Here is a 114116-nt window from a genome sequence, read left to right as displayed (position 1 = left end):
CACAGTGACGCTTTGTTCGCGTCCGTCCGGCAAGCGGTAGCTCACGGTCTGCCCGGCGCGCGCGCCCAGCAGGACGCGGCCGATCGGCGACAGCACCGACAGCCGCCCTGCGTCGAAATCCGCCGTATCGGGATAGACCAGGGTCCAGCGGCGCGGCACGGCCTCGCCTTCCAGCGCGCACAGCAGGCTGGAGTTCATGGTCACCACATCCTTGGGAATGGCATCGGCCGGCACGATGGCCGCGCGCTCAAGAATGCTGTCGAGCATCTCGGCCAGCGGCGCCGCGCCGGCACGGCTGGCGATGCGTTCCAGGCGGGTGACATCGAGTTCGGTAAGGTAAAGGGTCGGTTGCTGCTTGGATGAAGTCGTCATGGTGATTCCTCGCTAGGTGGCGATGCGGCGACCGGGGAGCAGGAGGGATCCAACATGGATCGGCTCCCGGCGCTGCCAGGTCATGAAATAAGGGGGCCGTCAGGAACGGCGGGAAAACCGCGAACTGGGAGTGACTCGGCCCGGTTCGGCGCTTGCCTGCGTCTGTGGGAACGTCAGGTTGGGAACCGGGCAGGATCAAGCGGCAGGCTGATCCGGCGGCAGGCAATCGCCTGCCTGGCTTGCGCGTGCGGCGCCTGCGCTACATGCGCGAACGCGCCGGCCTGCCCGATACGGGCAAGCTCGACAGCGGTCGGCGACAGGCGGCAAGGCGTCATTTATTTGCGGATACTATTGGATGGAAATTCGGGAAAGCGCGCCATGCGGCCAAACCGATGAGAGCAATGACTCACTCAAAAGGTTCGGTGCCGGCTCGTACCGCCGCGCTTTTCACCAACCTGGTGCGCGGCAGGTAAACGGATCGTAGCATAGCAGGCAGATTCAGGGCTCCGGTGCCCGACCCTGGCCTTGATCTGCAGCATGCGGATGGCATTCGCAGGCGGCGCCGGCCGCGGCCTGCTGCAGGTTCTGCAGGATGCCGCATTCGCTGGCGGGATGGGGCTGGTCGCAGGTATGGCGCAGCGCCCGCAATTGCCCTTCCAGCGCCTCGAGCGCAACGCGCTGCGCATGGATCTGTTCGATCTGGCGATCCAGCAGGGCGTTGATATCATCGCAGGCAAGCGTCGGATCCCGCTCGAAGTCACGCAGCCGCCGGACATCGGACAGACTCATCCCCAGCGAGCGGCAGTGGCGTACGAAGTTGAGCTGCAGCAGATGGCTGTCGCCATAGCGGCGATAACCGTTGTCCTCGCGCTGAGGCACGTCGAGCAACCCCTCGCGCTCGTAATAGCGGATGGTTTCCACGTCGCAACTGCTGTGTCTGGCCAGTTCACCGATGCGCATGCCGACTCCAGGTCACTCCTGCCTTCAGAAAAATCCCTGTAGTGATTACAGGGTTTCCTCCAGTGTAGACCATGTCTGAGCGTCTTGCCAGCCGCGTCCCGAAGTGGGCGAAATGGCTAATCGTTCAGCCCGGAGCCGGGCCTCGGGCCTGGTCGCGCAAGGCGAGCGTACGCGGCGCGAATGCGGCGCGCACCACTTCCACCGCCAGTTCGGGCCGGGCGGCACCGCACATGAAGACGTCCACGGCGGCAAAACCGTATTCGGGCCAGGTGTGGATGCTGATATGCGACTCCTGGAGCAGCAGCACCCCGGTCACGCCGAGCCCCGGCCCGAAATGCCGGAAGCGCGCATCGACCACGGTGGCGCCAGCAGCCTGCGCCGCCTGGTAAAGCACGCGCTCGACCAGGGCGGCATCGGCCAGCAGCTCGCTGGCCACGCCTTGCAGGTCGGCCAGCAAGTGGTGACCGAGCACAGCCGGACAGGGCAACACCGGCGCGTTCATGCCGGCACGCTCATTTGTGGCCAGCGCCGGAGGACCAGCCGCTGGAACCGGAGGAGCCGCCGCTCCAGCCGCGCGCACTGCTGTAGCCCGAGGCAGAGCCCGAGCGGCCGCTATCGCCGGTATCGCCGATGTTGAAGAAGGTCGTGCCGAATAGCACGATGATGCCGTAAACGAGGTAAAGCAGGCGCACGCTGTCTTAGTCCTTTCCGACCCAGCGCCGGACCAGCCAGATCGGCGCCCACAACAGCAGGAAGCCGACGATGATCGTGATCCATCCCCGCTCGGTGACCAGGGCCACCGGGACATTGAGGATGGCGAGGAGGATGGCGTAGACCTTGGCGCTCTTGCGGCAAAAGGCCAGGTCATCGGTGCCGGCCGCGCGCGCGCCCGGCGAGATCCGCGCCGACTCGGCCAGGCCGGGGTTGGACTTGAACCACAGCGCCACCTGGGAGCGCGGCACGGTGGTGGACAGGGTCCAGACGATCTCGGTAGCGGAAGCCTCGCGGGTAAGCCGCCTCGCGGGCTTGCCGAACTCGGTCAGGCGCGTGGTGTCGCCCACCTTGACCCGCCAGTTGAAGGTGCCGGCGGCGTACAGCACCTCGCTCTCGTAGTCGTAGCCCTGCTGGAAGGTCTGGCCCTGGTAGCTCGCTGCGGTGCCGGACACCATGCGCGGCCAGGTATCGAGCACCTCGACCCGGTCCCAGCCGCTGTCCTGCTCGACCAGCCACATCAGGCCGCGCTGCTCGTTGAACAGCAGGTACTCGACCCAGGTGGAGGCTTCCTCTTTGTCGTTGTCGGTGCATTGCATCAGCCCCAGCACCGTGTAGGGCTTGCCGTCGATGTTGCCGCTTTCGCCCGGCGACAGGCTGGTCTTGCGTGCATCCAGCTCGCGCTGCTTCTGCAGCACCAGCGCAGTGGAGGTGGAGCAATCGATCTCGCTATGGCAGCTTGGGCAGACCACGAAGCTGGCCACGCCGGCGCGGTAGGCGATGGCGCCGCCGCAGCTTGGGCAGGCCAGCGGCACTGCCTTGCCGCGATAGCGGTCGGCGGTGCCGGCGATCTGGCCGGTCTCGCGCAGCAGCTGGCACTTGAGCTGGTCCAGCGCGACCGCCTGGCCGGTATAGATGGCGGGCGGATCGCCGTCGGCGTAGTCGAGGGTGAGGAAGCGGCCCTCGTCGCGGAAGTCCGCCACCTGCGCGGTCCAGCCCGCGCCGACCGCGAATGGCAACTCGCCCTGGCCGCCGGTGCAGCGCGCGCTGCGCACGTCGCTGGCGAGGTAGCGGTGCTTGTCGAAGTAAAGCGGCGTGCCGGGCGTAAGCTGGTCATAGCGGGGCAGCGCCACGCCGCCCAGCTGGACGGCCGACTGCTCGGCCGTGACGCGCCGGGTCAGCATGTACTGGCCGGAGGCATCGGCCAGCCAGCCGTCGCTGCCGTCGTCGAACAGCACGTACCATTCGTTCCACAGCCCGGAGTCGTAGCGCAGCTGAATGCGCCCGACCAGGGTGAAGCCCTGCCCGCCCCACTGGCCCGAGGTGTGGATCTGCAGCGGCGTGTAGTCCTCCAGCACGGTGGACATCTTGCCGATGTCCTTGACCGTGTCGGCGTCCTTGAGCAGCGTGCTGTGGCAATACTCGCACACCACCATCACCGCGGCCGACGAGCGGAAGGCCGCCGGCGCGCCGCAACCCGGGCAGTTGATTTCTTGCATGCGTCCGCTGCGCTCAGCCGACCAGTTTTTTCAGGATCTCGGCCTTGGCGGTGTCGAAATCGGCCTGGGAGATCAGGCTCTTGTCGAGCAGGTCCTTGAGCTTCTGCAAGCGCGCGGCGGGATCGTCGGCCGGTGCCGCCGCCGGAGCGGCGGGCGCGGCGGGCGCGGAGGGCTGTATGCCGGCGGCGGCACCCAGCCCGCCCGCCATCGCCTGGCCCATCACCGCGCCGGCCGCCAGGCTGGCGCCCAGGCCGGCCACGCCGCCTTCGTTCTGCGCGGCCAGCGGGATCGAGGTGGCGACCTGGTACTGCGTGAACTTCGCCATGTCGCCCATCATGCCCATCGAGATCCGCGTGTCGATGGCCTTCTGCAGTTCTTCCGGCAGCGACACATTGGTCACCGCGAAGTTATCCAGCGCCACGCCATAGCGCTCGAACTCCGGCGCCAGCCTGTCGCGGATGGTCTGCGACATCAGTGCCTGGTTGGCGGCCATGTCCAGGAACGGCACCGAGGCGCCGCCCAGCGTGGCGGTCATGGTGGCGATCAGCAGGTTGCGCAGCTGCTCTTCCACTTCGTCACGGGTGTATGCCGCGCGCGTGCCGCTGATCTCCGTGTAGAACCTGGCGGCATCGGCGATCTTGTACGAGTACAGGCCGAAGGCGCGCAGCCGCACCATGCCGAAATCGGCGTCGCGGATAGTAATGGGTTGGGCCGTGCCCCACTTGCGGCCGATCTGCAGCCGCGTGCTGAAGAAGTAGACGTCCGACTTGAAGGGCGACTCGAACAGCTTGTCCCAGTTCTTCAGGTAGGTCAGCACCGGCAGCGTCTGCGTGGTCAGCCTGTGCATGCCGGGCCCGAACACGTCGGCGATCTTGCCTTCGTTGACGAACACCGCCATCTGCGACTCGCGCACGGTCAGGCTGCCGCCGTACTGGATTTCCATATCCCCCATCGGATAGCGCCACGCGAGCACGCCGTCGCTGTCCTCGGTCCACTGGAGGATGTCGATAAACTGCTTCTTGATGAATGATCCAATGCTCATGGCAATCCCCAATGTTCCCGGCAATGTTCCGGCAGGTTCAGGAAGGCTCAGGAAGTCAGGACAGGCAGGCGGCATTGATCAGGCCGACCGCCACTGAAATCGCACCCATCAGCCCGCCCATGCCGATATTGTTCGATTCGATCGCGGCATCCATGTCGGGCAACGCGCGCGTCAGGCCGGCGTAGGCCAGCGCCTGTACCAGCATCGCACCCACCGACCACACCAGGAACATCTGGAAGGTGTCGTTGTGCTGGATGCTGGACGACAGCGTAAAGCAAAAACCGATCATCGCCCCCGACAGCGACAGCGCCGCCGCGAGGTTGCCCTGGCGGATCAGCGCGAACTCGCGGAACGGCGTGATCCTGGTGTAGACTCCGACGAACACTGCCAGCAGGGCAAGACCGGCCAGCAGGTGCAGCACGTAGGCGTAGATGGCTTGCATCGTTGTTATTCTCCGGCGGATGCCACGACAGTGTTCCGGTTTCGATTTTCGACAGCATAATGCCGGCTTGCTCCACCGCATCGACGCTCAAGTATATCGTTGTCCATTTCCGGCAATCGCAACAATTTACAGCCTGCCAGGCCAACCTGCATTCCGGCTCGCCTGCGCTGCCCCGGCTCCCGCCCCTGTCCACCCGACTGCCAGCCCGACCGCTGCCCCGACCGATTCCCTGATGCGCGACCGTACCCTTGTTCTTTCGGTGTTGATCGTGGCGTCCTGCGGACTCGGCTACGAGCTGATCGCCGGCGCCTTGTCCAGCTACCTGCTGGGTGACTCCATCCTCCAGTTCTCTTCCATCATCGGCTGTTACCTGTTCGCCATGGGCGTGGGCTCCTGGCTGTCGCGCTATGTGAAGGACGAGGACGTGCTGGCGCGCTTCATCGATATCGAGATCCTGATCGGCCTGCTCGGCGGCATCTCCGCCGCGCTGCTGTTCGTGGTGTTCGCGTGGCTGTCGGCGCCCTTTCGCACGGCGCTCTATGCGATGGTGTTCGTGCTCGGCGTGCTGGTGGGCATGGAGATCCCGCTGGTCATGCGCGTGCTCAACACGCGCCGCACCGCCTTCAGCGAACTGGTCAGCCGCGTGCTCACCTTCGACTACCTCGGCGCGCTGGCGGTATCGCTGGTATTCCCGCTGCTGCTGGCACCGCGACTTGGCCTGTCGCGCACGGGTTTTCTGTTCGGCATGCTCAATGCAGGCGTGGCCCTGGTCACCATCCATATCTTCCGCGACGAACTCAGGCAGATCCTGCCGCGCATGCTGYGCGCCTCCCTGGTGCTGGTGCTGCTGGCCGGCGGCTTCCTGGCTTCCGGGCGGCTCACGCACTGGGCGGAGCGCGGCATGTTCGGCGACGAGATCATCCATAGCGAAAGCACGCCTTACCAGCGCCTGGTGATCACGCGCTGGAAGGATGACATGCGGCTCTATATCAACGGCAACCTGCAGTTTTCCTCGCGCGACGAACACCGCTACCACGAGGCGCTGGTGCATCCGGTGCTGCAAGCGCTGCCCTGGGCGCGCCGCGTGCTGGTGATCGGCGGCGGCGACGGGCTGGCGGTGCGCGAGATCCTCAAGCACAGGAATATCGAGCACGTCACGCTGGTCGACCTGGATCCGGCCATGACCACGCTGTTCTCGCGCAGCGAACCGCTGGTGGCGCTGAACCAGGGCTCGCTCAAGGACGCGCGCGTGCAGGTGGTCAACGCCGACGCCGCGCAATGGCTGGAGCAGCACAACGAGATGTTCGACGCCATCATCGTCGACCTGCCCGACCCGTCCAACTTCGGGCTCGGCAAGCTGTACTCGGTGCCGATGTACAAGCTGATGTCGCACCATCTCGCGGAGAAGGGCTATGCGGTGGTGCAGTCGACCTCGCCCTACTTCGCGCCGCGCTCGTTCTGGGATATCGACGCCACGCTGCGCGAGGCGGGCCTGCATACCTGGCCTTACCACGCCTACGTGCCGTCCTTCGGCGAGTGGGGCTTCATCCTTGCGGCCAAGCGCGCCGACTACGCGCCGCCGACGCGCTACAGCGTGCCGCTCAAGTTCCTCGATGCCGACAGCACCGCGCTGATGTTCCGCTTCCCGGCCGACATGGCGCCGCGCGAGGCACGCGCGAACCGGCTCAACGAGCAGACCCTGGTGCACGATTTCGAGCAGGACTGGCGCAATGTCATTCGCTGATTTCCACAGTCCGCTTCGGGAGCCGGGATGGATCGCCGCCGCTTCCTGATTGCAGGCGCCGGCGCGGCCGGCCTGGGCGTGCTCTCCGGCTGCGACCGCCTGGGCGGCGATGCCAGCCGCTTCCTGGCCGGCGTAGGCCTGCGCGAGCCCACGCCCATCGTGCTGCGCCCCGGCATGGCCGAAGGCCACGCGCTGCGGGATGCCGCCAACTGGCCGTCGACCGTATCCCCGCAGGACGAGATCGTGACCGACGTCGCCATCCTCGGCGGCGGCGCGGCCGGGCTCAGCGCCGCGTGGCAACTGGCGCGCGGCGGCCTGAAGGATTTCCTGCTGGTGGACGGGCCGGAGTTCGGCGGCAATGCCGCCGGTGGCAGCTTCGGCAGCGACCTTGCTTTCCCGCGCGGCGCGCACTACCTGCCGCTGCCCTCGCCCGAATCGGCGCATATCCGCGAGATGCTGGCCGACACCGGCGTGATCCAGCGCGATCCCTTCGCCGCGCAGCCGGAGTTCGACGAGCGCGCGCTCGTGCATGCGCCCGACGAGCGCCTGTTCTTCGACGGCAAATGGCACGACGGTCTGCTGCCCAGCGAGGCCGTGCCGGACGAAGACGCCGCGCAGCACGCGCGCTTCCTGGCCCGCGTCGAACGACTCAAGAGCGCGCGCGGCGGCGACGGCCGCAAGGCTTTCGCCATCCCGCTGGCGCTGGCCTCGCAGGATCCGGCCTGGACCGCGCTGGACCGGCAGAGCATGCGGCAATGGATGCTGGCCGAAGGCTATACCTCGCCCACCTTGCACGCGTATGTCGACTACTGCTGCCGCGACGACTACGGCGCGGGCCACGACCTGATCTCGGCCTGGGCCGGCCTGTATTACTTTGCCAGCCGCGCGGGCCATGCGAGCGATGCAGCCGATGGTGCGGTGCTGACCTGGCCCGATGGACTGCACACGCTGGTGACGCGGCTGTCGGGGCGGATCGACGCGCACCGCGGAGCCGGCCCCGCCGCCAGGCCCTGGCGTCGCCCCGGCCTGGCCCTGCAGGTGCGGGAGCAAGGCCGGGAAGTGTCTGTGCTGTGCGCCTGGTGGCCAGACGGCGTGGGCACCCGGCCCCCTCGCCTCTACCGCATCCGCGCGCGCCGCGTGATCTGCGCCATGCCGCTGCATGTGGCCGCCCGCGTGGCGCCGCTGCGCGAGTTCGGCTTCGACCCGGCGCGCCACCTGCCACCCACCGCATCCTGGATGGTGTCGAGCTTCCGCCTGCGTGGCTTCCCGCCGGAGGCGCCGGGCGTGCCGCTGGCCTGGGACAACGTGGTGCATGGCGGACGCGGGCTGGGCTATGTGGTGAGCACGCATCAGCTGATCCGCCAGGCGATGCCTGCGGCCACGGTGTTCACCGCGTATTGCCCGCTCGACGCGGCTGCCGACCCTGGCGCCGCGCCGCGCCCGCTCGCCGACACCCGCCGCTGGCTGGCCGAGGCAAGCCCCGCCGAACTGATGGATTACGCCACCACTGATCTGCGCACGGTCTACGGGCGCGCCTTCTGGCGCCACGCCGATGCCGTGGAAATCACCGTGCGCGGGCACGCCATGGCGTCGCCGCGCACGGGCTTTCTCGCCAACACCGGCGCCGCGGCGCTGCGCGCTGCCGACGGGCGCATCCTGTTCGCCCATGCCGACCTGTCCGGTGTTTCGGTGTTCGAGGAAGCCACCTGGTGGGGAACCCGCGCAGCACATAAGATCCTCGGCTAGAACCATGGAACCATGCAATGTGACGCTTGGGGTGCTACATGCCGCAACGCCGCATCCTGTAGAATTCTCGCCACGGATTCGTGTCGAAACCCCTGTGTCGAAGCCCCGCATCGAGCGATCCCAAACCCATTCATTGTTGTGCGCGCCATCCGCTTCCTGTTGCTGCTCCTGATGCTTGCCGTCATGCCCTTCCAGAGTTGGGCAGGCGCGCGCACGTGCGCGGTCGGCAACGCGGCATGGAGCAACTGGGCCCAGCCGGATTCCTGCGGCATGGTGGTGCAGGCGGCGCACGGCGCTGCCTACACCGACGCGGACGATGGAGATCGCGCGGCAAGTCTCGCGGCCGATGCCGGCGACGTCCCCGGCCCGGTTGATGCTGGCGACGCTGGCGACGCAAACGACCCTTTGCAGCCGGGCGCCGACCTGGCCGAGTCCCTGTTGCCGGCCGCCCCGCTGCGCTTCGCCGCCGGACTCGCCAATGGCGGCGCGCCCGCGCACCGCGCGGGCGGACTGCCCGACCCCGACCTTCCTCTGCCGCAGCGCCCACCCAGCGCCTGACGGCCTCTGCGCGCGCGAGACCGGTCTTGCGCGCCGTCGTTATTCGCTCACGGATTCCCGTCGTTTGGCGCAGGCACCCAGCGTGCCTGCAATGAACGCAACGCGCGCTGCGCACATGATGCGCGCTTGTTTTCCCACTGTATCGATCACTACCTCACATCCGACATGAAACGCGTCCTCCTTTTCCTGGCGACCAACCTCGCCGTCATGCTTGTCCTCAGTTTCACCGCCAGCCTGCTGGGCGTGAATCGCTTCCTGACCAGCAACGGGCTCAACCTTGGCATGCTGCTGGTCTTCGCCGCGCTGATGGGCTTCGGTGGCTCATTTATCTCGCTGCTGATGTCCAAGACCATCGCCAAGTGGTCGACCGGCGCGCAGGTCATCACCCAGCCGGGCAACGGCACCGAGGTCTGGCTGGTGCAGACCGTGCAGAAGCTGGCCGACCGCGCCGGCCTGCCGATGCCCGAAGTCGCCATCTATGAAGGCGAGGCCAACGCCTTCGCCACCGGCGCCACCAGGAAGAGCTCGCTGGTGGCGGTTTCCACCGGCTTGCTGCAGACCATGTCGCACGATGAGGTGGAAGCCGTGCTGGCGCACGAGGTGGCCCACATCGCCAATGGCGACATGGTGACGCTCACGCTGATCCAGGGGGTGGTGAACACCTTCGTGATCTTCCTGGCACGCGTGGTGGGCTACTTCGTGGATTCGATGCTGCGCAAGAACGACGAAGAAGCGAGCGGCCCCGGCATTGGCTACATGATCACGGTGGTGGTGTGCGAGATCGTGTTCGGCATCCTGGCCAGCATCATCGTGGCCACGTTCTCGCGCCATCGCGAATACCGCGCCGACGCCGGCGCGGCCAGGCTGATGGGCAGCCCCACGCCGATGGTGGCGGCGCTGCGCCGCCTGGGTGGGCTGGAGCCGGACGGGCTGCCGCAGAACATGCAGGCGATGGGTATTGCCGGCGGCAAGTCGTGGCTGTCGCTGTTCTCGAGCCACCCGCCGATCGCGCAGCGGATTGCGGCGCTGCAGGCCAAGGGCTGACGGTAAGGCGCGTGGGAACCGGCGACGGGATCGCGCGAGCACCTGCGGCATCGGTCTTGCTGGTCTGCACGAACGTGCCGGACGTACTCGGGGTGGGTGCGCGGATTTCCGCCAACCGGCTGGCTAGTTGAAGACGTCCTGCCGGTACTGCCCTTGCGCCACCATCGCCACAAGCCAGTCGGACGCCGCGGCCTCGCTCATGCCGCCTTGTTGCGAAGCCATCTCGATCAGCGTCCGGCGCACGGCCGGCGCCATCAGCCGGCCGTCGCCGCACACATAGATGGTGGCGCCGTCCCGCAGCATCGCCCACACGGCTTCGCGATCGCGCCATAGCAGGTGCTGCACATAGCGCTGGTCCTGCGCGGCGGCGGTGGAGTAAGCGGCATGCGCCAGCACCACCCCTTCGGCTTGCCAGCGCGCGACCTCGTCGCGGTAGAGCCAGTCGTGCTCCGGATGGCGGCAGCCGTAGTAGAGATGGCTGGCAGCCACCGTCTGGCCGGCCGCCTTCTGCGCCGCGCGCTCTTCCAGGAAGCCACGGAACGGCGCAATGCCGGTGCCTGGCCCGACCAGGATCATCGGCCGTGCCGGATCGGGAGCGGGCGCGAAGGCCGGATTGGGCGTACGGATCGCCGCCGCCACTACGGCGCCCGGGGTCAGCCCCTGCAGCCAGTTGGAAGCCACGCCGCGGAACATGCCGCGGCCCGAGAGCGCCGCCGACAACACCGTGCCGACCGTGATGGTCGCGACGTCCGGCGCTACCGCGGGCGACGATGCGATGGAGTAGAAGCGCGGACGCATCGGCACCGTGCAGGCCAGCAAGCCGGGCAGCGTTAGCGCGATCGCGGGATGGCTCACCAGCACATCGACCAGCCCCAGCCGCTGCGCGGCGACCCGGGCCGCGTAGCCGTCCTCGGCATGGTCCGAACCAAGCTGCTCCAGCGCCGCGCGGGTGAACGGGCAGCGCGTGTATTGCGCCAGCGTGCGCAGCGTCTGCCGCGACACCACGTCCTGCAGTTCAATGAAATGCGTCAGCAGTGCGCGCACGGGCAGCGCCTCGTCCAGCGGCAGTCCGCGCGCGGCGCACGCATGCGCGGCGGACAAGGTCACCATGGCATCGGGATCGAGATCGAGCCGCTCGCACAGGTCGCGCACGGTGGCGGGCTGGTTCTGTGGATAAACCGCGAGATGATCGCCAGCGGCATAGCTCGCGCCTTCCGGCAGGCGCAGCCGGATGTCGCGGGTGGAGGTGCGCGGTGCTTCCTGTGCGAAGTCCCACAGCCCGGCCGGATCGCTCACCAGCTCGGTATTGGCCAGCACCGTGAAGGCCTGTGTCGTTGGCGGCAGCGTGCTGGCGCGTATGGCGGCGATATCGCGCAGGCGTACCTCGATGTGGCTCGCGCCTGCCGCATCGGGCGCCGCGCCCTGCTCCACGCRCAGCGCCTGCAGCGATTGCCACAGCGCGGCGAGCCACGAATCCGCGGCCTGGTCGAAGTCGCCGTTTCCGTCCGCTTCGCCGCGCGCGAGCAGTGGCTTGGCGCCGGCCGCGCTGAAGAAGTCGTGCACGCGCTTGGGGAACGCCTGGTAGGTGGCCCACTGCGAATTGCCGCAGCCGAGCACGGCGAAGCGCAGCGCATCGGCGCGATAGTTATCCACAGCCTTGCCGTCGAGCATCGTTTCAAACCGCCGCGCCGAATCCGGTGCGCGGCCGTTATAGGTCGCCGCGACGATCACCGCGAGCCCTTCGCCCGGCAGTGCGTCTACCGCTTCATCAAGGTCGCGCAGCGTGGCACGGAAACCCGCTGCCAGCGCACTGGCATGGATCTGCTCGGCCAGCTCGCGCGCGGTGCCCAGGCTCGATCCGCACAGCACGGCAAGGGCCTGGCCACTGCCGCGCACAGCCGGGCGCTGCGATGGCACGCTGGCGGCACTGGCCGCCGCGGCGGCGGCGATGCGCTCATGCGGGCGGCGCCTGCGCGCGCGCAGCGTGAACGCATCCGGCTTGAGCGTCAGCGTTTCCTTGATGCGGAACTGGTAGTCGTGCGGATCGCTGAAGTGGAAATTGCGCAGCATCAGGGCCAGCGCGAGCTTGGCCTCGGTCAAGGCGAACTGGCGCCCGATGCAGGCGCGCTCGCCATTGCCGAACGGCTTGTAGGCGTGCGGATGGATGTTGGCTTCGTTGTCGGGCAGGAAGCGGTCGATGTCGAAGCGCTCGGGATCGGCCCACACCTTGGGGTCGCGGTGCAGCGCGGTCAGCACCACCGAGACCCGGCGGTCCTTGCGGATCAGGTAACGTCCGCCGATCACGGTGTCCTCGAACGGCGCCACCGCGAAGGCGGGCGCGGTGGGCCACAGGCGCAGCGTTTCCTTGAGCACCCGGTCTATCACCGGCAGGCGGGCGAGGTCGGCGTACACGGGCGGCGCATCGCCCGGCAGCACCGCGTCCACTTCGGCGTAGGCCTGTGCCAGCACGCCGGGGTTGCGCAGCAGTTCGTACAGCGCGAAGGTCAGCAAGCCGCTGGTGGTCTCGTGTCCCGCGATCAGGAAGGTGATGACCTGGTTGCGGATGTTCACGTCGTCCAGCCGCTGGTCGGTATCGGGATCGCGCGCGTCCAGCATCAGGTTGAGCAGGTCGTGCGCCGGCGGCTGTCCGGCGTCCTTGCCGGCGGCGGCGCGGCGCTGCCGTACCACGTCGTCCACCAGCTCGCGCATGTAGCGCACGTCGTCGGCGAACTTGCGGTGCGCCGCATGCATGAACTTGTCCTGCAGCGCGAAGCGGGTCAGTTTCCCCATGGCTTCTTCGAGCGCGCCGACCATCGCATCGATAAAGGGATGAAGCTGCTCGCGCGAGAACGAATCGAAGTCGTAGCCGAAGCCCGACAGCGCGATGGTGTCCAGCGTGAGCCGGGTCATGTCGTCGGCCACCGCGACATCGGTGTCCGGACCCTGGCGGTCCCACTTGCCGACCAGCCGGTTGGCCACGCGCAGCATCACGTCGAAGTAGCCTTTCATCGCGCGCTGGCTGAAGGCGGGCATCAGGATGCGGTGGGCGCGCCCCCAGTTCTCTTCGTCACCGTGCGCCGTGAACAGGCCGTCCCCGGCCAGGTCGCGCAGGTAGGACAGCGGCGGCCCGACGATCTTGCGAAAGCGCTGCCCGTCCGACAGCTCGCCAGCCATGGCGGCGTCGCTGACGAACGCCACGCGCCGCCCGGCGAAATCGAGCTCGAAAATGCCGTCGAAATGGCGGCTGCGCGCCAGCAGATGCTGTGCCACCTTGCCGGGCGTGACCTGCAGCAGGTTGCCGACCAGGGGCCAGCCCGGGTCCAGCGGAATCGGTTCGAGGGCGTGCACGGGCGGCGCGGCGGACAGGGATGTGGCGGAAATGGCGGAAGCAGGACTCGGTACGCGCTGCATATTCAGGTCACCAGGGGATGGTCGGCGGGCGAAGCGCCGGGGTTGGGCCCAGGGGCGCGGACGCCGCCTTGTGTCTCTTGTTCGTTTCTCTGGGGCGTAGACAAGCGTCTACTTTTGCAGCAAAGTAGACGAATGTAGACCGAGTGTCAATTCCAAACCGAAGCTTGACCGCGCCGGGTATCCCGGGCTTAACTTCCCAGCCTTAACTTCCCGGGCTTAACTTCCCGGCCTTAACTTTTTTCCTGACACCATGGATGACGTTGCCGGCGGCAAACGCAAACTGATCGACGCGGCACTACGCCTGGCCGCGGCCAGGCGCAGCTTTGCCGGCCTGGGTCTGCGCGAACTGGCGCGCGAGGCGGGGCTCAACCCCAATACCTTTTACCGTCACTTCCGCGATATGGAAGATCTTGCGCTGACCGCGGTGGCCGAGGTCAGCAACGCGTTGCGGCCCATGCTGCGCGCGGTGCGCTGGGCCGTGGCGCGCGACAATCCCGGCGAGGTCGCCACGCGCACCTGTGACGCCTTCTTCGCCTACGCCGACGCCCACCCCGATGCCTTCTTTGTCGGCGTGTGCGGCAGCACCGGCCCCCAGCCCGCGCTGCGCGAAGCGGTGCGCCAGGCGCTGGCGGACATCGCCGGCGAGATGGCGGAAGATATTGAACGGCTCGAACTTTGCCCGGGGCTGTCGCGCCCGGTCATCGACGACCTGAGCGGCTATGTGGTGTCCTACCTGTTCCACCTGTCGACGGATTATCTGGAGGACAACGCCAAGGGCCGCGGCTTGCGCATCCAGCAGTCCAAGCAGCTGATCGGCTGGCTGCTGCGCGGCGCGGCGGAGCAGCAGCGGGCGCAGGATCACGCGCGAACCCAGGCACGACCAGCACCCGCCCCGGCGCGCAAGCGCAAGCCGGCCGAGCGCCATCCGCACTGAATACCGCAAGCACCCACGCCGAGTCCTGATCGCCAAGCGAGGAGCCCGAGGAGCCCGAGGAGCCCAATGAGCCTGCAGAACCTGTTGTTGTGCTATGGATTGAGAAAGCGCCTGAAGCGCGGCGCGCCACCTGCGCAAATCGACGTGGCCGGCAGCCGCCGCGCGGTGGCGCAGTTCGGACAGAACGCGCGCGTGCCGGCGGGCTGGCGCATCGAACGCTCCGATGTTCCGGCGCTGCCGGGCGAATGGACGCGCCGCGATGGGGCAATCGCGCATGCCGATGTCCCTACGCTGTGCTATCTGCACGGTGGCGGCTACTACTTCTGCACGCCCCGGACGCACCGTCCGCTGACGCTCGCGCTGGTGCGCATGACCGGCATGCAGGCGTTTTCGCTGGACTACCGGCTGGCGCCGGAGCACCCTTTCCCCGCCGCGCTGGACGATGCGGCCGATGCTTACGCGGCGCTGCTCGCGCTCGGCATTTCCCCCGGCAATATCGTGATCGCGGGCGACTCCGCAGGCGGCGGGCTGGCGCTGGCGACGTTGCTTGCACTGCAGGCGCGCGGCATGACGCTGCCGGCCGGCGCGCTGCTGTTCTCGCCGTGGACGGACCTGGCGGCCACCGGTGAAACCTTGCGCAGCAACGATCGGCACGACGTCATGCTCCACGGGGAATCGATCGGCCGCGTCGCGCGGCTCTACCTCGGCAACACCGCCGCCACCGAGCCGCTGGTCTCCCCGCTCTACGCCGACCCGGCCGCGCTGGCTGCGCTGCCGCCGCTCTACGTGCAGGCCAGCGACAAGGAAGTGCTGCTCGACGATTCGCGCCGCCTGGTAGCGCGCGCCAGGGCGGCCGGCGGCAAGGCCGAACTGCACATCTGGCACGGCGTGCCACATGTGTGGCAGCTCTACCACCCCTTCCTGCCGGAAGCGCGGCGCGCGCTTGCAGACGCGGCTGCGTTCGCAATGCGGGTGACGAAGCGCTGAACGGCAGCCCCGCCAATTTCCTCGGTATTTTCCCTGTGCCCGCAGTGCAACGGCAGGAAAGCTGGATGAAGGCTAGCCGTGCCTACGATGTAGGGGCCTGTTCATAGTCTGGACGCAAGTCCGGCCTGCGAGCAGCCTCAAATCATAGACAAGCGAGCCCCGAGGAGACCTTCTTGAAAACGAAACACACAGCCCTCGCGCTGGCGATCGGCGCGGCCTTTGCCGGCCACGCCAACGCGCAATCGAGCGTGACGCTCTACGGCCTCATCGACACCACCATCAGCACCATCAGCAACGCCAACGCCAATGGTGACCGCCTCACCGGCTATCATCAGCCAGCGTGGTTCAGCGGCAACCGCTGGGGCATGACCGGGGCGGAAGACATCGGCTTCGGCACCAAGGCGATTTTCAAGCTGGAGAGCGAGTTCACCAGCTACGACGGCAAGATGGACACCCCTGGCGTGCTGTTCAACCGTGACGCCTGGGTCGGCATCTACAACGATACCTTCGGCAAGCTGACTTTCGGCCGCCAGAACGCGCTGGCGCGCGACCCGATCGCCTCCGGCCTCTATGGCGATCCCTACGGCCCGGCCAAGCTGGTTGACGACGAAGGCGGCTACACCAACAACAACAACTTCAAGCAACTGGTGTTCTATGCCGGCAGCGCCACCGGCACCCGCATGGACAACGGCATCGTGTGGAAGAAGCTGTTCGACAACGGCCTGACCGCCGGCGCGGGTTACCAGTTCGGCGAGGTGCCGGGCGCGCCGTCGCGCAACACCACGGAAACCGTCACCCTCGGCTACAACGGCGGGAAGTTCCACGTCTCCAGCTTTTTCACCACGGCCAACGTCCAGGGTCTGCGTAACCGTACGTACTCGATTGGCGGCAACTATGTGTGGGGCATCGTGCGCGCCAACGCGGGCTATTTCCACTACACCGCGGATCAGGGCGCACTGGGCCAGCGCAGGGACGACGCCTACACCGTGTCGCTCAAGATCGATCCGGCGGGGCCGCTCGACTACGAGCTCGGCTACCAGATGATGAAGGCCGGCCATGCCGCCCTCAATGCCGACGGCTTCACCGTCAATGCGTACAGCAACACAAACGGCTTGACCGCGACCGACAGCGGCCGCAAGAACACGGTGTACGGCTCGATCTTCTACCACTTCTCGAAGCGCACCGAGGTCTACCTGGCCGCCGACTACATGTTCCTGCAACACGGCTATCACGCCGCGCAGTCGAATGGCTTCGCGCACCAGAGCGAATTCGCGGTGGGCATGCGCACGCGCTTCTGATCGCGCTGCATGCTCCCGCGCCTCACGGCGCGGGACCGGCTCCGAACTTTCCTTGTCCCGGCCACAAGCCGGGTTTTTTTCGCCTGGCGATTGACAGGCGCAATCCCCGCCAAACGGAAAAAGCCCGCGCGGCGGGAGCCTGCGCGGGCAAGGGAGAAGCGGGTACGACGCGGATATGAGGCGGGTGGGGCTCAGGCCATGCCCGGTTTCCATTTGAGCAGGCGATTTTCCAGCGTGGTCAGCAGGAAGTCGGCCGCCAGCGCCACCACTGCCAGCACGATCATGGCGGCGAACACGCCGCTGGCATTGAACGCGCCCTGCGCGGTGGCGATCAGCAAGCCGATGCCCTGCTTCGAACCCAGGAACTCGCCCACCACGGCACCGACCAGCGCGAAACCGAAACTGACGTGCAGGCTGGCCAGGATCCAGCTCAAAGCCGACGGCACTACCACGGCGAAGGTCAGCTGCCGTTTGGAGGCACCGAGGATCTGCGCATTGGCGATCAGGTAGCGGTCGGCTTCGCGCACGCCCTGGAAGGCATTGCCGAACACCACGAAGAACACCATCACGACCGCCAGCGCCACCTTGGAGGCCATGCCCAGGCCCAGCGCGATCACGAAGATCGAGCCCAGCACCACGCGCGGGATGGAGTTGGCAATCTGGATGTAAATGCTGAAGACATCGGCCAGCAGCTTGTTGCGCCCGAGCACGATGCCGCAGACCACGCCGGCGACCGAGCCGATCAGGAAGCCCAGCCCGGTTTCCTCCAGCGTGACCGCCACCTGCTCCAGCAGCGGGCCCTGCGAGGTACCGTTGACGAACCAGTCGTAGATCTGCTCTGCGATCAGCGAGGGCATGGAGAAGAAGAAGGGGTCGATCCAGTGCAGCCTCCCCGCCAGCTCCCAGCCGCCCAGCACCAGCACCAGCAAGGCGATGCGCAGTGTGATAATCAGTTGGCGGCGCCGGTGCATGGCGAGCCTGGCTTGCCGTTCAAAGGCGTCGAGTTCGTCGGCAAGGGCCGTGTTTGCTTCCATGTTCATTTGCATTGGCATTGGCATTGGCATTGGCTACGGTTGACGGCGCCGCATCAGTCGATGTGGACTTCCTCGCGCAGATCGGCCCAGATCTCGCGCGACAGTTCGACAAAGTGCTTGTCGTAGCGGATCTCCGATGTCACGCGCGGGCGCGGCAGGTCGATCTCGTAAACACGCTTGAGCGTGGCCGGACGCGCGGTCAGCACGAAGACCCGGTCTGCCATGGCGATGGCTTCTTCCAGGTCGTGCGTGACGAACACCACCGAGCCGGCGTTCTGCGACCAGAGTTGCAGCAACTCGTCCTGCATCAGCGTGCGGGTCTGCATGTCCAGCGCGCTGAACGGTTCATCCATCAGCAAGATCTGCGGGTTGTTGATGAAGGTCTGCGCCAGCGCCACGCGCTTGCGCATGCCGCCCGACAACTGGTGTGGGTAATGGTTGCTGAACTTGGCCAGCCCGACCTTGCGTACCCATTCTTCGGCAAGGCCATAGGCCTGGTCGCGGCCGGCGCCGCGGAACAGCGGCCCCGCCGCCACGTTGTGCAGCACCGAGCGCCACGGGAAGACGGCATCGGCCTGGAACACGAAGCCGATGCGCGGGTCGATGCCGGTCACGCGGTTGCCCATCAGCCGCACCTCGCCGGTGCTCGGCTTGAGCAGACCGGTGATCAGGCTCAGTGTGGTCGATTTGCCGCAACCGGTCGGTCCGACGATGGCGACGAACTCCCCCTTGCCCACGCGCATGGAGAAGTCGCGCAGCGCCACGGTGGCAGAGCCGTCGGGAGCGATAAAGCGGCAGGAGACACGCTCGAATTCGATGGCCGGCGCGTCTTGCGGCACGGTATTGGTCATGATGGTTCCTTGTAGTCCGCGCGCGAGCCRGCGGCGCGGACCGGTTGTTCGCCTGGCGCCTTACTTGGCGCGCTCGACGAACTCATTGGTAAACGTGCGGCCCAGTTCGATGTGCTTGCCCTTGACGGTCGGATCGAACGAGGCGAGCACCTTGAGCACCGTTTCCGGGCCGCCGGCGGGCATCCTGCCGTCGTCCGTGAACATGGCCAGCGAGGCGCCCAGGGCCTTGACGTAGAGCTCGCGGTTATTGCCGTAGTAGTCCTTCGGCATCTTCTGCGCGATCTCCTCGGCGCTGTGGGTCTTGATAAAACGCATGGTCTTGACGAAGGCGCGCGCCAGCTTCTGCACCTGGTCCTTGTGGCCCTCCACCCACGCGCGCTGCATATAGAGGCTGGAGGCCGGGTAGAGCCCGCCGAGCGCCTGAGTGGTGCCCTCGGCCGTGCGCATGTCGACCAGCACCTGTGCCTCGCCGGTCTTGAGCAATTGCGAGATGGTGGGCTCGGTGGTCATGCCGGCATCGATGCGGCTCTGGCGTATCGCGGCCATGAAACTGTTGTCGGCACCGACCGGCAGTACCGTGTACTGGCTGGGCGCCACGCCCGCCTTGAAGGCCAGGTACTGCGTCAGGAAGTTGGTCGACGAGCCCAGGCCGGTCACGCCGAGCGTCTTGCCTTTCACATCAGCCATGCTCTTGATCTGGCCGGCCGCGCGCGTGGCCACCATCTCCACCTCGCCCGGCACCTTGCCGAACACCACCACGGCCTCCACTTCCTTGCCCTTGCTTTGCAGATCGATGGTGTGATCGTAGAAGCCCACCACGCCCTGCACCGCGCCGGCCAGCAGTTCGTTTTCGGCGTCGACCCCGGCCGGCTGGGACAGGATCTCGACGTCCAGCCCCTCCTCCTTGAAGTAGCCCAGCTGCTCGGTCAGCCTGGCTGGCAGGTAGATGATCTTGGTGGCGCCGCCGACCATGATCGACAGTTTCGCGTCGGCTGCCTGCGCCGTGTTCGCGACCGCAAGTGCGGCAAAGACGACCGCGAGCGCGCCTTTCCTGTATGAATTCATCTTTGTCTCTCTTGTTTTGCTGGCGCCAGGTCTTGGTAGCCGGGCCATCATTGGGCTCTGGTAGTTGGACACCTCCGCGCTCTCCGGGGCCATGTTGCGGGGGTTGAAGCATTCTAGGCAGCCGAAACCTTCACGCAGCTTTCGCCGCTTCTCAGGGAATATCCCGATACGGCGCGTATGTCACGGCGGGGCGGGCAGTGGTAAAAGGGGACCCCGATAACAGTAAGTTCCCACCCGAGCGGTTCATGAAGGTATTGCTGATTGAAGACAATGCTTCGCTCATCCACTGGCTCGCCAGGCTGCTGAAGGAAGAGCGTTTCATGGTCGATACCGCGCTCGACGGCGAGTACGCCGACCAGATGCTGCAGACGCAGAGCTACGACGTGGTCCTGCTCGACCTGCAGATTCCGCGGCTGGCCGGCAGGAGCGTCTTGCGCCGGCTGCGCGCGCGCCGCAACAATGTGCCGGTGCTGGTAGTCACCGCCAGTGCCTCGGTGGACGAGAAGGTCGAATGCCTGGGGCTTGGCGCCGACGACTATCTGGTCAAGCCCTTCGAAGTGCGGGAACTGGTTGCGCGCATCAAGGCCCTGTCCCGGCGCCAGACCGGCGAGAAGCAGGCCGAACTGGCTTGCGGCGATCTTACCTACAACACCGATACGCGGCAGTTTTACGTCGCGGGCGAGCTGTTGTCGCTGCGGCTCAAAGAGCATACCGCCCTGGAAATCCTGATGATGCGGCTGGGCAAGACCGTGTCGAAAGCGAGCCTGATGTCGGGCGTCTACGCACTCGACGAGGAGCCCAGCGAAGACGCCATCGAAATCTATATCCACCGCATCCGCAAGAAGCTCGAGGGCTGCCAGGCCACCATCATGACGCTGCGCGGGCTCGGCTACCTGCTGCAGCAAAGGCAATGATCCACAGCCTGCGCGTACGGCTGCTGGCGTGGCTGCTGGTGCCGCTGGCGGCATTTATCGGCATCAGCAGCTACGCGTCCTATCTTGGCGCCGTGGATACCGCCAACCGCGTGCAGGACCGCGCGCTGCAGGCTTCGGCCGACGTCATCGCGGGCAACATCGCGTGGGTTGACGGGCGCCTGACCGTGCAGGTGCCACCGTCGGCGCTGTCCTTGTTCGATTCGCCCTACGCCGACCGCGTCTACTACAACGTGGTCGACGACCGCGGCCGGATCCTGGCCGGCAATCCGGTGTTCGAGCAACCGCCGATGGCGGGCGCCTCCAGTCCGGTGTTCTACAACTCGCGTTTCCAGTCGCTGCCCGTACGGATCGTGCAAACCTCGCGCACCATGTTCGATTCCGGGCAGGCACGCAAGGTCACGGTCACGGTTGGGCAGACGCTGATCGGCAACCGCGAACTCGTGCGCACCTTGCGCATGCCGGCGCTGCTGCGCGAAGTGGTGATGCTGGTGCTGGCGGTGGCGCTGGTGATGGTGGGGCTCACGGTGGAACTGCGCCCGCTGTTGCGCTTGAAGGATGAGGTCGCGGGACGCGACCCGATGGACCTCGTGCCGGTCACGGCCGCCGACCTGCCGCAGGAACTGCGGCCTATCGTCGAAGCCATCAATCAGTGCATCCGCCGCCTGAGCGAGTATGTGCGCCTGCAAAAGCGCTTTATCGCCGATGCCGCGCACCAGATCCGCACGCCGCTCGCGGTGCTTGGCGCGCAGTTGCAGTTTGCCGCTCGCGTGGACGACGAAACCAGGCTGCGCGAGACGCTCGCCTCGATGACGTGCAGCACCCAGGCCATGACCAACCTGGCCAACAAGCTGCTGCTGCTGTCGCAGGCAGAAGCCGCCGCCGGGGACAGTTCGGCCGCGGCGCAGCCGGGAGCGGACCTGGTGCCGGTGGTCACCGGCGTGCTGGAAGACATGGTGGTGCTCGCCCAGTGCAAGGGCATCGACCTGGGCGCGGAACTGGCGGCCGACAGCGTGCGGGTGGGCGTCAATGAATGGATGATGGCCGCGGTGGTGTCCAACCTGGTCGACAACGCGCTTCGCTATACGCCGGCGCATGGCCGGGTCACCGTGGCGCTGGCGTGCGAGGCGGGATGGGCGGTCCTCGCGGTGAGCGACGACGGCCCCGGCATTCCCGCCGAAGCGCGGCCCAGGGTATTCGACCGTTTCTATCGCAATGCGCTGCCGAGCCAGGAAGGCAGCGGTCTGGGGCTTGCCATCGTCAAGGAGATCGTGCTGGCCGCGCAAGGCCAGGTGGGCCTGAGCGCAGGCATCGGCGGCTGCGGCGTCACCCTGACCGTGCGCTTGCCGCTAGCCGCCTGAATGCCGCCTGAATGCCGCCGGAGACGTGACGGCAGGCCGGCCGTCGGCGCTCAGTCCACCACCTTGCCGCGCTGCGCCTTGACCTGGCTGCGCTGGCTCTTGCCTTCCAGGCGCCGCATCCTGGATCCGTAGGTGGGCCGCGTGGGGCGGCGCGTGCGCGGCGGCGTGGCCACGCTGCGCACCAGGTCGTGCAGGCGCTGCACGGCCTCCTCGCGGTTCATCTCCAGGCTGCGATGCTGTTGCGCCTTGATCACCACCACGCCGTCGCGGGTGATGCGGTGATCGTGAAGCTGCAGCAGCCGCGCCTTGTGCCCTTCTTCCAGCGACGATGCGCGAACATCGAAACGCAGGTGGACGGCGTTGGAAACCTTGTTGATGTTCTGCCCGCCGGCGCCTTGCGCGCGGATCGCGGTGATCTCGTATTCGGTGTGGGGGATGTGGATGTCGGGCAGCATGCGACGGATGATATCAAGGACCCCGCACCGTGCGTTGGCTCGGCGTGCATCGCCGATGGCGCCTCATCGTGAACCTCGCCCGGATTGGCCATGATCTTGTCGCCGGCGATGCACGCCCTGGACGAATACGGAAAATACGGAAAATACGGAAAATACGGACCGGAAAATGATAAATAACTAACAGTCATGCTTTGCACCCGTTCCCATACTGCGCTGGCGCGGCGACGGCGCTGGACGCGCATCATCGTTCTCCTGCGCCGGCGCATTCACTAACCCGGGATTGGCATGGCGAAAATTTGTGTTTACGGCGCGGGCTCCATCGGCTGCTACATCGGCGGCAGGCTGGCGGCCGCCGGCAGCGACGTCGGCTTTGTCGGGCGCGCGCGCATCGGCGCCGCGTTGCGCCAGCATGGCCTCGCGCTGACCGATTACCGCGCCGGACGGTGGCAGGTATTGCCGTCCCGGATCGATTTTTCCGACGATGCGGCTGCTGCCGCGAACGCCGGCCTGGTGCTCGTGACCGTGAAATCCGCGGGCACGCCCACGGCGGCAGCGGAACTGGCGGCCGTGCTCCGCCCGGGCGCGCTGGTGGTCAGTTTCCAGAATGGCCTGGGCAACGCCGACATACTGCGCGCAGCCTTGCCGCGCCAGACCGTGCTGGCCGGCATGGTGCCATTCAATGTGGTGGGGCGTGGTCCTGGCGCCTTCCACCAGGGCTCGGCGGGTGAGCTGGATGTCCAGGCAGCGCCGGGCCTGCAGCCTTATCTCGCCGATTTCAGCAAGGCTGGCCTGCCCCTGTCCCTGCATGCGGACATGCTGCCGGTGCAATGGGCGAAACTGCTGCTCAATCTCAACAACGCCATCAACGCGCTGTCGAATCGCCCGCTGAAGGAGGAACTCTCGCGGCGCGCGTACCGGCGCTGCCTGGCCCTGGCGCAAAACGAAGCGCTCGCGCTGCTGAAGCAAGCCGGCATACGGCCGGCCAGGCTGACGCCCTTGCCGGCGAGCTGGATCCCGCGTCTGCTGAACGCGCCGGATGCGCTGTTTGCGCGGCTGAGCGGAAAGATGCTGGCCATCGATCCGCTGGCGCGTTCCTCGATGTCGGATGACCTGGCCGCGGGGCGAGCGACGGAGATCGACTGGATCAACGGCGAGGTGCTGCGTCTTGCCGAGCGGCACCGGCAAAGCGCTCCGGTCAATGCCCGCTTGTGCGCGCTGGTACGGGTGGCCGAGCAGAGCGCGGTTCGCCCCTCCTGGTCTGGCGAGGACTTGCTGGCGGAGCTGACTACGGCCCCACCGTCTCCCCGATAGAAGCGCGTTCCTTGCGAACTCAGGCCTCTCCCTGCAGCAACTGCATGTCGAGGATTTCAATGCGGCCATAGCGCAAGCTGATGGCGCCGAGCCTGGCCAGGGCTTGCAGCTCTTTGTTGAGCGTCGGCCGGCTGATGCCCAGCATCATGGCCAGGTTCTCCTGCGAAGTGCTGACGCTGTCGCGGCCGCTGGCCGATTGCGTGATGTCACCGTGCGCCAGCAGCGCCAGCCGCCGGCCGACGCGCTCGCGCGTGCTTTGCAGCGCCGAGTCTCCCATGAGCCCATAGGCCAGCCGCAAGCGTATCGCCAGCATGGTGGCAATGGCCTGCGCAAACGTGCTGCGCTGCATCAGGGCATTGAATTTCTCGACGCTGACGGCCAGCAACGCCGAGTCGCTGAGCGCGATGGCGCTGTGCGCCCGTGGCAAGCGATCCAGCACGGACACCTCGCCAAACCAGTTGCCGGGTTCGATCAGGGTCAGGATCGCCTCGCTGCCATCGGGATGCAGGATGGATAGCTTGAGCAGGCCGCTGGCGAGCCCGAAAAACGCCGCCCCTGCCGACGACCCATTGAACATGTCGCCCTGGCGGAAGAGAGCAGCACCCTGTGCCAGCCTGATGGGAGTGGCAGCGGCCAGCAGCGCATCCGCTTCCGTCCTGGGCAAGCTGCGGAACCAGGGATTGTCGGCAAAGACTTGCATGATGGCAGCGCTTCGGTCTCGGTATTAGCCCTGGATTGATAAGGATTGAACATTCTATGCCTGGATGCGCCAGCACTATGGCGTCTATAGCGTCTATGTCTATAGCGTCTATACCTCACAGGAGCAAACCGCCATGACCCCCCACGCAACTCCCGCCATCCAGAACCAGGTCAGCGCCGAGGAGTGGCAAATGCGCGTTGACCTGGCCGCCTGCTACCGGCTGGTGGCGCATTTCGGCTGGAGCGATCTGGTCTTCACGCATATCAGCGCCCGCGTTCCCGGCCCCGGGCACCATTTCCTGATCAACCCCTATGGGCTGATGTTCGATGAAATCACCGCGTCCAGCCTGATCAAGGTCGATCAGGACTGCAACAAACTAAGCGACAGCGCGCATCCGGTCAATCCGGCTGGCTTCATCATCCACAGCTGCATTCACGCGGGGCGTCACGACGTGGGCTGCGTGCTGCACACCCACACGCGTGCCGGCGTGGCGGTGAGCGCACAGAAGGACGGGGTGCTGCCCATCAGCCAGCAATCGACCTTTGTGCTGTCCTCGCTGGCTTACCATGACTACGAAGGCGTAGCCGTTCGCGCGGACGAAAAGCCGCGCTTGCAGGCCGACCTGGGCGATGCCACCTTCCTGATGCTGCGCAACCACGGCCTGCTTACCGTGGGCAAGTCCGTGGCCGATGCGTTCCTGGCCATGTATGCGTTCGAGACCACCTGCCAGATCCAGCTGTCGGCGCAGTCGGGCGGCGCGGCGCTGCTTCGCGTGGATCCGGGTATCGTCGAGGGCGTCGGGCAGGCGATGAAGGCGCAGGGCCTGGATGGCGCATTCGTCTGGCCCGCCTTGCTGCGCAAGCTCGATCGCATCGACCCCGGCTACAAGCTGTAGCCAGGGAACAGGCCGGCGAACTGGCCCGAGTGGTCGATGTCGATGCTGGACCGGAGCCGGAAGCGTCGGCAGTCCAGGATCGCCCTATCGACCACATGGGCCACTCCCCCACCAGTAACCGATCCCTTGGCGACTGGCCTTGCTTTTGCTGTCCCTCCAGCCTACTCTTCATGTACATGATGTACAGAATCTGGAGATGGCGAAATGTTCTACAAAACGCACTCGGAAGAATTGGGCGGAAAAGAGGTCCTTGAGGTCGGAGGCCTCACTTTCGGTGTGACTCGCATAGGGATAGCCGATGCCCGTGAAGGCATTCCCAAGCTGATGAACCAGGTTGCCCAAGGCGAGGTGTTTGTCATCCAGAACGCCAAGAATCCCGCCGCGCCCGCGGCTTTGCTACTGTCGGCGGCAGAACTGGCGACGGCCATGTTGACCCCAAAGCCACGGCGCACGCTGTTCGAGCTAATCGAATCGCTTCCGCTGCGCATTCCCGGAGAGGCAATTCCGCAAGCCGATATGCCGGACGACTTTGCTCCGGATTTGACTTTGCCGACTAAAGTACACGGTGCGGCATGAGCGCAGGTTTCCTGCTGCCGGCTCAAACGCTACTGTCTCTCTGCTCTGCCGACGCCAATCCCGCTCTTGCCTGGGCGAAGACGGTGAGTACGGCCGATCTGCGCGTCGCCGTCACCTCAAGCGCCCAGGCCCTGGCGCGCGCTGAGCAGATGAGTGACGCGCAGCATCGGACCCGCCTCAGGGCGGCGCTCACTGCGCTCGTGAACAACATTGTGAACGACGCCGGGCCGCAATTGGACTTCGGCGAGTCGGCGGCGCAAGTCTGGCAGGCGCTGATTCACGACACTGGCCTGGTTAGCGTGTCGCAGGTAGAACGCCAGGTCTATGCGATCGCGATGGATCAGAACCTGGCGATCGTGGAAGCCCGGCGTCCGGACCATCAGCATCTGCAGAGCCTCGGTCTCCAGGTTGTCCCCCTATAAGCGACCATGCCCGACCAGCCAGACGCGCTTGTAGCGCCACGCACCGCGGAGTCGATCACCCGGGCGCCCTTGCGGATCCTGTCTCTCACCGGCGGCGGTTACCGTGGGCTTTTCACCGCCAACGTGCTTGCGGAACTGGAGCGCTTGATCAAGCCGGTGCCGGCAATGAACCAGTCGTTCGAGGTGTTCGCCGGCACGTCCATCGGAGGCCTGATCGCATGCGCGCTGGCCGTCGGGCGCAGCGCCACTGAAATCGCCGAGACCATCTGCCGACATGGGCCAAGCGTGTTCCCGCACAAGCGAGCGGCCTTTGCACGTCGCATGACTTTCGGCCCGATCTACGACAGCGCGGCGCTTCGGCGCGCGATTGACGACTGCCTGGGGACGGACGCCGACACCCCCATCTCCGAAGTCAAGGTGGGCCTGGCGGTATGCGCGGTCAACTGGGTCACCGGCAAACCGGAAGTGTTCCGAAGCGGTGCCCTGGGCGCCGTACTTGCCTCGCACATCGCCTTGCGCGACGTCTGCCTCGCGACTTCCGCGGCACCGACATACTTCAAGGAGCATCGGCTTAACGGTGCGCCAATGCTCGACGGCGGCCTGGTAGCGAACAACCCTGATGCCCTCGTTCTCTTCGAGGTCCTGCGCAGGTGGCCGGACAGGCTGGAAGCCATCGAAATGCTGAGCATTGGTACCGCCGGCGTAGACAGTGGCGGCATGGCGGGGGATGTGCCGCACGCAGGCGCAAAATGGGCTCGCAGATCCGTTCCGCTGATGATCTCCGCCCAGGAACGCCTTGCGTCGGACCAGGTAGCGCAACTCTTGCGCCAGCGCTATCTCCGAATCAATCACACACCAGCGCAGGGCCAGCCGTCGCTGTCCGAGCTGGACGTTGTCGATACGTCAATGACTGCAACACTTCAGGCGCTAGGCCGTGGCGTCGCTGGGGAGGCCTTTGCCAGGCACAAGGGGTGGCTGGAGCGGATCTTGAAGTCGGGGCTGCGGCCCTAAATCCAACGACTATTCGAATCCCTGCGCGTATGCGCTCGTCAGCGCTTGGCTGAGGTTGGCTTCGCGGAGCAGACGGCTCACGCGAGATAGTTAAGTGAGGGTATCGGGGCGGGAAAGCTCGAAGCGCCTGCCTAGGTCGTCGATCGGCACCCGAGACTCATCGCCTTCCCCGCCGAGTATGCGGCCGAATCCGATCCAGGCCGAAGCCATCGTGCGAGCCAGATCGTTTGCACGCATCACAAGCCAAGGAGGAGCTTCGTTGCTGAGGGACCGGTGAATGTCTTGCGAAAGCGCCTGTTCCAACCTGCGGCGCCAAACGACATCCTCCTGGCCCGCCTCGGCGTCCCCCTCAGCCTCGGACCCGCCGCGTTGCGCGTCGTCGTCTGTGCTTTACGGCCGAGCCCCCGAACGGGCGTTTTGGCCGGAAGCGGCCTCTCGCGCGGCAGCGAGCGATTGGCTATAGGTTTTCGATAGTAACCCCCGCACTAGACTTATATTTAGCTTATAATTTTTTTACATGAACACGGTCATCTGGAAACAGAAAGCGACGAAGCAGCTGCGGAAGCTCGACAGACGGTTCCAAAGCGACATCTACGATGCGGTACAAACGTTGAAGGAGATGCCCAATTGCTCGAATGTGAAAGCGCTGACGAGCCACCAATATGACTACCGCCTCCGAGTTGGCAACTACAGGGTATTTTTCGATTGGGATGGCGAAGTCAGGATTGTGGACATTGAGGAAGTGAAGAAGCGCGACGAGCGCACTTACTAACCCGACAAGATGCCAGGCCGGCTTTGGAAACCGGCCCGGTTGCCCTACACCGAAACGAGGTAACGCAATGAACGCACCGCTCAATATCCAAACCATCAACGGGCCGGACGGCAAGCCGGCCTTCGTGGTGATCCCCTACGCGGACTACGTGGCGCAGCGCACGGCCGACGAGGATTCGATTCCCGACCCCGTGGTGCGCCGCATGGTCAAGGAAGGCATGTCGCCCGTGCGCGCCTGGCGCGAGCACCTGGGCTTGACCCAAGCCGAGATCGCCGAGCGCCTTGGCATCACCCAGCCGGCCTATGCCGAGCAGGAGAAGAGCGACCGCCTGCGCAAAACGACCCGCGAGAAGATCGCCCGCGCGCTGGGCATCAGCGCGGCGCAGCTCGACGTCTAAAGATGGCGCCCCTACGGGGGGCTACGCTGCAGCCTCTTCCAGCTTGTAGGCATCGAACCGCACTACCGCGATGCCCAGCCAGTCATTGACCCCCAACAGCCAATCCTGCGGTTTCAGCTCATTGCGCGCGAACACCGCCGCCGCCTTCGCCGCATCGCCGAAGCCGCCGGTGTTGTGGGGGAGCGCCTGGCGCAGGGCGTCCACATCCTTCTGCTTCTGCGCCGCGTCGGTCATGTGCAGGATGACGGCGGTATGGCTGCCGTTCTTGTAGTAGCGCATACGGAACTGCGTGGCCGACTCGTTGAGCTACGTGCCATGTGGCGTTGAGCGCCGATAGCCGATCACCTGGCGCATTGGGTGGCGCCGCTGGCAGACGCACCTGCGCGGAAGCTAGCTGCACTTTAGCTACAGTCGGCATGCAAGGTAGTGGGGGAAGTCGTGCCGCAATCCCTTGACAGGATTGGTGCGTGGTGCCCGGCTGGGATCAAAAAAATCGGCGAAACGCCAGTCGAATAAGGCCGTCAAGGACCAGCAGTTTCCTTACAGGTACGACTTGGGGTGCAACGACAAGATTGCTTCTTTTTTGTAATGGAATTTTACGGCGACGTAATGTCGTCGCCCGTCGCCCGTCGCCCGTCGCCCGTCGCCCGTCGCCCGTCGCCCGTCGCCAGATGCTAGTAAGCCCACTTGACTCGATCCTCCAGTCGAGCTTGCTCAGCCTGCATTTTTCAGTTTTCTCGAAACCACACCTCTTCCCGCGATCGTCATCCGGTCGGCGGTATATCCCATTGACATATCCACATGTGCCACTATAGTTGGATATACGTTCAACATATCCCAAGGAGCCCATCGTGGAACAAGGTGCCATCTTCAAAAGCAACCGCAGCCAGGCGGTACGCCTGCCAAAATCCGTGGCGCTTCCTGACGATGTGAAACGGGTCGACGTGGTGGCCATTGGTCGCATTCGTATCCTGACCCCTGCCGGCGAGTCCTGGGATAGCTGGTTTGATGGCGAGGGCGTAAGCCCCGACTTCATGTCCACCCGCAATCAGCCTGCCGATCAGGAACGTGAGGGGTTTTGATGCTCAAGTACATGCTCGATACGAACATCTGCATCTTTACCATCAAAAACAAACCCCACGAAGTTCACGAGGCATTCAACCGCTACCACGGCCAACTCTGCATCAGCGCGGTGACCTTGATGGAGTTGATCTATGGGGCGGAGAAGTCCGCTTCGCCGGAGAAAAATCTAGGCGTGGTCGAGGGCTTCGCGGCTCGCCTGGACGTCCTGGATTACAACCACGAGGCGGCCGCTCATAGCGGCCAACTCAGGGCCGAGCTAGCAAAGACGGGGAAGCCAATCGGCCCCTACGATCAGATGGTTGCCGGTCACGCACGATCTCGGGGCCTGATTCTGGTGACACATGATCTTCGCGAGTTTGACCGGATAGCCGGTCTACGCGTTGAAGACTGGGTACAGCCTGGTCGGTAACCCCGATCCCACACGTGATCTTGCCCCCACGAGCCGAATCCCTTGCGAGTATGCAAACTCAAGCAAGGAGCGGCACCGCGGGGTGAGGCGCAGTTAAGGCGACTCGGACGAATACGCAGGTACAACCCATCGCAATCCGCCAGAAAGTATTCCTTCGCACGGTGCTCCGCATTCTTGATCTGCAAGTCGGTAAGCTGTCCCATGATGTTGTACCCAAAAAGGCAAAATCGAGGAACAACCATTTTGGGTACAACATGTGGGACATGCGGACATGCAAACGCCGGATTTTGCGGGAATTCTCTGGCTTTCCCCGGACGTGAAATTCCCGCAACGCCTTGTCTGGCGGAGGTTTTCAGGATTTCAGGGGATTTCTGCGGAAAACTGGATGGTGCGCCCGGCTGGGATCGAACCAGCAACCCCTGCCTTCGGAGGGCAGTACTCTATCCATTGAGCTACGGGCGCACAGGGTATGACAAGGTACTTCGCTGGCAGCGCGCGAGTGCCGCTGCCGGAAAGGCGCATAGCATACCGTGTTTGGGGACGGACGTCCATGTTCGCCTTCGCCAGGGTGGCGCGGCGACGTCTCGTCCAAGCCGCTTTTGCCTCATGCCATGGGCCTTTGAGGCTATAATCGCGAGTTATTTGTGTAAAAACGGGGCTGCGCAATGTCCACAAAAGTCCACAAAAGGTCAGTGGATTCAGGCGGCGCACCCTGCGGCTGGCTCCGTTGGGGACAGTTGACACCGGATAACGGTCCGATGCACGCAATTGGCCGGGGGGAATTGGCCACCGGGCAAGCGGCCACATAAGCAGCCGATCACGAGCGGCCACAGGTTTCCTGCAAATTGAGAGTTGAGTATGAGCGACGTCCACAACGCAAACGACGAACACGAGTCTCCCATCAAGACCCCCAAGCAGCTGATCGCTGTGGTGATTGCCGCCTTCCTGGTGCCAATCATCGTGATCATCCTGCTGGTCAATTTTGTCGGACATGGCGCCAAGGAAGGCGCGGGCTCCACCGCTACCGTGGAATCCGTCAATGACCGCATCAAGCCGGTCGCCTCGCTCGAACTGAAGGATCCGAACGCGCCGCGCGTCTACAAGACCGGCGAACAGGTCTACAAGGAAGTCTGCGCAGCCTGCCACGCCACCGGTGCCGCTGGCGCGCCCAAGTACAGCAACGCGGGCGACTGGGCTCCGCGTATCGGCCAGGGCTTCACCGGCCTGCTGAACTCCGTGCTGCATGGCAAGGGCGCCATGCAAGCCCGCGCCGGCACCACCGCCGACGACTACTCCGACTACGAACTCGGCCGTGCCGTGGTCTATATGGCCGACGCCGGTGGTGCCAAGTTCCCCGAGCCCGCCGCTCCCGCAGCCGCCGCTCCGGCTACCGCTGCTGCCTCGGATGCCGGCGCTGCTCCTGCCGCCGCCACTGCCCCGGCTGCTCCTGCGGCCCCTGCGCCCGCCGCAGCCGCGCCGGCTGCCGTTGTCGCAGCCGCTGCGCCGGCTTCGGCCGAAGTGGGCAAGAAGGTCTACGAACAAGTCTGCGCCGCCTGCCACGCAGCGGGTGTTGCCGGTGCGCCGAAGTTTGGCGACAAGGCCGCCTGGGCGCCCCGCCTGAAGGAAGGCATGGACGCCGTGCACGCCTTCGCCCTGAAGGGCAAGGGCGTGATGCCGCCGAAGGGTGGTTACGCCGGCCCGGACGCCGACGTGATGGCCGCGGTGGACTACATGGCCAACGCTTCGAAGTAACCGGTTTCCGGAAGCAGACAAGAAAGCCCGCGGCATGCCGCGGGCTTTCTTGTTTGTGCGGTGCCGGGCTTGCGTGCTCAGACCACCCGTGAGTAGCGCAGCGGCGCAGGCGTACCTGCCTCTGCGCTCCGGTCGCCCGCCGGCGCCACGTGCGCAGTGCGTCGTGCGTCCTCGCGCAGGAAGCCGTCGAAGACCATGGCCAGCCGGCGCACCAGCAAGCGGCCCAGCGGCGTCACTTCAATGCGGCCGGGTTCGCAGCGCACCAGGCCTTCCCCGGCGAGCCGTGCCAGGTCTGCCATCTCGCCTGCGAAGCAGGCTGCAAAATCGATGCGATGGCGGGCTTCCAACGCCGCAATATCGAGCACCCCGTTGCACATCAGGGCGCCGATGACCTCGCGCCGCAGGTGATCTTCATCGCGCATGGCAAAGCCGCGCATCACCGGCAGCACGCCGCCGTCGAGCGCGCGGTAGTAGTCGTCCAGCGTGCGGGCATTCTGGACATAGCGGCCCGCCACCGCGCCGATCGACGATACGCCGAAGCCAAGCTGGTCGTAGCCGGCGTGGGTGGAATAGCCCTGGAAGTTGCGTTGCAGCCGGCCCTCGCGCTGGGCCACGGCGAGTGCGTCGTCCGGCAACGCGAAATGGTCCATGCCGATGTAGACATAGCCGGCGGCGGTGAGCTGCTCGATGGTGCCGACCAGGATATCGAGCTTTTCGGCCGGCGCAGGCAGCGCGCGTTCGTCGATGCGCCGCTGCGGCTTGAACACATGCGGCAGGTGCGCATAGCTGTACACAGAGAGCCGGTCCGGGCGCATCGCCAGCACCTGCTCCACGGTGGCGGCAAAGCGCGCCGTGGTCTGGTGGGGCAGGCCGTAGATCAGGTCCATGCTKACCGAGCGGAAGCCCAGCCGGCGAGCGGCGTGGACCACTGCCTGCGTTTCCGTCTGCGATTGCACGCGGTGTATCGCTTGCTGCACCTCGGCGTCGAAATCCTGCACGCCCAGGCTGATGCGGTTGAAGCCGAGTTCGGCCAGCAGCGCCATCTGCGCGCCGCCGATCCGGCGTGGGTCGATCTCGATGGCATGCTCGCCGTCGGGCAGCAGGTCGAAATGTTGGTGCACGGTATCCATCAAGCGGCGCATTTCCGCCGGATCGAGGAAGGTCGGCGTGCCGCCGCCCCAGTGCGACTGCACCACTTCGCGCCGTGTGCCGAGTTGCTGCGCCACCAGCGCCATCTCGCGCGCGAGGTAATCCACATAGCGGGCGCTGCGGCGGTGGTCCTTGGTGATGATCTTGTTGCAGCCGCAGTAATAGCAGATGTTCTCGCAGAACGGCACGTGCACATAGAGCGACAACGGGGACTGCCGGCCGGCATCCGTGCCCGGGCTGGCGGCGCAGTCGGCCAGCGCCTGCCGATAGTCCTGCTGGCCAAAGCCGCCGTGGAAGCGGTCCGCCGTCGGGTACGAGGTGTAGCGCGGGCCGTTGATATCCATGCGGCCGGCCAGTTCGCGGAAGTCCGACAAGGCGTGCCGGTCCGGTGTGGCGGCGCGGCCCGCCTGCTTGCTCTTGCAGGCCGAGCCGCAATGGCCTGAGCAGGCGCGCGGCTGGCTGGCAATGGAAATTGGGACAGGGGCGGATGCGGTGGGGCGGTCAAGCTCAGCCATGGGGCGGCCTTCGTGGTGGATTCGATGGCTCATCGTAGTGGTCGCCGTCCGCGCACGCGTTGACCAAGGTCAAGCCGTGGCCCATGACATCGGACGCCATGGCCTGCACCGGCGCGCCGCTTGTCACGCCGGCGTCACGTGGATCGGGTAGGCTGCCCCGCGCTCGCCGGCATTCCGTCCCCCGGCTCAACATGTCGCCACGGCCTTCCATGCACATTCCTCCACTGATTGCGCAGGCGCCACGGCTGCCGCGCCGCCGCCTGCTGGCTGCGCTCGGCAGCACCCTGTTGGCGCCCTCAGCCCTGCTTGCGCAGTCGCCGCCGCGGCGCCCCCTGGTGATCGGCCACCTGGTGGATCGCGGCGGGCCGCAGGCCGACCTCGCGCGCGACTACCTGGCTGGCGCCAAAGTCATGTTCGACGCTGCCAACGCGGGCGCGCGCGAGCCGCGCGTGATGCATGTGGTGCGCGAGGTCGATACGGATCCGCGCGCGGCCACCGCGCAGGCACTGGCACTGGTCGCGGGCGAACGCGCCGAACTCCTGTTCGGTCCCAGCGACGCCTTGCTGCCCGTGCTGGCCGCCTCGCCCGAACTGGCACGGCGCGGCGTGCAGATCGTGGCGCCCCTGTCGGGGCTGTCGCTCACCGCCGATCATGTCTGGTACACGCGAGCCGATTACCGCGCCGAACTGGATGCGGCGATTCGCCAGTTGCGCAGCTACGGGATCAAGCAGATGGTGTTGGCGGTGGCGCCGGATTTTGCCGCCGGCAGCCTGGCTGGCGGCACGCCGTGGCGGCGCCAGCTCGAACAGGAGCCGGGCCTGCAGGCGCTTACGCTGGATGACGGCAAGGGAGATGGCGTGGGCACAGGCGCGGTGGTGCAGCGTATTGCCGCCGCGCGCCCGTCGGCGGTGATCGTGGCGGGCGACACACTGGCCTATGGCAGCCTCGGCCGGGCGCTGGCCGCGCGGGGTTGGTACGGCTTCCTGGTGGGCTTGTCCGCGGTCAATTCACTGGCCGCGCGCGAGATCCTGGGCACGGGCTATAACGGCGGCATCGTGCTGACGCAGATCGCGCCGGGGCCGCAGGACCTGACCCTGCGCGTGGTCAAGGAACACGTGGGCCGGATGAAGCAGTTCCTGGACGAGCCCGCCTCGTCCGCCACGCTGGCCGGCTACGTCGGCGCTGCCTGGCTGGTGCGCTCGGCATTGTCAGGGCCGCGCCCGGACACACCGGCCGACCTGCGGCGCGCCCTGCAGGCCCGCGTCGACGTAGGCGATTTCGTGCTGGATTTCACCCGGGGCACGCGCGGCTCGCAATATGTGCAGCTGGCGGCCATGGGCGGCGGCACGGCGCGCTGACCGTAGCCCCGGCCACTCAGGCCCGCGGCAGTATGATCCGTACCTGCAGGCCGCCCCCCGGCCGGTTGGCCAGGCTCAGCTCGCCGCCGTGGCGCGAGACGATATCCGCGGCGATCGACAGGCCCATGCCGACCCCGCCGGTGGCGCGGTTGCGCGAGGATTCGAGCCGGTAGAAGGGCTCCAGCACGCGCGCCATCTCGTCCTGCGGGATGCCGGGGCCGTTGTCGCAAACGTCGATGACCACCCGCTCGGGGCTGTCGGCCAGCTCGATGCGCGCGCTGCCGCCGTAGCGATGGGCGTTTTCCGCCAGGTTGACCACGGCCCGGCGCAGTTCCGCCGGATAGGCCAGTAACGGCTCGGCCCTGCCGGACAGGCTGACGTCCTGGCCAATCTCCGTGGCGTCGTCCACCACTGCCTGCAACAGCGCATGCACATCCACCCGCTGGCGCGGCGCCGCGGCGCCGTCGCGCTCGCGCAGGTAATACAGCGTGGCATCGATCAGCCCGTTCATCTCGGCCAGGTCCTGGCGCAGGCGGTAGCGCACCTGGTTGTCGCTCACCCCTTCAATGCGCAGGCTCATGCGCGTGAGCGGCGTGCGCAGGTCGTGGGACACCGCGGCCAGGAAACGCGATTGCTGCGCCAGCTGGGTGCGGATGCGCTGCTGCATATGGTTGAAGGCCGTGGCTGCGTCGCGTGCCTCGGCCGGGCCGCTGTCCTCGTCCAGAGGCGGCGCGTGCACGTCCTGGGCCAGCCGGCCGGCGCTGCTGGCCAGACGCTGGACGGGCCTGGCCAGCAGGCGCGCGCCCACCCAGGATGCGGCCACGATGGCGGCAAGCTGGAACAGCAGTCCCAGGCGCGGCGGGCCGAAGCCACGGCCGCCGCGGGTCCGGTGTGGCGCAGGCGGCGGGCTGCCTGCGTTGCTTCCGGCACCGGCCTCGGCGTCAGGCGGGGGGCCTCCCCGCTGGACTTGCTGGGCCGGCGGTGGCGGCGGCGCCTCGTTGCCGGCGAAAAAGGCGAATCCGGTGTGCCCCGGACGGGGAAAAATGCTCTCGATCACCGTGACGCCAAGCAGGTGTACGGCCAGCATGATCGCCGCCATCACCAGGAACAGGCGGATGAACATCGAGTCATGGCGGGCCAGCCAGCCCGCGCGCTCAGCTTTCGACGGCGCCGGTGAAGACATAGCCCTCGCCTCGGACGGTGCGGATCAGTGCCGGGTCGCGCGGGTCGTCGCGCAGCTTCTGGCGCAGGCGCGAGACCAGCAGGTCGATGCTGCGGTCGAAGAGGTCGAGATCCCGGCCGCGCGCCTGGTTGATCAGCAGTTCGCGGTCGAGCACGCGGTTCGGGTGTTCGATAAAGGCCAGCAGCAGGCGAAATTCGGCGTTGGACAAGGGCACCACCGTATCGTCGCCGTCCATCAGTTGCCGCAGCGTGGTATTGAGCCGCCAGTTGCCAAAGCGCAGTTCATGGCCACCCACCGGCGGGGGGCGCTTCACGCCAGCGCCGCCCCGGCTGCGCCGCAGCACGGTGTGGATCCGCGCCACCAGTTCGCGCATCTCGAAGGGCTTGGTGACGTAGTCGTCGGCGCCCACTTCCAGCCCGACCACGCGATCGGCCAGCTCGGTGCGCGCGGTGAGCATGATCACCGGCAGGTCGCCCCGCTCGCGGATTTCGCGGCATAGCGCCAGGCCGTTTTCGCCGGGCAGGGAGAGATCCAGCACCACCAGGTCGTAGTCGCGCGCGGCCAGCGCGGCGCGCATGGCGGCACCGCCCTCCGCGCCGTCGGCTTCGATGCCGAAGGTGGCGAGGTATTCGGCCAGCATGGAGCGGATCTGCGGATCGTCGTCGACAATCAGCAAGTGCAAGGGCGTGACGGGAGCAAGGTCCATCGGGCTTGGTAGCAGGCTATCAGGCTATTGCGGCACTTTGCAGCGTGGTTCGCGGCAGGTTTGCGGCGATTCGAGGGTGAAGCGGGGGTGGCCGGGGGGCGGCCGCCGCCAGGGATTCACTCTACCAGCCTCGCGCGGCGGCCTGATAGGCGGGTTGTGGCCGCTTCGTATCGGGTCTGATACAAAGACAAAGCGGCCCGGCCGGCTGATCTTGTCCCGCTTGCAGCGGCAATGCATCCACTTTGCATAGCCGGGCTTTGTATGTCCGGCACCGGCTACCCTGCGGTCTTGCCAGGCGTGCCGGGCGTGCCCAGCAGCGCCTTGAGTCCGGCCAGGCGGTCCTTCGGGCTCATGGCCGGGGTCTCGTCCTTGATCCCGGGCGCCTCCTCGAGCTTCATCTCGCCGATAAACCGCGAGGGCTGGCAGGAGTAGGTGTCGCGCGCGCGCTTGCGCTTCTTGCACCAGCTGATGTGCAGGCTGCGCTGGGCACGGGTGATGCCCACATACATCAGGCGGCGCTCTTCCTCGATCTTCTCGTCGCTCATGTCCTCGTCTTCGCGGCAGTGCGGCAGGATGCCCTCTTCCACGCCGACCAGGAACACGTGCGGATACTCCAGGCCCTTGGAGGCATGCAGCGTCGACAGGCGCACCGCGTCGGGATCTTCCTCGCGGCCTTCGAGCATGCTCATCAGGGCCACCGTCTGGGTCAGCTCCAGCAGGTTCTTGCCTTCGTCGCCAAAGCCGTCGGCGGTGTCGAAGCCGGTGGCCTCGCCTTCGCCGGTGGCCTCGGGCTTGGTGCCCTTGCGCTTGAGCCAGTCGAGGAATTCCAGCGTGTTGGTCCAGCGGGACTGCGCCTGGCGTTCGTCGAAGGTGTCATACAGGTAGGCTTCGTAGTGGATGCCTTCCATCATGTCGTCGAGCACTTCGGTGGCGGGATCGGTGGCCGCGCGCCCGGCCAGGCGCACCATCGCCTCGCAGAACACCCGCAGCGGCTCCAGCTGGCGCGGCTGCAGCTTGCCTTCGATGCCGCCCATCATGGCCGCCTCGAACAGCGACACCCTGGCCTGCCCGGCGAAGGTACCCAGCACTTCCAGCGTGGTGTTGCCCACGCCGCGCTTGGGCGTGGTGATGGCGCGGATAAAGGCGGGATCGTCGTCCGGGTTGGCGATCAGGCGCAGGTAGGCGCAGATATCCTTGATCTCGGCCTTGTCGAAGAAGCTCTGGCCGCCCGACAGCACATAGGGAATGCGCTCGCGGCGCAGGATCTGCTCGAACAGGCGCGCCTGGTGGTTGCCGCGATAGAGAATGGCGTAGTCGCGGAACTGCGCGCGCCGCTCGAACTTGTGGGCCGAAAGCCGGAACACCACGGACTCCGCTTCGTGCTCCTCATCGTTCATCGGGTTGATGGCGATGGGGTCGCCCATGCCGTGCTCGCTCCACAGCTTCTTGTCGAACAGCTTGGGATTGTTGGAGATGACCGCGTTGGCCGCCTCCAGGATGCGCACGGTGGAGCGGTAGTTCTGCTCCAGCTTGACCACTTTCAGGTCGGGGAAATCGGCCTGCAGCAGCCGCAGGTTGTCCAGCGTGGCGCCGCGCCAGCCATAGATGGCCTGGTCGTCGTCGCCCACCGCGGTAAAGGCCGGCGCCCGCAGGTGCGATCCGCCGGCCAGCTGCTTGAGCAACTGGTACTGGCAGGCGTTGGTGTCCTGGTACTCGTCCACCAGGAAGTAGCGCAGCCGGTTCTGCCAGCGCATGCGCACTTCCTCGTTGCGCTCGAACAGCTCGGCGGGCAGGCGGATCAGGTCGTCGAAATCCACCGCCTGGTAGGCGTGCAGCGTGGCCACGTAGTTGCGGTAGATCAGCGCCGCCTGGTGATCGTCGGGATTGTCGGCCCGGGCAATGGCCGTCTCGGGATCGACCATGCCGTTCTTCCACAGCGAGATGGTGCTCTGCACGCTGCGGATCAGCTTCTTGTCGGTGGTGGAAAGCTGCTCCTGCACCATGCCGAAGCAATCGTCCGAATCCATGATGGAGAAGCGCGGCTTCAGGCCCACATGCTCGGCCTCGGCGCGCAGGATCTGCACGCCCAGCGAGTGGAAGGTACTCACCGTGATCTGCTTGATGGGGATGCGCTTGCCCTCGCGCGTGGTCTTGCCCTCCATCAGCTTGGCGATCCGCTCCTGCATCTCCTTGGCGGCCTTGTTGGTGAAGGTCACCGCGGCGATGTGCTTGGGCTGGAAGCCCTTGTCCTCGATCAGGTGCGCGATCTTCTGCGTGATCACCCGGGTCTTGCCCGAGCCGGCGCCGGCCAGTACCAGGCAGGGGCCGTCGAGGTAGCGAACGGCTTCGGATTGGGCTGGATTGAGTCCGTGGGTCATGCGAGGCGGGAAATGGCGGATGCGCAACGCGGCTGGCGCGATTGCTGGGCGGAGGCTGGATGTTAACACGCGACCATGGCCCCCTCAGGCATGAAGTCGGCATCGCAGGACTGGTAACACTTCGTAAGCCCGGGAGCCGCGGACCTTCTGGCCCCTCTAATTTATATGTCCGGCATGAGCGTGCGCCGTGCCGGATGCACTTCACGATAGCTGGAGAAAATCATGAACACCCTGCATTCCTTGAGCAAGGCGGTCTTGATCGGTGTCGCGGTGGCAAGCATGGCGGGCTGCGCCGATATGTCGCCAAAGCAGCGTAACACCGCGATCGGTGCCGGCGTCGGTGCGGTAGGCGGCGCAGTGCTGACCGGTGGTGACGCGCTAGGCACCCTGGGTGGTGCCGCGGTAGGCGGTGTCATCGGTAACGTAACGACCGACAACCATCGCAGGTAGTGCGCTGCAACAAGGCGGTGGCCCCTGGCGGATGCGTTGACAAAGCCGGGGCGCTCCCGTAAATTGCCCGCATCCGACCGGGAGAGCGCGCGAAGCTTGCGCCGCCGAAGGGGTATCACCCGAAAACTCTCAGGCACCATGGACTGGTCGGATCGGCATGCAACATGCACACGATGCACGCCGTACTCTGGAGAGCGGCACCCGCCATGGACTGGTGAGCGTGCCCACCGAAGGGGCGCGCAAGGCCTGGGTTCCGGTTGAAACGGGGCCGCCTTGTAATCTCTCAGGTATCGAGGACAGAGGGGTCATCCGCCGCAGCGGATCTGGCAGCGCCATGGCGCGCCGAATCCTGCGGCGGATGGCCCTTTTTTCGTTTTCGAACCGAGATTTGCCTTCCTCCGAGGATTCCATGACGCTCCAGGCCACGCCCCTCAACGCTATCCACCGCGCCCTCGGCGCCCGCATGGTCGATTTCGGCGGTTGGGACATGCCGGTCAACTACGGCTCCCAGATCGAGGAACACAAGGCGGTGCGTGGCGATGCCGGCATGTTCGACGTCTCCCACATGTGCGTGGTGGACCTTGCAGGCGCCAATGTGCGTCCCTTCCTGCGCGGCCTGCTGGCCAACAATGTCGACAAGCTGCAAACGCCGGGCAAGGCGCTCTATTCCTGCATGCTCGACGAAAAAGGCGGCGTCATCGACGACCTGATCGTCTATTTCTTCGCCGAAGACCAGTTCCGCCTGGTAGTGAACGCCGGCACCGCCAACAGCGACATCGCGTGGATCAGCGCGCGCAACGCGGCCACCAATAGCGGCGTAAAAATCACCCCGCGCCGTGGCGATAACGCCCCCGACGGCGTGGAGCCGCTGGCCATCGTCGCCGTCCAGGGCCCCAACGCCCGCACCAAGGTCTGGAGCGCCTTTCCTTCGACACAGCCCAGCGAAGCCCTGAAGCCGTTCAACGCCGTGGTCGTGCAGGACCCCGCGCTTGGCGAAGTCATGGTGGCACGCACCGGCTATACCGGCGAAGACGGTTTCGAACTGGTGGTGCCCGCCGCGAACGTGGCCGGCCTGTGGGAAAAGCTGGTTGCCACCGGCGTGGTGCCGGCCGGCCTGGGCGCGCGCGACACGCTGCGCCTGGAAGCCGGCATGAACCTGTACGGCCAGGACATGGATATCCACACCTCGCCGCTCAACGCCGGCCTGTCCTGGACCGTGGACCTGCAAAGCGAGCGCGACTTCACCGGCAAGACGGCACTGGCCGCCGCCGGACAGACCCAGCAGTTCGTCGGCCTGATCCTGCGTGACAAGGGCGGGGTGCTGCGCGCCCACCAGAAGGTGATCACCCCCGCCGGCGACGGCGAGATCACCAGCGGCACCTTCAGCCCCTCGCTGTCCCAATCCATCGCTTTTGCCCGCCTGCCGCGCGACGTGGCCATCGGCGCCGAGGTGCAGGTCGAGATCCGCGACCGCAAACTCGCCGCGACTGTGGTTAAACTGCCGTTTGTGCGCAACGGCAAGGCACTCGTGAGCTGAACGCTCGCACTGGTCACAGCGCGCCTGCCGGCGGTTACCCCATCCCCGCCCGGCTGGCGCAGAGTAAAAAATTGAATCTGGAGAATCCCATGAATTTCCCCGCTGACCTGAAATACACCGAGTCCCATGAGTGGGTGCGCGTCGAAGCCGACGGCACGCTGACCATCGGCATCACCGACCACGCGCAGGACGCGCTGGGCGACATCGTCTTCCTGGAGCTGCCGGAAGTGGGCAAGTCGGTCGGCGCCGGCGACGCGCTCGCCGTGGTGGAATCGGTCAAGGCCGCTTCCGACATCTACGCCCCGGTGGCTGGCGAGGTGATCGCCGTCAACGATGCCGCCGCCGCCGCGCCGGAAAGCGTCAATGCCGACGCCTTCGACGCCTGGCTGTTCAAGCTCAAGCCGGCCAACAGCGACGACGTGAACGGCCTGATGTCGGCCGACGCCTACAAGGCCAACGTCGGCGCCTGACGCCAGATCGTCATTCCCGCGCCAAGGGAATGACGGATAAAGCTTGCCGCGACGCGGCCGGGCCGACCACCCGCCGCACCGCTCCACGAGATTCCTGCCATGAACGCCCCTTTGCCCATGAACGCCGCCCAAGTTGCCCGGCCCACGCTGGCCGAACTGGAGGCGCGCGACGCCTTCGCCTCCCGCCATATCGGCCCCGATGCCGCCGAACAGCAGCACATGCTCAAGGTGCTCGGCTATGACAACCGCGCCGCGCTGATCGACGCCGTCATCCCCGCCGCCATCCGCCRCCGCGACGGCATGCCGCTGGGCGAGTTCACCGCGCCGCTGACCGAGGAAGCCGCGCTGGCCAGGCTGCGCGGCCTGGCGAACAAGAACAAGGTACTCAAGAGCTTTATCGGCCAGGGCTACTACAACACCCTGACCCCGGGCGTCATCCTGCGCAATATCTTCGAGAACCCGGCCTGGTACACCGCCTACACGCCCTACCAGCCCGAGATCTCGCAAGGCCGGCTGGAAGCCATGCTGAACTTCCAGCAGATGGTGACCGACCTGACCGCCCTGGATATCGCCAATGCCTCGATGCTGGATGAAGGCACGGCCGCAGCCGAGGCCATGACGCTGCTGCAACGTGTCAACAAGCACGCCTCCAGCACTTTCTATGTGGCGGACGATGTGCTGCCGCAAACGCTGGAAGTGGTACGCACCCGCGCCCTGCCGCTGGGCATCGAGGTCAAGGTCGGCCCCGCATCGGAAGCCGCCGGCGCGCATGCCTTCGGCGTGCTGCTGCAATACCCCGGCGTCAACGGCGACGTCGCCGACTACCGCGGCATCGCCGACGCCGTGCACGCCGCCGGCGGCCTGGTGGTGGCTGCCGCCGACCTGCTGGCGCTGACCCTGATCGCCGCGCCCGGCGAATGGGGCGCCGACGTGGCGGTGGGCAACTCGCAGCGCTTTGGCGTGCCGCTCGGTTTCGGCGGCCCGCACGCCGGCTATATGGCGGTCAAGGATGCGTTCAAGCGCTCCATGCCCGGCCGCCTGGTGGGCGTGACCATCGATGCGCAAGGCAACAAGGCGTACCGCCTGGCCCTGCAGACGCGCGAGCAGCATATCCGCCGCGAGAAGGCCACCTCGAACATCTGTACCGCACAGGTCCTGCTGGCGGTGATGGCGTCGATGTACGCCGTGTACCACGGCCCGCAAGGCCTCAAGCGCATCGCGCAACGCGTGCACCGCCTGACGGCCACGCTGGCCGGCGGCCTGGCGCAACTTGGCTACACGCGTACCAACGCCACCTTCTTCGACACGCTGACGCTGGAAACCGGCTTCAACACCGAAGCGCTGCACGCCTCGGCCACCGCGCGCGGCATCAACCTGCGCCACGCCGGCGCCACCCGCGTCGGCATCTCGCTGGATGAGACTGCCTCGCGCGAAGACGTGATTGCCCTGCTGGAGATCTTCGCCCACGGCAAGCCGGTGCCCGGTTTCGATGTACTGGAAGCCGCCGCGCAGGATGCCTACCCCGCGGGTCTCGCGCGCCAGAGCGCCTACCTGACCCACCCGGTCTTCAATACGCACCACGCCGAGCACGAAATGCTGCGCTACCTGCGCATGCTGGCCGACAAGGACCTGGCGCTGGACCGCACCATGATCCCGCTGGGCTCGTGCACCATGAAGCTCAACGCCACCAGCGAGATGATCCCGGTGACGTGGCCCGAATTCAGCAAGGTGCACCCGTTCGCGCCGCTGGACCAGACGGTGGGCTACCGCGAGATGATCGACCAGCTCGAAGCCATGCTGTGCGCCGCCACCGGCTACGCCGCTGTCAGCCTGCAGCCCAACGCCGGCTCGCAGGGCGAGTACGCCGGCCTGCTGATCATCCACGCCTACCACGCCAGCCGTGGCGAGAGCCATCGCGACATCTGCCTGATCCCGTCCTCCGCCCACGGCACCAACCCGGCGTCGGCGCAGATGGCCGGCATGAAGGTGGTGGTGGTGGCCTGTGACGAAGACGGCAACGTCGACCTGGAAGACCTGGCGAAGAAGGCCGGGCAACACAGCAAGAACCTCGCCGCGATCATGATCACCTACCCGTCCACGCATGGGGTGTTCGAGCAGGGCGTGCAGCAGATCTGCGACATCGTGCACAAGCACGGCGGCCAGGTCTACGTGGACGGCGCCAATATGAACGCCATGGTCGGCACCGCCGCCCCGGGCCAGTTCGGCGGTGACGTGTCCCACCTGAACCTGCACAAGACCTTCTGCATCCCCCACGGCGGCGGCGGCCCGGGCGTTGGCCCGGTGGCGGTCGGCGCGCACCTGGCCGACTTCCTGCCCAACCAGGACAGCGTGGGCTATCGCCGCGACGACTCGGGCATCGGCGGCGTGTCCGCCGCGCCGTTCGGCTCGGCCAGCATCCTGCCGATCTCGTGGATGTATGTCGCCATGATGGGCTCGGCCGGCCTGACCGCCGCCACCGAGAACGCCATCCTGGCCGCCAACTATGTGGCGCGCCGGCTGTCGCCGCACTTCCCGGTGCTCTACACCGGCCAGCACGGCCTGGTGGCGCACGAGTGCATCCTGGACCTGCGCCCGCTGCAGAAGACCACCGGCATCTCCAACGAGGACGTGGCCAAGCGCCTGATGGACTACGGCTTCCACGCCCCCACCATGAGCTTCCCGGTGCCGGGCACGCTGATGATCGAGCCGACCGAGAGCGAGGCCCTGCATGAGCTGGACCGCTTTATCGACGCCATGATCGCTATCCGTGCCGAGATCGGCCGCGTGGAAGACGGCAGCTTCGACCGCGAGGACAACCCGCTGAAGAACGCGCCGCATACCGCCGCGGTGATCACCGCCGACGCGTGGGAGCACAGGTACACGCGCCAGGAAGCCGCCTACCCGGTCGCCGCGCTGCGCACCCAGAAGTACTGGCCGCCGGTCGGCCGCGCCGACAACGTGTATGGCGATCGCAACCTGTTCTGCGCGTGCGTGCCGATGAGCGAGTACGCTGAAGAGTAAGCGGATGGAAGCCGGGGCTGCGGTCGTCACGGCAACCCCGGCGCTTCGCCGGCGCGCTATGCTCGATGTGGTTGCGCGGCCACCCGGCCGTGCCGGCAAACGGAGCACGCATGTGGAATCTCAGCGCCCCATGGTGGGAATTTGTCCTGCGCGGACTGATCGTCTACGGCAGCCTGCTGATGCTGCTGCGGCTTTCCGGCAAGCGCCAGATCGGGCAGCTGACTTCGCTCGACCTGGTGCTGCTGCTGGTGCTGTCCAACGCCGTGCAGAACGCCATGAACGCGGGGGACAACTCCGTCACCGCCGGACTGATCCTGGCGCTGACGCTGATCGCGGCCAACCTGGGACTGGCGTGGCTGAGTTGGCGCAGCCGGCGCATCGAGAACGTCGTCGAAGGGCGGCCTGAGGTACTGATCCATGATGGCGTGGTGTTCGCCGACGTGATGAAGCGCGCTCTCGTTACCCGCGACGACCTGCACAAGGCGCTGCGGCATGCCGGGTGCCAGCGCGTCGGCGATGTGCACTTCGCGATTCTCGAGAATGACGGCACGATCAGCGTGCTGGTAAAGAAAGACGCGCCCCCTGCCCCACCCAACGCGGCAGGCTCGCTATGGCGCGCCCCCATTAACAACGATATGGACGCGCCGGTCTGAATCCGGCGCCAGCCAGCCCCCAGGAGTCTCCCGTGGCAGTCAGCGTCTTCGATCTGTTCAAGGTGGGCATCGGTCCCTCCAGTTCGCACACCGTGGGACCGATGCGCGCGGCGCTGATGTTTGCCCAGGGGCTGGCCCGCGACGGCCTGCTGCCACAGGTGGCAAGCGTGCGCGTCGAACTGTACGGCTCGCTCGGCGCCACCGGGCGCGGCCACGGCACCGACAAGGGCGTGATCCTCGGCCTGCAGGGCGAGGCACCGGACACCATCGACCCCGATGCCATCGAGCATCGCCTGGCCGCGCTGCGCGCCAGCCGCACGCTGTCGCTGCTGGGCACGCATCCGGTGCCCTTCGTGGAAAAGGAACACATCGTCTTCTACCGCCGCGAAGCCATGGCGGAGCATCCCAACGGCATGAAATTCCATGCCTTCAATGCTGGCGGCGAGCCCATCCGCGAGGGGCGCTACCTGTCGGTGGGCGGCGGCTTCGTCATCACCGCCGGCGCGGCCAACACGCACATCCTGGAAGCCGACCAGCAACTGCCGCACCCCTTCCGCAGCGGACGCGCCATGCTGGAAATGGCCACTGCCAGCAAGAAGAGCATCGCGCGGCTGATGATGGAAAACGAATGCGTGTGGCGCAGCGAGGCCGAGGTCAATGCGGGGCTGCTGCAGATCTGGTCCGTGATGCAGGCCTGCGTGGTGCGCGGCTGCCGCACCGATGGCGAGCTGCCCGGACCGTTCAAGGTCAAGCGCCGCGCCCCCGAGCTGTTCCGCAACCTCACCGAGCATGCCGAGCGCGCGCTGGCCGATCCGCTCTCGGTGATCGACTGGGTCAACCTGTACGCGATCGCCGTCAATGAGGAAAACGCTGCCGGCGGCCGCGTGGTTACCGCGCCCACCAATGGCGCCGCCGGCATCATCCCGGCCGTGCTGCATTACTACGACCGCTTCGTGCCCGGCGCCAATTCGCAGGGCGTGATCGACTTCCTGCTCACCGCCGGCGCCATCGGCATGCTGTACAAGCTCAATGCCTCGATCTCCGGTGCCGAAGTGGGCTGCCAGGGCGAAGTCGGCGTGGCCTGCTCGATGGCGGCGGGCGCGCTCGCCGCGGTGATGGGCGGCACGCCCGAGCAGGTCGAGAATGCGGCCGAGATCGGCATGGAGCACAACCTCGGCCTGACCTGCGACCCGGTCGGCGGACTGGTGCAGATTCCCTGCATCGAGCGCAATGCCATGGCTTCGGTCAAAGCCGTCAACGCCGCGCGCATGGCCTTGCGTGGCGACGGCATGCATTACGTGTCGCTGGATTCGGTCATCAAGACCATGCGCGAGACGGGCGCCGACATGAAGACCAAATACAAGGAAACGGCGCGCGGCGGCCTGGCGGTGAATATCGTGGAGTGCTGACACCGTACTCGCAGCGCACTTTCTGCTACGCTTGCCTGGCATCCACTCACACACCCGGAGTCCAGCATGGTCAAGATCAGCTTTCTCTACCCGCACAGCAAGGGCGGCAGGTTCGACATGGACTACTACCTGCAGCGGCACACGCCGCGGGCCATCGCATTGTTCGGCGCGCATCCCGGCTACCGCGGCGTGGCGGTGGAGCGCGGGCTGGGCGGCGGCGCGCCGGGCTCGGATCCGGCCTACACTGTGATGTGCCATTTCCTGTTCGAATCGGTGCAGGACTTCGTGGCTGCCGCCAAGGCCGCCGGCAGCGAATTGCAGCTCGATATCCCCAACTACACCGATGCAGTGCCCGTGGTGCAGATCAGCGAAGTGCTAACCGTCGCTTGATCCGGCTGCCGCATGAAGTCTTGCGGCAAGGCTTTCATGTCCGTTTCCCCTTCGGCAGCACGCATGCAAACCTTCTACCAGCTCTTCGACGAGGCCTCGTCCACCTTCACCTACCTGCTGATCGACGCCGCCACGCGCGAGGCTTTGCTGATTGATCCGGTGGACCATCTGCTCGACCGCGACCTGGCAGTGCTGCAAGCCAGCGGCGCCAGGCTGGCGTGGGTGGTCGAGACGCACGCGCATGCAGACCACATCACCTCCGCGGGCCATGTTGCACTGCAAACCGGCGCGCATACGGCCGCGCCCTCGGGCTGCGATATCCGGCCCGCGCAGAAGCAGCTGATCGACGGCGACACGCTGCAGTTCGGCACCCAGACGATACGCGCCATCCACACGCCCGGCCACACCGCCGGCAGCATGAGCTACCTGTGGGAAGAGCCGACGCCCGCCGGCATCGTGCGCCGCATCTTCAGCGGCGACGCGCTGCTGATCGACGGCTGCGGCCGCACCGATTTCCAGTCCGGCGATGCCGGCACGCTCTACGACAGCCTCACTCGGAAGCTCTTTGCGCTGCCCGACGAGACCGTGGTCTATCCCGCCCACGATTACAAGGGGCGCACTGAATCCACCATCGGCCATGAGCGCGCGCACAACAGCCGCGTGGCCGGCCGCACGCGTACCGAGTTCATCGAGATGATGGGCCAGCTCCATCTGCCCAAGCCCAGGATGATCGACGTGGCCGTGCCGGCCAACCAGCGGCTGGGCTTGCGCGATGGGGAGCCGGTGCCGCACGGGGCTTAGCGGGCACTGTCCGAAACTTGGACGCTTGGAAACTTGGACATTTCAACAACATTTCAATCCGGAGAACAAGAGATGGCCCAGTACACCGCGGAAACCCTGTGGCTGCGCGGCGCGCAGGATTTCCTTGGTAACCGCTACAGCCGCAAGCACGTGTTGCGCTTCGACGGCGGCATCGAGGTGCCGGGTTCCTCGTCGCCGCACGTGGTGCCCCTGCCCATGTCGGAGGCCGCCGCGATCGACCCGGAAGAGGCATTCGTGTCCTCGCTGTCCAGCTGCCACATGCTGTGGTTCCTTTCCATCGCCGCCAAGCATGGGTTCTGCGTCGACCGGTACTACGATGCGGCGGTCGGATCCATGGCGAAGAATGGGGAAGGCAGGATGGCCATCACGGTGGTCACGCTCCGGCCCGAGGTCACCTTCTCCGGTGATCGGCAACCGTCCCGCGAGGAAATCGGGCACCTGCATCACACGGCGCATGAAGCGTGCTTTATCGCTAACTCAGTCAAGTCGGAAGTGCGCTGCGAGCCGGTATACGTGCGCGCGCAAACCTGAAGGCGCGGTGCCCGCCGGCGCCGGCTTCCCGCCGGGGCTGGCGGGGTGGATGGGAGCTAGTCCCAGATGCAGCGCACCGCGGCGGCGGCGATCACCGGCACCGTGAGGACAAGCGGAATCGCAAAATACGGCACCTCGAGATTCACGACACGCTCATAGATGAGCCAGCCGACGCCAATGGCCAGCGTGACCAGGCCGACAATCGCCGCCACCGTGTTCATGGCCCGGTCCGAAGGACATCTGCGCGTCCGTTCTGCTTTGGTGGGAAGCGCTTTCATCGTAGCTCCGAAGGAAGTCGTCACAAGCGTCACAAGCACCCGTTCATTCCATTCTAGTCCCGCTCCGCCCGTTTGCACGCTTTGCCAGCGTGCAATGCCGCACTCAGCTCGCCCAGCTATCGCAGGTCTGCCGCACGGTTTCGCGCAGGCTGCGCGTGCTGGCGTCGATCTGCCGCACGCGCTCGGCGTCGCCGTTGCGGCTTAGTGCCAGCGCGCGGATATTGGCCAGTGCGTCGAGCGATCCCAGCGCCTCGGCATGGGGGACCAGTGCGTCGCAGATCGAGATGATGTGATTGGCGATCGGCACGCGCGTCAGTTCGTTGGGATGCACGTACTCGCCCTCCAGACCGAAGCGGCAGGCCTGGAAGCGGTTGAAGGTGTAGACCAGGTAGTCGTCTTCCTGCGGCATGAACGGGCGCGACAGCAGCAGGTAGCGCGCCAGCGCCTGGATGTAGGCGGCGATATCGCAGGCCCGCCCCACCGTGAGCGGCGTGTCCATCACACGGACCTCGATGGTGCCGAACTCGGGCTTGGGGCGGATATCCCAGTAGAAGTCCTTCATGCTCTCGATCACGCCCGTCTTGCGCATCTTCTCGAAGTAGGCGGTGAAGGCGTCCCAGGTGAGCAGGTACGGCGCACGCCCGCTCATGGGGAAGGCGGCCACCGAATTCAGCCGCGCCGACGCAAAGCCGGTGTCCACGCCCTGCACATAAGGCGAAGAAGCGGCCAGTGCGATGAAATGCGGCACGTAGCGGCCGATAGCGTGCAGCAGGAACAGCGACTCGTCGGCGCTCGGGCAGCCGATATGCACGTGCTGGCCAAATACCGTGAACTGCTTGGCCAGGTAGCCATAGAGCTCGGAGATGTACTGGTAGCGCGGCGAATCCGAGATGGTGCGGTCGGCCCACTGCTGGAAGGGATGCGTGCCGCCGCCGCAGATGCCGAGGTTGAGAGAACGCGAGGCGTCCACCATCAGGTCGCGCATGGTGCCGAGCTCGTCCAGTGCCTGTGCATAACTCGTGCAGATGCCGGTGCTGATCTCGATCATCGAGGGACTGATCTCGGGCTTGATGTCGCCGGCGTGCTGCGCGCCTTTCAGCGCACGCAACAGATCCGGCGCGAACGGCGCCAGGTCGTAGTCGTGACGATTGACGAGCTGCAACTCCAGCTCCACGCCGAAAGTCAGCGCTTCGGACTGCTTGAACGGTTCGAGTGACATCAGCGCCCTCCTCCATTGCTTCTGACCTCGCCCGCATAGCGAAGTGCCCAGGCTGCCAGCGTGGGCCCCATCAACTGCTCGATCGCCAGCGTGCACAGGACGATGGCTGCCAGCGGTTCGCCGGTGGTCGGATACAGCAGCGCGATATCGCTCATCAGCAAGTACGCCAGGCCCGACATGGGCGCCAGTGCGAGCCCGAGCGCCACGCATTGCTTCATGCTCAGGCCGGAGAAGGAACCGAGCGAGGCGACGCCCACCAGCTTGGCGAAGTGCCGCAACAGTACCAGCACGCAGGCAGCGCCACCCCCGATGGCCCAGTCGTGCGCGGTCAGCGGCAGGCCGAGCGAAACCACCATCACGATGATCAACAGGCTGCCCGCGCTGCCGAAATGTGCCGGCCAGACGCGCGGCTGGCTGTCCTGGTGCTTGAACACAACGCCTGCGAGTATCAGCGTGAGCGGCATCGAAAGCTTGAGCACGCGCGCCAGCGCCAGCGTGAACAGCACCAGCCCCACCAGCACCAGGAAACTGTAGTGGTCGTCCGAGGCCATGCGCGCGTAGATGCCGTGCCCGAGCTTGCCGACGCCCCAGGCCAGCAGGCAGGAGCCCACCAGCAGATATAGCGGATGCAGCAGCGCGGCGCCGAGGTTCCCGTATTCGGAATGCAGCCAGCCGGTGGCGAGCTGCACGATGGTGGCGGCGTAGATGCTGTTCAGGGTCGCCATGGCCAGCAGGCGCTCGGTCACTTGCCCGTCCGCGCGCAGTTCGTTCTTGAGCTGCAGCACGATGGTGGGTGAGGTGCTGACGGCGATGCCCCCGGCCAGGATGGCCACCGCCGGTGCCACGCCGATCCATTGCAGCACGGCGGCCACCAGGCCCCAGGTCAGCAGGCTTTCAAAGGCGCTGGTGAAAAGCAGCCAGCGGTTGGCCCGCAGCCACGTGAGCGAGAGCCGGTGCCCGAGTTCGAACAGCGCCAGCGCCAGCGCCATGTCGATCAGGATGCGGGTCTGCGCGATCATGTCCTCGTCCACGATGCTGTGGCCGAGCATGCCGGCCAGCAGGCCCGTGGCGGCATAGCCGACGATACGGGGCAGCCGCAGGTACATGCGGCATACCTCGCCCGCCAGGCCCGCGCCCACCAGCGCCAGCCCGACCCAGAAAAGCCCGCCCGGAACCAGGGGCAGGCTTGGAAACAATTGGCTCAGTCCATTCATGGGCAACATGGTAACGGAGTCACATGACATTCCTTGTCAGAGTTTGTCCGACAGGGCGCGGAATTTGCTGGCAACGTGATGGTTTCTGGCGTAAAAAAACGCCATCTTACAGGGATGGCGTTTTTTATCGCATCAAGATCGGAGCGCCTCCGTACAGACGCTACACGCCCCAGAACTTCCATGCCGGCCGGGTCGCACGCAAGCCGGCTTCCACGCGGGCGTACAGCGCGCGCGACTTGCCCTGTCCGGCGCCGCCCGCGCGCGCCTGGTCGAAATAGCCCAGCGCGGTCTCGCGCTGGTCCAGCCCGAGCGCGGCCTCGACGGCGCCGAGGTAGGCCTCGCTGTCCCAGCCGTCGCGTGCGGCAAAGGCCGCCTGGAAATCCGTCAGGGCGTCGGCGTACTGCTTCTCGCCGTTGCGGATCAGGGCACGCTGCAGGCGTGGGAAGGCCTGGTCCCGGGGATCGCCAGCGGTCAGCGCGATGGCTTGCTCGAATTGCGGCAACGCACGTTCGGGGGCGCCCAGGTCGCGCCAGATCACGCCGAACTCGTTGCACAGCCATGCGTCCTCGATCAGCAGCGTCCGGCGTTGCAAGGCCTCGATCTCGGCCAGCGCATCGGTGCGGTCATGCTGGTCCATGCCACCCACCGCGTTGCGCAGCAGCCCGGCGAAGTGCGCCCGGGCGTGGGCCAGCGCGTGCGCGGCCTGGCTGCGCTCCTCGACCGGCAAGGCATCGGCGCGGGCATCCATATGCGCCAGCGCATCGCGGGCGGCGGACGTCACTTCCGCACCGCCGATCGCTTTCCAGGTGCTCATCAGTCGGCTGAAGACCCAACCCACATTGGCGGGATCGCTCTCCAGCGGGTAGCGGTTGAGCACGTCGCCCGCCACATCCACGGCTTTCTGGTGCTGGCCGGCGGCTTCGAGGCATGCGAGCAGGTCGATCCAGTGCTCGATGAATTCGCTGACCGCGATGCCCTTTTCGTGCAGCGCGATGCGCTCCGCACGGTCGCCGGCGCCTTCCAGCCGGGTAGCCAGGTTGTGGCACAGCATGGAGTAAAGATGCGGATCGGCATCGTCGTAGCCGCCCTCGCCGCTGGCGAAGTACGACTCGAAACGCGCCAGGCCCAGGCGATAGGCCTTGATCAGGTGCGGCGTCAGCGCGGCCTCGGCGGCCGGCACGGCGTCCATGAACTCGGCCAGCGCCACGCCGGCGTTGTAGTAGCCGGTCGCGTCGGTGGCGTTCTCCACGAAGGCGAAGCGCAGCCACGGCTCGGCCTCGCCGGACTGGTGGCGCCATTCCAGTTCCCGCACCTGGGCCTTCGGGTCCGGTGCATGGCGCTGGCAAATGGCGAAATCGTCCCATGCACCGTCCAGATCGCCGGCCCGATAGCGCAGCGGCGCGCGGATGCGGCGGGCTTGCGGGTGGTCCGGCTGGCTGGCCAGCACGATGGCGGCCTGCTCGGCGGCCACGGCATCGCCCGCGTCTTCGTCGAGCTCGAGCAGGTCGGGATTGTCCAGGCCGATCCGCGCCAGGCACAGGCGCAGCATGGGCTCGGCCTGCTCGCCGGCGGCGTTCACGTGGGCCAGAGCATGGCGCAGGATGTCTTCGGCGCCAAGGTCGGGGGCGCGGTACAGCAGGTCATACCAATACGTGCCGGCACCGGCGAAATCGCCCAGCCGGTAACGCACCAGCCCCGCGTGCAAGCGCGCGCTCCACTCGCCCGAGGACAAGCCGTTGCGCAGCGCCGCCTCTTCCAGCCAGGGCAGCGCCTCCTGGACGCGTTCCATCCCCATCAGCAACATGCCGTAGCGATGCGCGATCACGCCGCGCGAGGACCAGCGGTGCGCCGGATGCAGCGGCAGCCCGGGCAGCTTCGCCAGCGCGGCGTCGAGCACGGCAAAGGCCTGCTGCGCGTCGCCGCGGTCAAAGTGCAGGCGGGCCCGCAGGCAATCGAAATCCACCACTTGCGGCTGCGCCTGCGAAAGCTGGTCGAGGATGGCCAGCGCTTCATCGTAGCGCTCAGCGTTGGCTAGCTCGATGGCGTGGTCGTAGCTGACTTCCTGCACGGACACGGACTGCTCCTTCTGGGTGGATGTGCGAGTGCGGAATTATGGGGCATTGAGAGGTTTCATGCCCCAAATTCAAAAAGCTGCGATTGACGGGGCACGGGCAGCTTGCCTACCTTGGACGCAGGACACCGATATCCCGCCGCAAGTAATCGCATGCCAACATGCTCATGAAGATACGACTCGCTGTCGGTACTTTGGCCGCCATTTCGTGCCTCCTGCTAGGGATAGGCTCCTTGACTTCTGAAAGTTCGTCCGAAAAGGAGAGTTCCCTTACATCGGCGTCCCTCCGGCGGGTTGTGCCGGCTTCCTCCCCCCAGCAAGGCAGGATCGAGACGACGGCCCCAAATCATGCTTCGCTATTTGAAGGCACCGATCTTGAAGGCCTTCGGCACCACTCGGACAAGATCACTTCGGATCGCACCCTCACGCCAGAGCATAAATTCGATCTGCTTTGGGCAGACTTCCAAGATGCGGGGCGCCGCCCGATTGTCGCCAAGTTTTTGCTTGACACGATGAGGTTGCTAACACTCCGGGCCACCGCGGAAAGAGTGTCGAAAATAGAAGACACCTTATACGGGAGCGTTCACGAGCAGCAGGTCAAACGCGCCCTGGTCAACCTGTTGGCGTCGCAATATGAAACTGATGAAGCGTTGACCCTCACGGAGCAATCTCGCCTCGGTGTCAACCCTTTGGTTGCTGCCACTCTCGCAAAAGCCGCTCGCTCGCCGGACACCGAAATCTCGCATCAGGCCGTCATGCAATATACGCGAATCGGTTTTTTCCCCGATACGCTCCCAATCCTGAATGCGGCTTTGTCCAATGGCGCAATAAGTCGCTCCGAATACGCCAGGGAACTGGGTTTCCTCCTGCCCTTGATCCAGGAACCCGAGGCACAGCGACTCGCGCTACAAGCTATTACGCATTCAGGCGTACCTGGTGGGCTCACTGCGGAGGATCTGGCGACCGTGGTGCTTTTGCCTTATGCGCTGTCATCGCTGCACCTGGACACGCTGAGCCAAATCCAGAAACATCTCGCGGAGAACCAGCCAGTTTTCCCGGATGCCCTTGCCACAATTGATTTCCTCGACCTGGTCCGCTACAGCGATTGGTTATCTGCCATCGCAGCAATCGAAGCAAGACTTTCAGGCGGCAGCACAGTGGATCGCATCGCTACCTTTGTCATGCAAGAGGGGGCCGATCCGCGTGGACTTCTCGCGGTTGTCGCGTCTCCCGCAGCGGAAGCTGTAACGCGGATATTGGCGCAGCGCGGGCAAACAGCAGCCGCGCAACAAAAGCTCGCCCTGCTTTCATTGGAAGTGCCCAACGATGTCGCCATGGCGCGCATGATCAAAGAGGCGCAAGACATCATCGGGCGCCGGCCGCCTTAGAGCACCTTAAAGCGGCGCGATCGCATGCCCTGCGACGCGCAGCCATCGGCATGCTGGACATCGCCCGGCACAACATAAGAAAACGCCGTCCCCAACGGGACGGCGCCAGATAATAGCCGCTGATCGCTCCCTGTTCGGGAGCCATGGCTTACTTGCCGCCAACCGTCTCCAGCACGGTCCACTTGCCGCCAACCACCTTGTAGACGGTAATACCGCCGTCCTTCAGGTCGCCGCGCGCGTCGTAGGCCAGCGTCTTGGTGGTCACGCCTTGCATATTGGTGGCCGCCAGCATCGGCAGGTAGCGCGCCGGATCGGCCGAGCCGGCCTTGACCATGGCGGTCATCATGGCCGTGGCGCCGTCATAGGCGTACGGCGAGTAGGTCTGCACCTTGCTGCCGAAGCGCTTTTCGTACTTTTTCTCGTAGGCGCTGCCACCGGGCATCTGGTCCAGCGGCAGACCGGCCAGCGACACCACCGTGCCTTCGGCCGCGGGGCCGGCCAGCTTCAGGAAATTGTCGGTCTTCGACATTTCGCCCGATACCACCGGCGACTTCATGCCGAGTTCCTTGACCTGCTTGGCCATCGGTGCCGATTGCGTTTCCGCGCCGCCGAAGAAGATCACGTCCGGGTTGCTGCGCTTGATATTGGTCAGCACAGCCTTGAAGTCCACCGCCTTGTCGTTGGTGAACTCGCGGCGCACGATCTTGCCGCCGGCAGCCTTGGCCGCCTTCTCGAACTCGTCGGCGAGGCCCTGGCCGTAGGCGGTACGGTCGTCGACGATGGCAATGTTCTTGGCGCCCAGCTTCTTCACCACGAAGGCACCGATCACCGAACCCTGCTGGGTGTCGGAGGTCATCATGCGGAAGGTGGTCTTGAAGCCCTGGTGGGTGTACTCAGGCGCGGTGGCCATGGCGATCTGGGGGATGCCGGCGCGGTTGTAGACCATCGAGGCCGGGATGCTGGTGCCGGAGTTGAAGTGGCCAAGCATGCCCTGGATACCGTTGTCCACCAGCTTTTGCGCAACCACCGAGCCGGTCTTGGGGTCAGCCGCGTCGTCTTCGGAGAGCAGTACGAACTTGACGTCCTTGCCGCCGATCTTGGGCTTGGTGGCGTTCATGTCCTCGATGGCGAGGACGATGCCGTTTTGCATGTCCTTGCCGTATTGCGCCTGGCCGCCGGTCATCGGCGCGGCAAAACCCAGTTTGATTTCCTGCGCCTGGGCGAAGGCGGCCGAGGTGGTGCACAGGCTGGCGACGGACAGGGCGACGGTCAGGGCCGTCTTCTGGAAAGTCGAGTTCATCAGTTCTCCTTGGTGGCTTTTGAATAGCCTTGCTGCGCTTTTGGACGCGTCCGGGTGTGGCGCGAAACGCTCCCCCGATTTTGAAATACGCGAGAATCGCGGGATCACCGCTGCCTCGCGTCGCTTCGATCAACGGCCGGCCGGTCAGCCGATCGTCATCAAACTGGCATTGCCGCCCGCCGCCGCCGTGTTGACGGACAGCGAACGCTCGATCAACAAACGCTCGATGGCTACATTCGGTTCACCGTGGGCCAGGCCTTGCACCGAAATGATCGGGCCCGCACGCGTGGCCAGCTGTTCGCACACGGCGCGCAACTGGTCGGAATCGCCGTGATGCAACACCGCGTCGAATTTCGCGTCGCCGGCGGCCCAGTCGGGCACCAGCCGGACGCGCGATTGTACTGCCTTGGGTAGCCGCGCAAACAGCGCCCGAGTCATGTTGCTTTCGGGCCACACAGCCTGGCTGCCGGCGGCCAGCACCGCTGCCAGCTGGGTGGCCAGGTCGGCCTCCTGCTGGGCCAGGCACAGCACGGCCGCGCGCGGCAGCAGCGTGTAGGTGTTGCGCTCGCCGGTCGGACCGGGCAGCGTCACCGACATGCCGGCGGCCGAGGCAGCGGCAAAGCGGTCGCACACCACCGCCAGCTCGGGCAGGGCCGCGCTCTCGCGCAGCGCCCATTCCTTGAGCGTACCCAGTGCATCGGCCAGCGCGCGGCGCACCGGCCCGCTCTCGCCGGCACCGCCGAGCGTATCGGAGGCGCGCACCACGCGGACCACCGCGTCCTGCGGGCAAACCGACAACAGGCGGTGCAGGTAGAGCGGGCCGCCGGCCTTGGGGCCGGTGCCGGACAGGCCTTCGCCGCCAAAGGGTTGCACGCCCACTACCGCGCCGACGATATTGCGGTTGACGTAGAGATTGCCCACTTCAGCGCGCTCCACGATGTGCTCGATGGTCTCGTCGATGCGGGTATGGATGCCCATGGTCAGGCCGTAGCCGGTGCCGTTGATCTGCGCAAGCAGCGTGTCGAGGCCAGCGCGCGGGTAGCGCACCACGTGCAGCACAGGGCCGAAGACTTCGCGCTGCAGCTCCTCGATGCTGTCGAGTTCGATCAGCGTCGGCGACACAAAGGTGCCATGGCGGCAGGATGCACTGGCCGCGGCGTTCGGATCGGCCTGGTGCACGCGGCGGCCCTTGGCGCGCATGGCGTCGATATGGCGCTCGATGTTGTTGCGCGCTTCCTCGTCGATCACCGGGCCGACATCGGTCGACAGGCGGTCCGGATTGCCCATGGCGAGTTCATTCATGGCGCCCTTGAGCATCTCCAGCACGCGGTCGGCCACGTCCTCCTGCAGGCACAGCACGCGCAGCGCGGAGCAGCGCTGGCCGGCCGAATCGAAGGCGGAAGTCGCCACGTCGCCAACCACCTGCTCGGCCAGCGCGGAAGAGTCGACGATCATGGCGTTCTGGCCGCCGGTCTCGGCGATCAGCGGAACCGGGCGGCCGGCGGCGTCCAGCCGGCCGGCGACGCTGCGTTGCAGCAAGCGCGCCACTTCGGTGGAGCCGGTGAACATCACGCCCTTGACCCGGGCGTCGCCCACCAGCGCGGCACCCACGGTCTCGCCGCGGCCCGGCAGCAGCTGCACCGCGCCGGCCGGCACGCCGGCCTCGCGCAGCAAGCGCACGGCCTGCGCGGCGATCAGCGGGGTCTGCTCGGCGGGCTTGGCCAGCACCGTGTTGCCGGCGGCCAGCGCGGCCGCGACCTGGCCGGTAAAGATGGCCAGCGGGAAATTCCACGGACTGATGCAGACCACCGGGCCCAGCGGGCGATGGGTATCGCTGGAGAAGGTCTCGCGCACCTGGGCGGCGTAGTAGCGCAGGAAGTCCACCGCCTCGCGCACTTCGGCGATGGCATTGGAGAAGGTCTTGCCGGCTTCGCGCACGATGATGCCCATCAGGGACTGCATCTGCCCTTCCATCAGTTCGGCGGCGCGTTCCAGCGCGGCGGCACGGACATCGGCCGGGGTCGCCTGCCAGATCGGCGCGGCATTGACGGCGGCCTGCAGCGCGGCTTCCACCTCGGCCATGCTGGCTTCGGTGACATGGCCGACCACGTCGCGCAGGTCCGACGGATTGCGCACGGGAGCGGGCTGGTTGGCGTCCGTGCCCACCGCAGCCTCCGTATCCAGCAACGGCACGGCGCTGACCGCCTCGCTGGCGCCCGCCAGCAGCGCCGACGACAGCGAAGCCAGGCGATGCTCGTTGGAAAGATCGATGCCGGCGGAGTTGGCGCGCGACTCGCCATACAGGTTGCGCGGCTGCGCAATGCGCGGGTGCGGCAGGCCAAGGGCGCCTTCCTCGGCATGCATGCGCTCGACCACGGAGACCGGATCGGCCACCAATTCGTCCAGCGAGATGCTGTCGTCGGCGATGCGGTTGACGAAGGAGGTGTTCGCGCCGTTTTCCAGCAGACGGCGCACCAGGTAGGCCAGCAGCGTCTCGTGCGTACCCACCGGCGCGTAGATGCGGCACGGGCGGTTGAACTTGCCCTCGGCCAGCGGACCGACCACCTGGTCGTACAGCGGTTCGCCCATGCCGTGCAGGCACTGGAACTCGTACTGGCCGGGGTAGTAGTTATGGCCGGCGATCTGGTAGATGGCCGCCAGCGTGTGGGCGTTATGGGTGGCGAACTGCGGATAGATGACATCCGGCACCAACAGCAGCTTGCGCGCGCAGGCCACGTAGGACACGTCGGTATAGACCTTGCGCGTGTAGACCGGGTAACCTTCCAGCCCGTCCACCTGGGCGCGCTTGATCTCGCTGTCCCAGTAAGCTCCCTTGACCAGGCGGATCATCAGGCGGTGGCGGCTGCGGCGGGCCAGGTCGATCAGGTAGTCGATCACGAAGGGGCAGCGCTTCTGGTAGCCCTGCACCACGAAGCCAATGCCGTTCCAGCCGGCCAGCTCGGGCTCGAAGCACAGGCGCTCCAGCAGGTCCAGCGAGATTTCCAGGCGGTCGGCTTCCTCGGCATCGATATTGATGCCGATGTCATATCGGCGCGCCAGCAGGGTCAGCGACTTCAGGCGGCCGTACAGTTCGCTCACCACCCGCTCATGCTGCGCGCGGCTGTAGCGCGGATGCAGCGCCGAGAGCTTGATCGAGATGCCCGGGCCTTCGTAGATCCCGCGTCCGCGAGAGGCCTGGCCGATGGCGTTGATGGCCTGCTCGTAGGAGGCCAGGTAGCGCTGCGCGTCGGCCTCGGTCATGGCCGCCTCGCCCAGCATGTCGTAGGAGTAGCGGAAGCCCTCGGCCTCGTACTTGCGTGCGTTGGCTAGCGCCTCGGAGATGGTCTCGCCGGTGACGAACTGCTCGCCCATCAGGCGCATCGCCATGTCCACGCCCTTGCGGATCAGCGGCTCGCCGCCCTTGCCGATGATGCGGGTGAGCGCATTGGACAGGCCGGCCTCGGTATGGGTGGCCACCAGCTTGCCGGTGAACAGCAAGCCCCAGGTGGCGGCGTTGACAAAGACGGAGGGACTCTGGCCCAGGTGCGACTGCCAGTTGGCGCCGCTGATCTTGTCGCGGATCAGCGCGTCGCGGGTGGCCTTGTCGGGAATGCGCAGCAGGGCTTCGGCCAGGCACATCAGCGCCACGCCTTCCTGCGAGGACAGGGAGAATTCCTGGATCAGGCCCTGCACCAGCCCTTCCCGGCCCGTGCCGACCTTGCGTTCGCGCAACCGCGTGGCCAGGGCCCGGGCCATGGCCAGGGCGGCTTCGGCCTGTTGCTGCGGCAGGCGGGCCTGCTCCAGCAGCACCGGCACGCACTCGGTTTCCGGGCGGCGGTAGCCGGCGGTGATGGCCGCGCGCAGCACCGACTGCGGCTGCACGCTCTGGGCAAACTCCAGGAAGGGTTGTACCGCGCCTTCGCCGGTCCCCGCGTCAAAGCCGTCGGCACCGTCCGCCGCACCTTCGCCCCCCGTACCCGCAGCACCGGTCTCATGCGGGATGTGGCCACGCTCGACTTGTTCCAGGTAAGCGAAGATCGCTTGCTTGATCAGCCAGTGCGGCGTGCGGTCGATCGACTGGGCAACGCGCTTGAGGCGCTCGCGGGACGCGTCATCGAGTTTGACGCCGAGGGTGGTGGTGGCCATGCGCTTGATTCTCCGTAAGACGCGAGCGCCGGTTCCCGATACCGCGAGGAACCCGGCAGATGGGCGCGATCATACTCTGGGGCAAACCGTAGGTGCAACTTAGTACAACCACTCATATCGATCAAAAATATGGGTTGCACCGTACCTGGTGCTGCGCTGGCCTCGGCGCATCCGAATCGCAATCAAATTCGCAAGGGATCGATCTCCAGCTGCCAGCGCACGCCTTTGGCATCGGCCACGGCATCGCTGAAAGTCTGTACCCACTCGCTGATAAAACGTTGCAGTGCAAGACGTGACGTACTTTCTACCAGCATCTGCGCGCGCTCCCGGTTGAACACGCGCACCATTGACATCGGCACCGGGTCATGGAGTTGCACCTCCGCTGCCATACGGCACGCATCGGCCCGGTTGCGCGCGCTCTGCAGGAAGGCCAGCGCGCGTTCCAGCTGGGCGTGGTCGGCCGTGACAAGCACCTGGTAGGCAAACGGGGGCAACCCGGCCTGCCGGCGCTCGCGCAACTGCGTTGCCGCGAATCCATCATAGTCATGGCGTACCAATGCCTGCAATGCCGATGCATCCGGATAACGCGTCTGGATCAGGACTTCACCAGCCAGCCCTGCCCGTCCGGCACGGCCGGCCACCTGCATCAGGGAGGCAAACAGGTGCTCGGCGGCGCGGAAGTCATGGCTGAACATGGCGGCGTCGGGATGAACGATGCCGACCAGCGTCACCCGCTGGAAGTCGTGCCCCTTGGCCACCATCTGCGTGCCGACCAGGATGTCGACCTCGCCCGCGTGCACTTCGTCGAACATGGCCTGGGCGCTGCCCTTGCGGCGCGTGGAATCGGCGTCGATGCGGGCAATGCGCGCTTGCGGGAAGCGCGCGGCCAGGGCCTCCTCGATGCGCTGAGTGCCTCGACCGAGCGGCGCAACATCCACATTTCCACAGTCCGGGCAGTGATGGGGCACCGGCGACTCCAGGCCGCAGTGGTGACAGCGCAGGCGGCGCTCCGGCCGGTGCAGCACCAGGTAGGCCGAGCAGCGCGGGCAGCCGGAGAGCCAGCCGCAGCTGTCGCAGGCCAGCACCGGGGCGTAGCCGCGCCGGTTGAGGAAGAGCAGGCTCTGCTCGCCGCGCTGCAGCCGGGCGTCGATGGCGTTGAGCAAGGGCACCGACAGGCCTTCGTAGAGCGCGCGCTGGCGCTGGCGCTCCTGGTTGATATCGATCAGGCGCACCGTGGGCAGCGTGGCATCGGTCTGGGCGCGCTCGCGCAGCACCAGCTTGCGGTAGGTGCCCTGCTCGGCCCGCCACCAGGATTCCATCGACGGCGTGGCCGAGCCCAGTACCACCGCGGTGCCGAGCTGCTTGGCACGCCATACCGCGAGATCGCGCGCGGAGTAGCGCAGGCCCTCCTGCTGCTTGTAGGAGGTGTCGTGCTCCTCGTCGACCACGATCAGCGCCAGGTGCGGCATCGAGGCCATGACCGCCAGGCGCGTCCCCAGCACGATGCGGGCCTCGCCGCGGTGCGCGGCCAGCCATTGCAGGGTGCGCTCCTGGTCGGCCAGGCCGCTGTGCAGCACCGCCAGCGGCAGATGCGGGAAGCGCGCGGCGATGCGGCCCTGCAATTGCGGCGTCAGGTTGATTTCGGGTACCAGCATCAACACCTGCGCCTGTGTGTCGCGCACCAGCACTTCGGCCATGGCGTGCAGGTAGACCTCGGTCTTGCCGCTACCGGTCACGCCATGGAGCAGGAAGGGCGAGAATCCCGCGGCCTGCGCGATCGCCTCCACGGCCACGCGCTGCTCATCGTGCAGCGGCGGTGCGGCGGACGGCGCGGCTGCCGCGGGCGTGCCGAGCAAGGGCTGGTCGGCACGCTCGGAGCTTACCCAGCCGGCCTCGCCCCACTCGGCCAGGCGCGGGGGGGCAGCGCTGCAGAGGACGCGCGCCTCGGCGGCGGACAGGGCCTGCCCGTGCGCGGCGGCGGCCACCAGCGCCTGCGCCAGCGCCAGCACGGTGCGGGCGCGCGGCGGTACCGCGGCCAGCAAGGCCGCGTCCTGCCCCGGAACCACGCGGTAATGCTCGCTGCGGGCGCGCAGCGACAGCCGTGCCCAGCCTTCGGCCTCGCGCAGCGCGGGCGGCAGCGCGGGCAGCATGACCTCGCCCAGGCAGCGGTGGTAGTAGCGGGCTGCAAACTCCGCCAGCGCGATCCAGTGCGCCCCGAGCGGCGGCAGCCAGTCAAGGTGCTGGGCAACGGGGCGCAGGCGCTCGGCAGGTACGTCGGAGTGCGCACAACGCGATACCGCCACGCCCACCAGCATGCGGCGGCCGAACGGCACCGCCACCAGTTCGCCGGGCTGCACTTCCGGGCCGGCAAGATAGTCGAAGACGTCGTCGGCCGGCGTATCGAGCGCCACCTGGACCACGGTCGCGGGTTCGCCATCCGCGCCGGACGAACTTGCCGGCGCAGCTGCGGTGTCCTCAGGGATCGCCGCCGACGTCACACCGAGGCTCCCGGCCCGGGGAACGAGCGCAGCGGCAGGTACGGGCCAGAATGGGGCAGGCAGGCCCGAAGCGTGTGCAGACCGGCGCCGAACGGCTTTTCGGCCCAATTCAGTGTGCGGCGCAACATCAACTTAAAGTAACGCTTCAAATATGCCCCTAAGTCGATGATAGATCGCTGGTTTTCCCGGCGCCGGACACGGCCTGTGGATAACTTTGTTGAAAACTCGCCCGGAGTTCCCGCCAAGGCGCGTAAAACAAGGCTTTCATGGGCATGGCAGACCGAGCCGGACCAGATGCAATCCCTTGCAAATCAAGGACTTGGAGACCCCCCTCAGATGAGTTAAGGACTAACCCGCTCTTGCACTGCGGAAAACCCATTGATGTGCATAAGTCAAGCCTTGACAAGCGCGAACCGGCACCGAAAGGGCGAAATATTGCAAAATAGTTTACTTGACAGCGCTTCTTGCAGGCCTCACCCGGCACCCGCCCGCGCCAGCGCGGTGCGCGAGGCCGGCTCGCTGCGCCGCACAGGCTGTATCCTCGGGCCGGAAGGATGACGTGCACCACCTGTCACCTCGCGGCGGCACGCAGCTGCCGGCTGTAGCGATGTACCTCGTCCACCAGCACCGTCACATTCTCGGGCGGCGTGAACTGGGAAATGCCGTGACCGAGGTTGAAGACGTGACCATCGCTACCGCCGCCGGCGGCATAGCTATCGAGTACACCACGCACCTGCTCGCGAATGGCGGCCTCCGGCGCAAACAGCACATTGGGGTCGATATTGCCCTGCAGCGCAACCTTGCCGCCGGTGCGGCGGCGCGCCTGCGCCAGGTTGACCGTCCAGTCCAGTCCCAGCGCATCGGCGCCAATGTCGGTGAGTTCTTCCAGCCACAGTCCGCCGCCCTTGGTGAACACGATGGCCGGCACCTGCTGGCCGTCATGCTCGCGCTTCAGGCCGGCCAGCACCTGGCGCATATAGGCCAGCGAGAACGCCTGGTACATGCCGTCGGCCAGCGTGCCGCCCCAGGTATCGAACAGCATCACCGCCTGCGCGCCCGCCTCGATCTGCGCGTTCAGATAGGCCGAGACAGCCTTGGCATTGATCTCCAGGATGCGGTGCATCAGGTCCGGGCGGCTGTACATCATGGCCTTGACCGTGCGGAAATCGGAGGAGCCGGCGCCTTCGACCATGTAGCAGGCCAGCGTCCAGGGGCTGCCCGAGAAACCGATCAGCGGCACACGCTGGCGGCCGTCCTGCACCAGGGCGCGGCGGATCTCGCTGACCGCGTCGAACACATAGGAGAGCGAGGCCATGTCCGGCACGGCCAGTTTCCTGACATCACCTTCGGTGCGCAATGGGTGCGCGAAACGCGGCCCCTCGCCTTGCGCGAACGACAGGCCCAGGCCCATGGCGTCGGGCACGGTCAGGATGTCGGAGAAGAGGATGGCCGCGTCGAGCGGATAGCGCTCGAGCGGTTGCAGGGTGACTTCGGTCGCGAAGGCCGGGTTCTTGGCCAGGCCGAGGAAGCTGCCGGCACGAGCGCGCGTGGCGTTGTATTCGGGCAGGTAGCGCCCAGCCTGACGCATCAGCCACAGCGGGGTGTACTCGGTCGGTTGCCGGCGCAGCGCGCGCAGGAAGGTATCGTTCTGCAATGCGGTCATGGTCATCCTCGTAAGACCGCCATTTTACGGGATGGCCGGTCGCTGCCGGCGGTCTTGTAGCCGCCTGCTCAGATATCCGCCGCCAGTTCCTTGAACGCCAGCGCGGCGCGGCGCATCCATTCGCGCGCGCGCGGCACATCGGGCTGCAGCCGGGCAAAGCCATGCGTCATGCCGCTCGCCTCCAGCGTGATCACCGGCGCGCCATAGCGCACCAGGTAGTCGGCATAGGCCAGGCCGTCGTCGCGCAGCACGTCGTGTGCCGCGACCATCACCACGCTGGCCGGCGGCAGATGCTTGGGGGCGGCGCCCATCAGGTGGATGCGCGTGTCCTCGATGGCGGCGCCGGCGGCGAGGCGCTCGGCACCGATGAACGCGGTCCAGAACCACGCCATTTCGTCACGCGTGAGGCCAGGGCCATCCGCGAAGGCGCGATAGCTCTCGGTGGCCAGCACCGGTGCCGTCACGGGATAAATCAGCAACTGGGCGTTGACCAGGCCAGGACGGGCATGCGCATTGGCCCAGCGCGCGGCCTGCGCAGCCAGATGGCCGCCCGCGCTGTCGCCGGCCACGGCCAGGAAGGCCGGGTCCAGGCGCAGGCGTACGCGCTGCTCGGCGAACCACAGGGTCGCTTCCAGCGCATCGTCGCAGGGCGCGGGGAAGGGATATTCCGGCGCCAGCCGGTAATCCACGCTGGCGACCGCGCAGCCGGTATCGGCAGCCAGCAGCGCTGCCACGCTGCGGTGCGTGTCGTGCGAACCGACCACCCAGCCGCCGCCGTGGAAGTAAACGATCAGGCGCGGCTCGGCCACGCCCGCCGGCCTGAACAGGCGCGCCGCCAGGGTGCGTCCCGGCAACGGGATCTCCATCTCGGTGGCCACGATGCCATCGGGGTCCGGCGTCATGGAAGTGGCCGCGATTTCGGCGAAGCGCGCGCGCAGGCCTGATGCATCGGCCGGCACCGGCTGGCCGGCATAGCGCTCGGCGAGCCGGCGATAGTAGTCGAGGAGTTGGGGATCGATGGCCATGGGCTTGGTGCTGGCTTGCGCTGGTTCAGGCTGGTTGGCTAGTGTAGCGGCATCAGGGGGCGAGGCGCATCAGTTCGATCTTGCTGCAGCGGTCCTGCACCGCCAGCAAGCCGGCGGCGCAAGCCCGGCCGAAGGCGTCGTCATTGACGATGCCGAGCTGAAGCCAGACGCCACGGGCACCTATGGCGATGGCGTCCTCGACCACCGGCGGCACGTCGGCCGCGCGGCGGAAGATGTCGACCCATTCGATGCGCTGCCCTGACTCAGCCAGCGCCGCGGCGGCATCGACCAGGCTGGCGTGACAGGTTTCGCCCAGGATGCGCTCGCCGGCATGACGTGGATTGACCGGCACGATGCGGTAGCCGTGGCGCTGCAGGAAGGTGGCCACCTGGTGACTGGCGCGCTCGGGCTGGTCGGACAGGCCAACCACCGCTACCGTCTTCAGCGCCAGCATGCCGCGTATGGCGGTTTGCATCTCGCTCACGTCTGTTCCTTCTCGTTGGGTTCGGGGAATTTGTCGCGGTCGGTGCCGGCCGGGCGGGCGCAGCTCAATCCATTGGCCGGCTGCACTCAGCCCATCGGCGGAGACCGCGCCCTCGAAACGCGCACCATAATGAGGCACAGGATACTCGGCGGTCGCATTAACGACGTCGCGCTCGTGGGCACGCAACCGTCCTGCCGCTGTCAATTGGCCATCGAGTTGACGGGGCGCGGCGGCGCGTATTGAATCGTAACGCACGGTGCCGTCGAGCCCGCCGGTTCCGGCATGCGGAAATATCGTCAGCGATACCTGCACACCGCCGTCGACTTCGCCTTGCCACGGTATGCCTTTGGCGGCTTGTGGCCCGGTGGCGCAGACGAAGCCGCCAGCCGGCAGCGAGGCAGTCGACAGGGCCGCAATGCCAGGCGGGACAAGGCTTTTCGCGGGATGGGCGGGGGTTGGGGCGACAGGGGAAACGGCAGAGGAAAGCGACGTGGCAATCGTTGGCCGGACCGCATGGCGGATGGCGAGTTCAGCGAAAGCTATCGTCCCGGGTCATGTGGTGATGTTCCCGGCGCCCGGAGATGCAGGCGATGCCAAGCGCACTAATTCGCCCGTTTAGACGTCTTTTTAGTTACAGCGCTTTCAACTTATTGCAAACCGATACATTTTGTTACTGCCATCCTCAAAAGTTTCCCCCACAATGCCCTAACACAATCAGTTTTTGTGAACGGCGCCTCTCCCTCCAAGAGAAAGGGAGAGCGTCATTGAAGAAAGCCTAAGGAAGCATTCCCACCCAGATTGACCGGATCGCAGGCGATGCCTGCGGTCGGTGTATCAGGTTGAGTGAGATTGGCGCGCACTGGTTCTGGCTGGTTGGATCGTCTGAACGCGATCGATACCGCTGACCAGTTGATGGACCACCAAGAAAGTGGTTGGCGCCTGTTGGTTGACCTGGACCTTACCCGTTCCTTCGAATTGACCCCTCGAAGGGATTTTCCCGTCCGCGCGGAGCCTCCCCGGCCCGCGCGCTTTTTTTTGTCCTGAGCGACAGAATAATCGTTGGGATTCAAAAAAGGCAGCCTTCCGGCTGCCTTTTTTTCGCCGCTGCCAAAAAACAACAGCCGCGGCGCTACTACTTTTTCTTACCGTTTCCGACGCAGGCGCGCGATGGCCGCCAGTTGCGCAGTAGCAACAGCCAGCTCGCCTTGCGCACGTGCCAGGTCGAGGTCGCCGCTGTGGTTCTGCATCAGCTCCTCGGCGGCGCGCTTGGCTGCCTGCGCCTTGGCTTCGTCGAGGTCGCCGCCGCGGATGGCGGTATCCGCCAGCACGGTGACGTGCTTGGGCTGGACTTCGAGAATCCCGCCGGCCACGAAGACGAACTCTTCGCTGCCGTCTTCCTTCTCGATGCGCACCGCACCCGGCTGGATACGCGTAATCAACGGCGTATGGCCCGGCAGGATACCCAGCTCGCCCGACTCGCCCGGCAACGCCACGAACTTCGCCTGACCGGAGAAAATCGACGATTCGGCGCTGACGACGTCTACAAGAATGGTTGCCATGTGAATTCCTTTAGTCCCTGAAAGCTTCGGCTTCCCGTTGCCAGGAAGCAAGTATTCCGCCTCCAGGCTGAGCGCGGCCGCCGCCGACATTGCTGTCCACGGCAACCGCCACTATGGCGCTGAAAGCGAAAGACGCCGCTTACTGGAGCTTCTTGGCCTTCTCGAAGGCTTCGTCGATCGAGCCGACCATGTAGAACGCCTGCTCCGGCAGGTGATCGCACTCGCCGTCCACCAGCATCTTGAAGCCGCGGATGGTTTCCTTCAGCGAGACGTACTTGCCCGGCGAACCCGTGAACACTTCCGCAACGTGGAAGGGCTGCGACAGGAAACGCTGGATCTTACGAGCGCGCGACACCGACTGCTTGTCTTCCGGCGACAGTTCGTCCATGCCCAGAATCGCGATAATGTCGCGCAGTTCCTTGTAGCGCTGCAGCGTTTGCTGCACGCGACGGGCCACGTCGTAGTGCTCTTGACCCACGACCTGCGGATCCAGCTGACGCGAGGTCGAGTCGAGCGGATCGACGGCCGGGTAGATACCCAGCGCGGCGATGTCACGCGACAGCACGACGGTCGAGTCCAGGTGCAGGAAGGTGGTGGCAGGCGACGGGTCGGTCAAGTCATCCGCTGGCACGTACACGGCCTGGATCGACGTGATCGAGCCGGTCTTGGTCGAGGTGATGCGCTCTTGCAGCTTGCCCATTTCCTCGGCCAGCGTCGGCTGGTAACCCACGGCGGAAGGCATACGGCCCAGCAGTGCGGACACTTCGGTACCGGCCAGCGTGTAGCGGTAGATGTTGTCGACGAAGAACAGGATGTCACGGCCTTCATCGCGGAACTTCTCGGCCATGGTCAGGCCGGACAGTGCCACGCGCAGACGGTTGCCCGGCGGCTCGTTCATCTGGCCGAACACCATGGCCACCTTGTCGAGAACGTTCGAGTCCTTCATTTCGTGGTAGAAGTCGTTCCCTTCACGGGTACGCTCGCCCACGCCGGCGAACACCGACAAACCGCTGTGCTGCTTGGCGATGTTGTTGATGAGCTCCATCATGTTCACGGTCTTGCCGACGCCGGCGCCACCGAACAGGCCAACCTTGCCGCCCTTCGCGAACGGGCAGACCAGGTCGATCACCTTGATGCCGGTTTCCAGCAGGTCGACCGAAGGCGACAGTTCGTCGAACTTCGGGGCCTTCTGGTGGATCGAGCGCAGCTCGTCCGATGCGATCGGGCCGGCCTCGTCGATGGGACGACCCAGCACGTCCATGATGCGGCCCAGCGTGCCGTGGCCAACCGGTACCGAGATCGGGGCACCAGTGCCCTTCACCGACATGCCGCGGCGCAGGCCGTCCGACGAACCCAGGGCAATGGTACGCACCACGCCGTCACCCAGCTGTTGCTGCACTTCGAAGGTCAGGCCCTTCTCGGCGAACGAGGCTTCGTTGCTGTCTTCCAGCACGAGCGCTTCATACACCTTCGGCAGCGCGTCGCGGGGGAACTCGATGTCCACCACGGCGCCAATACACTGCACAATATTTCCGATACTCATTTCGTATCTCCGATAGCTTGAATACTTGACGCCTTAGACGGCTGCGGCACCGCTGACGATTTCCGACAGTTCCTTGGTGATCGCTGCCTGACGGGTCTTGTTGTAGACCAGTTGCAGTTCGCCGATCACGTTCTTGGCATTGTCGGATGCCGCCTTCATGGCCACCATGCGCGCCGACTGCTCGGACGCCATGTTCTCGGCCACGGCCTGGTACACCAGCGCTTCGACGTAGCGGACCAACAGTTCTTCCACTACGGTCTGGGCGTCGGGCTCGTAGATGTAATCCCACGAGTAGGCGCGCTTTTCATCTTCGGTCTGGGCAAACTTGTCGGCGGGGAGCGGCAGCAGCTGCTCCACCATCGGCTCCTGCTTCATCGTATTGATGAACTTGGTGTAAGCCAGGTACACAGCGTCCACCTCACCATTGGTGAAGGCGTCGAGCTGGACCTTGATCGCACCGATCAGTTTTTCCAGATGCGGGGTGTCACCGAGGTGCACCACGTGCGAAACCACCTTGGCGCCGATGCGGCCCAGGAACTGCATGCCCTTGGAACCAATGGCGGTGCTTTGCACCTGCACACTGCGGCCTTGCAGCTCACGCAGCTCATTGGTCACCGCGCGCAGCACGTTCGTGTTCATGCCGCCGCACAGCCCCTTGTCGGTCGTCACCACGATCATGCCGGCGCGCTTGACTTCGCGTGCCACCATGAAGGGGTGCTTGAACTCGGGGTTGGCTTCAGCCAGGTGCGCCGCGATATTGCGCACTTTCTCGGCGTAAGGACGGGCGTTGCGCATCCGTTCCTGCGCCTTGCGCATCTTGGACGCGGCGACCATCTCCATCGCCTTGGTGATCTTGCGCGTGTTTTGCACGCTCTTGATCTTGGTTCGAATCTCTTTCGTTCCGGCCATATCTTCCTCTCCATTCGTGCTGCGGCGGCACCGTCATGGCAACGGTGCCGGCGCAGTTTCGTGGAATTGCGCGGTTAGAACGCGGCGGACTTCTTGAAATCCTCGATCGCGGCACGCAGTGCGGCTTCATCTTCCTTCGACAGATCCTTGGTATCTTCGATGCGGTTGATGAGGTCTGCGTACTTGGTCTTCAGATGGTCGTGCAGGCCCTTCTCGAACGGGAGAATGTCCTTCACTTCCACGTTGTCGAGGAAGCCGTTGTTGGCTGCGTACAGCGACGCGGCCAGCTGCCACACCTGCAGCGGCAGGTATTGAGCCTGCTTGAGCAGTTCCGTCACGCGGCGGCCGCGCTCCAGCTGCTTGCGGGTGGCATCGTCCAGGTCGGAAGCGAACTGCGCGAACGCAGCCAGTTCACGGTACTGGGCCAGATCGGTACGGATACCGCCGGACAGCTTCTTGACGACCTTGGTCTGTGCGGCACCGCCAACGCGCGACACCGAGATACCGGCGTTGATGGCGGGGCGGATACCCGCGTTGAACAGGTCGGTTTCCAGGAAGATCTGGCCGTCGGTGATCGAGATCACGTTGGTCGGCACGAAAGCGGACACGTCGCCAGCCTGCGTTTCGATCACGGGCAGCGCGGTCAGCGAGCCGGTCTTGCCGGTCACGGCACCCTTGGTGAACTTCTCGACATAGTCGGCGTTCACGCGGGCTGCGCGCTCGAGCAGACGCGAGTGCAGGTAGAACACGTCGCCGGGATAGGCTTCGCGGCCCGGCGGGCGGCGCAGCAGCAGCGACACCTGGCGGTATGCCCAGGCTTGCTTGGTCAGGTCGTCATAGACGATCAGCGCGTCTTCGCCGCGGTCGCGGAAGTACTCGCCCATCGTGCAGCCGGCGTAGGCAGCCAGGTACTGCATGGCGGCGGAGTCCGAAGCGGTAGCGGCGACCACGATGGTGTATTCCATCGCGCCCAGTTCTTCGAGCTTGCGCACCACGTTGTTCACGGTCGAAGCCTTCTGACCGATTGCCACGTAGACGCAGAAAACGCCCTTGCCCTTCTGGTTGATGATGGCGTCGACAGCAACGGCGGTCTTGCCGGTCTGGCGGTCGCCAATGATCAGCTCGCGCTGGCCACGGCCGATCGGCACCATCGCGTCGATCGACTTCAGGCCGGTCTGCACCGGCTGGCTCACCGACTGACGTGCGATCACGCCAGGGGCAACCTTCTCGATCACGTCAAATTCCTTGGCGTTGATCGGGCCCTTGCCGTCGATCGGCTGACCCAGCGTGTTGACCACGCGGCCCAGCAGTTCCTTGCCAACCGGCACTTCCAGAATGCGGCCGGTGCACTTGACCGGGTCGCCTTCCGAAATGTGTTCATACTCGCCCAGCACCACGGCGCCGACAGAGTCGCGCTCGAGGTTCAGCGCGAGGCCGAAGGTGTTGCCGGGGAATTCCAGCATCTCGCCCTGCATCACGCCGGACAGGCCGTGCACGCGGCAGATACCATCGGTCACGGAAATTACCGTGCCGGTGTTGCGCACTTCAGCGTCGGCGCCAAGACCCGAGATGCGGGACTTGATCAGCTCGCTGATTTCTGAGGGGTTCAGTTGCATCACAATGCTCCTAATTCTTCAATCCGTCGGCCGGTGTGCGCTTACGCGCATCATGCGGTCAGCGCCGTTTGCATTGCTGCCAGGCGCGCACGCACGGAGGTGTCGAGCACTTCGTCTCCGACCTTGACGCGCACGCCGCCAATCAGCGACGGGTCCACCGCAACCGAAGGCTGCAGCTTGCGGCCGAACTTGCGTTCGAGCGCGGCGACGAGGTCGGTCAGCGTTGCGCCCTCGATGGGGTAGGCACTCGTGATCTCGACATCGGCCGACCCTTCACGGTCGTTCTTGAGCGCATGGAACTGCTCGGCGATTTCCGGCAAAACCGACAGGCGGTGGTTAGCCACCAGCAGGTTGACGAAGCGTTTGGCTTCATCGTTGACCGGAGACTTCAGGGCCGACAGGAACAGTGCGGTCAGCTTGTCGCCTTGCACTTTCGGATCGCCAGCCACCGCCTTCATGTCGGGATTGGCGGCAACTTGCCCCATTTCCGACACCAGCTCGGACCATGCATCCAGATTGCCGCTCGACTCGGTCGCGACGCGGAACAGCGCCTCGGCGTAGGGACGGGCAATGGTTGCGGTTTCAGCCATGATTAGAGCTCAGCTTTGAGTTGATTGAGCAGATCGGCGTGGACCTGCGCGTTCACTTCGCGCTTGAGGATCTGCTCGGCACCCTTGACGGCCAGCACGGCGACCTGGTCGCGCAATTGCTCGCGCGCGCGGGTGACTTGCTGTTCGGCTTCGGCCTTGGCCTGGGTAATGATGCGTGCGGCTTCTGCCTGGGCGTTCTGCTTGATCTCGTCAGCCGTCAACTGAGCGCGCTTCTCGGCGTCAGCGACGCGTTGGGCACCTTCGGTGCGGGCTTCGGCCAGGGCCTGGTCCACACGCTTGTTGGCGAGTTCGAGTTCAGCCTTGCCTTTTTCGGCGGCGGCGAGGCCATCGGCGATCTTCTTTGCGCGTTCGTCGAGCGCCTTCACCAGCGGCGGCCAAATGAATTTGGCAACTACCCACCACAGGATGAAGAACACGACCATCTGCGCAAAAAACGTTGCGTTCAGATTCATGGTGTGTTCCTTTCGGTAATCAAACTACAGATAAATGCGCAAGGGCGGCCAGGCTAAGTGGCCCGCGCCGCCCGTCAGCATCATGCAGACCGAAAAGAATTACTTGATGACAGCCAGCAGCGGGTTGGCGAATGCGAACAGCATTGCAACGCCCACGCCGATCAGGAATGCTGCATCGATCAGACCAGCCAGCAGGAACATCTTGGTTTGCAGCGGGTTCATCAGTTCAGGCTGACGTGCGCACGCTTCGATGTACTTGCCACCCATCAGGGCGATACCCAGGCAGGCGCCGATTGCGCCCAGACCGATGATGATGCCGATACCGATGGCGGTCAGACCCTGGATGTTGGCGAGATATGCTTGCATGACTACTCCTTTAATTGAGAAGAGACTTGGAACCAAAAAACTAAAAACCGGAAATCTTGAATCAGTGGTGATCGTGTGCCTGGCCGATGTACACCAGCGTCAGCATCATGAAAATGAAGGCCTGGAGCAGAACGATCAGGATGTGGAAGATCGCCCATACCGTACCGGCCAGCACATGACCGACGAAGCCCAGCGCGGAAAGGTCCGCACCAAACGTCCAGATGGAACCCAGCAGCGCGATCAGCAGGAATATCAGTTCGCCGGCGTACATGTTGCCGAACAACCGCATGCCCAGCGAGACCGCCTTGGCCAGGAATTCAATCAGGTTCAGGATCAGGTTGAACGGTGCCAGGTACCACTTGGCGCCGAACGGGGCCGACAGCAGCTCGTGAACGAAACCGCCCGTGCCCTTGATCTTGAAGCTGTAATAGATCATCAGCACCAGCACGGCGCACGACATGCCCAGCGTGCCGTTCAGGTCGGCCGTGGCAACCGCGCGGTGGTGCGGCAGATGGATGTGGAACATGCCCAGCAGGCCGTTCAGGCCGGTGACCCAGTCGACCGGGATCAAGTCGATGGCGTTCATCACCGTGATCCAGCAGAACACCATCAGCGCCAGCGGGGCGATGAAGGAACGGTCGCCATGGATGATGCCCTTGGCCTGATCGTCGACCATCTCGACGATCATCTCGACGAAAGCCTGGAAGCGACCCGGCACGCCGGGGGTGGCACGGCGGGCGGCGGCGTACAGGAACGCCACCGCGATGAAGCCGCACAGCACCGACCAGAATACGGTGTCGTAGTTGATCACGCTGAAGTCAACGACGGAGGCTTGCTTGCCGCCAACCGTGTTGAGGTTCTGCAAGTGTTCGGCGATATAGCCGGAGGGGGTGAGGGCCTGTTCGGCGCCTTGAGCAGCTGACATGTCGAAACGAACCGTAATATTGCGAAACCAGTTGCCGGCATTTTGCCGGTACGCTTCTTGCGCCGCCTTCAGCATCATTTGCTGGTCACCGCGGGCAAGCTCGTTTGAACCTTACCTGCGCCGCGCTTCACTGTTGTGACGCGCCACGCCAAAAAAACGCTTGATATTCCGTTTTCGTGCCCCACTTCCACGGGAAGCACACTTATGCGATCTACCGGACCTGGCCACTTTGCCCTGAGACACACCCTCAGCGAATCGCCAGCGCCACCCAGTAGGTCTTGAGCGCAAGCAGGAACGTGACCAGCATCGGAACCCAGCGCAACTCGCTGTACAGCACCACCACCAGCACAAACAGCGCGGCGGTGGCAAACACCTTGATCGCCTCGCCGACCACCAGTCCGCTGATCGAGGGACGCTCGCGCGACATCCACAGACGCAAGGCAAAGAAGCCGCTGGGCACGAAACACACCGTGCCGCCAAATAGTGCGGACCATCCCGCCGCGCCGGCGTTGCCGCCAGCAAACAGCCGCCAGGCAATGGCCGACAATACAGTTACCGCCACCTGCGCCAGCACGACCCTGCCGGGCGTCATGCGCGAAGGGCGCAGCGCGCGCTCGCCGAACAGCGTTTCCGCCTCGACGCGCGACAGCGGTTCGACCGCCTCTTCCTCGCGCTCTGCCTCGTCATCTTCCCAGGCATTACGCGGCTGCCGGTCTTTTTCCCGACCAGCATCCTGACGATCTGAAACCACCTGCGTATTGCCTCTGCTTGTTGTTTAATCCGACCCGGAACTTTTCTGAACCGGCCGGATTTCAAACCGCATGATTTTACGAGGAATGCACCATGCGCGTCAATCTGCTTACAGACGCCTTGCAACATTCCGCATTGGGCTTGCAATCCTCACGCACCAATGGTGCGCGCGCGATCGACGGCAACCAATAACGCGCCAGGTAATTGAATCACCTTGAGATGACGGCGCACCATGGTTGTTTAACGCCTTTGCAAGGACCTCGCGCAGAGCGATTCGCGGCCGGGCCGTGGCACTGGAACCATGCACGGCCGCCCGTTAATCGCGCACTATTTTCGGGAACCCCGCTCTGGCGGGCGGCTGGATCTCGCCGGGCTCGCGCAGGCGTGTCAGTACACCGTCGAGCGCATCGTTGCTGGTGAAGTGGATGGTGAGATGACCTTTGCCCCGCGTGCCCAGCTTGATCTGCACCGGCAGGCCGAGCACATCGGATAGTTCTTCCTCAAGGCGCGCGACGTCGCGCGCCGGCGCGCCGTTGTTCGGCTTCTGCAACCTCAGGTCGAAGGGCTTGAGGTTGGCGGCTACCAGCTTTTCGGTCTCGCGCACCGATAAGCGCTTGTTGACGATCTGGTTGGCGAGCGTGATCTGGTTGGCGCCGTCGACAGAGAGCAAGGCGCGCGCGTGACCCATGTCGAGATCGCCCGCCATCAGCATGGTCTGCACCGGCTGGGCCAGGTTCAGCAATCGCAGCAGGTTGGATACCGCACTGCGCGAGCGCCCTACCGATTCGGCGGCCTGCTCGTGCGTGAAACTGAATTCGCGCACCAGGCGCATGATGCCTTGCGCTTCTTCCAGCGGATTGAGGTCTTCGCGCTGGATATTCTCGATGAGCGCCATCGCGGCCGCGGCTTCGTCGGCCACGTCCTTGACCAGCACCGGCACTTCTTCGAGACCGGCGATCCTGGAAGCGCGGAAGCGCCGCTCCCCGGCAATGATTTCGTAACGATCCGGCTCGGCCACGCGGCGCACCAGGATCGGCTGCATCAGACCCTGGGCGCGAATGCTCGCGGCCAGCTCCTGCAGCGCGCCCTCGTCCATGCGCGTGCGCGGCTGGTACTTGCCCGGCTGGAGCTGGTCCAGTCGCAGCACGGACGGCGCGCCCTCCTGCCTGACGGCATCGACAATCTCGGCTGGCCCACCCAGCAGGGCTTCCAGTCCGCGGCCCAGGCCCTTCTTCTTCGCGGTGCTCATGTCGGTATCCTGTATACGGTGAATCTCAGTACAGTGAATCTCAGCCCGGCACTCAGCCGAGTTGCTTGACGCGCGCGATCATCTCCGCGCCGAAGTCGAGGTAAGCCTTGGCGCCCTTGGAGGACGGATCGAAAGCCACGCCAGGTATGCCGTAGGACGGCGCTTCGGCCAGCCGCACATTGCGGGGGATCATGGTCTTGAAGACCTTTTCGCCGAAATGCGATTCGAGCTGGGCGGAGACCTGTTGCTGCAATGTGACACGTGGATCAAACATCACACGTAGCAGACCGATCACCTTCAGGTCCCGATTGAGATTGGCRTGCACCTGCTTGATGGTGTTGACCAGATCGGACAGCCCTTCCAGCGCGAAGTACTCGCACTGCATCGGCACGATCACGCCATTGGCCGCGCACAATCCGTTGAGGGTCAGCAGCGAGAGCGACGGCGGGCAGTCGATCAGCACGAAATCGTACTCGTCAGCGACTTCGGAAAGCGCGTTCCTGAGCCGGCGCTCGCGCTGGTCCAGTTCGACCAGTTCCACTTCCGCGCCGGCCAGCTCGCGGTTGGCGGGCAGCACATCGTACTTGCCGGACTCGGAATGCTGGCGTGCCTGGGCCACAGAGGACAGGCCGACCAGCACCTGATAGACGCTGTGTTCGAGAGACTGCTTGTCGATGCCGGAACCCATCGAGGCATTGCCCTGCGGATCGAGGTCGACCAGCAACACGCGCTGCTCCTGTGCCGCCAGACCGGCGGCAAGGTTCACCGTGGTAGTGGTCTTGCCGACGCCGCCCTTCTGGTTTGCGATCGCGAATACCTTGGCCATATGCTCCTGCTGCTCCTGCTTGATTTCTACCTGCCGGGGGTGGACGCCGGCGATAACCACCGGCCGGGTCAACGGCGCGACAGCACCACCAGGTGACGCTCTGCGTCCAGCTCCGGCACGGTCAGGCGCGGTATCGCCTCGACCTGCCACCCGGCCATCAGCCCGGCCGCTTCCATGCGGTCGAGCTCGGGCTGGGGATAAACGCCCTTCATTGCGATCAGCTTGCCGTTCGGCGCCAGCAGGTGGCCAGCGAGCGAAACGAAATCGCTCAGCTCGGCAAACGCGCGCGACGTGATGACCGCATAGCCCTTGTCGTCTTCCAGCTTTTCCACCGGACCCCAATGGGCAGCGGCATTGGACAGGCCGAGCTGCGCCCGGCACTGCGTGAGAAAGGCTGTTTTCTTTTGCACGATGTCGACCATCAACACCGACACGTCGGGACAGGCGATGGCCAGCGGCAGCCCGGGCATGCCGCCGCCCGAACCCACGTCGAGCACCCGGCCGCGCGCGCCCTCCTCCACCGCGGCGGCACGCGCCGCCTCCGCCAGCGCCGGCACGGCGGCCAGCGAATCCAGCATGTGGTGGGTCAGCATTTCGTCGGGATGACGGATGGCGGTCAGGTTATAGACGCCGTTCCATTTGCGCAGCAGCGCAAGGTAGGCAAACAACTGGTCGATCTGCGGCGCGGAAAGAACCAGGCCGATGGCGGACAAGCCCGCCTCCATGCGGCGGCGCTGGTCGGCATCGTCCACGGCCGCGTAGCGTTGGTTCCTCACTCAGGCGGCCTCTTGGCTGGAGTCGGACTTGGTACGCCCCATGCCCTTCTTCTTCAGATGGACAAGCAGCAGCGAAATCGCCGCCGGCGTGACGCCGGATATACGTGACGCCTGGCCGAGCGTTTCGGGGCGATGCTGGTTCAGCTTCTGGCCGACCTCGATGCCAAGGCCGCGCACTTCGGTGTAATCGAAGTTCTCGGGCAGGCGCGTGGATTCGTTGGCTTCCAGCTTATCCACCTCGGCCGCCTGGCGGGCGATATAGCCGTGGTACTTGATACCGATCTCGATCTGCTCGCTGATTTGTTCGACCAGCAGCGGATCCGCATCGAGTGCTTGAGCCGGTGCGAACTTGCCATCCTGCAGTGCCATCAGTGCGTCATACGTGACTGCCGGACGGCGCAGCAAATCTGCGAGGTTGTACTCACGCTCGATCGCCTTACCTAGCAACGGTACTGCATCCGCTTCCGGCAGCAGGCTCGGATTGACCCAGGTACTCTTCAAGCGCTCTGTTTCACGTGAAACAGCGTCACGCTTCCGATTGAAGGCATCCCAGCGCACATCATCGACCACGCCCAGCTCCCGTCCGGCCTCGGTCAGTCGCATATCGGCATTATCTTCGCGCAGGCTCAACCGGAACTCTGCGCGGCTGGTGAACATTCGGTATGGTTCCGAGACCCCGCGGGTGATCAGATCGTCGACCAGAACCCCAAGATAGGCCTGGTCCCGACGGGGAGTCCAGGCATCGCGCTCCCGCACGAAGCAGCCGGCGTTGATGCCGGCCAGCAGGCCCTGTGCCGCGGCTTCTTCGTAGCCAGTGGTGCCGTTGATCTGCCCGGCAAAAAACAGCCCACGAATCGCCTTGGACTCCAGCGAGGCCTTCAGCGCACGCGGATCGAAGTAGTCGTACTCGATGGCGTAGCCGGGCCGCAGGATATGCGCGTTCTCCATGCCACGGATGGAATGCACCAGGGCAAGTTGCACGTCGAACGGCAGGCTGGTCGAGATCCCGTTGGGGTAGAACTCATTGGTCGTCAACCCCTCCGGTTCCAGGAAGATCTGGTGACTGTCCTTGCCGGCAAAACGGTGGATCTTGTCTTCGATACTCGGGCAGTAGCGCGGCCCTACCCCTTCGATCACACCGGTGTACATCGGCGAACGATCGAGGCCGCCACGAATGATGTCGTGGGTGCGGCTATTGGTATGCGTGATCCAGCACGGCAGTTGCTGCGGGTGCTGCTCGGCGCGCCCGAGGAAGGAGAAGACTGGCACCGGGTCGAGATCACCCGGCTGCTCCTCCATCACCGAGAAGTCGATGGTGCGGCCGTCGATGCGCGGCGGCGTGCCAGTCTTCAAGCGGCCTTGCGGCAGCTTGAGTTCCTTCAGGCGCGCGGAGAGCGATACCGATGCGGGATCGCCAGCGCGACCGCCCGTGTAGTTATCCAGTCCCACGTGAATCTTGCCGTCGAGGAAGGTACCGGCAGTCAGCACAACCGCGCGAGCGCGGAAGGTGATGCCAACCTGGGTAACGGCGCCGACCACGCGGTCACCCTCCACCACCAGGTCATCCACGGCCTGCTGGAACAGCATCAGGTTGGGCTGGTTCTCCAGCCGTGTGCGGATCGCCTTGCGGTACTGCACGCGATCGGCCTGGGCCCGGGTGGCGCGCACGGCCGGGCCCTTGCTGGAATTCAGGATGCGGAACTGGATGCCCGACTCATCCGTGGCAGCCGCCATGGCGCCGCCCATCGCGTCCACCTCCTTGACGAGATGGCCCTTGCCAATGCCGCCGATCGACGGATTGCAGCTCATCTGGCCGAGGGTCTCGATGTTGTGGCTCAGCAGCAGCGTCTGGCAGCCCATACGCGCTGCGGCGAGGGCGGCTTCCGTGCCGGCGTGGCCACCACCGACGACAATGACATCGAATTCTTTTGGGTAAAGCATGGAGGTACCTCCTCCGGGAGGCTGGCGGGGATGAACGGGATGCCGAATTATAACGGCAATCGCTGTGGCGTCCCTGTGCCGCAGCATGTTTCACGTGAAACATGCCGCATGCACAACCCGGGTGTGTTCCACGTGAAACAAAAAAGCCGGGCTCAATGGCCCGGCTGGCTGTTCGGATTGGTTCGCGAGGAGGCGCTATGCCCTGCCCTGCGTCTGCAAGTAAGCAGCGATGCGTTCAACCAAGCGGCCCAGGTCGGCCTGAAGCTGCTTGAACCCGGCGTTGCGCTCGCGCGTCACCTCGTCCATATACAGCGGCCTACGGATTTCGATCTGCAGACTATTGCGGCGCTCCGCCGGACGGCCAATCTGCGCGATCAGTTGCACGCCTTTGTACGGATCATTGCGCGCCACCGTGTAGCCAAGCGCCCGCAGCTCGGAAGCCACCAGGTCTACGAAGCCCGGCTCGCAGGTCGTGCCATCCCGGTCCCCCAGCACGAAGTCGGCAAGTGGATGGGGGCTTTGGATCTTGAGCCGCTCATAGGCATTGTTCGGCATCGAGTGCAGGTTCAGGTGCCAGACCGCGCCGAAGCGGCGGTAGGTCTCCTCCACGGCCGCCGACAGCGCCTGGTGGTACGGACGGTAATAGCGATCGATCCGGTCGCGTACCTCTTGCAGCGAGAGCTTGCGGTCATAAATCGGTGTGGCCGCATCCACATTGCGCCAGATCAGTCCGTAGCCAAGACGCGTCTTCTCGCCCGGCGAGAGCGGCTCGGGCCAGGTACCGTCCAGCAAATCGGGATCCAGATCGTCGAGCGTACGGTTGGGATCGATATAGACGCGCGGGAAATTCGCTGCGATCAGCGTGCCGCCACTGCGCGGCACGGCTTCCCACAGCGATTCCACGTGGGTGTCCTCGCCGCCGCGAAGCCGCTGCACCGGGATGGCCGCGTCAAAATCCTGCGGATAGTGCGTGCCGCTATGCGGCGAATCGCACACCAGCGGCAAGGCCTGCGCCTGCGGCGCGAACTGGACAAAGGGTTCGAAGCTGTCAGTCATGCCATCAATCCAGCTTGATATTGGCGGCCTTGGCCACGCGTGCATAGCGCGCCATCGCCTGCTGGATCTGCGCCTTGAACTGGTCAGGCGTGGTCGGCACCAGCGTGCCGCCCGACTCTTCCACCTTGCGCTTGAACTCGGGAACCTGCATGGCCTTGCGGATGGCCGCGTTCAGCTTGTCCACGATCGCGGGAGGCGTGCCGGCCGGCGCCACGATACCGAACCAGCCGCCATCGCCCATCTCCTTGTAGCCGAGCTCCGCATAGGTGGGTACGTTTGGCAACTGCGGCGAACGCGCGGCGCCAAGCACCGCCAGCGCGCGCAGGCGGCCCGACTTCACGTGCGGCAGCGCGGAGGCCAGGTTGTCCGAGATTGCATTGACCTGCCCTGCCACCGCATCATTGAGCCCAAGACCGGCGCCCTTGTACGRCACATGCAGCAGCTCGATCTTGGCCAGCATCTGGAAATTCTCGAGATTTACGTGGCCGAGGGTCCCCGTGCCCGGCGAGGCAACCGAATACTTGCCCGGATTGGCCTTGGCCAGGGCAACAAATTCCTGCATGGTTTTCGCCGGCACGCTCGGATGCACCGTGAATACGCTTGGCATCGACACCACATTGGTGATCGGCGCAAAGTCCTTGATCGGATCGTAGCCAAGCTTCGGATACACGGCCGGGTTCGAGCCATGCGTGCTCACGGTGGCCATGCCGATCGTGTAGCCATCCGGCGCCGAGCGCGCCACCATCTCCATGCCGATGGAGCCGCCCGCCCCACCCTTGTTGTCCACCACGATGGTCTGACCCAGTTCGCGGCCGACAAACTCTGCCACCAGGCGCGCCGATAGGTCGGTGGAGCCGCCCGCGGCAAAGGGCACGACCAGCCGAATCGGCTTGTTCGGATAGCTGGCCTGCGCCTGCGCGCCGCCGGCAGCGACGAGGCTGGCGCATGCCGCCAGGCAAGACAGGACAAAATGCCGGCGCGGCGATAGGACTCGGGTCATGCGGACTTCTCCTTGGATTTATATGGGTTGGCTCGCCAAGTGTCGGGAGTTTACCGAGTCCGCACAAACGACTATATTGCACGGTTGCATTACAAAAACTCATTCTCGACCCAACCCCTCCCCTACTCCATGCGGCTGCGCTCGCCCTCGATGTCCGAACTGCATGCCTTTGCCGCCGCCGCGCGGCTGGGCAGCTTCACGCGCGCGGCCGAGGATCTTTGCGTCACGCAGGGTGCCATCAGCCGCGCCATCTCCCGACTGGAATCGCATTTCGGGCAACCCCTGCTCCAGCGCAATGCGCACCGCTTGACCCTCACGGATGCCGGCCGGCAGCTGCTCGACGCGGTAGCCGGCCCGCTGGCGGCCATCGAGAACGCCAGCGCCGCCCTCCTGGCCCGTGACCGCCAGCATCACCTGACGCTATCGGCCGTGCCTACGCTGGCCAGTGTGTGGCTGGTGCCAAGGCTGCCGGACTTCCACCGCCGCTATCCCGAGATCCGCCTGGACTTCGTGCCGTACCGGCGCGATGAGGACTTTTCCGGCCCCGCGCCGGATGCCGCGATCCTGGCCGGCACGCCAGACCGCTGGCCAAGCCTGCAAAGCGACTACGTCATCGGCAGCGAGATGGTGCCCATCTGCCACCCCGACCGCGCCCGCGCGCGGCGCGAGGCAGGCCGCTGGTCCGAGCCCGCCGAACTGCTCGCCGAGCCCCTGCTCTACCACACCACCGCCCCGCAAAACTGGCAGCACTGGCTGTGGGCCGCAGGCGTACCCAGTGCTGCGCCCACGCTTTCGACGGGCTTCGACCAGGTCTCTATCCTGGTGCAGGCGGTCAAGGCGGATATGGGCGTGGCGGTGCTGCAGCGCTGCCTGGTACGAGATGAGATCGCCGCGGGACGCGTGGCGGTGCCGTTCGATTTGCCGATCCGGCTGACGCGAGGCTACTACCTGTGCGTGCCGCGGGAGCGGCGGGACCATCCAGCGTTCGCGCAGTTTCGGGCGTGGTTGCTCGACATGGCGGCGCAGAATCCGGACGTGCTCCAACTTGGCGAGGTAAATTCGCTGGATAGATAGAACATCGCATAATTTCTTACATCTCATCCATAAGACGAATATATATGCGCCACCCTACCATCCAAGAATCATAAACAGAATATTTTCTTTATTTTCTCGGCTCATATATTTATAGCCCGAATGAAAAGCGTACCCGGCGCTGCGCTCTCCAGCGGACTGGAAGCGTGGCCCACCGGCTTTGCCATAAAATGCACCATAAGAATAATAGTAGCGAACAATACTCGCTATTATTCATACGAAGCATTATCTGAAAAACCGGTAGCGCTAGGCCGCCTTCTTCGCCAACCCCAGATACGTCTCGATCACCTTCGGATTAGCCGCCAGCTCCGCCGCCGGCCCCTCCATCGCCATATCGCCCGTCTCGATCACGTACCCATAGTCCGCCACCTGCAGCGCAGCCCGCGCATTCTGCTCGATCAGCAGCGTCGCCACCCCCGTCTTTCGCAGGTCATTGATGATGTGGAAGATCTCCTTCACGATCAGCGGCGCCAGCCCAAGGCTCGGCTCATCCAGCATCAGCAACAGCGGCTTGGCCATCAGCGCGCGGCCCAGCGCAAGCATCTGGCGCTCGCCGCCGGACAGCGTGCCGGCATCCTGCCTCGCCCGCTCCTTCAAGCGCGGGAACAGCCCATAGACCACTTCCATCTGGTCGAGGAAATTCTTCTCGCCGGCACGCTTGCGGCGATACGCGCCGAGCACCAGGTTGTCCGCCACGCTCATCGAGCCGAACAGCTCGCGCGTCTCCGGCACCAGGCACATGCCGCGCGCCACGCGGCCCTCTACCGGCAAGCCGGCGAGATCATGGCCGAGATACGTCACCATGCCGGTCGAGGACCCAATCACCGGCAGCGCACCCATGATCGCGTTGAGCATCGTGGACTTGCCCGCGCCGTTGGGACCAATGACCGTGACGATCTTGCCTGCCTCCACTTTCAGGTTGGCGCCGTGCACCGCTTCGACCTTGCCGTAGCGCACATGAAGGTCCTTGACTTCGAGGATCGGGCTCATTGTCGTTTCCTTACTCCACGCCGCCGAGATAGGCCTCGAGCACCGCCGGGTTCTTCTGTATTTCCTCGGGTACGCCTTGCGCGATGCGCGTACCAAATTCCATCACCACCAGGCGGTCGGTGAGATTCATCACGAAGTCCATGTCGTGCTCGACCAGCAGCACGCTCATACCCTCGCCCTTGAGCTTCTTCAACAGCTCGGCAAGCCCCTGCTTCTCCTTGTAGCGCAGACCCGCGGCTGGCTCGTCGAGCAGCAGCAGCGCGGGATCGCAGCACAGTGCACGCGCGATCTCCAGAATACGTTGCTGGCCCAGCGCGAGGCTGCCGGCTTCCATGTACATGCAGTCGGCCAGGCCCACGCGTTCGAGCTGGCGCGCGGCTTCATGCAGCAGCTTCGCTTCTTCGTTCCTGTTCATGCGCAGGATCGCCGCGGTCACGCCGCCCTGCGCCGCGAAATCGCCACGCAGGTGCGCGCCGATCGCCACGTTCTCCAGGACAGTCATGGTCGGCAGCAGATGCACGTGCTGGAAGGTACGGCCAATGCCGCGCTTGACGATCTCGCGCGAGGGCAGCCCGGAGATCTGCTCGCCACGATAGCGCACTTCGCCGCGCGTGGCGGGCAGCACGCCGGTGACGAGATTGAAGGTGGTGGACTTGCCCGCGCCGTTGGGACCGATCAGGCCGATGATTTCACCGGCGCGTACCTGGAAGCTGACGTCGTTGACCGCCACCAGCCCGCCAAACTCCTTGCGCGCCGCCCTCACATCGAGAATCAGTTCACCAGCCTGCGGCTTCGCGCGCAGCGGCAGAAGCTCGGCCTGCGCCGGTGCCACCACCGGCGGCCCGCTCGGGAACAGCTTCTTGATAAACGGCCAGATGCCATCGCGCGCGTATTGCAGCAGCAGCACCATCAGCACGCCGAACACGATGGTTTCGAAGTTGCCGTTGGCGCCCAGCAGCTTGGGCAGCACGCCTTGCAGCACGTCCTTCAGGATGGTGAGAATACCCGCGCCGAGCACCGCGCCCCACACATGGCCCGCGCCGCCCACCACCGCCATGAACAGATACTCGATGCCATAGTTCAGGCCAAACGGCGTGGGGTTCACCGCGCGCTGCAGATGCGCGTAGAGGAAGCCCGAGATGCAGGCGAGCATCGCCGCCACCACGAAGATCACGACCTTCATCCACGCAGTGTTGACGCCCATCGCCTCGGCCATGGTGCCGCCGCCCTTGAGCGCGCGGATGGCGCGGCCCGGGCGCGAGTTGAGCAGGTTCTGCATGGCTATCACCGCCAGCAGCACCACGGCCCAGATCAGGTAGAACATCGAGCGGCCGGAGGCCAGGTCGATACCGGGCAGGTGCAGCACCGGAATCCCGTTGAGGCCGTCGTACTTGCCGAGGAACTCCAGGTTGCCGAACAGGAAGAACAGCGACAGCCCCCAGGCGATGGTGGCCAGCGGCAGGTAGTGCCCGGACATGCGCATGGTGATCAGCCCGATCACATAGGCCGAGGCCATCGTGATGACCAGCCCCGCCAGCAGGCCGAGCCACGGCGACAGCCCGAACTGCGTGCTGAGATACGCCGTGCTGTAGGCACCCAGGCCAACGAAGGCGCCCTGCCCGAAGGAGATCATGCCGCCCACGCCGGTGAGCAGCACCAGCCCGATGGCAACGATGCTGTACAGGCCTATATAGTTGCCCAGCGTGATCCAGAACTCGGGCGTGGGCAGCACCGGCAACAATCCCAGCACCGCCGCGAAGGCCAGCAGGAAAATTCGGTTCTTGAGGTTTGCGTTCATGGCGTGTCCCTTATTCCTCGTCTTCCACATGCTTGCTGGCCAGCGAGCGCCACAGCAGCACGGGCAGGATCAGGGTGAACACGATGACCTCCTTGAAGGCGCTCGCCCAGAAGGAGGAATAGGATTCGAGCAGCCCCACCAGGATGGCGCCGGCAGCCGCCACCGGATAACTCACCAGGCCGCCAACGATGGCGCCGACAAATCCCTTCAGGCCGATCAGGAAGCCCGATTCGTAGTAGACCGTGGTCAGCGGCGCAATCAGGATGCCGCACAGCGCGCCCATCGCCGCCGCGAGCGTGAACGACAGCCGCCCGGCCTGGGTCGTGCCGATGCCCACCAGGCGCGCGCCGAGCCGATTGACAGCGGTGGCACGCAGCGCCTTGCCGGCGATGGTGCGCTCGAAGTAGAAATACAGCCCCACGATCAGCAATGCCGATACGCCGACCACCCACAGGCTCTGGCCGGAGATCGTCAGGCTCCCCACTTCGAAGCGGGCCTCGGAGAACGGCGTGGTGCGCGAACCTTCGGCACCGAACATCACCAGGCCCAGCCCGACCAGCGCGAAGTGCACGCCCACCGAGACGATCAGCAGCACCAGCGTGCTGGCCTCCGCCAGCGGCTGGTAAGCCAGGCGGTACAGCATGGGGCCGAGCGGAATCACGATCAGCAGGGCCAGCGCGACCTGCGCCGGAATCGGCATCGACTGCCCGTCGAAATTCTGCGCCAGCAGATGCACGGCCAGCGGGAAGACCAGGTACTTCCCGGCCAGCACCGCCAGTCGCCTTGCGGCGGTACGGCGCAGTTCGGCGCTGCGCAGCATGGTGATCGTCTCGTAGAGAAAGGTCAGCACGCCCATGACCAGCAGCAGCCAGCTGCTTTGCGGCGCATGGCCTGACTGGATCGCCGCCAGCGTCAGCGCGCCATAGGCGACGAACTCCCCTTGCGGAATGAAGATGACGCGGGTCACGGAGAACACCAGCACCAGGGCCAGCGCGAGCAACGCATAGATGGCGCCCGAGGTGATCCCGTCCTGCGCCAGGATGGCGGCGATCGAGAGGTCCATTGTCTCCCCGTATTGTTGATGAGCCGGCCGGCGAGGGAGGCCGGCTGGCTGGTTGGATTGCAAATTACGAAATGGTAAGGCACTTACGCCTGGCAAAAATACCGACGAACCCTTGGGTTGCGCAATGCCACATCGGCCATCCGCCATGGCAGGCGGGGCAACCAACACGTTAAATAAGTGCGCACTGCCGGGCGCGCCCAACAAAAAGGGCGCATGGCTGGCCATGCGCCCTCGCTGCGCTGCGTGCACCCAGGCCGGCAGTCTTACCTGGTCTGCAACTTCCACTTGCCGTCGACGATCTCCACCATCACGCGCGCGCGCTGATCCAGGCCGAGGTGGTCCGTCGGCGTCATATTCATGATGCCGTGCGAAACCGGCAGTTCCTTGGTCTGCTCCATCGCATCGCGCAGCGCCTTGCGGAACTCCTTGGTACCCGGCTGGCCCTTTTTCAGCGCCTCGGGAATGGCGTGCTGCAGCAGCAGGCCTGCGTCCCAGGCATGGCCGCCGAAGGTCGAAACCTGGCCGCCGAACGCCTTCTCGTACGTCGTCTTGTAGGTGATGGCCGGCTTCTTGACCGGGTTGGTGTCAGGCAGTTGCTCGGCCACCAGCAGGGGACCGGCCGGCAGGAAGGTGCCTTCGCAATCCTTGCCGCACACGCGCAGGAAGTCGGGGTTGGCCACACCGTGGGTCTGGTAGATCTTGCCCTTCCAGCCGCGCTCCTTGAGCGCCTTGGCGGGCAGCGCGGCGGGCGTACCCGAACCAGCGATCAGCACCGCATCGGGATTGCTCCCCATCATCTTGAGCACCTGGCCGGTGACCGAGGTATCGGTGCGCGCGAAGCGTTCGTTGGCCACCACCTTGAGCTTGCGCATCTCCGCCACCTTGGCGAACTCCTGCGCCCAGCTATCGCCGTAGGCATCCGCGAAGCCGATAAAGGCCACCGTCTTCACGTTGTGGTTGGTCATGTGCTCGGCAATGGCCGTTGCCATGAGCGAGTCGTTCTGCGGCGTCTTGAAGACCCAGTAGCGCTTGGCGTCCATCGGCTCGATGATGCGGGCCGACGCGGCCATCGTGATCATCGGCGTCTCGTTCTCGGCAACAACGTCAACCATGGCCAGCGAGTTGGGCGTGACGGTGGAGCCCACCACCACGTCTACCTTGTCCTCGCTGATCAGCTTGCGCGTGTTCTTGACTGCGGTGGTGGTATCCGATGCGTCGTCGAGCACGATGTACTCGATCTTCTTGCCGGCGATCTCCCTGGGCAGCAGCGAGATGGTGTTCTTCTCCGGGATGCCCAGCGAAGCCGCGGGTCCCGTGGCCGATAGCGTTACCCCGACCTTGACCTGGGCGCTGGCGGTGCCGGCACACAGGCTGGCGGCAGCGAAAGCCAGCAGGCTGGCGCGCTTGAATGTCATCGTGTCTCCTTCCATTGCGGCAAACGGAAAAGGCATCCGTCCCGGCCTCCTGCCAGTCGGATGCCCCGATCTGGTCTTGTTGTCTTTCTTGTCCTTTTCATGGTGGCGCCCTTGCGGGCCCCTCCGCATGCGCAACGCCGGCGCCTGCCTGCTACCCCGGGGCGGATGGCGCATCCAGATGCGCCGCGCCCCGTCTCCCGTCCTGCGCGTGATCCCCGGCGGCGCTCGGCACGGCTTGCCACGCTAAGCCATGGCGCGCCGGACCGGCCGCTCATTCACCGACCGCACGGTCGGGAATGCGTAGCGAGTCTAGCAACAGCCATATCGCCCCGGTAGCCGGATTAACCCGCATCGCAACGTCAGCCGAGCACCTTGGGCGCCGGGGACAGGTTGCGATGCCACAGGCCGCTGGCATGCGCCACGAAGCCCGCCGCCTGTGGCGCGCCCAGCAGCGCCGGCGCCAGCAGCAAGTGCCGCACGCCGTGGGCGCGGCACCAGTCGGCCAGCAGGTCGCAGCAGGCGAGCAGCAAGGCGGCCTCCTCTTGCGCCGCTGCCGCGCTGGTCCACCATTCCGCGGCGAGCGCGGCCAGGCCGGACAGTTCGAGGTGTGGTACCAGCACCACCGGCAGGCAGCCCAGCAATGGCGGCGCCGGGGCACCCTCGCTCATCGCCAGCACGCAGACGCCCCGCTCGGGCCGGGCCAGCAGGTTCTCCACCAGCGCCTGCCGGGCGCGCGCGGCAGCAATGGGCATGGTCTGCCGCGACTGCAGCCAGGTGCACAACATACCGGCATCCGCCATGGTGGCCAGCCGTACCAAGCGCTGCGGACCGCCTGGAAGCACTGGCGAATCAGCGGGGTCCGGCGGGGAAGGATTGGGGGAAGGGAAATCTGAAGGCATGGCTGGCCCGATGGCAAGGCAGCATTGTCTCATGCGCTTCCGGGCACTCGTGCGCCGGTTTCGCAGCGCAGGGTGCACCCATGCACTACAAACGGGCATTAAAAAAGGCGTTGCCAGGGATCACCCGGCAACGCCTTCATCTTATATTGGCACTCCAGCCTAGTGACTGCGCGCCTGTCGTCTCCTCGCTTCCGCCTCCATTTAACCTGCGAAAACCGTATATGGAATGTAACTAAGCGGTGCGTTTCGAGCAAGCTAGAAGAAACCCTAGCCCCAAAAGCGGGCATGTTGCCCCGCAGTCACTCCCGGGTCTTCCCGAAGCGGGCCAGCAGTTCCCCCATGATGCCGCGGCGGAAGGTCAGCACGCAGATCACGAAGATCACGCCGATCACCATGGTGACGGACTCGCCCAGCGAGCCAAACCACTGGATGCCCGTCACCGATGCCAGGAAGTTGCCGATGTCGCCCAGCTTGTTCTCCAGGGCCACCACCACGAAGGCGCCGACCAGCGGGCCCGATAGGGTACCCAGCCCGCCCACCAGCGTCATCAGGATCACCGAGCCCGACATCGACCAGTGCACATCCGTCAAGGTGGCGAAGCCCAGCACCAGCGCCTTGATCGAACCCGCCAACCCGGAAAGCGCCGCTGACAGCACAAAAACCATCAGCTTGAAGCGGTCGGTATCGTAGCCCAGCGAGATGGTACGCGGCTCGTTCTCCTTGATGGCCTTGAGGATCTGGCCGAACGGGGAATGCACCGTGCGCACGATCAGCGCGAAGGCCGCCACGATGATCGCCAGCGCCACGTAGTACAGCGTCAGGTCGTTGTCCAGCGGCAGCAGGCCGAACAGCTTGCCGCGCGGTATGCCCTGCAGGCCGTCCTCGCCACCCGTGTATGGCACCTGCAGGCAGAAGAAGAACAGCATCTGCGCCAGCGCCAGCGTGATCATCGCGAAGTAGATGCCCTGGCGCCGGATCGCGATGTAGCCGACCACATAGCCGATCAGGGCACCGCCCAGCGTGCCCAGCAGCAGCCCGACCTCGGGCGTGACGCCCCATGCCTTCATCGCGTGGCCGGCCGTGTAGGCCGCGCCGCCGAAGAAGGCGGCATGCCCGAACGACAGCAGCCCGGTATAGCCGATTAGCAGGTTGAAGGCGCACGCGAACAGCGCGAAGCACAGCACCTTCAGCACGAACACCGGATAGGCCCCGGCCATCGGCGCCACGATCAGCGCCAGCAGCAACAATCCGTACAACAGTTTCTTCTGCACGCCACGCCCCTGTCTTGTCTGCCCTGCCTGCCCTGCGGCCGCCGCCGCGCTGTTTGGTTGGCTCATCACTTCTCCCTCCCGAACAGACCGGCCGGGCGCAGCATCAGCACGATCACCATGATGAAGAACACCACCGTGGACGAGGCCTCGGGATAGAACACCTTGGTCAGGCCCTCGATCACGCCCAGGCCCAGGCCGGTCAGGATCGAACCCATGATCGAGCCCATCCCGCCGATCACCACCACGGCGAACACGATGATGATCAGGCTCTGCCCCATCAGTGGCGAGATCTGGATCACAGGCGCCGCCAGCACGCCGGCAAACGCCGCCAGCGCAACGCCGAAACCGTAGGTCAGCGTCACCATCAGCGGCACGTTGACGCCAAAGGCCTCGACCATCTTCGGGTTCTCCGTGCCGGCGCGCAGGTAGGCGCCCAGCTTGGTCTTCTCGATCAGGTACCAGGTGGAGAAGCACACCACCAGCGAGGCCGCCACCACCCAGGCCCGGTAGTTCGGCAGGATCATGAAGCCAAGGTCGGTGGCGCCGCTGAGCGCCTCCGGCGCCGAGTACGGCAGGCCGGACACACCGTAGATCGAACGGAAGATGCCCTCGATCACCAGCGTGATACCGAGTGTGAGCAGCAGCCCGTAGATATGATCCAGCTTGTAGATCCAGCGCAGCATGGTGCGCTCGATCACGATGCCGATCAGTGCCACCGCCAGCGGCGACAGCACGAGCATCACCCAGTAGTTGAGCCCGGCGTACTCCATGCCCATCCAGGCCAGCACCGCGCCGAGCATGAACAACGCCCCGTGGGCGAAATTGATCACGTTGAGCAGCCCGAAGATGACCGCAAGGCCGAGGCTCAACATCGCGTAAAAGGCACCGTTGACCAGTCCCAGCAGTAACTGGGACAGCATGGCGGGCAGAGGAATACCGAAGATGTCCATCGCAGGCGTTACCGTTTGCGCACCAGCCGGGATCCGTCGTTCCCCGCCAGGCAGGCGCTGTCAATATGAAGCGAAGCATTCCTGGCCGGGCGCCTGGCCGCGGCCAGCATCGCCACGCCGGAATCCTTCCGCTTGTGCTCCGAGCCGCGAACCCGGCGCCATGGCTGGCCCGGTGCAAACAAAGACACTGGCCCCCCGCTGCCGATGCCGGTCGACGGTACCGGGCGGGGGCAATACACGTTCAACTCACAGGCTTGCGTTTACCGCTTACTTCTTCAGCAATGCGCACTTCGATTCCGCCACCGAGGTAAAGGCCTGGTCGCCCGGGATGGTGGCCACCACCTTCAGGTAGTCCCACGGCTTCTTCGACTCGGCCGGCGACTTCACCTGCAGCAGGTACATGTCGTGAATGCCGCGACCGTCCTGGCGGATGTAGCCCTTGGTGTAGAAGTCGTTGATCTTGGTCTTCTTCAGCTCGGCCATGACCTTGTCCGGATCATCCGTCTTGGCTGCCTCGACTGCCTTCAGGTAGGTATGCACCGCGGAATAATCGGCCGCCTGCAAGCTGCTCGGCATCTTCTTCATCTTGGCGAAGTATCGCGCGGCGAACTTGCGCGTATCGTCGTTCATATCCCAGTACCAGCTGTCGGTCATCAGCAGGCCTTCGGTGTTCTTCAACCCCAGGCTGTGGATATCGTTGATGAACATCAGCAGGCCAGCGATCTTCATCGTCTTGGTGATGCCGAATTCCTTGGCCGCCTTGATCGAGTTGATGGTGTCGCCGCCGGCATTGGCCAGGCCCAGGATCTGCGCCTTCGACGACTGCGCCTGCAGCAGGAAGGAGGAGAAATCGGAGGCGTTCAGCGGATGGCGCACCGAACCCGCCACGGTGCCGCCGCTAGCCTTCACCACGGCAGCGGTGTCGGTCTCGAGCGAATGGCCGAAGGCATAGTCCGCCGTCAGGAAGAACCACGACTTGCCGCCCTGCTTGACCACTGCGCTGCCGGTGCCCTTGGCCAGCGCCACCGTGTCATAGGCGTAGTGCACGGTGTACGGCGAGCACTCCTCGTTGGTCAGGCGTGCCGTGCCGGCGCCGATATTGATGTAGACCTTCTTCTTCTCCGACGCCACCTTGTTCATGGCCAGCGCGGTGCCGGAATTGGTGCCGCCGATCAGCACGTCCAGGCCCTGCTGGTCCATCCACTCGCGCGCCTTCGACGCGGCGATGTCGGCCTTGTTCTGGTGATCCGCCGAGAGCAGCTCGATCGGCTTGCCCAGCACCTTGCCGCCGTTATCCTCGATCGCCATCTTGATGGCTTCGAGGCCGCCCGGGCCGTCGATGTCCGCGTACAGGCCCGACAAGTCGGTGATATAGCCGATCTTGACGGAATCGCCCGAGACCTGTGCCGATGCCGTACCCGTTGCCACCCCCGCTACGATAGCCGCCAGAGCGACCGCCACCCGAGTCATCTTCATTGCTTATCTCCTTGGTTTCGGCGGCACGTGACGCCACCCGTTCCTGCCCTAAAACATTGCCTGCGATGCTTGCCGGCGACGCGCGCCAGCAAGCATCAGACCCCAAGCAGTTCGTTCAGCACCGGCATCTTGGCCTGCAGCTCGGCGGCTGCGAAGCGCTCGACGATGGTGCCGTGTTCCATCACATAGAACCGATCGGCCAGCGGCGCGGCAAAGCGGAAGTTCTGCTCCACCATCACCACCGTGTAGCCCTTCTTCTTGAGCATCAGGATCATCCGTGCCAGCGCCTGCACGATCACCGGCGCCAGCCCCTCGGAGATCTCGTCGAGCAGCAGCAGGTTGGCCCCGGTGCGCAGGATGCGGCCCACCGCCAGCATCTGCTGCTCGCCGCCCGACAGGCGCGTGCCCTGGCTCTGGCGGCGCTCCTTCAGGTTGGGGAACATCTCGTAGATCTCGGCTTCGCTCATGCCCTTCTGCGCCGCGCCGCCCTTCATCTTCAGCGGCGGCGGCAGCAGCAGGTTCTCCTCGCACGACAGGCTGGCGAAGATGCCCCGCTCTTCCGGGCAATAGCCGATGCCGCAATGCGCGATCTTGTGCGTCGGCATGCCGATGGTCTCGGTGCCGTTGACGCGGATCGAACCCTTGCGCTGGCCGGTCAGGCCCATGATGGCGCGCAGCGTGGTGGTGCGCCCGGCGCCGTTGCGGCCCAGCAGGGTCACCACCTCGCCGGGGTTCACGGTCAGGTCCACGCCATGCAGGATGTGCGATTCGCCATACCAGGCGTGCAGGTCCTTGATCTCTAGTGCGGGCGTTGTGCTCATCCTGGCTCCTCAGTGCGCGCCCTGCAGTTCGGCATCGACGGTGCCCATATAGGCCTCCATCACGCGCGGGTCCTTCGATACTTCGGCGTACGGCCCTTCGGCCAGGATCGCGCCACGCTGCAATACCGTGATCTTGTCGGCGATCGACGAGACCACATTCATATTGTGTTCGACCATCAGGATGGTGCGCCCCAAAGCCACCTTGCGGATCAGTTCGGTGACGCGCGACACGTCTTCATGGCCCATGCCCTGGGTGGGCTCGTCCAGCAGCATCAGCTCGGGCTCCATCGCCAGCGTGGTGGCGATCTCCAGCGCGCGCTTGCGGCCGTATGGCAGGTTGACGGTCACGGTGTCGGCCGCGTCGGTCAGGCCGACCTGTTCGAGCAGTTCCATGCCGCGCCCGTTGAGCGTGTCGAGGGTGTTCTCGCTGCGCCAGAAATGATAGGAAGTGCCGAGTTGCCGCTGCAGCCCGATGCGCACGTTTTCCAGCACCGTCAGGTGCGGGAACACGGCCGAGATCTGAAACGAACGGATCACGCCACGGCGGGCGATCTGCGCGGGTTTCTCGCGCGTGATGTCGATGCCGTTGAACAGGATCGTACCGGTGGTCGGCTCGAGGAACTTGGTGAGCAGGTTGAAACATGTGGTCTTGCCGGCCCCGTTGGGGCCGATCAAGGCATGGATGGACCCGCGGGCTACCCGCAGATTGACATCGCTTACCGCCGTAAACCCCTTGAATTCCTTGGTGAGGTTCCGCGTTTCCAGGATCGTGTCTTGTTGATTCATGGTCTCCTGCCCGCCCTCTTGCCGCGGCGCCGGCTTCTGGTCGGCACCGCCAAATGGTCAGAACTGTGGTGCCTGCCGCACCACCACGGCACAGGTCGCGCCAATCCATCGCGCTCCCCGTGGCTTGCGGCGTTGGCGCCGCTTGTCCTTTTGCCAGCCGCGCCGCGCCCTCGCCGAACGCGCGGCGCGCCCCCGGCGAGGGCGCGCCAATGTGAGCGGTGCTGCACGGCAGCCCGGCGTCTATTGTGTGCGTCTGCTGCGTCGCAAAACATCCGGGTTTGCACTGATTATGAAACATGAACCAGATGTCAGGTTGGTGTCAGGATCGCCTCGGGTTTGCGGCAGGCCTGGGGACTCAGGCCTGGGTTGCGGCGCCCGCCTTGGCGGCAAGCGGCGCTTGCGCCGGGGACGCGGCGCCGTCCACGACCTTGCCTGCCGCGCCGCTCGCACGCTGGCGCCGGTCTTCGCGGATCATGTCGCTCGCGCGCTCGGCGATCATGATGGTGGGCGAGTTGGTATTGCCCGAGGTGATCAGCGGCATCACCGATGCATCGACCACGCGCAAGCCGTCGATACCGAGCACGCGCAGGCGCTGGTCCACCACGGACTCGGGATCGTCAGGCCGGCCCATGCGGCAGGTGCCCACCGGATGGAAGATGGTGGTGCCGATCTCGCTCGCGGCCTGGGCCAGCTCCTCGTCGGTCTGGAGCGCCGCGCCGGGCAGCCATTCCTGCGGCTTGTAGGGCGCCAGGGCCGGCGCCGCCACGATGCGCCGCGTCAGGCGCAGCGAATCCGCCGCGACCTTGCGGTCGGTATCGGTGGACAGGTAGTTGGGCGCGATCACCGGCGCATGGCGAAACTCCGGATCGGCGATATGCACGCTGCCGCGCGAGGTCGGGCGCAGGTTGCACACGCTGGCGGTGAACGCGTTGAAGCGATGCAGCGGGTCGCCGAACTTGTCGAGCGATAGCGGCTGCACGTGATACTCCAGGTTGGGCCGCGCGTACGACGCGTCCGAGCGCGCGAACGCGCCCAGCTGCGACGGCGCCATGCTCATCGGGCCGCTCTGGTTGACCGCGTACTGCAGGCCGATGCCGAGCTTGCCCCACCAGCTGCCCGCGCGCGTATTGAGCGTACGCACGCCCTCCACCTTCACCACGCTGCGCAGCTGCAGGTGGTCCTGCAGGTTCTCGCCCACGCCGGGCAGCGCATGGCGCACGGAGATGCCCATCGCCTGCAGCCGCTCGGGCTGCCCGATGCCGGACAGCTCCAGCAACTGCGGCGTATTGACCGCGCCCGCGGCCAGGATCACCTCCTCGCGCGCCGCCACCGTAAAGGGCTGCCCGCCGCCGAGATAGGCCACGCCGCTGCAACGCCGTCCATCGAACGTCAGCGCGCTGACATGGGCGCCGGTGACGATGGTCAGGTTGGGCCGTTCGGCCGCGCCGCGCAGGAAGGCCTTGGCGGTATTCCAGCGGATGCCGCGGCGCTGGTTGACCTCGAAGTAGCCCACGCCGAAGTTGTCGCCGCGATTGAAATCGTCGGTGCGCGGGATGCCGGCCTGCCCGGCGGCGTCCATGAAGCGCTCCAGGATGTCCCAGCGCAACCGCTGCCCTTCCACGCGCCATTCGCCGCCGGCGCCATGGAATTCGTCGCCGCCGCGATGATGGTCCTCGCTGCGCTTGAACAGCGGCAGCACATTGTCCCAGCGCCAGCCGTCGTCGCCGGTCAGGCGCGCCCAGTCGTCATAGTCCTCGCGCTGCCCCCGCATATAGATCATGCCGTTGATCGACGACGAACCGCCCAGCACGCGCCCGCGCGGATAGCCCAGCGAGCGGCCGTTCAGCCCGGCCTGCGCGACGGTGCGGTACATCCAGTCGGTGCGCGGGTTGCCGATGCAATACAGGTAGCCCACCGGAATGTGGATCCAGTGATAGTCGTCGCGCCCGCCGGCTTCGAGCAGCAGCACGCTCACCTCGGGGTCCTGGGTCAGGCGGTTGGCCAGCACGCAGCCGGCCGAGCCGGCGCCGACGATGATGTAGTCGTAAGTCTCCATGCTTTTTTCTTGTCAGGCCTTGCGCCGCGTTGGAATGGGTTGAAGACGAACCCGCGCGGGAACGCCCCGCCGGGCTTGCGAATGCCCGCGGACCTGCGCAGGCTGCCAAGCTTTGGCCACGGTCGCGCGCAATGGTTCAGGTGGAGGCAGCCAGCAACGCATCATGCGCGCTCACGCCGCCTGCGGCTGCAAATGCTTGCGCAACCAGTCGGCAAGCACGGTGAATACCTCGTCGCGCAACGGCTGCGCCTCGTTGAACAGCTCGTGGTAACCGCTGTCGAACCAGCGCCCTTCGCACAGGTCGCGTGGCGCGCTATCGCAGAAGCGCCGGCTGCCGGCCGGGTCGACGATGCGATCGTCGCCCGCGACCAGCATCAGCGTGGGGGCTTCCAGCAGCATCGCATCGGCCTGCGCCTGCGCCATGCCATGCAGGAACGTCTCGAGCACGCCGGCGCTGATGGTGCCCTGCACCATCGGATCGGCACGATAACGCGCCACCGTCGCCGCATCGTGCGACAGATAGCGCGCATCGATCGGGTTGGGCACCCGCAGACGCGGCACCAGCGTCAGCAACAAGCGGTGCAGCGTCAGCATCGGTGCCGACAGTTTCAGTGCCAGCGCCGGCGACGACAGCACCAGCGCGCGCACGGGCCGCAGGCGTGCGGTAGCGAATCGCGCGGCCACCAGGCCGCCCATGCTGTGGCCCAGCAGGAACGGCAGTTCCTTCCACTGGCTCACGGCCGCGTCGTGGATTTCGGTGAGATCCTCGACAAAGACATCCGGGTGCTCGGCCACCATGCGTGGACCGCCGCTGGCGCCGTGGCCGCGCTGGTCGTAGGCGCGCACGCGCAGCCCCAGGCCGCACAGCAGCTCGGCCACGTGCTGGTAGCGGCCGCAGTGCTCGCCCAGGCCGTGCACCAGCAAGAGCGAGCCGGTGGCCTCGGGGAAGGATTCGGAATCGGGCTGCCAGGTACGCAGCAGCAGCTGCGTGCCGTCGCGCATGCGCTGGCGGCTTTCGGCGGGAACGATGGGCCGTGCCTGCGCCACGGCACCGGGACCAGCGTCACCGGCCTCGCCGGCACCACCGCCGGCAAGGCTCGCGGGCGCCCCGGCAGGAGCAGCGGTACTAGGTCGATCCATGCGATTGGTCTCCATCTCTGTTCCGCTACGGTGGTGCTGGTTCTGGCGCTACGGTTGCACTGGCCGCCGCCACGCGCGGCTAGGTGGCCGCCGTGCCGTCCCCTTCATGGGCGTGGCGATGGCGAGCCGGCATCGCCACGCCGCCTGCGCCATGCTCCGCGTCGCCGGTCTCATCCAGCCCGGCCCTCGCCATGTCCGCCAAAATCGGGCAATCGGGCCGCGCGTCGCCGCTGCAGGCCTCGGCCAGCTGGCGCAGCGTATCGCGCATGGCGGCCAGTTCGGCGATGCGCTGCTCCAGGTCCGCCACGTGGCGCAAGGTGAGCGCCTTCACGTCGGCGCTGGCGCGCGCGCGGTCGTGCCACAAGGACAGCAGGCCGCGTATCTCATCCAGCGAGAACCCGAGATTACGGGCACGCCGTACGAAGCGCAAGGTGTGCACCGCGCGCTCGTCGTAGCGGCGGTAGCCCCCCTCGCTGCGCGGTGGCGCCGCCAGCAGGCCGATGGCCTCGTAGTGCCGGATCATCTTGGCGGAGACGCCGGATGCATGTGCCGCTTCACCGATATTCATGTTCTGTCTCCGCCGGCTTCCAGCGCCGCAGCAGCAGTGCATTGCCGACCACGCTCACGCTGGAGAATGCCATGGCCGCGCCGGCCACCACCGGGTTGAGCAGACCGGCCGCTGCCAGGGGGATACCGATCACATTGTAGAAGAAGGCCCAGAACAGGTTCTCGCGAATCTTGCGCACCGTGCGGTGCGAGATCGCCAGCGCATCGGCCACCAGCGCCGGATCCCCGCGCATCAGCGTGATGCCGGCGGCATGCATGGCCACGTCGGTGCCGGTCGACATGGCGATGCCGACATCGGCCGCGGCCAGCGCCGGCGCATCGTTGATGCCGTCGCCCACCATCGCCACCACAGTGCCGCCCGCCTTTAGGCCATTGACGCGCTCCGCCTTGTCGGCCGGCAGCACTTCCGCCTGCACCTCGTCCAGCCCGAGCATCTCGGCCACCCGCGCGGCGGCGCCCTTGTTGTCGCCGGACAGCATCACCGTGCGCACACCAGCGGCACGCAGCCGTTCGATCGCGGCGCGTGCGCCGGGCTTGACGGCGTCGCCGAAAGCGACCAGGCCCAGCACGCGGTTTTGCGCAGGCGACGCATCCTGCGCGCCCGTCTCGATCAGCCAGGACACCGTACGCCCCTGCTCCTGCAGCGCTCGCGCCCGCGCGTCCAGCGTACCTGCCGCTGCGCCCAGCGCAGCACGCAGGCGTTCGCTGCCAAGCTGCAGCGCCACGCCGTCCACCTTGCCGGCCAAGCCCATTCCCGGCAGCGCGCGCACATCGCCAGCCGCCGGCGCCGCGATGCCGCGCGCCCGGGCTGCCGCCAGCACCGCATGCGCCAGCGGATGCTCGCTGCCGGCCTGCAGCGCGGCCAGGCGTGCCAGCAGGCGTTGCTCCTCGTCTGCGCCGGCACCGTCAGGCACCGCCAGCGCGACCACTTCCGGCTTGCCCACCGTCAGCGTGCCGGTCTTGTCGAAGGCCACCACCTTGACCCGGTGCGCCACTTCCAGCGCCTCGGCGTCCTTGATCAGGATGCCGGCGCGGGCACCCGCGCCGGTGCCCGCCATGATCGCGGTCGGCGTGGCCAGGCCTAGCGCGCAGGGGCAGGCGATCACCAGCACCGCCACCGCGTTGAGCAAGGCCGTTTCCCAGTTGCCGCCGACGACGCCCCAGCCCAGCAGCGTGGCCAGCGCGATACCCAGCACCACCGGCACGAACACCGAACTGACGCGGTCGACCATGCGCTGGATCGGCGCCTTGGCCGACTGCGCGTGCTCGACCATGCGGATGATGCGGGCCAGCACTGTCTCCGCGCCCACCGCCACGGTACGCGCGACCAGCCGGCCTTCGTAATTGATGGCGCCGCCGGTCAACAGCGCGCCGGGCTCCTTGGGCACCGGCAGGCTCTCGCCGGTCAGCATCGATTCGTCGGCATGGCTGCTGCCTTCGACCACTTGCGCATCCACGGGCACGCGTGCGCCCGGCAGCACCACGATCTCGTCGCCCACCCGTACCGAGCCGAGCGGCACCGTGACTTCGCCGCCATCGCGGCGCACGATCGCGCTATCGGGACGCAGCGCGGCCAGCGCGCGGATGGCGTCCGCGGTCTGGCGCTTGGCGCGCGTCTCCAGCCACTTGCCCAGCCGCACCAGCGTGATGACCACCGCCGCGCTTTCGAAGTAGAGGTGCGGCATGCCGTGGGCGCCGCGCCACATCAGCCACAGCGACAAACCATAGGCCGCCGAAGTACCGAGCGCGACCAGCAGGTCCATATTGCCAGCGCCCGCGCGCACGGCCTTCCAGCCCGCCCGATAGAAACGCCAGCCGAACACGAACTGCACCGGCGTGGCCAGCAGCCACTGCACCCAGGCCGGCAACATCCAGTGCACGCCGAGCCATTGCGCCACCATCGGTGCCAATAGCGGCAGCGACAGCGCCGCCGATATCGCCACCGGCCACGGACCGGACCAGAAGCCCTCGCCTGCCGCGCCCGCTGGCGCTTCGCCACCCACCGGCACGGCGCCATAGCCGGCGCGCGCGACTGCCGCGGCCAGCCCATCGGCATCCACGGCGCCGCGCATCACCGTGACCTCGGCCCGCTCGGTCGCCAGGTTGACGTGCGCCTCCACCACGCCCGGCACGGCCTTCAGGGCGCGCTCGACACGGGCCACACAGGACGCGCACGTCATGTCGCTGATGGACAAGTCAATGGCATGGTGCGGCACCTCGTAGCCGGCGGCCTTCACCGCCTCGGCAGCGGCCGGCAGCACCGCCGCGCTATCGGCTTCCAACGTGGCCTCTTCGGTGGCGAGGTTAACGGCGACCTGCCGCACGCCAGGCACTTTGCCCAGCGCGGTCTCGACGCGCCGCACGCACGAGGCGCACGTCATGCCGCCGATCGGCAGCCGCCATTCGGCAGCCGGCGCTTTTGCCGACGCGCCGGGTACTGGAAGAAGTTGGGAATTAGCGGGCATGGCCTGACGCAATGAGATTCAAGGTGACGACCAACACATGATGGACCTTACCATGTTGGGAAGGTCAAGGCCGAACGCAAGCAATGCATGCGCCACCTGCACCAATCGGGATGGCATCGAGCGGCCTTGCGCTTCCCATCGTGGGAAGGTGCAAACTTCAGGGGTAGATGCCAGTCCGGGCCGGCCAGCGCAGCGGTGGGTACGCTTTTTTGGAGCGGCAGGACGCTTTCTTCACATCCATTGCTACAGGAGATTCCAGATGATCCGGTTCCAGGTTGAAGGCATGTCGTGCGGCCACTGCGTGGGCGCCATCACGCGCGCTGTGCAGGCGCTCGATCCGGCCGCGAAGGTGTCGGCCGACATTCCCGCGCAAGCAGTCACGGTGGAAGCCGCCGCCAGCAGCCAGGCCCTGCGCGAAGCGATCGAGGCGGCGGGCTATCCCGTCAAGGGCGGCGCATAAGCCGGCGCGGCGGGCATGGCTCGCCGCTGCCGCCAGGCAAACGGGCGCCTCGCGAGGCGCCCGTTTGCCTGGCGGCTACCCCGCAGCTTAGAAGCGGTAGCCGACGCTCAGGAAGGTCACCACCGGATCGATCTTGATCTTGGTATGCGACACCACGGTGGCATTGCCCGCCGGACCGGCGTTCTGCGTAGTGAGCGTGGCGGTGCTGGACAGCGGCAGGTAGGAAACCGACAGGCCGACAAACCAGTTGTCGGTCACGGCGTAGTTCGCACCGACATTGAAGACCGCGTTCCACGAACTCTTGGCGCTGGCCGTCATCGTGGCGTTCGGGCCGAACTCGGACTTCACGAAGGTCTGGTTACTGATGGTTTCGTCGGTGAACCACGTGTAGTTCACGCCGATGCCCACATAGGGACGGAACTTGGACTTCGCTTCCAGGAAGTGGTACTTGACCACAAACGCCGGGCTCCATTGCTTCACGTTGCCCACCGTGCCGTACTTGGAGAACGTGCCCGAGCCCTGCACATCGTGCTTCGGCGGAATGCCGACAACGAGCTCGCCCGAGATGTTGTCGGTGAAGAAGTGTCCGAATGCGATGCCGAGCGTGTCTGCGGACTTGATCTTGGCACTGGTACCGGGTTCGGTCTGACCAACGGGAAAACCGTTGATGCTATCGACCACCAGCGGGTTGGCCGAATTGGTCGGCATCACGCGGAACCAGCCCAGGCTGACGATATTGCTGCCGGCGCTTTGCGCTTGCGCAGCGCCGGCAATCAGCATGGCTACGCTGGCCAGCAGGAACTTCTTATGGGACATGCCTCTTACTCCTGGTTAATTCTCTACCCGAGGCACGCATTATCCTGTCTGATATGACCCACTTGTTTCAAGCGCTTAACACATTTGTAGAAGCGCCTCCCAAAAGTACGGGTTAACCATTAAAAAAGCGGCAAATCACGGTGGAATCGCGCGCGAAACTGTACCGAATTTGCGACGCTCGCCGGCCGAAAATCCTGCTGCGCCGGATAGGCCTACCTGGTACAAGGGAATTCCGGCGACCCTCGCACCTGGCGAGGTGTCAGGCGGCCGCGCTGGCCAGCACGCAGGCGGCCAGGTCCCACAAGGCGTAGCCGACGCTTTTGAACACCACCGGGCTGCCCCGGCGCGCGCGCAGCTCGGCGGCGGCGAGGATGGCCTGCTCGAAGGGCTGCACGGTGGCCCAGTCGATGCCAGCCTGCAGCAGGTCGCCCGCCTCCTCCTCGATGCCGAACAAGGTGTCGGCCAGTAGCCGGCCATGCGCCGAGGCCGCCTGGCACAGCGCCGGCGGCAGCTCGCACATCTCCGGACGGAAGGCGCCCACCGCGGCGATGAAATGCTCGTCGCGCCACAATCCACTGTCCAGGTCAGGCAGCACCGGGGTCAGGCTGGACGTCACGGTCACCACCATCGACACGCGCGGCAGGACGATGCTGGCGTCGGCTACCGTCTGCGCGTCGACGCCAAGCGTGCGCGCATGCGCGGCGAGGGCCTCGGCCTTGGCGGTCGTGCGCGAATGCAGCCACACGCGGCGCGGCGCCAGGCCGGCGACGAAGGCTTCGAGATGCGTCTGGGCCTGCACGCCGGCACCGATGATCAGCAGTTCCCCGCCAGGCTCCGGCGCGAAGGACTGCGCCGCCAGCAGCGACACGGCGGCGGTACGCCGGCCGGTCACGGTGGGCCCGTCCAGCAACGCCAGCCGCTGCCCGGTATGGGCGTCGGCCACCACCACCTCACCGAGGATATTAGGCAAGCCGCGCTGCGGATTACCGGGGTGCACCGTGATGTTCTTGGTCATCACCAGTTCGCGGTTACGCGCGGGCATCACCAGCAGCGTGCCTTCGCCGCCCGCCGCATCGCCCACCGGCAGGGCGATGCGTGGCGGCGCCATGGCCGTGCCCGCGCGCAACTCGGCCAGCATGTCGGCAATGGCGCGGGCCAGCGCGGGATAAGGCAGGCGGGCCGCGGTCTGGGCGGCGTCAAGCAGGGCAAGGGACACGGCGGGTGGCTCCGGCGGCGGTTCGCGATGCTGGATTATCCGCGAACTCGCCGCCGGCGCCGCACACCCGGCAGGCTCAATGCGCCAGCAAGGCTGCTATCTCCAATATCCAGGCCAGGTACTGATGCCACCCAAGGATGCCACCCAAGCTGCGCGTGTTCGTCGAATTCCTCATGGCACGCGCGCCGCTCGCGCCGGCGTGGCCTTCGCCACCGCGCCGCGCACTTCGATGCCGATCCGGTCCACCACCTTGCCGGCACCGTCCAGCAACGCCACTTCATGCCGGCCGGGCCAGGGCAGCCAGGCCACTTGCCCGCCCCGTCCGAGCGGCTTGCCGTCGATGCGCCAGCTGACGCGTTGCGCGGTCTGTCCGCTGACGCCCTCGGCGTGGAACCACACGCGCTGCGCCATTGGCGGGATATCGGGATCGAGCGCGAACACGGTGCCGTCGGCAGGGCTGGCGATGGCGGCTACCGCATTGTCCGTGCGTGCGGCACCCCGAACGCTATCCGCGCTGGCCACATTGACCACCCGCATTGCGGTTCCGGCAAGAAAGACTTCCTCGCGCGCGGGTTCGAGACCATTCGCGAAGCGCAGCGGTACGCGCTCCACGCCCGCGGGCATGGCCGGCGCCACGCTCGGCACCGAGCGGTGCAGAGCCTCCATGATTTCGTGCCACACCGGCGCAGCGCCGGACACGCCCGACACCTCGTGCATGCTCGCGCCGCTGGCATTGCCTACCCACACGCCCACGGTGTAGCGCTGCGACCAGCCCACGCACCAGTTGTCGCGCATGTCCTTCGACGTGCCCGTCTTGACCGCGGTCCAGAAACGCGTGGTGAGCGGACTGTCGAGACCGAAGGTGCGCGCACGCGCGTGGCGGTCCGATAGCACGTCCGCAACCAGGTAGCTGGCGGCCGGCGACATCACCGGGCGCGCCGCCACCGGCGCCGCATCGGTACGCAAGCGCGCGGGCGCATAACGCCCGCCATTGGCGAAGGCGCGATAGGCATTGGTGAGCGCGGCCAGCGGCACATCGGCGCTGCCCAGCGCCAGGCTGTAGCCGTAGTAGTCGCCAGCCTGCGCGAGCGGCAGCCCGAGCGCGGTCAGGCGCTGGTGAAATCGATACGGCGTGACCATCACCAGCGTGCGCACCGCGGGGACGTTGAGCGACGAAGCCAGCGCCGCGCGCATGCTGACCCAGCCCGCATATTGACGGTCGTAGTTCTGCGGCACATAGAGCCCGCCGCCGCCGCCGGTGGGCAGGTTGACCGGCCGGTCGTCGAGCAGCGAGGCCGTGGTCAGCCGCCGCGCTTCCAGTGCCTGCTCATAGAGAAAAGGCTTGAGCGTGGAGCCGGCCTGCCGCGGCGCCGCCGCGTGATCGACCTGCGTGGCCGCGGACAAGGCGCCCGACGAACCCACGTAGGCGAGCACGTCGCCGCTGGCGTTGTCGATCACCACCACCGCGCCATCTTCCACATTGCGTCCCGCGAGTTCGCGCAGATGACGCTCCAGGCTGCGCGCAGCGACGCGCTGCAGGCCCGCATCGAGGGTGGAAGTGATGGTGGGCGGTACGGTGCCCGCGGTGCGCGCTTGCGCGACCAGCAGGCGGGCAAGATGCGGTGCGAGGCTGGGCGCCATGCCCGGCGCCTGGGCAGACGTCGATACCTTGCCGCCACTGCGCAGCAAGGCGAGTTCCGCAAAGCCGTCGAGGCCATCGCATGCCTGGGGCAATTGCTGTTCGCGCAGGATGCCGCAGGCGCGCTGCGCCACCTGCCGTGCACGTGCATTGGGCGCACGCACCAGCGCCACCGCCAGCGCCGCTTCGCGTGCGTCCAGTCCGCTGGGGTACTTGCCGAACAGCGCCTGCGACAGCGCGGACAATCCCACCAGTTCGCCGCGCAACGGCACCAGGTTGAGATAGGCCTCGAGTATCTGGTCCTTGCTCCAGCCGCGCTCCAGCGCGGCAGCGCGCACGGCCTGCGCCATCTTCTGGCGCACACTGCGGCCGCCATCGGCAAGCCGCAGATCTTCATCGAGCAGCCCGGCGAGCTGCATGGTCAGCGTGGAGGCGCCGCGCGTGCGCGTGTTCCACAGATTGGCCCAGGCGGCGGCGGCCACGCCCTGCCAGTCCACGCCGCTATGTGCATAGAAGCGCTTGTCCTCCGACAGCACGATGGCGGTACGCACCGCCGGCGAAATCTCCGCCAGCGTGACCCAGTCGCCGCGGCGCGCGCGGAAATCGTCGCGCACGCGGGACAAGGCCTCGCCGTGGCGGTCGAGCACCACCACGTCGGCGCTGCGCCAGCTTGCGCGCACGCTGTCGAAGGTCGGCAACGCATGGGCCGGCGCGCTCGCCACGCAGGCAGCGAGCAAGACCGCGCGCAGCATGCACTGGCTTGCGTTCATTCGTTCCGGCCGGCTGCCACGCCGGCCACCAGCAGCACCTGCGCGGCAGCATACGTCCACCAGATGCCCAGCGCGAAGGTGTCGAACGGCACAAGGAAACGCGCGCTGCCGAGCAGCCCGTCCGAGACGGCGAAGAACACCGCGCCGAGCGCGGCCAGCGGCGTCGGCAGCTTCGCCACCAGCGCGGCGCAAACCATCGACGCCAGCGCCACCACATAGACCGAGACCGGCACCACCAACGTGCCCAGGTTGGGCCAGAAGCGCCCGAGCATGACGCCGGCCGCCCCCATCACCGCGCCGCAAGCGAGCAGGCGATGCGCTCGCCAGTCGCCCGCCATCGGCAGCAACAATCCGATGTAGGCGAAATGCGCGAACAGGAAAGCCCCGAGCCCGCCGACAAAGGAGAACGACAGCCATGGCATTGCCAGCAGGAAGTCGCCGATGGCCGAGAACAGCAGTGCCGCCATCAGCCAGCGCCGCTCGCGGCGCGCCGGATGGAAGCGCGCCGCGCGCACCAGCATCAGCGCCATCGCGGTCTTCCACGCCGGCTGGAAAGCAATCTGCCCATTCAACGGCGCGCCGGGTGGCAAATCCATCGCCACGGTGACCAGCAGGCCGCCGTAGACCAGCCCGGCCATCGTGCCGGCCAACCACCATTCGCGCACCCGCGCGGGCATCATCGTTGCAAGCCAGCTCAAGGGCGTGCTCCTACGGTCACTCTGGCATTGGGTTGCGCGCCGAACACATCCGGCGCATACATCGCCTCCACCCGCGTGGGCGGCAAGGCGAACTCACCAGCGTTGTTCAGCCGCACGGTGTATTCCACGGTGGCACTGCCGCGCGGCATGTAGGCGTAATACTCGCGCAAGGCCTGCGGCGTACGCTCGGTGAATGCGGGCCATGCCCCCTTGCGCCGCTCGCCGCGCGAGGCGATCTCCGAATCGCGCCCCAGGCCGCTGCCGAGGATGGTGGCGCCGGCCGGCACCGGGTCGCTCACCACCACCCAGGTCATATCGGCCTGTGCATCGATCTGCAGCTTCACGCGATAGATGTCACCGCGCGACCACTTGCCCGCCACCGCCTGCTCCACCGCCGTCACGCTGCGCGTAATGCGGTAGCCCGCCGACAATGGCGCGGCCAGCGGTACCGCCGCCAGCGCCCGCACGGTGGCCCAGGGTTTGCCGGCGCCTAGCTGATCGGCGCGCAAGGTGGCCGCAACGCCGGCGCGCGGCCATGGCAGGCTGACGCTGCCGCCGGCCACGCCATCGGCTTTCCCGGCACGCGCCCAGTCGAAGCTGCGCGCGGCTTCCGGCATGCCTTCCAGCGTCACGCGCGTCGCGCCCGCCACCGGCGTCTTCTCGAAGGCGTGCGCAAAGCGCGTGATCGCCAGCGATCCCCAGGCGTTGGCCGTGGTGGTGCCCCAGGCGCCGCGCATCTGGCGGCCGAGCAGGCCGGTCGCCAATTGCGCGCTCTCGTCCTTCCAGCCAGGCAGGTCGAGCGACAGCGACAGCAGGCGCGCGGCGTTGAGATCGCCGCCGCTCATCAGCCACCACCAGTTGTCATCGCGCTCGGTGGAGAACGCCAGCCGCGTGCCCTGCACCGTCAGCCGCGAACGCAGGATCTGCTGCGCTTGCGCCAGCCGCTCCTCGCGCTGCGGGATATCCTGCACGCGCGACAACAAGGCGATCCAGTCGAGCAGCGCCGAGGTTGGCCACTGCGCCGGCAGGATCTGGATCGACCCGAGCATGCGCGCCTGCGCATGCCCGCTGCGCGAGAGCGCTTCGAGCGCGGCCAGCTTGCGCACTTCCAGGTCCTGCGTCGGCGCCCAGCGCTCGCGCTTGATGCGGCCCTCGACGAAGGCAGCCAGCCCGCGTTCCATGCGCTCGCGGGCTTCGTCGGGCAGGCGTAGCGGCAAGCCCGCGCGCACCGCTTCGTCGGACACGGCCAGCAGGTAGGCGGTCAAGACCTCGCTGCCGGCGTTCCCTTCGTTCTGCAGCGGGAAATACGCGGCCAGCCCATCGTCATCGAGATAGCCGGGCAGTTGCGCCGTCAACGCGTTCCACTGCGCCGCATCGCCCAGCCCGACCGCGCGCGAAGCGCGCTGCTCCAGGCACGAGAACGGATAGTTGCGGAACCAGTCACGCACGCCCGGCATGCCGCCGGCCAGCGAGGCTTGCAGATTCACCTGCAGGCCACCGCGCGGCTGGCCCGCGGCATCCGCGAGCGCGCCCTGCGGCGCGCGTACCGGCACCGCGAGGTTGGGCGCCAGTTGCGCCAGCGTGGCTTGCTGCACGGTGAGCGGGACCGCTGGCACCAGTTGCTGCGAGAGCTTCACGCGATCGCTGGCGCCGCCGGTCTTGCCGGTCTCGGTGGCTTGCACCTCCCACTGCACGGTCCCTTCCTGCACCAGCGATCCCGCGGGCAACAGCGGCGCGCTGACGTCCCAGCCGATCTCGTGCGATTCGCCGGCGGGAATCTCCACGGCCTGCGCCGCCAATGCTTGCGGCTGGGCGGCCTGCCCCGGCGGGCTGACGCGTGCCACGGCCTGCACCGTCATGGCGCGCTGCGTCGTATTGCGCAACGTGAACATCGCGCGGTAACGGTCCTCCTCGCGCACCACCGGCGGCAGGCCCGAGATCAGTTGCAGATCCTGCGTGGCGGCGATGCTTGCGCTGCCGCTGCCGAAGCGGTTCACGCCCAGGTCCGCCACGGCGACAATGCGGAAACGCGTGAGCGAATCGTTGAGCGGCACCGTCAGCATGGCCCGCCCTTCGCCATCGAGCTGCACGCGCGGATTCCACAGCAGCAAGGTATCGAACAACTCGCGCGTGGGGCTCTTGCCGCCGCCGCCGCCTGCCGGCACCGCCTTGCGGCCGTAATGGCGCCGGCCGATGATTTCCATCTGCGCGGTAGCCGTCTCCACGCCATAGCTGCGCCGACTCAGCATCGCATCGAGCAGGTCCCAGCTGGTGTTCGGCATCAGCTCCAGCAGCGCTTCATCCACCGCGGCGAGCGCGACTTCGCCATTGGCCGCGGGCTTGCCATCCGGCAGCTTCACCTGCACCGCAACCTGCGCCTTGCCGCGCACCGGATAGCTGGTCTTGTCCGGCGTCACCTTGACATCAAGCTTGTAGCCCTCGTTGCCCACGCGGATTTCCGCCAGCCCGAGGCGGAACGCCGGCTTGGACAGATCGACCAGCGCCGTGGGCGCGGCATATTCCCGGCCCTCGCTGCGGAACGCCTGCCACCACTCGGCAGGCTGGCGCCAACCCCACGTGAAGAAGGAATACCAGGGCACCTCGCGCAAGCGGCCGCGCAGCGCCAGCACCGACACATACACATTGGGGCCCCACTCGGGCTTGACCTTGACCCGCACCGTGGGATCGCGCCCGTTCAGCTCCACCACGCTCGTTTCCAGCACGCCTTCGCGCTCCACCGCCACCAGCGCGGTGGCGTGGCGGAACGGCATGCGCACCTGGAACACGGCGGTGTCGCCCGGCGCGTAAGCCCTCTTCTCGGGCAGCACGTCGATGCGGTCGTTGTTCCCGCCGCCGAACCACAATTCGCCCTGGCGCGTCACCCACACGGTAGTCGCCGCCTGCGATACACGTCCCGAGTTATCGCGGGCCTGCGCGATCAGTTCCACCTGGCCGGCCTCGGGCAGCGACACCTCGCATTGCATGCGGCCCTGCGCGTCGGTGCGGCTCTCGCACACGCTGCCGAGATCCTTGCTCTCGTTGCGATTGTCGTAGCGATAGAAGCCGCCCACCACGCGCTTGCGCACAGAAGTGGTAGTGCGCAATTGCGCGCGCAGCGCGATCGGCACATTGGCCTGCGGCCGTCCTTGCGGATCGAGCGCCACGGCGTGCACCAGGAGCTTCTGCCTGACCGAGACCCAGCTCTCCGCACGGATCCCCGCCACCACGCCCGCCGGCCACATCGGCACGGTTTGCCGCAGCGTCTGGATCTCTCCGTTGGGGTCGGCAAAACCCGACTCCACCACGAGGTCCTTGGGCTCATCCAGCCTGGGCATGTTCTTCAGCGTCAGCGTGCCGCCGCCATTCTTGTCCAGCTTCAGCGGCAGCTTGTCGGCGACCAGCTTCTGCGCCTCGTCGCGCTGCGCCGCACCTTCCTCGCCTTCGTCCTCGTCGCCGCTGCTGTCCTTGCGCGGTTTGCGCGGCGCGTCGAAGGCATAGCCCTCATAGTCGGCAAAGCGCACGTACTTGTCGTGCAGCAGCGCCGACACCTGTACCGGCAGCCCCGCCGCGCCGCCGCCCGATACGTAATGCACTTCCACGTTGAGCGGCACCTCCGGCGGTGCCACCAGCGCCCCGCCGCTGCCGGCCTTGAGCGTGCCCGCCAGTACCGGCAGGCGGAACGCCTCGACGCGGAAGCTGCCGCCATCCAGCACGCGATCCTTCGCATCGCTGAACGATACCGAGTAGACACCCAGGCTGGCAGCCTGCGGAATCGCGAAGGTGTTCTCGGCGCTGCGCCCGCCGGTGGCGGTGGTGCGCCACTGCACCGGCTGTTCGTAGGTCTGGCCGCTGCCTTCGTGAACGATGATCATTTTTTCCGGCAAGGGATCGCTCGCCGGCGGCAGCGCGAACCCGTTCGCGGTCTCGGCGCGGATCAGGTGCTTCATCGACACCGTTTCCCCCGCGCGCAGCAAAGTGCGGTCGAAGATGGTGTGGAGGCGCACGTCCGGCATCGCGCTGGTGTCGGTCGGCACATTGAAGCGCCAGCTCTCGATGCCCTGGTTCCAGCCGGACATCACGAAGGCCATATCGGCCTGGCCGCGCGCCTGCGGATGGTCGGCGGCGATGCGCGCCGATACGAAATAGCCCGACAGTCCGGTGTCGTCGCAACTGCGTCCGCGCACGTCGTCCAGTCCGTTGAAGCTGGCCAGCCCAGCGGCACCGGTGCGGCCCGATGCCAGCAGCTTGCCGCTGCAATCGCGCAGCGCCACCGCGGCATTGGCCACCGGCTTGCCATCGTCGAGCGTGGTCACCCAGGCCAGCGCCGTCATCTTGCCGGAGCCGCGCGCGAGTTTGAAATGCACGCCGAGATTGGTCACCAGCGCGGCGGTGCGCACGTACATCGGCGCAGGCTTGTCCAGCAGTGCCTCGCCGAGCACCGGCGACGCGATCTCCACCACATGAAAGCCGGCTTCAGGCAAGGGAATGCCCACCACCTCGAACGGGCGCGGCGCCTTGCCGCCCGGCTCCGACAATTGCGGGATAGCAAGCTTGCGCGCGCCGGCCACACCATCGAGCAGCGAGACCGAGCGGGTTTCGATGGAGGGTGCGTCGCGCGGGTTGTTCACGGCAGAAGGCGAGCGGCCCGCAAGAATGGCATTGAGTTCGCCCCGGGTCCAGCTGCCCTCGTGAAACCGGCGCACCAGCCCGTACCAGCGCAGCACGGCGCCGTCGTCGTCCACCTTGAGGCGGCGCACGGTGCCCGCTTGCGCGCGCACGCCCAGTACGGGCAGGTCCGCCTCGACATTGCGCAGCGTCACCGGCAGCAGCGCAGGGTAGTCGGCCGGCGACTTGCCCTTGGGCAGTTCGCCAAAGCGCTCGAGCACGCCGAACGGCGCGGCCGGGAATTTGGCTAGCGGCGGCATCGCTGCCGTGCTCACCTCGAGTGGGAACAGGTCGGCATTGGACAACGCGCGGCCGCTGTCGTCCTTCAGGCCGGCGGGTACCGACAGCGTGAACCCGGTCTTCTCGGCAAAGGGCGGCGTGAAGGTGACACTGCTGACGGGCGCATCACGCGCCGCGCCCGGCTCGAATTGCGGGGCGCGCGGGCCTTTCGGCGTATTGAGCAGGATATGCTCCGCGTCCTTGCGCGAGATCGGCGCCGAGAACGCCAGCGAGATCGGACGCAACGGCGTGCAAGGGGACTGCGCGCGTTCGCGCTCGCAAGTAAAGCTGGCGGTGAAAGGCTCGCGCACGGTGTAGTCGAGGCGCCGTTCGTCGCGCGTGGCCAGGCCCGAAGGCGTGGCGATGCCGCTGCCCAGCACCAGCTGCATGCGCGCGCCGGACGGCAGGCGCTGCTGGCAGGCCAGCAGGTGCACAGTGTCGGCCTCGTCGGCCTTCAGCTTCCAGCGCAGCGCGGCCAGCACGGCGTCGCGCTCCTTGCCATCAAGCAAGCGTACCGGGATACGTTCCCCCAGGCCCTGTGCCTGGCACCACGCCGCAGTGCGCACCGAGTCGGCGGTGGCCGGTCCGTTGAAGCGCAGCGCGAAAACCTGGTCTTCCTCGATCTCGCCGTCGCCGGGCCGCGCCGCCACCACGGTAGGGCCGCCGGTTTCGAAGCGGTACTCCGGCTTGCCGGCGTAGGCCTTGCCCGCCTCGCTCTTCAGGCCCGCGACCACGCGCACCGAGCATTTGACGCCGGGCGGCAGGTCGCGCGCAAAATTGAACACCCAGTTCTTGGCGTCGATCCAGCGCGCCTGTCCGGCGGTCGCGCTGCCGCTGCAGGACACCACCGCGGGCGGACTTGCCTGCGCATCGCCCAGCGGCACCATCGCTTCGTCGAACCGGATCGCCACCTGCCGCACGCGCGACACTTCGCCCTCCGGCGAGAAGCGCACGATCTGCGCCGCCTGGGCCGGGCCCGGCATCGTCGCCAGCACAACCTGCAGGCAAGCCGCGGCAGCCCACCCGGCCCACGCATACCCACCACGTTTCGCACGCTTGTCCAGCCGAGCGACGATCTGCATTGTCCTGCCCCCCCCGTTTGCGGCACCCGGCGAGGGTGACATGCGCCGATGGCAAGCGCAAGTCCGGGCACCAGGCGCGGGCCCGCCGGCTATCGCAAATGCGACAGCGGCAGCGGCCCGTCGCGCTTGAGCGCGGTGAGCACGATATTGGAACGCACGCTCTCCACGCCCGGCACGCGCATCAGCTTCTTCATGGTGAATTCGGCAAGGGTCGGCAGGTCGGGCACCATGATGCGCAGCAGGTAGTCGGCCTCGCCCGCCACGGAGTAGCACTCCTGCACCTCCTCCAGCAGCAGGATGTCCTCCCGGAAACGCTCGACGATGGTGTCGCCATGGTGGGCCAGCTTGACGCTGGTGAACACCAGCACGCCGAGCCCGAGCGACGGCGGCGACAGCACCACGCGGTAGCCGGTGATGACACCGTCGGCTTCCAGCCGCGCCAGGCGCCGCCCGATCTGGCTGGGTGAAAGATGGATGCGTTCGGCCAGCTGCTGGTGGGTGGAACGGCCGTCGGTCTGCAAGGCCGCCAGCAGCGCGAGGTCGAATGGGTCGAGGTTGGTCATGATTGGGTCGCTTCGATCGCGTTAATCGGGCAGGAATCGCTTCTTGTTGTGTACTACGCCTGCCGACAGGAATGTCGGCCCTGCGGCGCGGCTTGTGGCAGGCCGATTGTCGACGGCAAGGCACTCGCGCATATATCACGCATAAAATAGCAAATTTCTGCGTGATATACGCATCACATCACGAAAGAAAGCCGTTTTTGCGGGCCATCTGCGTCATCGTCTCAGTAAACTGTGCGGTAATTCTGCAGGAGATAAACCTTATGGACGCCATGGCTACCGCTACCCAGGCAGGCGACGCCCAAGCCAGCTTTGCCGGCACGATGACCGACAAGCTGAAAGAACAATTCGATGCCGGCCTGCTGTCCGGGCAGGAGCTGCGAGACGATTTCACCATCGCGCAGCCGCTGGACCGCTATACCGACATCGACCATGCGGTATGGCGCAAGCTGTACGACCGCCAGGCCACCATGCTGCGCGGCCGCGTCTGCGACGAATTCCTGCAGGGCCTTTCCACGCTGGGCATGGAGCGCGACCGCGTGCCCAGCTTCGACCAGCTCAACGAAACCCTGATGCGCGCCACCGGGTGGCAGGTGGTGGCAGTGCCCGGCCTGGTGCCGGATGCCGTGTTCTTCGAGCACCTGGCCAACCGGCGCTTCCCGGCCAGCTGGTGGATGCGCAAGCCCGAGCAGCTCGACTACCTGCAGGAGCCGGACTGCTTCCACGACGTGTTCGGCCACGTGCCGCTGCTGATCAACCCGGTCTTCGCCAACTACATGGAAGCCTACGGCAAGGGCGGGCTCAAGGCCGCCTCGCTGGGCGCGCTCGACATGTTGGCGCGGCTGTACTGGTACACCGTGGAATTCGGCCTGATCCGCACGCCGCAAGGCCTGCGCATCTACGGCGCGGGGATCCTGTCGAGCCAGGGCGAATCGATCTACAGCCTGGACTCGGCCAGCCCCAACCGCATCGGCTTCGATGTGCGCCGCATCATGCGCACGCGGTACCGCATCGACACCTTCCAGAAGACGTACTTCGTGATCGACAGCTTCGACCAGTTGTTCGACGCCACCCGCCCGGATTTCGCGCCGCTCTACGAGGCGCTGCGCGTGCTGCCCACGCTGGGCGCCGGCGACGTGGCCGCCACCGACCTCGTGCTCAACCGCGGCACGCGCGAAGGCTGGGCCGATAGCGACGACGTCTGAGCCCGGCACGGGCTGCCCGCGCACGCACTTTGTGAAAGAATGGCGGCATGCCCGCCCAGCCCCGTCCCGGCACAGGTCGCACAGGCCGGAAGGCTGGCCGGGCGGGCCGGCTTCACGCTTTTCCGCTTTCCCCTTTTCCCTTTCGGAGCATCGAACCCATCATGTCCCCTGCGCCCCTCGTGCCCCTTTCGCTGGAAGAACGCACACCGCTGCTGGCCGCCCTGCCCGGCTGGAGCCTCGTCAAAGACCGCGACGCAATCCACAAGCGTTTTACCTTTGCCGACTTCAACGCCGCCTTCGCCTTCATGACCCGTGTAGCGCTGGCCGCGGAAAAGGCCGACCACCATCCCGAGTGGTTCAACGTCTACAACCGCGTCGACATCACCCTGTCCACCCATGACGCCAACGGCCTGACCCGGCGCGATACCGACCTGGCCACGTTTATCGAGCGCGCGGCTGCCTCGCTGGCCAAACACTGAGCGTATCGGCTGCAGCAACGGGGCTCGAACTGCTTGCATAAAAGTTGCTCGTTTCCGCTCATTCCTGAATAATTTGAGCATGTCACGCAAGATGGCTGGCTCGGCGCGGTGACAGGAGGCCAGGTCGGCCGGCTCATCATCACGCATAAGGACCGGCTGTTGTGGTTCGGTGCCGAACTGGTGTTCGCCATTTGCGAGGCGAAGCAAGTGGAGGTCATTATTCTGAATCAAGGCGAGGACACGACCG

At 66.1% G+C, this 114116-nt stretch carries 98 protein-coding genes, 1 tRNA gene, 1 pseudogene and 2 riboswitches (1 of these 102 running past the window's edge); of the genes and pseudogenes, 36 read left to right on the top strand and 64 right to left on the bottom strand.

Translation table 11 applies throughout. The annotated features are described in order from the left end of the window. A protein-coding gene (gene rnk / locus AC1DQ3_RS20215; protein ID WP_477121929.1) for a nucleoside diphosphate kinase regulator crosses the window boundary here: on the bottom strand, positions 1 to 372 show its 5' portion. 48 nt of this gene lie to the left of the window's left edge; 372 of the gene's 420 nt are visible here — the first part of the coding sequence; it begins with the start codon at positions 370 to 372; the stop codon falls past the left edge of the window. Positions 373 to 635: 263 nt separating this feature from the next. On the opposite strand from rnk, the gene AC1DQ3_RS20210 reads away from it, so the two are divergent. Continuing rightward, complete coding sequence (locus AC1DQ3_RS20210; protein WP_477121928.1) at positions 636 to 845, top strand: hypothetical protein; 210 nt, start codon at positions 636 to 638, stop codon at positions 843 to 845. Between the two features lie 25 nt (positions 846 to 870). On the opposite strand, the gene AC1DQ3_RS20205 is transcribed toward AC1DQ3_RS20210, so the two are convergent. The 6 genes from AC1DQ3_RS20205 to AC1DQ3_RS20180 all read right to left on the bottom strand — a co-directional run bounded on the left by AC1DQ3_RS20205 (position 871) and on the right by AC1DQ3_RS20180 (position 5026). Next, positions 871 to 1332, bottom strand: a complete 462-nt coding sequence (locus AC1DQ3_RS20205; RefSeq protein ID WP_477121927.1) for a Cd(II)/Pb(II)-responsive transcriptional regulator — start codon at positions 1330 to 1332, stop codon at positions 871 to 873. A gap of 124 nt (positions 1333 to 1456) precedes the next feature. Next, a complete protein-coding gene (gene speD, locus AC1DQ3_RS20200; protein WP_477121926.1) occupies positions 1457 to 1834 on the bottom strand; it encodes an adenosylmethionine decarboxylase in 378 nt (125 codons plus the stop codon). 10 nt (positions 1835 to 1844) lie between these two features. Continuing rightward, positions 1845 to 2024: a hypothetical protein gene (locus AC1DQ3_RS20195; RefSeq protein WP_477121925.1), complete on the bottom strand. Its 180-nt coding sequence runs from the start codon at positions 2022 to 2024 to the stop codon at positions 1845 to 1847. Between the two features lie 6 nt (positions 2025 to 2030). Beyond that, entirely contained in the window at positions 2031 to 3542 is a 1512-nt protein-coding gene (locus AC1DQ3_RS20190; RefSeq protein WP_477121924.1) for a DUF4178 domain-containing protein, read from the bottom strand. 13 nt (positions 3543 to 3555) lie between these two features. Beyond that, a complete protein-coding gene (locus tag AC1DQ3_RS20185) occupies positions 3556 to 4584 on the bottom strand; it encodes an SPFH domain-containing protein (RefSeq protein ID WP_477121923.1) in 1029 nt (342 codons plus the stop codon). A gap of 55 nt (positions 4585 to 4639) precedes the next feature. Then, positions 4640 to 5026: a DUF350 domain-containing protein gene (locus tag AC1DQ3_RS20180; RefSeq protein WP_477121922.1), complete on the bottom strand. Its 387-nt coding sequence runs from the start codon at positions 5024 to 5026 to the stop codon at positions 4640 to 4642. Positions 5027 to 5159: 133 nt separating this feature from the next. Between AC1DQ3_RS20180 and AC1DQ3_RS20175 the strand changes: the two genes are divergently transcribed. The 4 genes from AC1DQ3_RS20175 (at position 5160) to htpX (ending at position 10118) form a co-directional block, all read left to right on the top strand. Beyond that, positions 5160 to 6770, top strand: a complete 1611-nt coding sequence (locus AC1DQ3_RS20175) for a polyamine aminopropyltransferase (protein ID WP_477121937.1) — start codon at positions 5160 to 5162, stop codon at positions 6768 to 6770. A 27-nt stretch (positions 6771 to 6797) separates the two neighbouring features. Further along, positions 6798 to 8516, top strand: a complete 1719-nt coding sequence (locus AC1DQ3_RS20170; RefSeq protein WP_477121921.1) for an FAD-dependent oxidoreductase — start codon at positions 6798 to 6800, stop codon at positions 8514 to 8516. Positions 8517 to 8699: 183 nt separating this feature from the next. Beyond that, positions 8700 to 9074, top strand: coding sequence for a hypothetical protein (locus AC1DQ3_RS20165; protein WP_477121920.1), 375 nt, complete (start codon positions 8700 to 8702; stop codon positions 9072 to 9074). Between the two features lie 165 nt (positions 9075 to 9239). Further along, positions 9240 to 10118: a protease HtpX gene (htpX, locus tag AC1DQ3_RS20160; RefSeq protein ID WP_477121919.1), complete on the top strand. Its 879-nt coding sequence runs from the start codon at positions 9240 to 9242 to the stop codon at positions 10116 to 10118. Positions 10119 to 10241: 123 nt separating this feature from the next. On the opposite strand, the gene AC1DQ3_RS20155 is transcribed toward htpX, so the two are convergent. After that, entirely contained in the window at positions 10242 to 13529 is a 3288-nt protein-coding gene (locus tag AC1DQ3_RS20155) for a bifunctional cytochrome P450/NADPH--P450 reductase (protein WP_477121918.1), read from the bottom strand. Between the two features lie 250 nt (positions 13530 to 13779). Here AC1DQ3_RS20155 and AC1DQ3_RS20150 point away from each other — a divergent pair, with 250 nt between their 5' ends. The 3 genes from AC1DQ3_RS20150 (at position 13780) to AC1DQ3_RS20140 (ending at position 16748) form a co-directional block, all read left to right on the top strand. Beyond that, a complete protein-coding gene (locus AC1DQ3_RS20150) occupies positions 13780 to 14463 on the top strand; it encodes a TetR family transcriptional regulator (protein ID WP_477121917.1) in 684 nt (227 codons plus the stop codon). Between the two features lie 66 nt (positions 14464 to 14529). Beyond that, positions 14530 to 15450 (top strand): alpha/beta hydrolase fold domain-containing protein, encoded by a 921-nt coding sequence (locus AC1DQ3_RS20145; protein WP_477121916.1) that lies wholly within the window; start codon positions 14530 to 14532, stop codon positions 15448 to 15450. 173 nt (positions 15451 to 15623) lie between these two features. Beyond that, positions 15624 to 16748, top strand: coding sequence for a porin (locus tag AC1DQ3_RS20140; protein WP_477121915.1), 1125 nt, complete (start codon positions 15624 to 15626; stop codon positions 16746 to 16748). 191 nt (positions 16749 to 16939) lie between these two features. Here the strand turns inward: AC1DQ3_RS20140 and AC1DQ3_RS20135 are convergent, their stop codons facing one another. The 3 genes from AC1DQ3_RS20135 to AC1DQ3_RS20125 are packed head-to-tail and all read right to left on the bottom strand — an operon-like array spanning position 16940 to position 19698. After that, positions 16940 to 17812, bottom strand: coding sequence for an ABC transporter permease (locus AC1DQ3_RS20135; RefSeq protein WP_477121914.1), 873 nt, complete (start codon positions 17810 to 17812; stop codon positions 16940 to 16942). 23 nt (positions 17813 to 17835) lie between these two features. After that, on the bottom strand, positions 17836 to 18633 hold the full coding sequence (locus tag AC1DQ3_RS20130; RefSeq protein WP_477121913.1) for an ABC transporter ATP-binding protein: 798 nt from the start codon (positions 18631 to 18633) through the stop codon (positions 17836 to 17838). A 60-nt stretch (positions 18634 to 18693) separates the two neighbouring features. Beyond that, positions 18694 to 19698, bottom strand: a complete 1005-nt coding sequence (locus tag AC1DQ3_RS20125; protein WP_477121912.1) for an ABC transporter substrate-binding protein — start codon at positions 19696 to 19698, stop codon at positions 18694 to 18696. A gap of 245 nt (positions 19699 to 19943) precedes the next feature. Between AC1DQ3_RS20125 and AC1DQ3_RS20120 the strand changes: the two genes are divergently transcribed. After that, entirely contained in the window at positions 19944 to 20612 is a 669-nt protein-coding gene (locus tag AC1DQ3_RS20120) for a response regulator (protein ID WP_477121911.1), read from the top strand. Continuing rightward, on the top strand, positions 20609 to 21991 hold the full coding sequence (locus tag AC1DQ3_RS20115) for a sensor histidine kinase N-terminal domain-containing protein (protein ID WP_477121910.1): 1383 nt from the start codon (positions 20609 to 20611) through the stop codon (positions 21989 to 21991). Before AC1DQ3_RS20120 ends, AC1DQ3_RS20115 begins: the two co-directional genes overlap by 4 nt. A 50-nt stretch (positions 21992 to 22041) precedes the next feature. Here AC1DQ3_RS20115 and arfB read toward each other — a convergent pair whose 3' ends face one another. Beyond that, positions 22042 to 22446, bottom strand: a complete 405-nt coding sequence (arfB, locus tag AC1DQ3_RS20110; protein ID WP_477121909.1) for an alternative ribosome rescue aminoacyl-tRNA hydrolase ArfB — start codon at positions 22444 to 22446, stop codon at positions 22042 to 22044. A 285-nt stretch (positions 22447 to 22731) separates the two neighbouring features. On the opposite strand from arfB, the gene AC1DQ3_RS20105 reads away from it, so the two are divergent. Then, positions 22732 to 23757, top strand: a complete 1026-nt coding sequence (locus AC1DQ3_RS20105) for a 2-dehydropantoate 2-reductase (protein WP_477121908.1) — start codon at positions 22732 to 22734, stop codon at positions 23755 to 23757. Positions 23758 to 23776: 19 nt separating this feature from the next. On the opposite strand, the gene AC1DQ3_RS20100 is transcribed toward AC1DQ3_RS20105, so the two are convergent. Continuing rightward, entirely contained in the window at positions 23777 to 24457 is a 681-nt protein-coding gene (locus AC1DQ3_RS20100) for a Crp/Fnr family transcriptional regulator (protein WP_477121907.1), read from the bottom strand. Positions 24458 to 24590: 133 nt separating this feature from the next. Between AC1DQ3_RS20100 and AC1DQ3_RS20095 the strand changes: the two genes are divergently transcribed. The 6 genes from AC1DQ3_RS20095 to AC1DQ3_RS20070 all read left to right on the top strand — a co-directional run bounded on the left by AC1DQ3_RS20095 (position 24591) and on the right by AC1DQ3_RS20070 (position 28530). After that, a complete protein-coding gene (locus AC1DQ3_RS20095; protein WP_477121906.1) occupies positions 24591 to 25352 on the top strand; it encodes a class II aldolase/adducin family protein in 762 nt (253 codons plus the stop codon). Between the two features lie 204 nt (positions 25353 to 25556). Then, positions 25557 to 25928: a hypothetical protein gene (locus tag AC1DQ3_RS20090; RefSeq protein ID WP_477121905.1), complete on the top strand. Its 372-nt coding sequence runs from the start codon at positions 25557 to 25559 to the stop codon at positions 25926 to 25928. Next, positions 25925 to 26350, top strand: a complete 426-nt coding sequence (locus tag AC1DQ3_RS20085) for a hypothetical protein (protein ID WP_477121904.1) — start codon at positions 25925 to 25927, stop codon at positions 26348 to 26350. Before AC1DQ3_RS20090 ends, AC1DQ3_RS20085 begins: the two co-directional genes overlap by 4 nt. Positions 26351 to 26356: 6 nt before the next feature. Further along, positions 26357 to 27361 (top strand): CBASS cGAMP-activated phospholipase, encoded by a 1005-nt coding sequence (locus AC1DQ3_RS20080; RefSeq protein ID WP_477121903.1) that lies wholly within the window; start codon positions 26357 to 26359, stop codon positions 27359 to 27361. A 517-nt stretch (positions 27362 to 27878) separates the two neighbouring features. Then, a complete protein-coding gene (locus AC1DQ3_RS20075; RefSeq protein WP_477121902.1) occupies positions 27879 to 28133 on the top strand; it encodes a type II toxin-antitoxin system RelE family toxin in 255 nt (84 codons plus the stop codon). A 67-nt stretch (positions 28134 to 28200) separates the two neighbouring features. Beyond that, positions 28201 to 28530 carry a helix-turn-helix domain-containing protein gene (locus tag AC1DQ3_RS20070; protein ID WP_477121901.1) on the top strand — a complete coding sequence of 110 codons (330 nt, stop codon included), beginning with the start codon at positions 28201 to 28203 and terminating at the stop codon, positions 28528 to 28530. Between the two features lie 21 nt (positions 28531 to 28551). On the opposite strand, the gene AC1DQ3_RS20065 is transcribed toward AC1DQ3_RS20070, so the two are convergent. Continuing rightward, the gene (locus AC1DQ3_RS20065; protein ID WP_477121900.1) at positions 28552 to 28809 is read right to left on the bottom strand and encodes a hypothetical protein; all 258 of its coding nucleotides are present in this window, start codon (positions 28807 to 28809) and stop codon (positions 28552 to 28554) included. 572 nt (positions 28810 to 29381) lie between these two features. Here AC1DQ3_RS20065 and vapB point away from each other — a divergent pair. After that, positions 29382 to 29612, top strand: coding sequence for a type II toxin-antitoxin system VapB family antitoxin (gene vapB / locus AC1DQ3_RS20060; protein ID WP_477121899.1), 231 nt, complete (start codon positions 29382 to 29384; stop codon positions 29610 to 29612). Then, entirely contained in the window at positions 29612 to 30022 is a 411-nt protein-coding gene (gene vapC / locus AC1DQ3_RS20055; RefSeq protein ID WP_477121898.1) for a type II toxin-antitoxin system tRNA(fMet)-specific endonuclease VapC, read from the top strand. The genes vapB and vapC overlap by 1 nt, the downstream gene beginning before the upstream one ends. A 386-nt stretch (positions 30023 to 30408) precedes the next feature. Here vapC and AC1DQ3_RS20050 read toward each other — a convergent pair. Continuing rightward, positions 30409 to 30484: transfer RNA gene (locus AC1DQ3_RS20050), tRNA-Arg, on the bottom strand. A gap of 396 nt (positions 30485 to 30880) precedes the next feature. Here AC1DQ3_RS20050 and AC1DQ3_RS20045 point away from each other — a divergent pair. Further along, positions 30881 to 31774 (top strand): c-type cytochrome, encoded by an 894-nt coding sequence (locus tag AC1DQ3_RS20045; RefSeq protein ID WP_477121897.1) that lies wholly within the window; start codon positions 30881 to 30883, stop codon positions 31772 to 31774. A gap of 77 nt (positions 31775 to 31851) precedes the next feature. Here AC1DQ3_RS20045 and hemN read toward each other — a convergent pair whose 3' ends face one another. Then, positions 31852 to 33438, bottom strand: coding sequence for an oxygen-independent coproporphyrinogen III oxidase (gene hemN / locus AC1DQ3_RS20040; protein ID WP_477121896.1), 1587 nt, complete (start codon positions 33436 to 33438; stop codon positions 31852 to 31854). A 209-nt stretch (positions 33439 to 33647) separates the two neighbouring features. On the opposite strand from hemN, the gene AC1DQ3_RS20035 reads away from it, so the two are divergent. Continuing rightward, positions 33648 to 34796 (top strand): ABC transporter substrate-binding protein, encoded by a 1149-nt coding sequence (locus AC1DQ3_RS20035; protein WP_477121895.1) that lies wholly within the window; start codon positions 33648 to 33650, stop codon positions 34794 to 34796. A 16-nt stretch (positions 34797 to 34812) separates the two neighbouring features. On the opposite strand, the gene AC1DQ3_RS20030 is transcribed toward AC1DQ3_RS20035, so the two are convergent. The 3 genes from AC1DQ3_RS20030 to AC1DQ3_RS20020 form a co-directional block, all read right to left on the bottom strand. Then, the gene (locus AC1DQ3_RS20030) at positions 34813 to 35979 is read right to left on the bottom strand and encodes an ATP-binding protein (RefSeq protein ID WP_477121894.1); all 1167 of its coding nucleotides are present in this window, start codon (positions 35977 to 35979) and stop codon (positions 34813 to 34815) included. Next, the gene (locus tag AC1DQ3_RS20025; protein WP_477121893.1) at positions 35951 to 36685 is read right to left on the bottom strand and encodes a response regulator; all 735 of its coding nucleotides are present in this window, start codon (positions 36683 to 36685) and stop codon (positions 35951 to 35953) included. Before AC1DQ3_RS20025 ends, AC1DQ3_RS20030 begins: the two co-directional genes overlap by 29 nt. Positions 36686 to 36960: 275 nt before the next feature. After that, on the bottom strand, positions 36961 to 39063 hold the full coding sequence (locus AC1DQ3_RS20020; RefSeq protein WP_477121892.1) for a UvrD-helicase domain-containing protein: 2103 nt from the start codon (positions 39061 to 39063) through the stop codon (positions 36961 to 36963). A 222-nt stretch (positions 39064 to 39285) separates the two neighbouring features. On the opposite strand from AC1DQ3_RS20020, the gene AC1DQ3_RS20015 reads away from it, so the two are divergent. From AC1DQ3_RS20015 to AC1DQ3_RS19975, 9 genes are all read left to right on the top strand, one after another. Then, on the top strand, positions 39286 to 39513 hold the full coding sequence (locus tag AC1DQ3_RS20015) for a glycine zipper 2TM domain-containing protein (protein ID WP_477121891.1): 228 nt from the start codon (positions 39286 to 39288) through the stop codon (positions 39511 to 39513). Positions 39514 to 39581: 68 nt separating this feature from the next. Further along, positions 39582 to 39669: riboswitch (glycine riboswitch) on the top strand. A gap of 21 nt (positions 39670 to 39690) precedes the next feature. After that, positions 39691 to 39823: riboswitch (glycine riboswitch) on the top strand. A 99-nt stretch (positions 39824 to 39922) separates the two neighbouring features. Further along, positions 39923 to 41050, top strand: a complete 1128-nt coding sequence (gene gcvT, locus AC1DQ3_RS20010) for a glycine cleavage system aminomethyltransferase GcvT (RefSeq protein ID WP_477121890.1) — start codon at positions 39923 to 39925, stop codon at positions 41048 to 41050. Positions 41051 to 41139: 89 nt separating this feature from the next. Continuing rightward, positions 41140 to 41520 carry a glycine cleavage system protein GcvH gene (gcvH, locus tag AC1DQ3_RS20005; protein WP_035873078.1) on the top strand — a complete coding sequence of 127 codons (381 nt, stop codon included), beginning with the start codon at positions 41140 to 41142 and terminating at the stop codon, positions 41518 to 41520. Between the two features lie 99 nt (positions 41521 to 41619). Continuing rightward, positions 41620 to 44541: an aminomethyl-transferring glycine dehydrogenase gene (gcvP, locus tag AC1DQ3_RS20000; protein ID WP_477121889.1), complete on the top strand. Its 2922-nt coding sequence runs from the start codon at positions 41620 to 41622 to the stop codon at positions 44539 to 44541. 110 nt (positions 44542 to 44651) lie between these two features. Beyond that, complete coding sequence (locus AC1DQ3_RS19995) at positions 44652 to 45194, top strand: DUF421 domain-containing protein (protein WP_477121888.1); 543 nt, start codon at positions 44652 to 44654, stop codon at positions 45192 to 45194. Positions 45195 to 45226: 32 nt separating this feature from the next. Next, positions 45227 to 46603 carry an L-serine ammonia-lyase gene (locus tag AC1DQ3_RS19990; RefSeq protein WP_477121887.1) on the top strand — a complete coding sequence of 459 codons (1377 nt, stop codon included), beginning with the start codon at positions 45227 to 45229 and terminating at the stop codon, positions 46601 to 46603. A gap of 66 nt (positions 46604 to 46669) precedes the next feature. Beyond that, positions 46670 to 46993, top strand: coding sequence for an EthD family reductase (locus AC1DQ3_RS19985; protein WP_477121886.1), 324 nt, complete (start codon positions 46670 to 46672; stop codon positions 46991 to 46993). A 63-nt stretch (positions 46994 to 47056) separates the two neighbouring features. Next, entirely contained in the window at positions 47057 to 47794 is a 738-nt protein-coding gene (locus AC1DQ3_RS19980; protein WP_477121936.1) for an MBL fold metallo-hydrolase, read from the top strand. 72 nt (positions 47795 to 47866) lie between these two features. Beyond that, complete coding sequence (locus tag AC1DQ3_RS19975; RefSeq protein WP_477121885.1) at positions 47867 to 48346, top strand: OsmC family protein; 480 nt, start codon at positions 47867 to 47869, stop codon at positions 48344 to 48346. Between the two features lie 56 nt (positions 48347 to 48402). On the opposite strand, the gene AC1DQ3_RS19970 is transcribed toward AC1DQ3_RS19975, so the two are convergent. The 4 genes from AC1DQ3_RS19970 to AC1DQ3_RS19955 all read right to left on the bottom strand — a co-directional run bounded on the left by AC1DQ3_RS19970 (position 48403) and on the right by AC1DQ3_RS19955 (position 53131). Next, positions 48403 to 48624 (bottom strand): hypothetical protein, encoded by a 222-nt coding sequence (locus AC1DQ3_RS19970; protein WP_477121884.1) that lies wholly within the window; start codon positions 48622 to 48624, stop codon positions 48403 to 48405. A gap of 103 nt (positions 48625 to 48727) precedes the next feature. Then, positions 48728 to 49843 (bottom strand): YbdK family carboxylate-amine ligase, encoded by a 1116-nt coding sequence (locus AC1DQ3_RS19965; RefSeq protein WP_477121883.1) that lies wholly within the window; start codon positions 49841 to 49843, stop codon positions 48728 to 48730. Further along, positions 49843 to 51066 (bottom strand): cation:proton antiporter, encoded by a 1224-nt coding sequence (locus AC1DQ3_RS19960; RefSeq protein ID WP_477121882.1) that lies wholly within the window; start codon positions 51064 to 51066, stop codon positions 49843 to 49845. Before AC1DQ3_RS19960 ends, AC1DQ3_RS19965 begins: the two co-directional genes overlap by 1 nt. 151 nt (positions 51067 to 51217) lie before the next feature. Next, positions 51218 to 53131, bottom strand: coding sequence for a tetratricopeptide repeat protein (locus tag AC1DQ3_RS19955; RefSeq protein ID WP_477121881.1), 1914 nt, complete (start codon positions 53129 to 53131; stop codon positions 51218 to 51220). Between the two features lie 230 nt (positions 53132 to 53361). Between AC1DQ3_RS19955 and AC1DQ3_RS19950 the strand changes: the two genes are divergently transcribed. Further along, entirely contained in the window at positions 53362 to 54516 is a 1155-nt protein-coding gene (locus AC1DQ3_RS19950) for a hypothetical protein (protein WP_477121880.1), read from the top strand. Between the two features lie 148 nt (positions 54517 to 54664). On the opposite strand, the gene AC1DQ3_RS19945 is transcribed toward AC1DQ3_RS19950, so the two are convergent. The 21 genes from AC1DQ3_RS19945 to AC1DQ3_RS19845 form a co-directional block, all read right to left on the bottom strand. Further along, positions 54665 to 55816 (bottom strand): branched-chain amino acid ABC transporter substrate-binding protein, encoded by a 1152-nt coding sequence (locus tag AC1DQ3_RS19945; protein ID WP_477121879.1) that lies wholly within the window; start codon positions 55814 to 55816, stop codon positions 54665 to 54667. A gap of 144 nt (positions 55817 to 55960) precedes the next feature. Continuing rightward, the gene (putA, locus tag AC1DQ3_RS19940) at positions 55961 to 59962 is read right to left on the bottom strand and encodes a trifunctional transcriptional regulator/proline dehydrogenase/L-glutamate gamma-semialdehyde dehydrogenase (protein WP_477121878.1); all 4002 of its coding nucleotides are present in this window, start codon (positions 59960 to 59962) and stop codon (positions 55961 to 55963) included. A gap of 182 nt (positions 59963 to 60144) precedes the next feature. Further along, positions 60145 to 62460: a primosomal protein N' gene (locus AC1DQ3_RS19935; protein ID WP_477121877.1), complete on the bottom strand. Its 2316-nt coding sequence runs from the start codon at positions 62458 to 62460 to the stop codon at positions 60145 to 60147. A gap of 571 nt (positions 62461 to 63031) precedes the next feature. Further along, positions 63032 to 64129 (bottom strand): uroporphyrinogen decarboxylase, encoded by a 1098-nt coding sequence (hemE, locus tag AC1DQ3_RS19930; protein WP_477121876.1) that lies wholly within the window; start codon positions 64127 to 64129, stop codon positions 63032 to 63034. Positions 64130 to 64191: 62 nt separating this feature from the next. After that, positions 64192 to 65148, bottom strand: a complete 957-nt coding sequence (locus AC1DQ3_RS19925; RefSeq protein WP_477121875.1) for an alpha/beta hydrolase — start codon at positions 65146 to 65148, stop codon at positions 64192 to 64194. Between the two features lie 52 nt (positions 65149 to 65200). Further along, positions 65201 to 65623, bottom strand: coding sequence for a CoA-binding protein (locus AC1DQ3_RS19920; protein WP_477121935.1), 423 nt, complete (start codon positions 65621 to 65623; stop codon positions 65201 to 65203). A gap of 1151 nt (positions 65624 to 66774) precedes the next feature. Continuing rightward, complete coding sequence (locus AC1DQ3_RS19915) at positions 66775 to 67191, bottom strand: F0F1 ATP synthase subunit epsilon (protein WP_477121874.1); 417 nt, start codon at positions 67189 to 67191, stop codon at positions 66775 to 66777. Positions 67192 to 67330: 139 nt separating this feature from the next. Then, positions 67331 to 68734, bottom strand: coding sequence for a F0F1 ATP synthase subunit beta (gene atpD / locus AC1DQ3_RS19910; protein ID WP_477121873.1), 1404 nt, complete (start codon positions 68732 to 68734; stop codon positions 67331 to 67333). A 33-nt stretch (positions 68735 to 68767) separates the two neighbouring features. Continuing rightward, positions 68768 to 69643, bottom strand: coding sequence for a F0F1 ATP synthase subunit gamma (gene atpG, locus AC1DQ3_RS19905; protein WP_477121872.1), 876 nt, complete (start codon positions 69641 to 69643; stop codon positions 68768 to 68770). Between the two features lie 74 nt (positions 69644 to 69717). Continuing rightward, positions 69718 to 71259: a F0F1 ATP synthase subunit alpha gene (gene atpA, locus AC1DQ3_RS19900; protein WP_477121871.1), complete on the bottom strand. Its 1542-nt coding sequence runs from the start codon at positions 71257 to 71259 to the stop codon at positions 69718 to 69720. Positions 71260 to 71309: 50 nt separating this feature from the next. After that, the gene (locus AC1DQ3_RS19895; protein ID WP_477121870.1) at positions 71310 to 71849 is read right to left on the bottom strand and encodes a F0F1 ATP synthase subunit delta; all 540 of its coding nucleotides are present in this window, start codon (positions 71847 to 71849) and stop codon (positions 71310 to 71312) included. A gap of 2 nt (positions 71850 to 71851) precedes the next feature. After that, positions 71852 to 72322, bottom strand: coding sequence for a F0F1 ATP synthase subunit B (locus tag AC1DQ3_RS19890; RefSeq protein ID WP_477121869.1), 471 nt, complete (start codon positions 72320 to 72322; stop codon positions 71852 to 71854). A gap of 99 nt (positions 72323 to 72421) precedes the next feature. Then, positions 72422 to 72688, bottom strand: coding sequence for a F0F1 ATP synthase subunit C (gene atpE, locus AC1DQ3_RS19885; protein WP_006157246.1), 267 nt, complete (start codon positions 72686 to 72688; stop codon positions 72422 to 72424). Positions 72689 to 72749: 61 nt separating this feature from the next. Continuing rightward, on the bottom strand, positions 72750 to 73613 hold the full coding sequence (gene atpB, locus AC1DQ3_RS19880) for a F0F1 ATP synthase subunit A (RefSeq protein ID WP_477121868.1): 864 nt from the start codon (positions 73611 to 73613) through the stop codon (positions 72750 to 72752). A gap of 247 nt (positions 73614 to 73860) precedes the next feature. Beyond that, on the bottom strand, positions 73861 to 74364 hold the full coding sequence (locus AC1DQ3_RS19875; RefSeq protein ID WP_477121867.1) for an ATP synthase subunit I: 504 nt from the start codon (positions 74362 to 74364) through the stop codon (positions 73861 to 73863). A gap of 315 nt (positions 74365 to 74679) precedes the next feature. Next, positions 74680 to 75612 (bottom strand): ParB/RepB/Spo0J family partition protein, encoded by a 933-nt coding sequence (locus tag AC1DQ3_RS19870; protein WP_477121866.1) that lies wholly within the window; start codon positions 75610 to 75612, stop codon positions 74680 to 74682. A gap of 52 nt (positions 75613 to 75664) precedes the next feature. Next, complete coding sequence (locus AC1DQ3_RS19865; RefSeq protein WP_477121865.1) at positions 75665 to 76438, bottom strand: ParA family protein; 774 nt, start codon at positions 76436 to 76438, stop codon at positions 75665 to 75667. 68 nt (positions 76439 to 76506) lie between these two features. Continuing rightward, complete coding sequence (rsmG, locus tag AC1DQ3_RS19860; protein ID WP_477121934.1) at positions 76507 to 77163, bottom strand: 16S rRNA (guanine(527)-N(7))-methyltransferase RsmG; 657 nt, start codon at positions 77161 to 77163, stop codon at positions 76507 to 76509. Positions 77164 to 77214: 51 nt separating this feature from the next. Then, a complete protein-coding gene (gene mnmG / locus AC1DQ3_RS19855) occupies positions 77215 to 79155 on the bottom strand; it encodes a tRNA uridine-5-carboxymethylaminomethyl(34) synthesis enzyme MnmG (protein ID WP_477121864.1) in 1941 nt (646 codons plus the stop codon). Between the two features lie 195 nt (positions 79156 to 79350). Beyond that, positions 79351 to 80211, bottom strand: a complete 861-nt coding sequence (locus AC1DQ3_RS19850; RefSeq protein WP_477121863.1) for an N-formylglutamate amidohydrolase — start codon at positions 80209 to 80211, stop codon at positions 79351 to 79353. Positions 80212 to 80215: 4 nt separating this feature from the next. After that, positions 80216 to 81211, bottom strand: a complete 996-nt coding sequence (locus tag AC1DQ3_RS19845) for a Bug family tripartite tricarboxylate transporter substrate binding protein (RefSeq protein WP_477121862.1) — start codon at positions 81209 to 81211, stop codon at positions 80216 to 80218. Between the two features lie 129 nt (positions 81212 to 81340). On the opposite strand from AC1DQ3_RS19845, the gene AC1DQ3_RS19840 reads away from it, so the two are divergent. Continuing rightward, complete coding sequence (locus AC1DQ3_RS19840; RefSeq protein ID WP_477121861.1) at positions 81341 to 82285, top strand: LysR substrate-binding domain-containing protein; 945 nt, start codon at positions 81341 to 81343, stop codon at positions 82283 to 82285. A gap of 264 nt (positions 82286 to 82549) precedes the next feature. Here the strand turns inward: AC1DQ3_RS19840 and AC1DQ3_RS19835 are convergent, their stop codons facing one another. From AC1DQ3_RS19835 to AC1DQ3_RS19770, 14 genes are all read right to left on the bottom strand, one after another. Further along, positions 82550 to 83293 (bottom strand): ABC transporter ATP-binding protein, encoded by a 744-nt coding sequence (locus tag AC1DQ3_RS19835; protein ID WP_477121860.1) that lies wholly within the window; start codon positions 83291 to 83293, stop codon positions 82550 to 82552. 10 nt (positions 83294 to 83303) lie between these two features. After that, on the bottom strand, positions 83304 to 85091 hold the full coding sequence (locus AC1DQ3_RS19830) for a branched-chain amino acid ABC transporter ATP-binding protein/permease (protein WP_477121859.1): 1788 nt from the start codon (positions 85089 to 85091) through the stop codon (positions 83304 to 83306). Positions 85092 to 85101: 10 nt separating this feature from the next. Then, positions 85102 to 86154, bottom strand: coding sequence for a branched-chain amino acid ABC transporter permease (locus tag AC1DQ3_RS19825; protein ID WP_477121858.1), 1053 nt, complete (start codon positions 86152 to 86154; stop codon positions 85102 to 85104). Between the two features lie 263 nt (positions 86155 to 86417). Beyond that, positions 86418 to 87569 (bottom strand): ABC transporter substrate-binding protein, encoded by a 1152-nt coding sequence (locus tag AC1DQ3_RS19820; RefSeq protein ID WP_477121857.1) that lies wholly within the window; start codon positions 87567 to 87569, stop codon positions 86418 to 86420. A gap of 359 nt (positions 87570 to 87928) precedes the next feature. Further along, complete coding sequence (locus AC1DQ3_RS19815; protein WP_477121856.1) at positions 87929 to 88354, bottom strand: hypothetical protein; 426 nt, start codon at positions 88352 to 88354, stop codon at positions 87929 to 87931. Between the two features lie 413 nt (positions 88355 to 88767). After that, entirely contained in the window at positions 88768 to 89805 is a 1038-nt protein-coding gene (locus AC1DQ3_RS19810; RefSeq protein ID WP_477121855.1) for a branched-chain amino acid ABC transporter permease, read from the bottom strand. Then, on the bottom strand, positions 89805 to 90689 hold the full coding sequence (locus tag AC1DQ3_RS19805) for a branched-chain amino acid ABC transporter permease (protein WP_477121854.1): 885 nt from the start codon (positions 90687 to 90689) through the stop codon (positions 89805 to 89807). The genes AC1DQ3_RS19810 and AC1DQ3_RS19805 overlap by 1 nt, the downstream gene beginning before the upstream one ends. A gap of 267 nt (positions 90690 to 90956) precedes the next feature. Beyond that, a complete protein-coding gene (locus AC1DQ3_RS19800; protein WP_477121853.1) occupies positions 90957 to 92165 on the bottom strand; it encodes an ABC transporter substrate-binding protein in 1209 nt (402 codons plus the stop codon). A 95-nt stretch (positions 92166 to 92260) separates the two neighbouring features. Next, positions 92261 to 92986 (bottom strand): ABC transporter ATP-binding protein, encoded by a 726-nt coding sequence (locus tag AC1DQ3_RS19795; RefSeq protein WP_477121852.1) that lies wholly within the window; start codon positions 92984 to 92986, stop codon positions 92261 to 92263. Positions 92987 to 92995: 9 nt separating this feature from the next. Beyond that, a complete protein-coding gene (locus AC1DQ3_RS19790; RefSeq protein WP_477121851.1) occupies positions 92996 to 93772 on the bottom strand; it encodes an ABC transporter ATP-binding protein in 777 nt (258 codons plus the stop codon). A gap of 355 nt (positions 93773 to 94127) precedes the next feature. Further along, on the bottom strand, positions 94128 to 95828 hold the full coding sequence (locus tag AC1DQ3_RS19785) for a GMC family oxidoreductase (protein ID WP_477121850.1): 1701 nt from the start codon (positions 95826 to 95828) through the stop codon (positions 94128 to 94130). A 171-nt stretch (positions 95829 to 95999) separates the two neighbouring features. After that, positions 96000 to 96968 (bottom strand): lysophospholipase, encoded by a 969-nt coding sequence (locus tag AC1DQ3_RS19780; protein ID WP_477121849.1) that lies wholly within the window; start codon positions 96966 to 96968, stop codon positions 96000 to 96002. A 79-nt stretch (positions 96969 to 97047) separates the two neighbouring features. Continuing rightward, positions 97048 to 97536, bottom strand: a complete 489-nt coding sequence (cueR, locus tag AC1DQ3_RS19775; protein WP_477121848.1) for a Cu(I)-responsive transcriptional regulator — start codon at positions 97534 to 97536, stop codon at positions 97048 to 97050. After that, positions 97523 to 100000 carry a heavy metal translocating P-type ATPase gene (locus AC1DQ3_RS19770; protein WP_477121847.1) on the bottom strand — a complete coding sequence of 826 codons (2478 nt, stop codon included), beginning with the start codon at positions 99998 to 100000 and terminating at the stop codon, positions 97523 to 97525. Before AC1DQ3_RS19770 ends, cueR begins: the two co-directional genes overlap by 14 nt. Before the next feature lie 259 nt (positions 100001 to 100259). Between AC1DQ3_RS19770 and AC1DQ3_RS19765 the strand changes: the two genes are divergently transcribed. Continuing rightward, positions 100260 to 100460, top strand: a complete 201-nt coding sequence (locus tag AC1DQ3_RS19765; protein ID WP_477121846.1) for a heavy-metal-associated domain-containing protein — start codon at positions 100260 to 100262, stop codon at positions 100458 to 100460. An 87-nt stretch (positions 100461 to 100547) separates the two neighbouring features. Here AC1DQ3_RS19765 and AC1DQ3_RS19760 read toward each other — a convergent pair whose 3' ends face one another. The 6 genes from AC1DQ3_RS19760 to AC1DQ3_RS19735 form a co-directional block, all read right to left on the bottom strand. Next, entirely contained in the window at positions 100548 to 101276 is a 729-nt protein-coding gene (locus AC1DQ3_RS19760; RefSeq protein ID WP_477121845.1) for an OmpW/AlkL family protein, read from the bottom strand. Positions 101277 to 101535: 259 nt separating this feature from the next. Then, complete coding sequence (locus AC1DQ3_RS19755) at positions 101536 to 102492, bottom strand: delta(1)-pyrroline-2-carboxylate reductase family protein (protein ID WP_477121844.1); 957 nt, start codon at positions 102490 to 102492, stop codon at positions 101536 to 101538. Between the two features lie 171 nt (positions 102493 to 102663). Then, a complete protein-coding gene (gene pbpC, locus AC1DQ3_RS19750; RefSeq protein WP_477121843.1) occupies positions 102664 to 104901 on the bottom strand; it encodes a penicillin-binding protein 1C in 2238 nt (745 codons plus the stop codon). Then, a complete protein-coding gene (locus AC1DQ3_RS19745) occupies positions 104898 to 105599 on the bottom strand; it encodes a lysoplasmalogenase (RefSeq protein WP_477121842.1) in 702 nt (233 codons plus the stop codon). The genes pbpC and AC1DQ3_RS19745 overlap by 4 nt, the downstream gene beginning before the upstream one ends. Further along, the gene (locus AC1DQ3_RS19740) at positions 105596 to 111625 is read right to left on the bottom strand and encodes an alpha-2-macroglobulin family protein (RefSeq protein WP_477121841.1); all 6030 of its coding nucleotides are present in this window, start codon (positions 111623 to 111625) and stop codon (positions 105596 to 105598) included. Before AC1DQ3_RS19740 ends, AC1DQ3_RS19745 begins: the two co-directional genes overlap by 4 nt. An 89-nt stretch (positions 111626 to 111714) precedes the next feature. Continuing rightward, positions 111715 to 112188, bottom strand: coding sequence for an Lrp/AsnC family transcriptional regulator (locus AC1DQ3_RS19735; RefSeq protein WP_477121840.1), 474 nt, complete (start codon positions 112186 to 112188; stop codon positions 111715 to 111717). Positions 112189 to 112457: 269 nt separating this feature from the next. On the opposite strand from AC1DQ3_RS19735, the gene phhA reads away from it, so the two are divergent. The 3 genes and pseudogenes from phhA to AC1DQ3_RS19720 all read left to right on the top strand — a co-directional run. Then, on the top strand, positions 112458 to 113390 hold the full coding sequence (gene phhA / locus AC1DQ3_RS19730; protein ID WP_477121933.1) for a phenylalanine 4-monooxygenase: 933 nt from the start codon (positions 112458 to 112460) through the stop codon (positions 113388 to 113390). Between the two features lie 161 nt (positions 113391 to 113551). Beyond that, the gene (locus tag AC1DQ3_RS19725) at positions 113552 to 113869 is read left to right on the top strand and encodes a 4a-hydroxytetrahydrobiopterin dehydratase (RefSeq protein ID WP_477121839.1); all 318 of its coding nucleotides are present in this window, start codon (positions 113552 to 113554) and stop codon (positions 113867 to 113869) included. Between the two features lie 117 nt (positions 113870 to 113986). Then, positions 113987 to 114116, top strand: a pseudogene (locus AC1DQ3_RS19720) (IS607 family transposase); the annotation flags it as partial.

The organism is Cupriavidus sp. 01T418 (genome assembly GCF_056398885.1).
This window is presented reverse-complemented; position numbering and strand designations above follow the sequence as displayed.

Excerpts from the sequence above, each read along its gene's own strand:
- AC1DQ3_RS20030 (WP_477121894.1), bottom strand. The coding sequence starts at position 35,979 with ATGTCTTCACCGGCGCCGTCGAAAGCTGAGCGCGCGGGCTGGCTGGCC.
- AC1DQ3_RS20135 (WP_477121914.1), bottom strand. The coding sequence starts at position 17,812 with ATGCCAATGCCAATGCCAATGCAAATGAACATGGAAGCAAACACGGCC.
- AC1DQ3_RS19830 (WP_477121859.1), bottom strand. The coding sequence starts at position 85,091 with ATGAACGCAAACCTCAAGAACCGAATTTTCCTGCTGGCCTTCGCGGCG.
- cueR (WP_477121848.1), bottom strand. The coding sequence starts at position 97,536 with ATGAATATCGGTGAAGCGGCACATGCATCCGGCGTCTCCGCCAAGATG.
- AC1DQ3_RS19825 (WP_477121858.1), bottom strand. The coding sequence starts at position 86,154 with ATGGACCTCTCGATCGCCGCCATCCTGGCGCAGGACGGGATCACCTCG.
- vapC (WP_477121898.1), top strand. The coding sequence starts at position 29,612 with ATGCTCAAGTACATGCTCGATACGAACATCTGCATCTTTACCATCAAA.
- AC1DQ3_RS20095 (WP_477121906.1), top strand. The coding sequence starts at position 24,591 with ATGACCCCCCACGCAACTCCCGCCATCCAGAACCAGGTCAGCGCCGAG.
- AC1DQ3_RS20145 (WP_477121916.1), top strand. The coding sequence starts at position 14,530 with ATGAGCCTGCAGAACCTGTTGTTGTGCTATGGATTGAGAAAGCGCCTG.
- AC1DQ3_RS19735 (WP_477121840.1), bottom strand. The coding sequence starts at position 112,188 with ATGACCAACCTCGACCCATTCGACCTCGCGCTGCTGGCGGCCTTGCAG.
- AC1DQ3_RS19995 (WP_477121888.1), top strand. The coding sequence starts at position 44,652 with ATGTGGAATCTCAGCGCCCCATGGTGGGAATTTGTCCTGCGCGGACTG.
- AC1DQ3_RS19740 (WP_477121841.1), bottom strand. The coding sequence starts at position 111,625 with ATGCAGATCGTCGCTCGGCTGGACAAGCGTGCGAAACGTGGTGGGTAT.
- arfB (WP_477121909.1), bottom strand. The coding sequence starts at position 22,446 with ATGCTGCCCGACATCCACATCCCCCACACCGAATACGAGATCACCGCG.
- AC1DQ3_RS19760 (WP_477121845.1), bottom strand. The coding sequence starts at position 101,276 with ATGTCCCATAAGAAGTTCCTGCTGGCCAGCGTAGCCATGCTGATTGCC.
- AC1DQ3_RS19980 (WP_477121936.1), top strand. The coding sequence starts at position 47,057 with ATGCAAACCTTCTACCAGCTCTTCGACGAGGCCTCGTCCACCTTCACC.
- AC1DQ3_RS20105 (WP_477121908.1), top strand. The coding sequence starts at position 22,732 with ATGGCGAAAATTTGTGTTTACGGCGCGGGCTCCATCGGCTGCTACATC.
- AC1DQ3_RS20125 (WP_477121912.1), bottom strand. The coding sequence starts at position 19,698 with ATGAATTCATACAGGAAAGGCGCGCTCGCGGTCGTCTTTGCCGCACTT.
- AC1DQ3_RS19795 (WP_477121852.1), bottom strand. The coding sequence starts at position 92,986 with ATGAGCACAACGCCCGCACTAGAGATCAAGGACCTGCACGCCTGGTAT.
- AC1DQ3_RS20020 (WP_477121892.1), bottom strand. The coding sequence starts at position 39,063 with ATGACCCACGGACTCAATCCAGCCCAATCCGAAGCCGTTCGCTACCTC.
- atpA (WP_477121871.1), bottom strand. The coding sequence starts at position 71,259 with ATGCAACTGAACCCCTCAGAAATCAGCGAGCTGATCAAGTCCCGCATC.
- atpE (WP_006157246.1), bottom strand. The coding sequence starts at position 72,688 with ATGCAAGCATATCTCGCCAACATCCAGGGTCTGACCGCCATCGGTATC.
- AC1DQ3_RS19790 (WP_477121851.1), bottom strand. The coding sequence starts at position 93,772 with ATGAATCAACAAGACACGATCCTGGAAACGCGGAACCTCACCAAGGAA.
- AC1DQ3_RS20165 (WP_477121920.1), top strand. The coding sequence starts at position 8,700 with ATGCCCTTCCAGAGTTGGGCAGGCGCGCGCACGTGCGCGGTCGGCAAC.
- AC1DQ3_RS19945 (WP_477121879.1), bottom strand. The coding sequence starts at position 55,816 with ATGAACTCGACTTTCCAGAAGACGGCCCTGACCGTCGCCCTGTCCGTC.
- AC1DQ3_RS19805 (WP_477121854.1), bottom strand. The coding sequence starts at position 90,689 with ATGGACATCTTCGGTATTCCTCTGCCCGCCATGCTGTCCCAGTTACTG.
- AC1DQ3_RS20150 (WP_477121917.1), top strand. The coding sequence starts at position 13,780 with ATGGATGACGTTGCCGGCGGCAAACGCAAACTGATCGACGCGGCACTA.
- hemE (WP_477121876.1), bottom strand. The coding sequence starts at position 64,129 with ATGACCATGACCGCATTGCAGAACGATACCTTCCTGCGCGCGCTGCGC.
- AC1DQ3_RS19870 (WP_477121866.1), bottom strand. The coding sequence starts at position 75,612 with ATGAGCACCGCGAAGAAGAAGGGCCTGGGCCGCGGACTGGAAGCCCTG.
- AC1DQ3_RS20070 (WP_477121901.1), top strand. The coding sequence starts at position 28,201 with ATGAACGCACCGCTCAATATCCAAACCATCAACGGGCCGGACGGCAAG.
- AC1DQ3_RS20185 (WP_477121923.1), bottom strand. The coding sequence starts at position 4,584 with ATGAGCATTGGATCATTCATCAAGAAGCAGTTTATCGACATCCTCCAG.
- putA (WP_477121878.1), bottom strand. The coding sequence starts at position 59,962 with ATGGCCACCACCACCCTCGGCGTCAAACTCGATGACGCGTCCCGCGAG.
- AC1DQ3_RS20120 (WP_477121911.1), top strand. The coding sequence starts at position 19,944 with ATGAAGGTATTGCTGATTGAAGACAATGCTTCGCTCATCCACTGGCTC.
- AC1DQ3_RS19810 (WP_477121855.1), bottom strand. The coding sequence starts at position 89,805 with ATGAGCCAACCAAACAGCGCGGCGGCGGCCGCAGGGCAGGCAGGGCAG.
- AC1DQ3_RS19850 (WP_477121863.1), bottom strand. The coding sequence starts at position 80,211 with ATGACTGACAGCTTCGAACCCTTTGTCCAGTTCGCGCCGCAGGCGCAG.
- AC1DQ3_RS19965 (WP_477121883.1), bottom strand. The coding sequence starts at position 49,843 with ATGTCACTCGAACCGTTCAAGCAGTCCGAAGCGCTGACTTTCGGCGTG.
- pbpC (WP_477121843.1), bottom strand. The coding sequence starts at position 104,901 with ATGAACGCAAGCCAGTGCATGCTGCGCGCGGTCTTGCTCGCTGCCTGC.
- AC1DQ3_RS20180 (WP_477121922.1), bottom strand. The coding sequence starts at position 5,026 with ATGCAAGCCATCTACGCCTACGTGCTGCACCTGCTGGCCGGTCTTGCC.
- AC1DQ3_RS20190 (WP_477121924.1), bottom strand. The coding sequence starts at position 3,542 with ATGCAAGAAATCAACTGCCCGGGTTGCGGCGCGCCGGCGGCCTTCCGC.
- AC1DQ3_RS20065 (WP_477121900.1), bottom strand. The coding sequence starts at position 28,809 with ATGCGCTACTACAAGAACGGCAGCCATACCGCCGTCATCCTGCACATG.
- AC1DQ3_RS19915 (WP_477121874.1), bottom strand. The coding sequence starts at position 67,191 with ATGGCAACCATTCTTGTAGACGTCGTCAGCGCCGAATCGTCGATTTTC.
- AC1DQ3_RS20035 (WP_477121895.1), top strand. The coding sequence starts at position 33,648 with ATGCACATTCCTCCACTGATTGCGCAGGCGCCACGGCTGCCGCGCCGC.
- AC1DQ3_RS19835 (WP_477121860.1), bottom strand. The coding sequence starts at position 83,293 with ATGAGCCCGATCCTCGAAGTCAAGGACCTTCATGTGCGCTACGGCAAG.
- mnmG (WP_477121864.1), bottom strand. The coding sequence starts at position 79,155 with ATGCTTTACCCAAAAGAATTCGATGTCATTGTCGTCGGTGGTGGCCAC.
- AC1DQ3_RS20090 (WP_477121905.1), top strand. The coding sequence starts at position 25,557 with ATGTTCTACAAAACGCACTCGGAAGAATTGGGCGGAAAAGAGGTCCTT.
- AC1DQ3_RS19785 (WP_477121850.1), bottom strand. The coding sequence starts at position 95,828 with ATGGAGACTTACGACTACATCATCGTCGGCGCCGGCTCGGCCGGCTGC.
- AC1DQ3_RS19765 (WP_477121846.1), top strand. The coding sequence starts at position 100,260 with ATGATCCGGTTCCAGGTTGAAGGCATGTCGTGCGGCCACTGCGTGGGC.
- AC1DQ3_RS20115 (WP_477121910.1), top strand. The coding sequence starts at position 20,609 with ATGATCCACAGCCTGCGCGTACGGCTGCTGGCGTGGCTGCTGGTGCCG.
- AC1DQ3_RS20210 (WP_477121928.1), top strand. The coding sequence starts at position 636 with ATGCGCGAACGCGCCGGCCTGCCCGATACGGGCAAGCTCGACAGCGGT.
- AC1DQ3_RS19890 (WP_477121869.1), bottom strand. The coding sequence starts at position 72,322 with ATGAATCTGAACGCAACGTTTTTTGCGCAGATGGTCGTGTTCTTCATC.
- AC1DQ3_RS20075 (WP_477121902.1), top strand. The coding sequence starts at position 27,879 with ATGAACACGGTCATCTGGAAACAGAAAGCGACGAAGCAGCTGCGGAAG.
- AC1DQ3_RS19800 (WP_477121853.1), bottom strand. The coding sequence starts at position 92,165 with ATGAAGATGACTCGGGTGGCGGTCGCTCTGGCGGCTATCGTAGCGGGG.
- AC1DQ3_RS19960 (WP_477121882.1), bottom strand. The coding sequence starts at position 51,066 with ATGTTGCCCATGAATGGACTGAGCCAATTGTTTCCAAGCCTGCCCCTG.
- AC1DQ3_RS19970 (WP_477121884.1), bottom strand. The coding sequence starts at position 48,624 with ATGAAAGCGCTTCCCACCAAAGCAGAACGGACGCGCAGATGTCCTTCG.
- speD (WP_477121926.1), bottom strand. The coding sequence starts at position 1,834 with ATGAACGCGCCGGTGTTGCCCTGTCCGGCTGTGCTCGGTCACCACTTG.
- AC1DQ3_RS20170 (WP_477121921.1), top strand. The coding sequence starts at position 6,798 with ATGGATCGCCGCCGCTTCCTGATTGCAGGCGCCGGCGCGGCCGGCCTG.
- rsmG (WP_477121934.1), bottom strand. The coding sequence starts at position 77,163 with ATGGAGGCGGGCTTGTCCGCCATCGGCCTGGTTCTTTCCGCGCCGCAG.
- AC1DQ3_RS19725 (WP_477121839.1), top strand. The coding sequence starts at position 113,552 with ATGTCCCCTGCGCCCCTCGTGCCCCTTTCGCTGGAAGAACGCACACCG.
- AC1DQ3_RS19820 (WP_477121857.1), bottom strand. The coding sequence starts at position 87,569 with ATGACATTCAAGCGCGCCAGCCTGCTGGCTTTCGCTGCCGCCAGCCTG.
- AC1DQ3_RS19815 (WP_477121856.1), bottom strand. The coding sequence starts at position 88,354 with ATGTTGTGCACCTGGCTGCAGTCGCGGCAGACCATGCCCATTGCTGCC.
- atpD (WP_477121873.1), bottom strand. The coding sequence starts at position 68,734 with ATGAGTATCGGAAATATTGTGCAGTGTATTGGCGCCGTGGTGGACATC.
- AC1DQ3_RS20025 (WP_477121893.1), bottom strand. The coding sequence starts at position 36,685 with ATGGACCTTGCTCCCGTCACGCCCTTGCACTTGCTGATTGTCGACGAC.
- AC1DQ3_RS19975 (WP_477121885.1), top strand. The coding sequence starts at position 47,867 with ATGGCCCAGTACACCGCGGAAACCCTGTGGCTGCGCGGCGCGCAGGAT.
- AC1DQ3_RS19920 (WP_477121935.1), bottom strand. The coding sequence starts at position 65,623 with ATGCAAACCGCCATACGCGGCATGCTGGCGCTGAAGACGGTAGCGGTG.
- htpX (WP_477121919.1), top strand. The coding sequence starts at position 9,240 with ATGAAACGCGTCCTCCTTTTCCTGGCGACCAACCTCGCCGTCATGCTT.
- AC1DQ3_RS20205 (WP_477121927.1), bottom strand. The coding sequence starts at position 1,332 with ATGCGCATCGGTGAACTGGCCAGACACAGCAGTTGCGACGTGGAAACC.
- atpB (WP_477121868.1), bottom strand. The coding sequence starts at position 73,613 with ATGTCAGCTGCTCAAGGCGCCGAACAGGCCCTCACCCCCTCCGGCTAT.
- AC1DQ3_RS20015 (WP_477121891.1), top strand. The coding sequence starts at position 39,286 with ATGAACACCCTGCATTCCTTGAGCAAGGCGGTCTTGATCGGTGTCGCG.
- AC1DQ3_RS20100 (WP_477121907.1), bottom strand. The coding sequence starts at position 24,457 with ATGCAAGTCTTTGCCGACAATCCCTGGTTCCGCAGCTTGCCCAGGACG.
- AC1DQ3_RS19895 (WP_477121870.1), bottom strand. The coding sequence starts at position 71,849 with ATGGCTGAAACCGCAACCATTGCCCGTCCCTACGCCGAGGCGCTGTTC.
- gcvH (WP_035873078.1), top strand. The coding sequence starts at position 41,140 with ATGAATTTCCCCGCTGACCTGAAATACACCGAGTCCCATGAGTGGGTG.
- AC1DQ3_RS20045 (WP_477121897.1), top strand. The coding sequence starts at position 30,881 with ATGAGCGACGTCCACAACGCAAACGACGAACACGAGTCTCCCATCAAG.
- atpG (WP_477121872.1), bottom strand. The coding sequence starts at position 69,643 with ATGGCCGGAACGAAAGAGATTCGAACCAAGATCAAGAGCGTGCAAAAC.
- AC1DQ3_RS19985 (WP_477121886.1), top strand. The coding sequence starts at position 46,670 with ATGGTCAAGATCAGCTTTCTCTACCCGCACAGCAAGGGCGGCAGGTTC.
- phhA (WP_477121933.1), top strand. The coding sequence starts at position 112,458 with ATGGCTACCGCTACCCAGGCAGGCGACGCCCAAGCCAGCTTTGCCGGC.
- AC1DQ3_RS20085 (WP_477121904.1), top strand. The coding sequence starts at position 25,925 with ATGAGCGCAGGTTTCCTGCTGCCGGCTCAAACGCTACTGTCTCTCTGC.
- AC1DQ3_RS19780 (WP_477121849.1), bottom strand. The coding sequence starts at position 96,968 with ATGGATCGACCTAGTACCGCTGCTCCTGCCGGGGCGCCCGCGAGCCTT.
- AC1DQ3_RS20130 (WP_477121913.1), bottom strand. The coding sequence starts at position 18,633 with ATGACCAATACCGTGCCGCAAGACGCGCCGGCCATCGAATTCGAGCGT.
- AC1DQ3_RS19925 (WP_477121875.1), bottom strand. The coding sequence starts at position 65,148 with ATGGCCATCGATCCCCAACTCCTCGACTACTATCGCCGGCTCGCCGAG.
- AC1DQ3_RS19840 (WP_477121861.1), top strand. The coding sequence starts at position 81,341 with ATGCGGCTGCGCTCGCCCTCGATGTCCGAACTGCATGCCTTTGCCGCC.
- AC1DQ3_RS19770 (WP_477121847.1), bottom strand. The coding sequence starts at position 100,000 with ATGCCCGCTAATTCCCAACTTCTTCCAGTACCCGGCGCGTCGGCAAAA.
- AC1DQ3_RS20080 (WP_477121903.1), top strand. The coding sequence starts at position 26,357 with ATGCCCGACCAGCCAGACGCGCTTGTAGCGCCACGCACCGCGGAGTCG.
- gcvT (WP_477121890.1), top strand. The coding sequence starts at position 39,923 with ATGACGCTCCAGGCCACGCCCCTCAACGCTATCCACCGCGCCCTCGGC.